Source organism: Caballeronia sp. BR00000012568055 (assembly GCF_029439455.1).
Classification (GTDB): Bacteria; Pseudomonadota; Gammaproteobacteria; order Burkholderiales; family Burkholderiaceae; genus Caballeronia.
The window spans coordinates 1-83,396 of record NZ_JAQFVG010000243.1 but is presented as its reverse complement, the minus strand read 5'-3'; the positions used below and the strand labels follow the sequence as shown (position 1 = coordinate 83,396).

At 59.6% G+C, this 83,396-nt stretch carries 70 protein-coding genes, 1 tRNA gene, 1 pseudogene and 2 CRISPR repeat arrays; of the genes and pseudogenes, 32 read left to right on the top strand and 40 right to left on the bottom strand.

Going from position 1 to position 83,396, the window contains the following annotated elements; translation table 11 throughout:
• From P7F28_RS12070 to P7F28_RS12060, 3 genes are all read left to right on the top strand, one after another.
• The coding region (locus P7F28_RS12070; RefSeq protein WP_277184717.1) for an ATPase domain-containing protein at positions 1-1,241 on the top strand (1,241 nt) is incomplete at its 5' end.
• Entirely contained in the window at positions 1,238-1,594 is a 357-nt protein-coding gene (locus P7F28_RS12065) for a response regulator (RefSeq protein WP_277184716.1), read from the top strand. The genes P7F28_RS12070 and P7F28_RS12065, both read left to right, overlap by 4 nt.
• 75 nt (positions 1,595-1,669) lie before the next feature.
• A complete protein-coding gene (locus P7F28_RS12060; RefSeq protein WP_277184715.1) occupies positions 1,670-1,924 on the top strand; it encodes a CsbD family protein in 255 nt (84 codons plus the stop codon).
• Positions 1,925-1,973: 49 nt separating this feature from the next.
• On the opposite strand, the gene P7F28_RS12055 is transcribed toward P7F28_RS12060, so the two are convergent.
• Both P7F28_RS12055 and frc read right to left on the bottom strand, forming a co-directional pair.
• Positions 1,974-2,753 (bottom strand): fumarylacetoacetate hydrolase family protein, encoded by a 780-nt coding sequence (locus P7F28_RS12055; protein WP_277184714.1) that lies wholly within the window; start codon positions 2,751-2,753, stop codon positions 1,974-1,976.
• Between the two features lie 13 nt (positions 2,754-2,766).
• Complete coding sequence (gene frc / locus P7F28_RS12050) at positions 2,767-4,023, bottom strand: formyl-CoA transferase (RefSeq protein WP_277184713.1); 1,257 nt, start codon at positions 4,021-4,023, stop codon at positions 2,767-2,769.
• A gap of 295 nt (positions 4,024-4,318) precedes the next feature.
• Between frc and sucC the strand changes: the two genes are divergently transcribed.
• From sucC to P7F28_RS12035, 3 genes are all read left to right on the top strand, one after another.
• Positions 4,319-5,524 carry an ADP-forming succinate--CoA ligase subunit beta gene (gene sucC, locus P7F28_RS12045; protein WP_277184712.1) on the top strand — a complete coding sequence of 402 codons (1,206 nt, stop codon included), beginning with the start codon at positions 4,319-4,321 and terminating at the stop codon, positions 5,522-5,524.
• Positions 5,521-6,393 carry a succinate--CoA ligase subunit alpha gene (sucD, locus tag P7F28_RS12040; RefSeq protein WP_277184711.1) on the top strand — a complete coding sequence of 291 codons (873 nt, stop codon included), beginning with the start codon at positions 5,521-5,523 and terminating at the stop codon, positions 6,391-6,393. The genes sucC and sucD overlap by 4 nt, the downstream gene beginning before the upstream one ends.
• 97 nt (positions 6,394-6,490) lie before the next feature.
• Entirely contained in the window at positions 6,491-6,685 is a 195-nt protein-coding gene (locus tag P7F28_RS12035) for a hypothetical protein (protein WP_277184710.1), read from the top strand.
• A 12-nt stretch (positions 6,686-6,697) separates the two neighbouring features.
• On the opposite strand, the gene P7F28_RS12030 is transcribed toward P7F28_RS12035, so the two are convergent.
• The 5 genes from P7F28_RS12030 to oxlT form a co-directional block, all read right to left on the bottom strand.
• On the bottom strand, positions 6,698-7,426 hold the full coding sequence (locus P7F28_RS12030) for a GntR family transcriptional regulator (protein WP_277184709.1): 729 nt from the start codon (positions 7,424-7,426) through the stop codon (positions 6,698-6,700).
• Positions 7,416-7,637: a hypothetical protein gene (locus P7F28_RS12025; protein ID WP_277184708.1), complete on the bottom strand. Its 222-nt coding sequence runs from the start codon at positions 7,635-7,637 to the stop codon at positions 7,416-7,418. The genes P7F28_RS12030 and P7F28_RS12025 overlap by 11 nt, the downstream gene beginning before the upstream one ends.
• A gap of 113 nt (positions 7,638-7,750) precedes the next feature.
• Complete coding sequence (locus P7F28_RS12020) at positions 7,751-8,764, bottom strand: 2-dehydropantoate 2-reductase (RefSeq protein ID WP_277184707.1); 1,014 nt, start codon at positions 8,762-8,764, stop codon at positions 7,751-7,753.
• A 153-nt stretch (positions 8,765-8,917) separates the two neighbouring features.
• Complete coding sequence (locus P7F28_RS12015; RefSeq protein ID WP_277184706.1) at positions 8,918-9,847, bottom strand: LysR family transcriptional regulator; 930 nt, start codon at positions 9,845-9,847, stop codon at positions 8,918-8,920.
• Positions 9,844-11,184 carry an oxalate/formate MFS antiporter gene (gene oxlT, locus P7F28_RS12010; RefSeq protein WP_277184705.1) on the bottom strand — a complete coding sequence of 447 codons (1,341 nt, stop codon included), beginning with the start codon at positions 11,182-11,184 and terminating at the stop codon, positions 9,844-9,846. Before oxlT ends, P7F28_RS12015 begins: the two co-directional genes overlap by 4 nt.
• A 391-nt stretch (positions 11,185-11,575) precedes the next feature.
• Here oxlT and P7F28_RS12005 point away from each other — a divergent pair, with 391 nt between their 5' ends.
• Complete coding sequence (locus P7F28_RS12005) at positions 11,576-12,535, top strand: LysR family transcriptional regulator (protein ID WP_277184766.1); 960 nt, start codon at positions 11,576-11,578, stop codon at positions 12,533-12,535.
• Positions 12,536-12,620: 85 nt separating this feature from the next.
• Positions 12,621-12,959, top strand: coding sequence for a hypothetical protein (locus P7F28_RS12000; protein WP_277184704.1), 339 nt, complete (start codon positions 12,621-12,623; stop codon positions 12,957-12,959).
• A gap of 52 nt (positions 12,960-13,011) precedes the next feature.
• Here the strand turns inward: P7F28_RS12000 and P7F28_RS11995 are convergent, their stop codons facing one another.
• On the bottom strand, positions 13,012-14,463 hold the full coding sequence (locus P7F28_RS11995; protein ID WP_277184703.1) for an aldehyde dehydrogenase family protein: 1,452 nt from the start codon (positions 14,461-14,463) through the stop codon (positions 13,012-13,014).
• A 219-nt stretch (positions 14,464-14,682) separates the two neighbouring features.
• Between P7F28_RS11995 and P7F28_RS11990 the strand changes: the two genes are divergently transcribed.
• On the top strand, positions 14,683-15,627 hold the full coding sequence (locus P7F28_RS11990) for a M23 family metallopeptidase (RefSeq protein WP_277184702.1): 945 nt from the start codon (positions 14,683-14,685) through the stop codon (positions 15,625-15,627).
• Positions 15,628-15,670: 43 nt separating this feature from the next.
• A CRISPR array of direct repeats spans positions 15,671-16,539; the repeat unit is 16 nt; unit sequence TTTCTAAGCTGCCTAC.
• 129 nt (positions 16,540-16,668) lie between these two features.
• Here P7F28_RS11990 and cas6f read toward each other — a convergent pair.
• From cas6f to P7F28_RS11955, 7 genes are all read right to left on the bottom strand, one after another.
• Positions 16,669-17,235 (bottom strand): type I-F CRISPR-associated endoribonuclease Cas6/Csy4, encoded by a 567-nt coding sequence (cas6f, locus tag P7F28_RS11985; RefSeq protein ID WP_277184701.1) that lies wholly within the window; start codon positions 17,233-17,235, stop codon positions 16,669-16,671.
• A gap of 5 nt (positions 17,236-17,240) precedes the next feature.
• A complete protein-coding gene (csy3, locus tag P7F28_RS11980; RefSeq protein ID WP_277184700.1) occupies positions 17,241-18,257 on the bottom strand; it encodes a type I-F CRISPR-associated protein Csy3 in 1,017 nt (338 codons plus the stop codon).
• A 67-nt stretch (positions 18,258-18,324) separates the two neighbouring features.
• A complete protein-coding gene (gene csy2, locus P7F28_RS11975; protein ID WP_277184699.1) occupies positions 18,325-19,374 on the bottom strand; it encodes a type I-F CRISPR-associated protein Csy2 in 1,050 nt (349 codons plus the stop codon).
• Entirely contained in the window at positions 19,371-20,771 is a 1,401-nt protein-coding gene (gene csy1 / locus P7F28_RS11970; RefSeq protein WP_277184698.1) for a type I-F CRISPR-associated protein Csy1, read from the bottom strand. Before csy1 ends, csy2 begins: the two co-directional genes overlap by 4 nt.
• Before the next feature lie 260 nt (positions 20,772-21,031).
• Positions 21,032-24,580, bottom strand: a complete 3,549-nt coding sequence (gene cas3f / locus P7F28_RS11965) for a type I-F CRISPR-associated helicase Cas3f (RefSeq protein ID WP_277184697.1) — start codon at positions 24,578-24,580, stop codon at positions 21,032-21,034.
• Positions 24,577-25,569, bottom strand: a complete 993-nt coding sequence (cas1f, locus tag P7F28_RS11960) for a type I-F CRISPR-associated endonuclease Cas1f (RefSeq protein ID WP_277184696.1) — start codon at positions 25,567-25,569, stop codon at positions 24,577-24,579. The genes cas3f and cas1f overlap by 4 nt, the downstream gene beginning before the upstream one ends.
• Before the next feature lie 157 nt (positions 25,570-25,726).
• Positions 25,727-27,917: direct repeats of the CRISPR family, unit length 28 nt; unit sequence TTTCTAAGCTGCCTACGCGGCAGCGAAC.
• A 555-nt stretch (positions 27,918-28,472) separates the two neighbouring features.
• A complete protein-coding gene (locus tag P7F28_RS11955; RefSeq protein ID WP_277184695.1) occupies positions 28,473-28,760 on the bottom strand; it encodes a DUF333 domain-containing protein in 288 nt (95 codons plus the stop codon).
• Between the two features lie 261 nt (positions 28,761-29,021).
• On the opposite strand from P7F28_RS11955, the gene P7F28_RS11950 reads away from it, so the two are divergent.
• A complete protein-coding gene (locus P7F28_RS11950) occupies positions 29,022-29,504 on the top strand; it encodes an NUDIX domain-containing protein (protein WP_277184694.1) in 483 nt (160 codons plus the stop codon).
• 193 nt (positions 29,505-29,697) lie between these two features.
• Here P7F28_RS11950 and P7F28_RS11945 read toward each other — a convergent pair whose 3' ends face one another.
• The 3 genes from P7F28_RS11945 to P7F28_RS33850 all read right to left on the bottom strand — a co-directional run bounded on the left by P7F28_RS11945 (position 29,698) and on the right by P7F28_RS33850 (position 30,914).
• The gene (locus P7F28_RS11945) at positions 29,698-29,970 is read right to left on the bottom strand and encodes a hypothetical protein (RefSeq protein WP_370467304.1); all 273 of its coding nucleotides are present in this window, start codon (positions 29,968-29,970) and stop codon (positions 29,698-29,700) included.
• Positions 29,971-30,000: 30 nt separating this feature from the next.
• A complete protein-coding gene (locus P7F28_RS11940) occupies positions 30,001-30,486 on the bottom strand; it encodes a hypothetical protein (RefSeq protein WP_277184693.1) in 486 nt (161 codons plus the stop codon).
• Between the two features lie 65 nt (positions 30,487-30,551).
• Complete coding sequence (locus P7F28_RS33850) at positions 30,552-30,914, bottom strand: tetratricopeptide repeat protein (protein ID WP_368860336.1); 363 nt, start codon at positions 30,912-30,914, stop codon at positions 30,552-30,554.
• A 408-nt stretch (positions 30,915-31,322) separates the two neighbouring features.
• Between P7F28_RS33850 and P7F28_RS11935 the strand changes: the two genes are divergently transcribed.
• The gene (locus tag P7F28_RS11935) at positions 31,323-32,108 is read left to right on the top strand and encodes a hypothetical protein (protein ID WP_277184764.1); all 786 of its coding nucleotides are present in this window, start codon (positions 31,323-31,325) and stop codon (positions 32,106-32,108) included.
• 10 nt (positions 32,109-32,118) lie between these two features.
• Entirely contained in the window at positions 32,119-33,057 is a 939-nt protein-coding gene (locus P7F28_RS11930) for a glycosyltransferase family 4 protein (protein ID WP_277184692.1), read from the top strand.
• Between the two features lie 296 nt (positions 33,058-33,353).
• Here P7F28_RS11930 and P7F28_RS11925 read toward each other — a convergent pair.
• The 6 genes and pseudogenes from P7F28_RS11925 to P7F28_RS11900 all read right to left on the bottom strand — a co-directional run.
• Positions 33,354-34,193: pseudogene (locus P7F28_RS11925) on the bottom strand (type I restriction endonuclease); the annotation flags it as partial.
• Positions 34,194-34,649: 456 nt separating this feature from the next.
• Positions 34,650-34,726 (bottom strand) — tRNA-Ile (locus tag P7F28_RS11920).
• A 145-nt stretch (positions 34,727-34,871) separates the two neighbouring features.
• Positions 34,872-36,926, bottom strand: a complete 2,055-nt coding sequence (rpoD, locus tag P7F28_RS11915; protein ID WP_277184691.1) for an RNA polymerase sigma factor RpoD — start codon at positions 36,924-36,926, stop codon at positions 34,872-34,874.
• Between the two features lie 429 nt (positions 36,927-37,355).
• Complete coding sequence (dnaG, locus tag P7F28_RS11910) at positions 37,356-39,236, bottom strand: DNA primase (RefSeq protein WP_277184690.1); 1,881 nt, start codon at positions 39,234-39,236, stop codon at positions 37,356-37,358.
• A 21-nt stretch (positions 39,237-39,257) separates the two neighbouring features.
• Positions 39,258-39,704, bottom strand: coding sequence for a GatB/YqeY domain-containing protein (locus tag P7F28_RS11905; RefSeq protein WP_277184689.1), 447 nt, complete (start codon positions 39,702-39,704; stop codon positions 39,258-39,260).
• Between the two features lie 241 nt (positions 39,705-39,945).
• Positions 39,946-41,157 (bottom strand): NAD(P)/FAD-dependent oxidoreductase, encoded by a 1,212-nt coding sequence (locus P7F28_RS11900; protein WP_277184688.1) that lies wholly within the window; start codon positions 41,155-41,157, stop codon positions 39,946-39,948.
• A 77-nt stretch (positions 41,158-41,234) separates the two neighbouring features.
• Here P7F28_RS11900 and tsaD point away from each other — a divergent pair, with 77 nt between their 5' ends.
• Positions 41,235-42,266 carry a tRNA (adenosine(37)-N6)-threonylcarbamoyltransferase complex transferase subunit TsaD gene (gene tsaD, locus P7F28_RS11895; protein ID WP_277184687.1) on the top strand — a complete coding sequence of 344 codons (1,032 nt, stop codon included), beginning with the start codon at positions 41,235-41,237 and terminating at the stop codon, positions 42,264-42,266.
• Here the strand turns inward: tsaD and P7F28_RS33845 are convergent.
• The 5 genes from P7F28_RS33845 to P7F28_RS11870 all read right to left on the bottom strand — a co-directional run bounded on the left by P7F28_RS33845 (position 42,250) and on the right by P7F28_RS11870 (position 47,102).
• Positions 42,250-42,876, bottom strand: coding sequence for a glutathione S-transferase family protein (locus P7F28_RS33845; protein ID WP_277184686.1), 627 nt, complete (start codon positions 42,874-42,876; stop codon positions 42,250-42,252). The genes tsaD and P7F28_RS33845 overlap by 17 nt on opposite strands.
• 66 nt (positions 42,877-42,942) lie before the next feature.
• Positions 42,943-43,749 carry a GTP cyclohydrolase FolE2 gene (gene folE2, locus P7F28_RS11885; RefSeq protein ID WP_277184685.1) on the bottom strand — a complete coding sequence of 269 codons (807 nt, stop codon included), beginning with the start codon at positions 43,747-43,749 and terminating at the stop codon, positions 42,943-42,945.
• 141 nt (positions 43,750-43,890) lie between these two features.
• Complete coding sequence (gene dxs / locus P7F28_RS11880; protein WP_277184684.1) at positions 43,891-45,807, bottom strand: 1-deoxy-D-xylulose-5-phosphate synthase; 1,917 nt, start codon at positions 45,805-45,807, stop codon at positions 43,891-43,893.
• A 96-nt stretch (positions 45,808-45,903) separates the two neighbouring features.
• The gene (locus tag P7F28_RS11875) at positions 45,904-46,791 is read right to left on the bottom strand and encodes a polyprenyl synthetase family protein (protein WP_277184683.1); all 888 of its coding nucleotides are present in this window, start codon (positions 46,789-46,791) and stop codon (positions 45,904-45,906) included.
• The gene (locus tag P7F28_RS11870) at positions 46,788-47,102 is read right to left on the bottom strand and encodes an exodeoxyribonuclease VII small subunit (RefSeq protein WP_277184682.1); all 315 of its coding nucleotides are present in this window, start codon (positions 47,100-47,102) and stop codon (positions 46,788-46,790) included. Before P7F28_RS11870 ends, P7F28_RS11875 begins: the two co-directional genes overlap by 4 nt.
• A gap of 302 nt (positions 47,103-47,404) precedes the next feature.
• Between P7F28_RS11870 and P7F28_RS11865 the strand changes: the two genes are divergently transcribed.
• Together P7F28_RS11865 and P7F28_RS11860 are read left to right on the top strand one after the other, a co-directional pair.
• Positions 47,405-48,511, top strand: coding sequence for an aromatic ring-hydroxylating dioxygenase subunit alpha (locus P7F28_RS11865; RefSeq protein WP_277184681.1), 1,107 nt, complete (start codon positions 47,405-47,407; stop codon positions 48,509-48,511).
• Between the two features lie 106 nt (positions 48,512-48,617).
• Positions 48,618-49,487 carry a sulfurtransferase gene (locus tag P7F28_RS11860; RefSeq protein ID WP_277184680.1) on the top strand — a complete coding sequence of 290 codons (870 nt, stop codon included), beginning with the start codon at positions 48,618-48,620 and terminating at the stop codon, positions 49,485-49,487.
• Positions 49,488-49,491: 4 nt separating this feature from the next.
• Here P7F28_RS11860 and P7F28_RS11855 read toward each other — a convergent pair whose 3' ends face one another.
• From P7F28_RS11855 to polA, 3 genes are all read right to left on the bottom strand, one after another.
• Positions 49,492-50,367, bottom strand: coding sequence for a dienelactone hydrolase family protein (locus tag P7F28_RS11855; protein WP_277184679.1), 876 nt, complete (start codon positions 50,365-50,367; stop codon positions 49,492-49,494).
• A gap of 173 nt (positions 50,368-50,540) precedes the next feature.
• Positions 50,541-51,896, bottom strand: coding sequence for an NAD(P)/FAD-dependent oxidoreductase (locus P7F28_RS11850; protein WP_277184678.1), 1,356 nt, complete (start codon positions 51,894-51,896; stop codon positions 50,541-50,543).
• Between the two features lie 127 nt (positions 51,897-52,023).
• On the bottom strand, positions 52,024-54,762 hold the full coding sequence (polA, locus tag P7F28_RS11845; protein ID WP_277184763.1) for a DNA polymerase I: 2,739 nt from the start codon (positions 54,760-54,762) through the stop codon (positions 52,024-52,026).
• Position 54,763: 1 nt separating this feature from the next.
• On the opposite strand from polA, the gene P7F28_RS11840 reads away from it, so the two are divergent.
• Complete coding sequence (locus P7F28_RS11840) at positions 54,764-55,513, top strand: TIGR00730 family Rossman fold protein (RefSeq protein WP_277184677.1); 750 nt, start codon at positions 54,764-54,766, stop codon at positions 55,511-55,513.
• A 50-nt stretch (positions 55,514-55,563) separates the two neighbouring features.
• Here the strand turns inward: P7F28_RS11840 and P7F28_RS11835 are convergent, their stop codons facing one another.
• On the bottom strand, positions 55,564-57,090 hold the full coding sequence (locus P7F28_RS11835; protein ID WP_277184676.1) for an AMP nucleosidase: 1,527 nt from the start codon (positions 57,088-57,090) through the stop codon (positions 55,564-55,566).
• 232 nt (positions 57,091-57,322) lie between these two features.
• Between P7F28_RS11835 and P7F28_RS11830 the strand changes: the two genes are divergently transcribed.
• The 5 genes from P7F28_RS11830 (at position 57,323) to P7F28_RS11810 (ending at position 60,736) form a co-directional block, all read left to right on the top strand.
• On the top strand, positions 57,323-57,727 hold the full coding sequence (locus P7F28_RS11830; RefSeq protein WP_277184675.1) for a hypothetical protein: 405 nt from the start codon (positions 57,323-57,325) through the stop codon (positions 57,725-57,727).
• A 107-nt stretch (positions 57,728-57,834) separates the two neighbouring features.
• Positions 57,835-58,806 (top strand): homoserine kinase, encoded by a 972-nt coding sequence (locus tag P7F28_RS11825; protein WP_277184674.1) that lies wholly within the window; start codon positions 57,835-57,837, stop codon positions 58,804-58,806.
• A 12-nt stretch (positions 58,807-58,818) separates the two neighbouring features.
• Complete coding sequence (locus P7F28_RS11820; RefSeq protein ID WP_277184673.1) at positions 58,819-59,631, top strand: BPSS1780 family membrane protein; 813 nt, start codon at positions 58,819-58,821, stop codon at positions 59,629-59,631.
• Between the two features lie 97 nt (positions 59,632-59,728).
• Positions 59,729-60,184: a MarR family winged helix-turn-helix transcriptional regulator gene (locus P7F28_RS11815; RefSeq protein ID WP_277184672.1), complete on the top strand. Its 456-nt coding sequence runs from the start codon at positions 59,729-59,731 to the stop codon at positions 60,182-60,184.
• 132 nt (positions 60,185-60,316) lie between these two features.
• Positions 60,317-60,736 carry an organic hydroperoxide resistance protein gene (locus tag P7F28_RS11810; protein WP_277184671.1) on the top strand — a complete coding sequence of 140 codons (420 nt, stop codon included), beginning with the start codon at positions 60,317-60,319 and terminating at the stop codon, positions 60,734-60,736.
• Between the two features lie 77 nt (positions 60,737-60,813).
• Here the strand turns inward: P7F28_RS11810 and P7F28_RS11805 are convergent, their stop codons facing one another.
• Positions 60,814-60,987 (bottom strand): DUF3563 family protein, encoded by a 174-nt coding sequence (locus P7F28_RS11805; protein WP_277184670.1) that lies wholly within the window; start codon positions 60,985-60,987, stop codon positions 60,814-60,816.
• Between the two features lie 139 nt (positions 60,988-61,126).
• Complete coding sequence (locus P7F28_RS11800) at positions 61,127-62,302, bottom strand: PHB depolymerase family esterase (protein ID WP_277184669.1); 1,176 nt, start codon at positions 62,300-62,302, stop codon at positions 61,127-61,129.
• Positions 62,303-62,640: 338 nt separating this feature from the next.
• On the opposite strand from P7F28_RS11800, the gene P7F28_RS11795 reads away from it, so the two are divergent.
• Positions 62,641-63,330 carry a phosphatase PAP2 family protein gene (locus P7F28_RS11795; RefSeq protein WP_277184668.1) on the top strand — a complete coding sequence of 230 codons (690 nt, stop codon included), beginning with the start codon at positions 62,641-62,643 and terminating at the stop codon, positions 63,328-63,330.
• 10 nt (positions 63,331-63,340) lie between these two features.
• Here the strand turns inward: P7F28_RS11795 and P7F28_RS11790 are convergent, their stop codons facing one another.
• The gene (locus tag P7F28_RS11790; protein ID WP_277184667.1) at positions 63,341-64,150 is read right to left on the bottom strand and encodes a TOBE domain-containing protein; all 810 of its coding nucleotides are present in this window, start codon (positions 64,148-64,150) and stop codon (positions 63,341-63,343) included.
• 248 nt (positions 64,151-64,398) lie between these two features.
• Between P7F28_RS11790 and P7F28_RS11785 the strand changes: the two genes are divergently transcribed.
• Together P7F28_RS11785 and P7F28_RS11780 are read left to right on the top strand one after the other, a co-directional pair.
• Positions 64,399-65,985 carry an inorganic phosphate transporter gene (locus P7F28_RS11785; RefSeq protein ID WP_277184666.1) on the top strand — a complete coding sequence of 529 codons (1,587 nt, stop codon included), beginning with the start codon at positions 64,399-64,401 and terminating at the stop codon, positions 65,983-65,985.
• A 277-nt stretch (positions 65,986-66,262) separates the two neighbouring features.
• Positions 66,263-66,421, top strand: coding sequence for a DUF3309 family protein (locus P7F28_RS11780; RefSeq protein ID WP_277184665.1), 159 nt, complete (start codon positions 66,263-66,265; stop codon positions 66,419-66,421).
• 105 nt (positions 66,422-66,526) lie between these two features.
• Here P7F28_RS11780 and P7F28_RS11775 read toward each other — a convergent pair whose 3' ends face one another.
• Positions 66,527-66,835 carry a hypothetical protein gene (locus P7F28_RS11775; protein WP_277184664.1) on the bottom strand — a complete coding sequence of 103 codons (309 nt, stop codon included), beginning with the start codon at positions 66,833-66,835 and terminating at the stop codon, positions 66,527-66,529.
• A gap of 24 nt (positions 66,836-66,859) precedes the next feature.
• Entirely contained in the window at positions 66,860-67,093 is a 234-nt protein-coding gene (locus tag P7F28_RS11770; protein ID WP_277184663.1) for a hypothetical protein, read from the bottom strand.
• A 216-nt stretch (positions 67,094-67,309) separates the two neighbouring features.
• On the opposite strand from P7F28_RS11770, the gene P7F28_RS11765 reads away from it, so the two are divergent.
• The 3 genes from P7F28_RS11765 to P7F28_RS11755 all read left to right on the top strand — a co-directional run bounded on the left by P7F28_RS11765 (position 67,310) and on the right by P7F28_RS11755 (position 68,810).
• Positions 67,310-67,582: a DUF2866 domain-containing protein gene (locus P7F28_RS11765; protein ID WP_277184662.1), complete on the top strand. Its 273-nt coding sequence runs from the start codon at positions 67,310-67,312 to the stop codon at positions 67,580-67,582.
• Between the two features lie 71 nt (positions 67,583-67,653).
• Positions 67,654-68,088 carry an MbcA/ParS/Xre antitoxin family protein gene (locus tag P7F28_RS11760; RefSeq protein ID WP_277184661.1) on the top strand — a complete coding sequence of 145 codons (435 nt, stop codon included), beginning with the start codon at positions 67,654-67,656 and terminating at the stop codon, positions 68,086-68,088.
• A complete protein-coding gene (locus P7F28_RS11755) occupies positions 68,079-68,810 on the top strand; it encodes an RES family NAD+ phosphorylase (RefSeq protein ID WP_277184660.1) in 732 nt (243 codons plus the stop codon). Before P7F28_RS11760 ends, P7F28_RS11755 begins: the two co-directional genes overlap by 10 nt.
• A 2-nt stretch (positions 68,811-68,812) precedes the next feature.
• Here the strand turns inward: P7F28_RS11755 and P7F28_RS11750 are convergent, their stop codons facing one another.
• Together P7F28_RS11750 and P7F28_RS11745 are read right to left on the bottom strand one after the other, a co-directional pair.
• Positions 68,813-70,108: a DNA topoisomerase IB gene (locus P7F28_RS11750; RefSeq protein WP_370467302.1), complete on the bottom strand. Its 1,296-nt coding sequence runs from the start codon at positions 70,106-70,108 to the stop codon at positions 68,813-68,815.
• Positions 70,109-70,157: 49 nt separating this feature from the next.
• Complete coding sequence (locus P7F28_RS11745) at positions 70,158-70,898, bottom strand: metallophosphoesterase (RefSeq protein ID WP_277184658.1); 741 nt, start codon at positions 70,896-70,898, stop codon at positions 70,158-70,160.
• A 265-nt stretch (positions 70,899-71,163) separates the two neighbouring features.
• Between P7F28_RS11745 and P7F28_RS11740 the strand changes: the two genes are divergently transcribed.
• From P7F28_RS11740 to glgB, 5 genes are all read left to right on the top strand, one after another.
• On the top strand, positions 71,164-71,817 hold the full coding sequence (locus P7F28_RS11740) for a DUF1345 domain-containing protein (RefSeq protein ID WP_277184657.1): 654 nt from the start codon (positions 71,164-71,166) through the stop codon (positions 71,815-71,817).
• Positions 71,818-72,159: 342 nt separating this feature from the next.
• Entirely contained in the window at positions 72,160-73,794 is a 1,635-nt protein-coding gene (gene glgA / locus P7F28_RS11735; protein WP_277184656.1) for a glycogen synthase GlgA, read from the top strand.
• Between the two features lie 265 nt (positions 73,795-74,059).
• On the top strand, positions 74,060-77,452 hold the full coding sequence (locus P7F28_RS11730) for a maltotransferase domain-containing protein (RefSeq protein ID WP_277184655.1): 3,393 nt from the start codon (positions 74,060-74,062) through the stop codon (positions 77,450-77,452).
• A gap of 57 nt (positions 77,453-77,509) precedes the next feature.
• Positions 77,510-80,890, top strand: coding sequence for a maltose alpha-D-glucosyltransferase (gene treS, locus P7F28_RS11725; RefSeq protein ID WP_277184762.1), 3,381 nt, complete (start codon positions 77,510-77,512; stop codon positions 80,888-80,890).
• On the top strand, positions 80,883-83,111 hold the full coding sequence (gene glgB / locus P7F28_RS11720) for a 1,4-alpha-glucan branching protein GlgB (protein ID WP_277184654.1): 2,229 nt from the start codon (positions 80,883-80,885) through the stop codon (positions 83,109-83,111). The genes treS and glgB overlap by 8 nt, the downstream gene beginning before the upstream one ends.
• The last annotated feature ends 285 nt before the right edge of the window (positions 83,112-83,396 follow it).

Sequence of the window (83,396 nt, the reverse complement as noted above, 5' to 3'; positions counted from 1 at the left end):
TGTCGTTCTACAACGCCGACGCCATTTCGGACCGCATGCTGTTCGTGTCCGGCTATCACGAGTTGATGCGCGACGGCCTCGCCGGTTTCCTTTCGCTGATCGCCGCGACCATCAAGGCCAGCCGGCCGCGCTTCATGGTGATCGACGGTTTTCGCAGCGCCCGCGAATTCAGTTCGACGGAGCTGGAGTTATCGCAATTCATCCACGAGTTATCGGCGTTCGTGAGCGCCGCGCGCTGCACGACGCTGATTCTCGCGCCGCTGTCGGGCAATGAGCCGCATCCGGAGCACACGCTGGTCGATGGACTGATCGAACTGAACCGGTTCAACAACGGCATGCGGCGCGCGCGCGAAATCGAAGTGCACAAACTGCGCGCACGCGATCATCTGCTCGGCAAGCATTTCTTCAAGATCACGGGCGATGGTCTCGTGACCTTTCCACGTATCGAGGCTTCGCCCGCCAATTCGACTTCGATGCCCGATTTCCAGAGCCGCCTCGGCTTCAGCTTCCCCGACTTCGATCAGATGCTCGGCGGCGGCGTGGTACGCGGTTCGACTACGACGCTGGTCGGGCCGTCGGGCGTCGGCAAGACGCTGCTGGGGCTGAAGTTCCTGCAAGCGGGCGTCGATCTGGGCGAGAAGTGCGTGTACTTCGGGCTGTACGAATCGCCCGAGCGCCTGATGGCGAAGGCGCAGTCGGTCGGTATCGATCTGTCGGAGGCGCTGAAGGATGGCCGCTTCACGCTCGACTGGCATCCGGCCGTCGAATTGGCGATCGATGAACTCGCGGTCGAACTGCTGAACGTCGTGCGGCGTACCAAGGCGTCGCGGCTGGTGGTGGACGGCATCGACGGATTCCGGCAGTCGGCGAATCGCACGGAACGTTTCGGGCTGTTTCTGAACGCGCTGACGCACCGTCTGCGTGACGAAGGCGTGACCACGCTGCTCACCGAAGAACTGCCGCTCTACGCCGATTCGACGCCGCTCGTCACCCTGCGCGCCTCCGCGATGACCGAAAACATCGTGCTGCTGCGCTATGTCGAAGCGAATTCGGCGCTGTATCGCATGGTGTCGGTGGTGAAGCAGCGCGAAGGCGCGCACGACTGCTCCATCCGCCGCCTGACGATCGACTCGCGCGGGCTTCATATCAGCGATGGCTTTATCGGCCCGACGGGATTGTTGTCCGGACATCCGTCGCTGGCGCCGGCGCTCTCCGTGTCGGACCCCGGCTCGCGGCAATGAAAAAGATCCTCGTCGTCGATGACGAATTCGACATACTCACCACGTGGCGGCTCGTGCTCGAAATGGAGGGCTACGAAGTCTCGACCGCGACGAACGGGCGCAACGCGCTCGACGCCGCGCGCTCGACCACACCGGACCTCGTCATCACTGACTGGATGATGCCGCACATGGACGGCGTCGAATTGATCCGCCAGCTTGCCGCCAGCGAGACGCTCGGCCGCGTGCCGGTGATTCTGATGAGCGCGGCGGCCAACGCGCCGAAACTCGAGCATCCGAATGCGCGGTTTCATCGCAAGCCGCTATCGATCGATCAACTGATCGAGTCGGTCAGGCAGTTAATCGGTTCCGCCTGAATCGCGGGCATGAACCGTGCTCTACCTTAGCGTTCCTGCTTCACCATCGCATGATCAATCAGACGGGAGGACACTATGGCTCAGGATCAACTCGAAGGCGCGGCACAACAGGTCGCGGGCAAGGTGCAGGACGCTGTCGGCGCGCTCACTGGCGACGCCGGGCTTCAGGGCGAAGGCAAACTGCGTCAGGCTGCCGGCAATCTTCAGCAGAGTTATGGTCAGACGGTCGATAACGTGCGTCTGGCAGTGGCGAATCAGCCGATTCAGGGCGTGCTGATCGCTGCGGCGGTTGGATTCGTGCTGGGCGCTTTGTGGAATCGCGACCGGTAATAAGGTGTTCGAAGAGGGCCGAAGTTATTCGCATCGGCCCTCTTCGTTTTTATGCTGCCAGTACATTTCCCAAGGTTCCGATTCCCGGAATCGACACTTCTACCCGCGCGCCGTCCTTGATCGATCCCACGCCGATCGACGTTCCGCACGCGATTACATCGCCCGGTACGAGCGTCATATCCTGCGATAACATGCTTACCTGCTCGGCGGGCGAGAAGATCATGTCGTCGAGCGGATAGTTCTGGCGTTCCACGCCTTCGAGCATCGTCACCACGTTGGCCGCGCGCCAGTCGAAACCACTGACGATAGCCGGTCCCAGACACGTGAAGGTATCGAAGCCTTTCGAGCGGCACCATTGCGCGAAATTGGGATCTTCCTGCAACAACTCGATGGCCGTGACATCGTTCACGCAGGTGTAGCCGAAGATCGCGGCTTCGGCCTCTTCAACCGTCGCATTCGATACCGTCTTGCCAATCACGATACCCAACTCGCCTTCATACGCAATTTTGCCGTGGTAACTCTTCGGCCTCCGAATCGATGCGTCCGGCCCGATCACCGACATCGGCGGCTTGATCAGAAACAGCGGATGTTTCGGCGGCGCTTTATCGAGCTTCTGCGATAGCGCGTAATAGTTGTTCCACAGCGCGATGACCTTGCTCGGCTCGCATGGCGCAAGCAGCGTCAGATCATCGACGACATGAGCGATATCGGTCGGGCGCGGGCGATCGAACAACGCGCCGTCGTGCTGCACGACGCGTCCCGAGTGCTGATCGAGCGTGCCGAAGCCGATATGGCCGTCGGCATCGCGGAAGCGGATCCAGGTGGTCACGTAGCCGCCCTCCTCAGATCGCGCCGAGACTGCGCAAGGTGGCGACCTGATCCGGCGTATAACCGAGTTCGGCCATCACTTCGTCGGTGTGTTCGCCAAGCAGCGGCGAGCGTTCGACTTCGGTCGGGCTATCGGACAATTTGATAGGATTCCCAACCGTCAGATATTTTCCGCGCACCGGATGATCCACTTCCACGATCGTGCCCGTCTTACGCAGCGACGGCTCTTCGGCGATTTCCTTCATCGAAAGAATCGGGCCGCATGGAATATCGTGCTTGTTGAGAATATCCATGGCCTGGAACTTGGTCTTCGTCATGGTCCAGCGCTCGATTTCCTCGAAAATCTGCTTCAGATGCGGCAGGCGCGCGTTCGGTGTTTTGTAGTCCGGATGATCGATCCATTCCTCGCGGCCGATCACCTTGCAGATTTCGCCCCACACCGGCGCTTGCGTGATGAAGTAGATATACGCGTTCGGATCGGTTTCCCAGCCCTTGCACTTGAGAATCCAGCCCGGCTGACCGCCGCCCGATGCATTGCCCGCGCGCGGCACCGCTTCGCTGAACGAACCGTTCGGGTATTGCGGATACTCCTTCATCACACCCGTTCTATCGAGCCGCTGCTGATCGCGCAGCTTCACGCGGCAGAGATTGAGCACGCCGTCCTGCATCGCGGCGAGCACTTTCTGGCCGCGTCCGCTCGTATTGCGCTGATACAGCGCCGTCACGATACCCAATGCCAGATGCAAGCCCGTGCCCGAATCGCCGATCTGCGCGCCGCTGACGACCGGCGGGCCATCGTCGAAACCGGTGGTCGATGCCGCGCCGCCCGCGCACTGCGCGACGTTCTCGTAGACCTTGCAGTCTTCGTACGGTCCCGGCCCGAAGCCCTTCACCGACGCCACGATCATCCGCGGATTCAGTTCCTGAATGCGTTCCCACGTAAAGCCCATCCGGTCCAGCGCGCCGGGCGCGAAGTTCTCGACCAGCACGTCGCATTTCTTGACGAGCGTTTCGAGCACCTTCTTGCCTTCCGGATTCTTCGTGTCGATGGTGATCGAACGTTTGTTGTGGTTGAGCATCGTGAAGTAAAGGCTGTCGGCGTCGGGGATATCGCGCAATTGATCGCGCGTGATATCGCCCGCGCCTGCGCGCTCCACCTTGATGACGTCCGCGCCGAACCACGCGAGCAACTGCGTGCAGGTCGGTCCCGATTGCACGTGCGTGAAATCGAGAATCCGCACGCCGTCGAGTGCCTTGCCGGAATTGTTCATGCTTTTGTCTCCAAACTTTTCGTTCGATGTTTATGTGCACTTCGTCCGCGCCATCGTCTCGGGCGCTTGCAACGTCTGATATACAATATTCCAGACACAATATTAGTCAACTGTCAGGGTATGCAGGATTACCCTGTGATGCGCTGCGTCATCGGCCAAAACGCTTGCTCAACTTGCTTTGCAGCGCACGAGAGATTGCATTGCAACATAAACGCACGTGCGGTCTCGCGATTGATATGTGATATATCTAATATCAGCGAGCCACGGAAGCGCTCGCGCCTCTATAGGAGACGCAATGAATATCCACGAATATCAGGCGAAGGCGCTGCTGCGGAAGTACGGCGTCGCGGTGCCGGAAGGCCGCGTCGCGTTCGACGCGCAGGAAGCCGCCGACGCCGCGCGCACGATCGGCGGGCCGGTCTGGGTCGTGAAATCGCAGATTCATGCGGGCGGACGCGGCGCGGGCCGCTTCGTCAACGACCCGGACGGCAAAGGCGGCGTGCGCGTCGTGAAGTCGATCGATGCCGTGCGCGAGAACGCGCACCAAATGCTCCGCTCAGTGCTCGTGACGAAGCAAACCGGGCCGGCGGGCCGCGAAGTGAAGCGGCTGTATATCGAAGAAGGCTGCGATATCGCGCGTGAGTTGTATCTCGGCATGCTGGTGGATCGCGCGACGTCGCGCATCACGATCATGGCATCGACCGAAGGCGGCATGGAAATCGAGGAAGTGGCGCATCGCACGCCGGAAAAAATCCTCAAGGTCGCGATCGATCCGGCGACCGGGCTTCAGCCATTCCATACGCGTCAGGTTGCGTTCGGGCTTGGCTTGACGGGCGCGCAGGTCAAGGCGGCATCGAAATTCATCACGGCGCTTTATCAGGCGTTTGTGGAACTGGATGCCTCGGTCGTGGAAGTGAATCCGCTGGTCGTGACCGGTTCCGGCGACGTGCTCGCGCTCGACGCCAAGCTCAATTTCGACGATAACGCGCTCTATCGCCATCCGGATATCGAAGCGCTGCGCGATGAAGACGAAGAAGATCCCGCCGAAATCGAAGCGGCGAAGCACGGCCTCAATTACGTGAAGCTCGACGGCAATATCGGCTGCATGGTGAATGGCGCGGGTCTCGCGATGGCCACGATGGACATCATCAAACTGCGCGGCGGCGAGCCGGCCAATTTTCTCGATGTCGGCGGTGGCGCGGCGCAGGAACGCGTCGCCACCGCGTTCAAGCTGATTCTGCGCGATCCGAAAGTGCGCGGCATCCTCGTCAATATTTTCGGCGGCATCATGCGCTGCGATGTGATCGCGCAAGGCGTGGTCGCGGCGGCGCGCGACGTGCATCTGCACGTGCCGCTGGTCGTGCGTCTGGCCGGCACCAATGTCGATGCAGGCCGCGAAATCCTGCGCACGTCCGGTCTCGCCATCATCCCCGCCGATAACCTCGCCGATGCCGCCGTGAAGATCGTCGGCGCGGTGCAAGAAGGAGAATTCGCCAAATGAGCGTGCTGATCGATCAACACACGAAGGTGATTTGCCAGGGCTTTACCGGCGCGCAGGGCACGTTCCATTCGGAGCAGGCGATTGCCTACGGCACGCGCATGGTCGGCGGCGTGACGCCGGGCAAAGGCGGCACGACGCATCTGAATCTGCCCGTGTTCGATACCGTCGCCGATGCCGTCGCGCAGACCGGCGCGGACGCGTCCGTGATCTACGTGCCGCCGCCCTTCGCCGCCGATGCGATTCTCGAAGCCATCGACGCGGAGGTGCCGTTCATCGTCTGCATCACGGAAGGGATTCCGGTGCTGGATATGTTGCGCGTGAAGCGCGCGCTGAGCGGGTCGAACAGCCGCCTCGTCGGGCCGAATTGTCCGGGCGTGATTACGCCGGGCGCGTGCAAGATCGGCATCATGCCGGGGCATATTCACCAGCCGGGGCGCATCGGTATCGTGTCGCGGTCGGGCACGCTGACCTATGAGGCCGTCGCGCAGACAACGGCGGCCGGTTTGGGTCAGACGACGTGCATCGGTATTGGTGGCGATCCGGTGAATGGGACGAACTTCATCGACTGCCTCTCGCTGTTTCTGGAAGACGATGCAACCGAGGGCATCATCATGATCGGGGAGATTGGCGGATCGGCGGAGGAAGAAGCCGCGCAATTCCTGAAAGATGCGCGCACGAAGAAGCCGGTGGTCGGTTTCATCGCCGGAACGACCGCGCCGCCGGGACGTCGCATGGGCCACGCGGGCGCGATTATTTCGGGCGGCTCGGGCACGGCGACCGCGAAGATCGACGCGATGCGCGCAGCCGGCATTCACGTCGCGGATTCGCCCGCCGCGCTCGGTGAAACCATGCTCCACGCCATGCGATAAGCGGCACACGGCGCGGGATGCGCTTCCCGCGCCGGGCACACATTTAATTGTCGATTTAAACGGACATCGATAGACTTGTGTCTTTTCTTGTGCCCGCATGTTTCACTATCTCGACCCGGCGGTATCGCTTGCCGTGCGCATCGGCCAGATCACGGCGCTTTCGTTCGGCACGCCGCACGTCGGCGAACCCGTGCGCGAACCGGCGTTTGTGCATTCAAGCGCCATTGTTCCGACACCAGACGCAAAAAAGGCCGCGCAACCCATGCCGCGCGGCCTCTTGAAAACACGCTGACGCCCGATCGGATCAATCCAAAAAGTCGCAGTTCGCCTCGACAAACGCGGCCAGATCCAGCGAATGCTGCTTCACGAGCCGTTCGACCAGTTCCGTGTCCCGCTTCTCCAGCGCCTCGATGATCCGCATATGATCAACGATCGATCGCGATGCGCGGTCGCTCTGCGAGATGGTCATCTTTCGAATCGCGCGCACGTGCACGAAGATGTTCTTGATCGTATCGAAAATGATTTCCGACTTCGACAGCCGCACGATAGCCGAATGAAACGCGATATTCGCTTCCGAATATTCGTCGATATGCTCGGCCGGCGTCGAGTCGCGGAAATTGTCGAACATGTGCCGCAAGCGGGCGATTTCCTCGTCCGACGCGCGCTGCGTGGCAAGACGCGCGGCCATGCTTTCCAGCGCGGCCCACATGTGGATCATCTCGACGATCTCGCGCTTGGTCTTGCGGAGGATATACACGCCACGACGCGGCACCGTGCGCAGAAAGCCTTCCTGTTCCAGCAAGGTCATGGCCTCGCGGATAGGCGTGCGGGAAACGCCCAGCGCTTCCGTCAATTCTTTTTCGTCGAGACGAATCTCTTCACGCGAACGATAGATGTCCGCCTCGGCAATGGCCTGCCGCAGCTTCGCGTACGCCTGATCGCGCAGCGAAACCGTGGCGTTGATCGGCTCCAGCGATAGCGTCAGACCGCCCGCCCGCTCCACACGATCTACAGATTGAGTATCAGATGGCATTGATGACTTGATTTCCCAAGTGCGGACGGCCTGCGTCGATACGCTTGCCCGAACCGCCGTTCTGATCGTCCGCCGTGAGACCGGCGTAGCGACCGTTGTTTTGTGCGCGTTGCAGCATGTCCTGCGGCACCGCCGACGCAATCATAAACGTAACGCCCACACCCGCTGCAACCAGCGCGAATCCGACAACTGCCAACAAAGCGATGCTCATTTCAGGCTCCGGGTTAACTCCATAAGAGCCTTCAGTATATGTTGCGTCGCAACAGGACGCAACATATTTTGCATCTTGTATATCAGAAACAACGCCGGTTTCGTCGTAGCAGTTTAGGCCGCTTTTTGCGGCTGCGGCGGCGCGGCGGCTCGGGCTGTTCCCTGATTGACGCCCTCTCGCAGCTTGATCAAGGCGAGCACGGCATCGATCATCGGCGTTTCGACGTGCACCATGCGGCCGATTTCCTGCACGACGGTCATCAACGGATCAATTTCCATCGGACGTTTGGCTTCGCAGTCCATCAGCATCGACGTTTTGTGCGCGCCGACCGCGCCCGCGCCATTGATGCGCCGCTCCACGTCCACGCGGAAGTTCACGCCGATCTTGTCGCCGATCGCCTTCGCTTCCAGCATCATTTGTTTCGAGAGCGCGCGCGTGCCGGGATCGCTGGTAAGCACGTCAAGCGTCGCGCCGGTTAGTGCGCTGATCGGGTTGAAGCACAGGTTGCCCCACAGCTTCAGCCAGATTTCATCGCGGATGTTGTCGCGCATCGGCGCTTCCATATCGGCTTTGGCCATCAGATCGTGCAGCGCCTGCAGACGCGGCGTGATTTCGCCGCTCGGCTCGCCGATCGGAAACTTCTTGCCGTAGTGATGCGTGATGACGCCAGGCGCGGAAATCTCAGCCGCCGGCAGCAGCACGCAGCCGATCGCGCGTTCCGGCCCGAACAGGCTCCACTGCTTGCCGCCCGGATCGATACTTTGCAGCGTCGTGCCTTCGAGTTCGCCGCCGTGTTTGTAGAAGTACCAGTAAGGCAGGCCGTTCACGGCGGTGACGATCATCGTGTCGGGTCCGAGCAGCGGCGGAATCAAATCGGCGACGGCGGGAATCGAGTGCGCCTTCAGCGCGATGATGACGACGTCCTGCGGCCCGAGTTCGGCGGGACTGTTCGTGCAGCGCACTTTGACGACGTGCTCCTCACCGTCGATTTGCAGCCGCACGCCATTTGCCTGCATCGCCGCGAGATGCGGCCCGCGCGCCACGAAGCTGACATCCGCACCGGCGCGCGCGAGTTGCGCGCCCATGTAACCGCCGATTGCACCGGCGCCATACACGCAGATCTTCATATTTTCGTCTCCTGAGTTATAGCCTTATAGCCTTCTGATATACAAGATACTACATTCCGTATGAGACAGAGACAAGGCGAATCATTCGTTGATGACCAAGCGAAAACCCGCATACGCGCATGGCGATGCGGGCGTTTAGAACAGTTTGAAAGCTCAGGCTTCGACGGCCTGGAGCGTTGAGAGGTAGCTTTGTGGATGCGCGCTGAGATGCGACCAGACAGTCGCGACGCTTGCGCGCAGCGCGTGACTGCGACGGCGCACGAGCATGACCGTGCGCGACGCGACGGGCGTGATCGGAATAAAGCGAAGCGACGCGTGTTCACACGCGATGCGCGTGTGCATCGGCAAAATGGCGATGCCGAGGCCGGCTTCCGCCATGCGCATTGCCGCAGCGGATTGCGACAAACGCTGCCGCACCGCGCCCGATACCGCGTGAAGCGCGAGCGCCGCTTCGATGGCGGCAAGACTGCCGGTGTCGTCATCGAGCAGGATGAGCGGCTGGCCGCGAAGCTGATGCCACTCGATTCGCCCCACCCCGCTCAGCCGATGCGACTCGCTTACCACCGCCGCGAGGCCATCGTCGAATAAGGGTTCGGCGATCAGTTCGTCGAAACCGTCACGCGCGATCACCACGCCCAGATCCGCCTCGCCCGATCGCACGAGTTGCAGCACCGCGCTTTGCGGCCGGTCGAGCAGCGCGATGGAAATATCCGGCGACTGTTCATGACACGACGCCAGCAGCGACGGCAACACGCTCGCCGTCAACCCGCCACTGCACGCCAGATGAACGATGCCCGGCGCGCGCGCCTCGTCCGGCCGCAACGCCGCTTCGAGTTCCTCCACCAGCGGCGCGATCCGCGCGAGCAGCTTGCGTCCGGTGTCCGTGAGCGCGACCTGACGCGTGGTGCGATCGAACAGCCGCAGCGCGATCTCATCTTCGAGTTCGCGGATGCTGCGGCTCACCGCCGACTGCGTGATGCCGAAGTCATCGCCCGCGCGCGTAAAACTGCGATGCCGCGCGAGCGTGACGAACAGCCTCAACTGATGCAGCGACACGCTCGGCAACGGCCCTTCCACCGTCATTGAACCGAACCGGTCTGCAAGGACGCGTTGATCGATTGCTCGTTCGCGGCCGTCTGCGTCACCGTATTTTCGATCCAGCGTTTGCGCATCGGCGCGAGCACGAACTTCGCGCACAGTCCGGCTGCAATCGACGTAATCGCACACACGATGAACACCGTATTCCACGAGCCGAGCGACGCGAGCACCGAGGCAAGCGGAACCAGCATCGACGCTGTGCCTTTGGCCGTGTACAAGGTGCCCGCGTTGGCGGCGGCGTATTTACTGCCGAAGGTATCGGCGCAAGTCGCGGGGAAGATCGAGAAGATTTCGCCCCAGCACAGGAAGGTCATCGCGGCGAACAGCATGAACATGTACGGGTTATGCCCGAACTGCATCAGGCCGAGCAGCGCCACGCCTTCACCGAGAAAGATGATGAACATCGTATTTTCGCGGCCGATTTTGTCGGAGATAAAGCCGCACAGCGGACGCGTAAAGCCGTTGCACATATTGTCGATGGACAAGGTCATCGCGAGCAGCGGCAGCGTGACGCCGAGCAACGTGACCGGCATCTTCGCAAAGCCGTATTCCTTGGCGATCGGTCCGAACTGCGCGGTCGCGATCACGCCGCCCGCCGCAACGCAGACGAACATCGCGTAGAGCACCCAGAACAGCGGCGAGCGGACCATTTGCGCCGTGGTGTAATCGATCTTGGTCGATACCACGCGCTTGGCCGGCACGATGTTCGCGGGCGGCTTCGGACGCACCAGCATCAAAGCGAGCACGAAGATACACACGCCCTGGAAAATGCCGAAGAACATGAACGCGCTTTCGTAGCCCGAACTCTGGATCATGTTCGAAATCGGAATCACGGTGACCGCAGCGCCTGCGCCAAATCCGGCGGCGGTGAGACCCGCTGCGAGACCTCGCTTGTCCGGGAACCACTTGAGCGCGGTGCCCACGCAGGTGCCATACACGCAACCCGCGCCAACCCCGGCGACCACGGCCGCGATGTAGAGATGAATCAGGCTCGTGGCGTGAGCATCGATCACCCAGCCGATCGCCGCACAAATCGATCCGCCGATCACCACGGGCCGCGGCCCGAATTTATCGACGAGCCAGCCTTCGACCGGCACGAGCCACGTTTCCGTCACGATGAAAATGGTGAAGGCCGTCTGAATCGCCGCTTGCCCCCAATGATGCTTGGCATCCATCGGGACGACGAACAAAGTCCACGCGTATTGCAGATTCGCGACCAGCCCCATACAGATAATGCCGATCGTCAGTTGAATCCATCTGTTGTGATGACGCCGGGGCGATTGATGTGATCGCCCGGACACAACCGTGTCTGCGCTTGCCATTGACTGTCTCCGTTTTCTTCTTTGGCGCTCGTACGGCGCCTGATGAGCTGCGAGAACCGGCGCGGTGCGTCGGCGGCGTGGCGGTCGGTCAGGGGAAATGCCCGTTGCAAACTGCGAGGGTTGCAGCGTTGGGCTGGAGAGCATCCGCGTCAGTCGATCGAAGAATCATGTCGGGCGATTCCCACTAGAGTTCGGATGTTCGATACGGCGAAAATCGTCGCGCCGGGGCGGACGCAACGTGTCTTTCTTGTCTTACTACGGCCTGCAATGCCCCTTACAGACACTTAACCGATGGGGCATGTTGGCATCGTGAGGGAGAAAAACGATTAAGGAAAGTTAGAAAAAATTATTGTATAAATTCACTATCGTTAATGGATGAGGGCTTGTCGTGCTGCGTAATGCAACTCTGCGTCAACTCAAAATTTTCGAAACCGTCGCACGCCGTCTGAGTTTTTCCCGCGCTGCGGAAGAGCTTTATCTCACGCAGCCGGCCGTCTCCACGCAGGTCAAGCAGCTCGAAGAACACGCGGGCCTGCCCTTGTTCGAACAACTCGGCAAGAGGATCTATCTCACGGCGGCCGGCAATGAAATGCTTCATTACAGCCGCGCCATTCTCGAGCAATTTCGTGAAGCCGACGACGCCATGGCGCGCTTGAAAGGCATCGCGGGCGGCACGCTGAATGTCGCGGTCATCAGCGCAGGCGATTACTTTTTCCCGCGCTTGCTGGCCGCGTTTACCCGACAAAATACCGATGTACGCCTCAATCTCGCCGTGCATAACCGCGAGGAATTGCTGCATCAGCTCACGGACAATCTCACCGATCTCGCCGTGATGGTCCGTCCGCCCGCCGACATGGATACGGTCAACGTCTCGTTCGCGCCGCATCCGTATGTGATCGTCGCGCCGCCGGATCATCCACTGGTCGGACAAAAAAACGTGCCGCTGGAAGCGTTGGCCGACGAGCCGTTTATCGTGCGGGAACGTGGTTCTGACACCTGGAATTCGATGGAAGAAGGTTTCGCGGGACGCCTCACGAACCTGAACATCGCGATGGAAATCACCAGCACGGAGACCATCAAACAAGCGGTGATTGCGGGCATGGGTCTGAGCTTTTTGTCGGCGCATACGATCAGTATGGAACTTCAGGTCGGCAAACTCGCCGTGCTCGATATCGCCGCGTTTCCGGTCATGCTCAATTGGTTCGTTGTGCATCGCAATAACAAACGGCTGCCGCCTGTGGCGTTGGCATTCAAACAATTTCTGATCGATGAAGGCGCGGCACAGATCGAAGCGATCACGCAAATAGTCGCGAAAACGGGCAAGCCGGGACGTATAAGTAAAACAAAATAGTTATTCGAAAAAACTTTGACTGTTCTGAATGGATCGATTTTCCTATCCTGCCTGAAAGCCCCCCACGGCCATTCAGGAGACGAACATGATCCACTCGACATACGGCGATGACCGCGAAGTCCACGCGCAAGTCTGCGCATTCAACACCGCGTTCGAAGAACTCGATCTGATGTTTCGATGGGACGTGCCGACGTATCGCGCGCTGGCATCGGCGGATAGCGATTACGGCAAGCTCGCGCAGTACATCGATACGCATCACCCGCATCTGCTCACGGCGTATAGCGCGGAGTTTCTCTGCCAGGCGATCGTCGAGCGCAAGAATTCGACGATCGAAGCTTGCCGGCAGAATACGGTTCAGTACGAAGACAGCACGCAGCGCGCAAAGCTCTGGCGCGCACGCGATCGGGCCGCTGCGACGGTTTGATCGTGCGGTTTATAAAAAGGGCGGTTCATTTTGAACCGCCCTTCTTCTATTTTTAGTTATTCAGCGATACCCACACGGCCTTAGGCTCCGTGAAGTTTTCGATCGCCACGTCGCCGTGTTCGCGGCCAAAGCCCGAATCGCCCGATCCGCCCCACGGCAAGCGCACGTCCGTGTAGCCGTACGTATTGACCCACACCGTTCCTGCCTTCAACTCCGCCGCCATCCGATGCACGCGGCCGATATCCGCGCTCCACACGCCCGCCGCGAGGCTGAACGCGGTGCCATTGGCGATGCGCAAGGCATCGGCTTCGTCGTCGAAGGGAATCACGCTGGCGACTGGCCCGAAAATCTCTTCCTGCGAGATGCGCATCTCGTGCTCGACGTTCGCGAACACCGTCGGCTCGACAAAGAAGCCTCGCTCGCCCACGCGCCGCCCGCCCGTCACCAGCGACGCGCCTTCGCTTCGGCCGATATCGACGTAATCGAGCACGGTCTTCATCTGCTTGGCGGAAATCACCGGGCCCATATTGGTTTCGCGCTTCGATGGATCGCCGAGCTTGATGGTGCGCGCGCGTTGCGCGAGCAACTCGACGACATCGTCATACACGGCGCGCTGCGCGAGAATGCGCGATCCCGCCGAACACACCTGCCCTGCGTTAAAGAAGATGCCCGAAGCGGCGGCGCGCACGGCATTGTCGATGTTGGCATCGGCGAAAATGACGTTGGCGGACTTGCCGCCCAGTTCCAGCGTCACGCGCTTGAAGTTGCCCGCCGCGCCTTGCAGAATTCCGCGCCCGACCGATGGCGAACCCGTGAACGTCACCTTGTCGATGCCCGGATGCGCGACCAGCGCGTCACCCACCACCGATCCCTTGCCGGTCACGATATTGAGCACGCCCGGCGGCAAGCCTGCTTCCAGCGCGAGGCGGCCGATCATCAGCGCGGACAGCGGCGTGATCTCGGCGGGCTTGACGATCAGCGTGCAGCCGCACGCGAGCGCGGGCGCAATCTTCCACATGCCGATCATCAACGGGAAATTCCACGGCACGATCGCCGCGACCACGCCGACGGGTTCGCGGATGGTGTACGTAAGCGCATCGGGACGCGCGGGCACGACCTGGCCGTTGATCTTGTCGCACCAGCCCGCGTAGTAGGCGAGCGTATCGATGGCCGCGGGCACGTCCTGACGCTGCACGGCGGCGATCGGTTTGCCGCCGTCGAGACTTTCGAGCGCGGCGAGTTCGTCCTGATTGTCGCGCAGCAAATCGGCAAGTTTCATCAGGATGCGGCCGCGCTCGGCGGCGCGCATCGCGTTCCACGGTTTGAGCGCGGCGCGCGCGGCGAGCACGGCACGATCGACGTCGGCGCTCGTGCCCTGCGCGACATGCGCGATGGTTTCCTCGGTGGCGGGATCGAGATTATTGGTGTAATCACCGCCGCCCGGCTCGGTCCACTCGCCGTTGATCAGCAGCTCGTAGCGCTTGATTTCCGCTGTGCTTGCCATGTCTCGCTCCGAATGTAGTCGTAATCCAAGTGATGGTGGGACAGATCAGCTATTAGGGATAGCAAAAGGTTTTTATGGTTTTCATAGGGCGAAGTGTATGGTTCAACGCCCTCCGAAATTCTTAATTTCATCTCAAATTTATCTGAATTGTCCGATGGGCCGTGATTTGAAGCATCTCTACCATCTTGAAATTGGCATTGAGTTGCCGCGGAGGTAGAAATGGGTTCAGCCACATCCAGCTCGAAAAACGATCTGTATATCGTCATCCGGCGCGGCGCGTTGCGCAGCATCGTCGGGACCGCCTGCTCGGCGGTCGTGGTCGCGCTGGGCGTTGGTGCTGCAGCGGGACACTTCATCGCGCCGAAGTCACGGCTTCGTTACGAACCTGTGCCGACGCCTTCCGCCGCTCCGGTCGCGCCGGTCGCTCCGGTCGCATCAGGCGATGTCGCACGGTTGCAGGCGGCGAATGCATCGCTGGATGCGCGGGTCGAGCGGCTCGCGGTTCAGCTCGACAAGCTCAGCGGCTTCGATCAGCGCCTGCGCGCGCGATCGTCGCGTGCTATCACGACGACGGTGGCGCGTGCATCGTCCGGTGATGCTGAAGGCGGGCCGGAGTTGCCGCCTCGACCGTGCGACGCGGCGGCGGGTGCGTCGTCGAATCCGCAAGGCGCCCGCGCGGAACTCGACTGCATTTCCTCGACGATCGATGCGCTCGAACACGGTGTATCGCAGCACGAGGATGCGTGGGACGCCTTCCCCGGGCGTCGTCCGATTGCGTACGGGCGGACCAGTTCATCGTTCGGCAATCGGCTCGATCCGTTTTCGGGTCATCCGAGTTTTCATCCGGGCGTCGATCTGGTCGCGCCGACCGGCACGCCGATTCGCGCGGCCGCCAAAGGACGCGTGATCTACGCCGGACCGATGCCGGGCTACGGCAATGCAGTCGATATCGATCATGGGAACGGATACGTCACGCGATATGCGCATGCATCGAAGATCGAGGTGCGCGTCGGACAGACGGTGCAGCCGGGCGAAGAGATCGCGAAGGTGGGATCGACCGGGAGATCGACTGGGCCGCATCTGCATTTTGAAGTGCGAATGGATGGGCGGGCGGTGGATCCGGCGGGGTATTTGGCGTTGTTTGGAGCGGCGGCGGGGGGGTGAGGGTGGGGAGGGATGCGGGCGGTGACATCGTGCGAGGGGCGGGCTTCTGAGCTGCTTAAGCGGCAGCGAACATCGCGGAACGACCGCAAACGTGACATCTGCATTTCTAAACTGCCTACGCGGCAGCGAACAAAAAGCCCGAGCGCGCAGCGGGCATCCTGATTTTCTAAGCTGCCTACACGGCAGCGAACTCACTTCATCGGCACTGGCCGAGCATGGTGATTTTCTAAGCTGCTTACACGGCAGCGAAAATCAAAGACATGGGCGCGACGGTGGGCGTACCTTTCTATGCTGCCTACGCGGCAGCGAACGCGGCGCGAGCTTGCGGCTCTACAAGCGTCGGTTTCTAAGCTGCCTACACGGCAGCGAACGACGTGGGGAGCTGGACGGACGGCTCCACGCATTTCTAAGCTGCCTACGCGGCAGCGAACGGCGGACAGTGTGACGGGGACGTTCGATGACTTTTCTAAGCTGCCTACGCGGCAGCGAACCATGCCGCGCCACCGAGCGAAGCACGCGCCACTTTCTAAGCTGCCTACGCGGCAGCGAACTCGATGGTCATCGTTGCGATCGGGTGACGTGTGTTTCTAAGCTGCCTACGCGGCAGCAAACAAACGATCCGGTGCCCGTCTTTATCGAAAACTTCTCTAAGCTGCCTACGCAGCAGCAAACCCTTGCGGTCACGCGCGGCGGCAGTGATGTGTTTTCTAAGCTGCCTACGCAGCAGCAAACTTACTAGACTGTTCAACTACGTCGCGTCTTTCTTTCTAAGCTGCCTACGCAGCAGCAAACGTCATGCACGGCCGGCGAGGTGATCATGGGCGTTTCTAAGCTGCCTACGCAGCAGCAAACGGAAAAATTCCAACGTCTCGGCGGGCGTACATTTTCTAAGCTGCCTACGCAGCAGCAAACTAGACTCAAACTCCGCCACCCCTTTGATTTAAAAAGAAAAAAGCGCGGACCACCCCAAAACACCCAAATCCCCACCCCACCCCTAACCCCTTGATTCCCCAAGCCCCTCCAAGCCACTCAAAAAAAGGGTTAGAAACAAGGCACCGTCCCTCCCAAACTCAGCCCATAGCAATTGAACCGTCCGGCCACCGCGCGCCCCGACCCGACCCGCTGATCGATAAACAAACAAAACGGCTGTCCCGTGCTCGCGCTCCGCACATGCAGATAAGGCAAATCCGGACGACGTTCGACGCTATCGGGAATCGCCGCCGACGCTTGCTCCATCGTCTCGCCCTTGCGCCGCATGCGGCGCCGACGCAAGCGATCCACATTCGTCTTGAACTGCCGCCGATGCACAACCCCGTGCACCGCCTCCGACGGAACGGCTTCGGCGTCAGTAAGCTTCACATGATCCCGCATACCCTTTAGCCACGACAGCGCCATCAATCGCTGCAAACCCGCTTCATCGCTATGCAAACGCAGCACGTCGCCCAATGAACGCGGAAGCAGACTGTATTGCGGAAAGCTGATCCCGATATCCTCGGACTCAAGTTGCACCAGCGCCCGATGCAGCTTGGCGACCAGCGCACCCAGCAAGTGTGTGCGGCTGAACTCCGGATCGGGACGCAAGGTGATGTCGATAAAGTGCGTCGTCATGGCTGTCAGCTCGCTTCGCCGAAAACGCCACCGCGAATCAACACGGCTATCACGAAGTGTTGTTGCTCAAGCGGCGGCGTCTTGTCTTTCAGCATCCAGTCATCGAGCAACGTGTAGAAGTCCAGCTTCTGCTTTGGCTGCCGATACGCCCTTCCCTGCGTCGTCACCGAACCATAAGGCTCAACCGCAATCGGCCCGGATTCATGCGCCCCTTCGTACCACGAATCAATTGTCCGCAACGCATTGCCGATCTTCTGCGAATGAATCGCCGCGACATCCTGCACTTTATAAAGGTACTTGCTCGGCCTGCCTTTGACCTTTTCCATCACCAATTCCTGCGATGGAAACACCTCCTGTCCACACCCAAGCCGCACATAAGCGATCACCTGAAGCAGAACATGAGCACGTCCCGCGAGACCATCGGCGATCAACGCGCCCAGCGCGCTGACGTTGGCATCGCGTTCATCCATCTCTCGCAGGTTCAGCGATAGCGCATCGAAAGACCAGGCACGCGCAGACTCGCCCTTTCGCAGATGCGTCACGTCCACGCGCACGCTTTCCGCGCCAATCCGATTGCGCCACAGAAAGCGGCCATTCGCCAGATTCGCCGCATAGCGATTGGCCAGCTCCGTGAAATCGCACCGCGCAACGTAATCGCTGACGACGTCGTGCAACCTCGCCCGATACGCCGCACCATTGCACGCCGAAGGCGCACCCACGCCCGACAGCACGCGCAACGTGAACTGAATTCTGAGCGTATCGGCATCGGGCGGTAACGTGGCAATCTCCACCGTCTGCAGATTGGCGTTTTCAATTGCTGCATCCAGCTTCGCCGGGTCCTGATCCTTCGTCTTCAGTCGATTCGAAATCGTGCCACGCACCGCTTTCTCGCGCACCGCAATCGGCAACCACGCCGATGCATCGTCGCGTTCATCCCAACGTCCTGAATGGAAAATCGCATCGGACGGGTCCAGCTTGCGCTCGAAAGCGAGTACAGACGCGGTGGTCAACTTATCAGACATTTCTTTCGTCATCAAAAGTAATATTATTCAATTGCAACACTCAACCCGAAGCGGGTCGGCAAGCCACTTACTCAAATTCCGGCAAATCTTCTTCGGCCGATTCAGCCACAGACTCGCCATGCTCGTAACCACTGCGGCAGCGATATAAACCGGCCTCAAGATCAGACTCAGCTCTCCACCACAACTCGTAGGGATGTTTCAATCGATGCGGGCTGATCCACTGCCCGAATGAATACACCGACTCGACGAACACAAACGGCGTAGTCGTATCACGCGCATTGGCGACGCTTCCCGCAGGCAAGGGCTTGCTCAGCGCGGCATAACCGACGGGAATCGGCACCGTCCATCCGCCGCCCTTCGGTCGATTCGGGTCCGCCCAGTGAAACTTCTTGTTCGATCCTTCGGATTCCTTCTTTTCATGCACTGGTCGATAGTTGAATCGGGCCGCATGAAGCCATGCATCGAGCAAAGTGCTATCCGGATGCTGTTCGCACAAAGCACGATGGCGATCCTTAAGCAGATCATCGCGACCGACCAATGCGTAACCCGGCAACCATTGACGACGCCAAAGCGCGAACGCCTGCCTGAGCTTCTCGTGTGTGTCCGGAAGCACCGCCATCCACGGACGGGTACGTCGGCCGGGCATGGAAGGCGTCGGCAGCACAGTGCCGCCGGCAATCCGCATGCGCGAAACGATCTCGCCTATTTGCGTGGCCCAGTCGGCAAATTGCGCTTCTTCGTTGAGCGTGGTTTGCTGTGCGGCCACTTGCGTCACCTCGAACAACAAGGTGATATCCAAATGCATCCGCCCTTCTTCGACGATGGACGCCGATGCGCCACTGCTGTTCACCGGATTGCGCGTCAGATTAAACGTCTTCACATAGCCGCTAGTGACCTGCTCTTCGTGGTGATGGCAAATCACGCCTACTTTGTGCAACTTTAAAGGAATGGCGGCTGCGGCGAGCTTGCGTTGCAACGCCCACATCATTCCCATGAACGCGGTGATGCCGGGAAAGCCGTGCGTCAGCGGACTGGAAATGGCGTTGGCATTCTGCACGCGAAGGTGAGGCAACACGAGCATCGCGGTGTCGTCCGCCGATATCGTCATGCGAGTCATACGTGTCCTCGTCGCGCGATCAGTTCATCGTGCGTCTTGCGAAATGGAATGTAGTTCGGGGCATCGAACTGATCGCGCAAACGACGCAGTTGTTGCGTCCATGTGCTGTCTTCGCTCAGCAATTCGTTTACCCATACCCGAGACTCGTTGCTTCCGACGGTCGGGAGTGCGCGAATGATCTGATCGTTAAGCCAATTGCCGAAGCGCCGGGCCACCTGAGCAGGCCAATCCACGTGTTGCCATCGACTCGCAAACTCAGCCTCATCAGGCAACTCCGCGCGACGAGGATCGAGCCATAGCTGCTCTTCCTCAGCCAAGTCTTTGAACGATGGTTCGCGAGTCCACCCGGCAGGCTGAAATGACAGTTCGCCTGCGTAAATCACCAGTTCATCGAAAATGATGTTCCTCAAGTCTTTGGCGCGTTCGCGGGTATCTTTATTGTTTGGGCGCGAACTCGTCATGAGATTCAGAAGGCTGCGGATTGCAACGCGCACATCGGGGCGCGCTTCGAAGGATCGATCGAAAATTGACTCCGCGTTGACTGGAAGATAATTGCGCTGACTCCGCCAGACTGCCGGTGGCGATGAGGACAACAAATAGTTGACGCCACGACGCTCGCTCGTCAATTGCGATACGTTCTGCGGTTGAGTGCCGCCCAGCTTTTGCACTGCAAGATCACGATACTCGCGACACTCGCCGTCATGCGCCAAACCATCACGACGCGCTTGACGCGCGGCTTTGTTCGGCTCGCCAAAACGTGTCTCCTGGATATCGTCGTAGACCGGTTGGACGAGCGAAGTTGGATATAGCGGCGCGAACAGGTGATATTGCGTATCGTCGTTGGCGTCGTCGCCGGTTAGCCAGTACATCTGTTTGGCGTGGGCGTGTGAGCTTGCAACGCCAGCGCGCGGTGCGGTGAGGGATATCAGCGCATCGCTCAAAGATTGCGCTTCGGTTGGATCATCGGAGAGCGCTTGTAACGCGTTTGCATCGCTTGCGATCAATGCTTCCAGCAGATTGCGTCCGCCTGCTTTGAGCTTCAGCAGTTTGTAGACGTCCAAGGCGGCGGCATTGCCTACTACATCGACAGCGAATCGGCTGCCGAGCGCGTGACTGCCGAGCACATTTAGTGCTGGTAACGTGGATGGCTCGACGTAGAAGTTGGTGCCGCGTGCGTCGGAATGGATGGCTTTGAGCGAGTGCGTGACTGCCTGGATTTGTTTGACGCGGCGAGCGGCGCTTTTAAGCCATATGTCGCGTTGGTGTTCGGCTATTAATTCCTGGCGTTTGGGGTCGTCGGGTGAGAGTTTGTCGAGCTTGCTCTGCAAACGGTCTTTAAGGAATTGATCGATTGCTGCTCGAAAGCTGATATTTTCTTCGGAACCATCTATTTTCATACGGTATCCTTCTTTTCAAGAATTGGTCTATCTCTATCTTTTCACTTCGAGAGATCAACCATTTAACTCTGAAGTTTTTACGGCAGTTACGCGACTCCACTATACGCATCGAGGTTGCTTTAAGGCATCGCCAATTTTCTTAAAAAGCTTACTCGCCATCATGATATTCTTAGGATGACTTTCTACCTTATCGGTAGCTCATAAAAGTTAGCTCTGAAGGCTTAACATTTTCCCTCTCTCGCCGCGAAGGCAGCTAAATATCATCGCTTGCTGAAACCGAGCAATGAATGGAACCACCAACCATCTCGTGATTCAGGCAAGCTAACGGAAGCGATTTTCTTAGCGATGGCAAACATGCTTTGATCCTGCGCATCAGCCGTTTGCCGCAACAGATCCAACAACTCAGCATGACACCACGGACCGACACCCGCGCCTGTCATTTCGTGGTCTGGAATGCGCGAGAGCAGGTCTTTAATATTCGTATAGGTTTTCGGCTGACGCCCCTGTCCATCGATCACGCGATGCAGAACTAACTCATCTTCATCCTCGGACGGCAGAAGAACAACATCCTCCCGACGCTGCGAATCCAATCGAAAGCGCTGCAATTGCGGCAATACACCAGTGAGCCAAATCCGCGCATATCGCGCGTCGCGGATATGCCAATGTCGAGTGGCATCGCGGTCCACGGGCGTATAAAGCTTGCCGGTAGGCTCGCGTGGAAGCATCGCGTCGCGCATTCGGCCGTGTTCAAGGTCGATCAGACTTTGGCTCGGTTGCAGCTTGTCGGCGTGTTGAATGCGCGGCTGAGCATCGATCGGCCACGCTGGGTTGTCTTCAGGAAGATCGAGCAGATCACTCAACCGGTGGGACCTCAAATGAAAATGGATTCCCGAATCCTGTTGCTTTGACACAGTCACATCGTGCGTCTTCGGATCGACGAAAGACATTTCGAAACCCGGCTTGCAGAACACCGCAGCAGCGCTGCTTTTATGCTCGAAGTGGCGCAGGTTCGTATCGAATACAAGGATGTTGGGGCGCACTACCGCTCCGGACCGATGACGTCTTACTCGTCCTGCAAGCTGAATCAGCGAACGAATCGACGAGGGTTCTGCGATTGCCCAATCCGCATCCCAATCCCTTCCTACCTCACAGACGGGTGACGCCAACACGACGAACATATGATGGAGCTCCGGACTCGCGTCCAGCAACTTGCGCACGGAAGCATGGCGTAACGCGGGATCATCACCCTGCTTATCCGGACGACGATTCAACACGCCATCGAGCTGCCTTTCGATCTCTGAGCGCGCAAGCAGCGGAAACTGCGAGTGATATACGCACAGATGCACGCGCACATCCGGCACAGGCGCACCAAGCCGATACATCGCTCGCGCAACATCAAACAACGGCTTTATGTTAGCCATCCGAATCAATCCAAAACTCACGCGCTTGCCGCTTGGCGCATCGACGATGTGATTCTGTTCGTCCTGATGCAAGGTCCACGCACGTTGCAGCGCCAGCACGGCGAACGCTTCGTGTCGTTCGCGCTTTTCCATTGCCGACCACGTGCTGCCGGGCAGCGGCACAAGTTCCGCTCGCCGCCGCACTTCCGCTTTGCTCAGTTGAACACAACGCTTTTGCACGAATGCATCATGCGCCAGCCTGAAACTCGCGCCATCGGCACAATCGGCGTGGGTTTGCGCGAGCTCATCGACCCACAGACACGCGACGCGCGGCATTTCCCCCGGCCGCTCGCCACGATTGCGCTGATAGTGCGTCCGACCATCCAGATACGCGAGAAACAAGCCCTGCACGAGCGCAGGCGGCAACGTCGCTGACGATAACAACACCCGAGCGCCAAGCAGCCCGGACCAGTGGACCAGTCGCGTCAACGCCGGAAGATCGGTCATATCGAAATCGTCTGGTTCGTCTAAAACGAGATCACTGGTAAGGAGTCTTAACATCAGTGCAATCTGTCGCCCGCCTCGAAGACTTTCTGTTGCGGGCGTCAGATGATCGACCGTGCAGACCAACAGCGGCGCGGCAACCAGCGAGCGAACTTTCGAATCATCTGTCATGCGTTGCAGAAGCGGATGCTGGTCATTGCCTTCGAAAATCAATTGACCGCCCTCATCGAGCAAACCTTGCGTCGATGCGGAACCACTTGCTTCGGCCTGATCTTCCCTGCAATCGATCAACGCGCGACTGTCCGCGCCTCCGACCCTGATAGCCAACTGGCTTTCGTCCAATCCGAGATCGCGTTGAAAGCTATGTCCGGTTTGCAGCGTCAGCGTGCGCAGGCCGATGGCAAACGCGCATCGCATGCCGCGGACCGGATCGGCGAGTGCCTTCATGATTCGCGCGTTGCCTAAAGTCTTGCCGCATCCCGTCGATGCCATGTTGACGATAAATGCGCCGTGCTCAGCCGCGCGCGTTCGTATGCCGGCGGCGAGGTCGGACGCTTTGTCTTGCCAATGAAAACGGGCATCGGTATTTCGTTTCTTGAGTCCGCGATGGTTCTGCAATGCAGGAAGACTGCGCACCAGCGTCGGCAACGAACGAGCAATCAGCGATGCGTGCGCCTGCACGCCGAGCAGATGTTCATCGAGCGTTTGATTGAATGCAGGCTCGTGCGCCGCGTTCGTGGTTGGCTCAATGCCTCGCAAGCGGCGCGTGTTGGCATACAACGGATAGTCCGCGTTTCGATGCGGCATGCGACGCGCATCGTCCTCGATGCTCGAATAGTGATGATCGGCCAGCATCACGCAAAGCCGGGAAATATGCATGATGAATGGATCATCCATTGCGGCAGTCATCGTCTGCGAATGCGGAAGCGTCTGCAGCTTGCGCGCATAGCGCGCCGCCTGTTTGCGCCACGCTGACGTGCTGACAGGCAATCCGTGCGGGAATCGCCAATGCTTCACCACCACGGCAAAGTCCGCTTTCTCGCGTGGCTCGTTCCAGTCTGCATTGATCCGCGCCATCAGGTCGAGCAAGGCACTTCGATTGATGGCGTTCACATTCGCACCGAAGCGACGCCATGTTGCACCCGCATGATCGATATCCGCCGCTTCGCTTCCATCGGCTTGTCTGACGGGCAAGCATGGCATCCGATGATGCGTCAGGATCAACCACGCGACCGCCTGCGCCAGCGGCGGCAACGTGGCGAAGGGAAAGTTGGTGCTGGCTTGCGGCTCATCGAGACCATCGCGAAGCAGACGGCCCGAATGATGATCCAGCCACTGCGCTTCGAATGCTTTAGCGTCGATCTGCGAATCGGCACAGGTTGCGAGCCGATTCAACCAATCGTTATCATCGTTCGTTATGCAAACAAATGCCTGAAAAAGCCGCACCGATACCCATTCGTGCCGGTAGTGATTCCGCTCCCCCATACGCGGTTTTCGCAAGCGATCCTGAAATGCCTGCGTGGCCTTGCCCAGATCGTGCACCAACGCCGCCAGCGCACTCAGCGCCGACATTGCCGGCAGATGATGCCAGGTGCTCTCGTCGTCGGCGCGGAGTATATCGTTCGTTGTGCTGTTGGTCGGCACTGCACCTTCGGTGTTGAACTGACGCGCATCACCTATGATCCACATCAGTTCGCTATGATCTCTGCCGCGTATCCAATGGCACGCTACGGCGGTGTTTTTTCGAGCGCTTTGGCGCAGCAGTTTGCGAACGGTATCGAGTCCGGCTTGCGTGATGGACGTTTGCCACGTGCGCTCGCCGCGTCGCTCGGCAAACTGATCCAGTATGCGGCGTGTTTCGGTCAGCGCGCGTTTATTGCATTGGGAAACGAAGAGTACGTTCATGCTTGCGCATCCGGCGAGTGATTAAGATTCCCGGTTTCTGTTGCGATGGACTTGAGCGTATCGATGATGAAGTCCAGCGATTCATCGCGTGTGAGTGCTTCAATGCACTGGCGACGAAACTGCTGCTCGTCGTCACCGCGCATCGCCGAAAGGAACGCTTGCGGAAGAATGGTTGCGTCTTTGACGAGATCGGCGGCATCGAACACCAGTCCGCCGCGCCTCGTTTTGCCGTGTAGTACCGCGAGGCCGTGTGGCAAGCCGAGTACCCAGGTGGCGGTTGCGCCGAGTCCGTAAGCCAGGTAATTGCCGTGGTCCAAGAAGCGGTTGGCGGCATCTGTGCCGCTTCCGCGTTTGGCTCGCGTGAAGTCGCCGTAGTCAACGGTGTCCACTGCGAGCTTGAACAAGGCCTTCGTGAGTCGCGCTTCGATGATAAGCAGTGCGGCCGAATCGGGCGCTGCGGCGATCTGTTTTTCAAACTGCTTAACGAGCGCGTGAAGGCGGTCGGCATCGACGGTGAATCCTGACTCGCGTAACGCGCGTGCGGTCCAGGCGTGCTGTAGTCGTGACAAGCGAGTTGTTTGCAGATGTCTGGCGGCTTGAGAGCGTAAGTCATCGTTGAACCAGAAGCGCACCCAGGCCTGAAGATACTCCGTTGGCCGATATTCGCTTTGTGGTGATAGCCAGGCTATCTCGACATCGATTTCGTTTGCGCTGTAGAGCGGCGTGCCACCGCCGCCGCAAAAGCCCACCAGCACGCCGGCCTTTGCAAGCTCACGCATCGCCGCTTGCGTGATGGATGTGCCGGTGCCGAGCAAAATGCTCGTCGTATTGGCGATGGGGATGTTCCAGTAGAGGCTTTTCTTACCCGCATCGGTTACGTATTCGACGCGACCGCCATTGACGAGTACGCGGCAGTGTTCGAGATAGTAAAGGTTTGCACGTTTGGAGTGCAGAATGGTTTTTAGATCGGATGCGCGAATGGGGTCCAATTTGGTCTCCTTGCATTTGCTTAGGAGGTGGACCGTAGCAGAGTGGGATGCGGGGAGGTTTGCTGTATCCTGAAAATCGGGGAATGGGGAATGGGACGAGGTGTTTGGAGCTTGCGACAGGGTTTAGGGCGGAATTTTGCTGGTGTCTGTAGGGGGCTTTGGACTGCCTTTACGCGGAAGCGAACGGATGTTTGTGCGAGACGCAGGAGCAGCGCCGTTTCTAAGCTGCCTACGCGGCAGCGAACGGCGGTGAAGGCGGGTTTATTCGGGCGCGTGTTTTCTAAGCTGCCTACGCGGCAGCGAACCCAACCTGCCGCCCGTAAGCGCGCATATATTCTTTCTAAGCTGCCTACGCGGCAGCGAACTACGCAGCGCGCCGAAGATGACATTCGATACTTTTCTAAGCTGCCTACGCGGCAGCGAACCACGATGCATCCCCACTCTGTGCTTTGATGGCTTTCTAAGCTGCCTACGCGGCAGCGAACGCCTTGTTCGACGACGGATGGCAAATTCCTGATTTCTAAGCTGCCTACGCGGCAGCGAACCGCGTCGTCGGTCGTCGCCTTCTTTTTCGTGATTTCTAAGCTGCCTACGCGGCAGCGAACGTAGATGGGCCGCGTCGTGCTGTCCGGGTTCGTTTCTAAGCTGCCTACGCGGCAGCGAACGTCATAAAACTTCCCGTACTCGACGTGTTCAGTTTCTAAGCTGCCTACGCGGCAGCGAACGAAGCCGGATGCTTCAAGCTGCGCGCCGCCTTTTTCTAAGCTGCCTACGCGGCAGCGAACCGTCGTTCTCGACTGTCGATCTGATTCTGATCTTTCTAAGCTGCCTACGCGGCAGCGAACAGCACTTCGCGACGATCCGCGCTGCGATGTCGTTTCTAAGCTGCCTACGCGGCAGCGAACGATGCTGCGCATTGCGTCGCGGATCACCGCGCTTTCTAAGCTGCCTACGCGGCAGCGAACGAACGCACAGACCGTTCCGCATGAAACCACCGTTTCTAAGCTGCCTACGCGGCAGCGAACATTGACGTCGGCGATCGACATCCATTCGAGGTTTTCTAAGCTGCCTACGCGGCAGCGAACCTGATCGTGATCGTCTGCCCGCTCTTCTGCATTTTCTAAGCTGCCTACGCGGCAGCGAACTCGCCGTCGTCTTCGTGTACCGCCCACGTTCGTTTCTAAGCTGCCTACGCGGCAGCGAACGGATTCGCCGTGACGACGAAGGCTCGCCCGGTTTTCTAAGCTGCCTACGCGGCAGCGAACGTCCGGGTTCAGGCGAATCACGTCTTTGTTAAGTTTCTAAGCTGCCTACGCGGCAGCGAACCACCATTTTTGGAGGGAGCAAGGGATGACGAATTTCTAAGCTGCCTACGCGGCAGCGAACTCGTCGCCGAGGTCCACAGGCACAAGCGCACCAGTTTCTAAGCTGCCTACGCGGCAGCGAACACTCAATGCGCTGATTGGGATGCTCGCCGCTTTTTCTAAGCTGCCTACGCGGCAGCGAACGTTGCTTGTTCATGTGTTCATGCCCTCGGTAGTTTCTAAGCTGCCTACGCGGCAGCGAACCCGGCATCATCAAAGACATGGGCGCAACAGTGTTTCTAAGCTGCCTACGCGGCAGCGAACATCGTGAGGATCGCGACGCCGCCGGGCATGTATTTCTAAGCTGCCGACGCGGCAGCGAACGCGCATGCCTGCGTCGCGTTGCATCATCGTGTTTTCTAAGCTGCCTACGCGGCAGCGAACGACTTTCCCGCTGTGGCTGCGGATATTGTGAATTTCTAAGCTGCCTACGCGGCAGCGAACTTTGTTACTCCTGTCGTTTATCGTGTGTCGTTTTTCTAAGCTGCCTACGCGGCAGCGAACACCGTACGGGCCGAAAGGTGACGATTCAGGGATTTCTAAGCTGCCTACGCGGCAGCGAACTTACGGCTGACGATTCTGAACTCGACGGTGCCTTTCTAAGCTGCCTACGCGGCAGCGAACATCGCGTCCATGCCTTGTTTCGGAAGATTCAGTTTCTAAGCTGCCTACGCGGCAGCGAACGTCGTGTACGCGTTGATGTCTTGGCCGCGCAATTTCTAAGCTGCCTACGCGGCAGCGAACAACAACATCGGCAACGATGCGGCGGCGAGCATTTTCTAAGCTGCCTACGCGGCAGCGAACACAGCTAGGGTGTCCGCGATAACGTTCATCCCTTTCTAAGCTGCCTACGCGGCAGCGAACAAAACAATTCGACGGTTTCGCTTAAGCGGTGCTTTCTAAGCTGCCTACGCGGCAGCGAACCGGGGCAGTCGTCAATCGTCATGTGAGTTTTATTTCTAAGCTGCCTACGCGGCAGCGAACTAGAGTCAAAAAACGATATCCTATTGATTAAAAAGAGAAACAGCCTCCAATCGCCTAAGATACCCAAATTTCCTTGTCCCACGTAAGTCATTGATTTTTATATCGGCCACAGGACACGTCAAAAAAAGGGTTACGCCGCTTCAACTCGCATTGCGACGCCACGAGCGAATGAATGGTACTGGCGTTCTCTGCATACGGAAACGCATCGACGTTAGACCGGGCATCACTTCATAACCAATGCGGCTGGTTCACATCGACACGCATCGCCGAAATGACAAACCGCGCCCCACAATCACTAGCAACTGTCTGCCCCGCCATCGCCCACTGAAAAGCAGCCAACTCCTGCCGACACTCGACGTCCCAACGAAGCGATACACATCAATGCACCACGCGTCGAACCACAAAAAATCATTGATCTGCGCATTAATAACTGGTCGGGACACGTGATCCATATGCTGCACACGTTATGCTCGGCCGCAACGATGTCGGGGTAAATCGTCACCGCCAACGTTTATGCTTCGTCGCGCGCATCGAATGCATTCGGCGGTTTAACGCTCACTTTGAATCAGCTTTGCATTCACCGCGCAGAAGCGCCCATTCTTCGCATTGTTTACCATTCTCAAAATGGCAGACGCCTACTTGCCCGGCAGCGGTATCGACGATCTGCAACTGCCCTCCCTGCTTGACACAGTTGACAGATGCGGGATTGGCGAGACCGATTGGTTGTGTCGAATTCGCTTGCTGAACGTAAGATGTGCAGGACGCCAAATAGATTGCCGTAAGCAAAACGATCAGCGCCGAAGAAAGCGTTTTGGCTCCAGCAGATAGACGCGAGTGTTGCATGTGTTAAGTGATCTGTAGATGAAAGTTTGGAAAAAGCGTGCATCGCGATTGCCGAATCGCCTGACTTTATAACATGGCTGTCTTTGCGCAAAGGAGAGCCACGTCCAGTCGTCCTAATACTTGCATGACCTTTCATCATTTTTCAAATGCCGGCGATAACTCAACGTATCGAATCATAGGCAGGACACGACGACGTTATGTGTCATAGCCGATGCACCCGCCTCCTCAAACATTACAGAATGAATAGAAGACACAACGCCTATGCCAAAACACGAACGCTCTCGAACGAATCCGGTAATCGATGCAATCTGGCGCCTGGTGCTACGCCTCGGCTTTCCGCTCGCTCGCGCCTGGTGGCACATTCGACGGCCTCATCATGAAGGCGCGCTGGTTGCCATCTACGTCGGACAAGCGCTATTGCTTGTGAAGTCGTCGTATCGGGCAGAGTGGAGCTTTGCTGGCGGCAGTCTTCAACCCGGCGAGACGCCCATTGCAGCGGCACGTCGGGAAATGGAAGAGGAGATTGGACTCACGCCGCATTCACTGCGCGCGGCCGGCAGTGTCAGTGGCATCTGGGACGGCCGGCAAGATCGAGTGCACTTCTTCGAACTGCATCTTGATTGCTTGCCGGAGCTACGCCTTGATAACAGGGAGATCACGGCGACGCGTGTTGTATTGCCGGAAGAGTTGGGCAGTATCCCTTTGACCGGGCCTGTCGCGTCGTATCTCAGCAGGAAGGGCTAGAGATGGGCGCTAGCCGCCTGTCGCTGCTTTATGACCAGGCTTGTGGACCGGGTGGAATTCGAACCCATCTCACGGGGATCGTCGGGCATACAGGGGCCACTAACTCTTTGATAGTTCCAGAGGCTGCGCGCCCTGCGTGCCCCCGACGTTTTGCGAGTGTCCCCGGAGCGGCATACGGGCGGCGGACGCCGGCTCAACCGGCTCGCGCTACGCTGCCGTTCACCGGCGTCTCACGGAACCGCAAGGGCAGGCACTGCACGATCAGGTGCAAGACCAGCGGCACCAAGACACCATCGTCTACCAGCCCCATCAGCGGAATCGCAACATTGAACGGCTCGAGCGCATACAACGCGAGCAGCACCGTCACGGGCATCAGCCACCGCGGTCGGTCAGGTTGGCGCAGCGCGCGCCATAGCACGAGTCCATCGTTTCTGACGACCTTCCACAAACCGAACAATCGCTTCACGATCACATCTCCTCCACGCGTTTCAATCCCTTAAACTTCGACATCGTACTTCTTGCGCGTTGCGCGCGTCTTCGTCAGATCAAGAACCGCGCAGTCCGGGCACCACGTTCCACCGTTGACCGAACCCGGTACCGCGTCCCAGACATGCCCCTGACGCACTCCCAGGTCAGCTTGAACGTGGCGTTTTGATACTCGGTGCTCGGGCACCGCCCGCCGCGTGAGCGGCCCAATTTCTTGCATTTCTTCCAGCGTCGAGCGGTACGGATCGAACGCGCATCGCCTGCACCAGGAGCAGCCGAATACGATGCCGCCTTCCGTTTCCCATTCATGGCCTTGCGCGCATCGAAAGCGATACTGCGCAAGCCTCCCTGTGTAATTGGTCGCCAGGCGCGTCCCACCACGCGCCTCGGTGATTGCTTGCAGTTGCTCCAGCCCATCGGCGGTGCGGAGCGACGCGCTCCGCTGACCAGCGGTTGTGCTTATAAAGCACAAGTCGGAGATTGTTGCTTGCCACAAGAAACTCCGATCGATCCGTCAACGCCTGCCTGAAGGCGGTTTCGGCATCCTTCAGATTCTGTTGTTCATATTGCGCCAGCCCCAAGATTGCAGCGTGCTTCGGGCCAGTTCGGATGACACGCGAGTGCGCGGCGGAATGCGGCCTCGGCATCTGCTGGCCGGTCGAGTTGGAGAAGAACAGCGCCAAGGTTGTTGTGCGCATGAGCCAAGTTAGGAGCGATCTCTATCGCCCGATTGAATGCGGCCTCGGCTTCAGGCAGACGTCCGATGTCCACCAACAAGAGGCCAAGCGCATAGCTCGCGTCAGCTAACCCAGGGTCAATGTCCAATGCGCGACGTAATGCCGCCTCCGACTCGCGAGTTCGCCCCAGATCGCGCAGCGAAAGACCGAGATTCGCGTGAATCGCCGCGTCGGCCGGAACTTGCACTGCAATCAGAATTAATCATTGCGAGCGATACGGAAGGCTTGGTAAAGATCCAATAAGTTGCAACTTTAGCTTACGTCTGAATATCGGCGGTAGCGACGTCGGAATTTCACACTTTCTTTAGATAGGAATACTTTAAATATGCCGCGGTTATTTATTACCGATACGCATTGAAACCGGAATATCGCAACGTAATTCCTGATCGAAAATGGCGTTTGAACAAACCACACGTGCTCATTCGCTCGCTCCTGAACGCTATCCCCGATGATGTGTCGCGAATAGGACCGCTCTTATAGGAATTCGCTAACCCCGCTCAGACAATCGCCGTATGAGCTAGACGAGTCAGCTCATCACTAGCATCCTGGGACGCACCAAGAGATGCTCGCCCATCACTTTCCGAAGACCATCATCATGTTGGACCGTTCTGCATTGACCTCTATGAAACCGCTTTTCGCAACGCCATGTTACGGAGGCAATGTGGCTGCGAATTTTGCTAAAAGCATGCTCGCACTTAATAACGGCTTATGGCAGTCCGGCATGAACGGCGTGATCCAGATCAATTCGGGGGAAAGCCTGATTACGCGCGCGCGAAATGAAGCCGTCGCAACGTTCCTGCTTGATCCCAGTCTCACGCATCTGTTCTGGATCGACGCAGACGTCGGTTTCTCCGTTGATCAAGTTTTCCGCTTGTTGCTTGCTGATCGCGATGTCATCGCTGGTGCGTATCCACTCAAACGTTTTGACTGGCCAAGTGAATTGCCCGCTGGATTGACGGAAACGACATTCAATGCGCGCTATTTGCGCTATCCGGTGAACGTACACGATGGCGCCTCATCAGATATCGACGAAGACGGTTTTGTCGAAGTAAGCGAAGCGCCCACCGGTTTCATGTGTATTCGCCGCAGCGTCATCGAAAGGATGGTTGCCCGCCTTCCTGAGTTGCAATATGTTCCAGACGGTCCCCTCGATTCGCCGATTCGCAATCTCTGCTACCGCTTTTTCGATGTGATGGTCGAACCATCGACCAACCGTTACCTCTCCGAAGATTATGCGTTCTGCCGGCGTTGGCGCGATATCGGCGGACGTGTTTTCGTCGATACACAATCGAAGCTGTCGCACCAAGGTCTATACACGTATCACGGAGATTTCGGCGCGGCGTTGGCGGCCAGTCCCACTACTGCCGTCGGCGGTGAATAGAATTGTCTGTATGCAACCTGTTGAAACCAACGAACTAAGCAAACGGGCGCGAGGCGGCACCGAACTCATGCTCGACATGCTGCACGCGCGGCTCGATCCACAACTCGCGAGCCATTTTCAGATCATTCCGGAACGCGTGCGTTCGCTTGATCCTACTCGCCGTCCCATCTTGTGGCTTCACAACACACCGAGCCGTGAGGAGTCCGGTTTTCTCGAGCGGCCGGAAAATCGCAAGGCGTTCGCTGGCATTGTCTGTGTATCGCACTATCAGGCGCAACTCTTTCAACTGATTCCCGGCGTGCCGTTCAGCGAGATGACGGTGCTTCAGAACGCGATCGAGCCGTTCGGTGCGTATCGGCCGCGTGTGAGCAAAAGCATTCGCTTGATTTATCACACGACGCCTCATCGAGGTCTGAATATTCTTGTGCCGGTGTTCGAGCATCTCGTACAGCTTCATCCGGAAATCGAACTGGACGTTTTTTCGAGCTTTGATATATATGGTTGGTCCGACCGCGATAAGCCATACGAAGCGTTATTCGAACGTTGCCGCGCACATCCACGCATTCGCTATCACGGCGCACAACCCAACCAGGTCGTCCGCGATGTGCTCACCGAGTGCGATATCTTCGCGTATCCGAGCATTCATGCGGAGACAAGCTGCATTGCGGCCATCGAAGCGATGTCGGCGGGTTGCCTGGTTGTTTGCCCTTCGTTTGGCGCGCTGCCTGAAACCTGCGCGAATTTCGGACGAATCTACAGCTACACCGAGGACGTGAACGTGCACGCCAATCGGTTCGTGAGTGCACTCGATGAAGCAATCCGCACTGTGCGGCTGCGAAGGGTGGAAGACGAATGCCTGCGCGCAGAACAAGTCGACTATTTCAACCGCTTCTTCTCGTGGGATAGGCGGATTCGAGAATGGGATACCTATCTTCGCGGGTTGATTTAGTAACGGACAAGGCTGCGCTTCGAAGTGGTACTTCGAACTTTGCGCCGCGCAGTTTGGGTAATCAGCCGTCAAGTTCTTGACAACGTTGTTTGCTTACTGTGCGAGGGCCAGTTCTGGATCAGCCGATTCGCCCTTGACTTGTATCCATCAACATCTCGCGGAATCGCGCGGGCAGGCGCTACACGATCAAGCGCAGTGCCTGCGGTACCAAGGCACCATCGTCCAACAGCGCCATCAGCGGAACGGCGACGTTGAGCGGCTCGATTGCATACAACGTAAGCAGCACCGCGACAGGCATCGACCAGCGCCTGCGTGAGAAATGGGATGATTGGCATGTACGGGCGCATGATCATAAGCTTTTGCTCACCCGCAAGCAGCACCATATAGCGGCTGATGGTGCGGCCAAGGTCGCACTTTCTCAGGAAGTGTTCAGCGAACTCGTCGAGTTGGGTGATCTTGCGGTTGTCCTCGCCTGCAAACTCATAGATGGGCAGAAACCGCTCATCGGCATTGAAAGCGAAGTGGCGGACGTTGTTGTTGGCGAAGTAGTAGGTGCGGTCGCGGTTGCTGACGATGAACAGCTGCATGAAGCAGAGCAGCGTCTTTGTGTAGCCGTTGCCCGGGTCATGCTTGTATTCGACGATCTGCTCCATTGCCCTGCGTGGATTCACGCCCAGGGTTTTCAGCTCGATCTGCACGCAGGGCACGCCGTTGATGAGAATGAGAACGTCGTAGCGGTGGTGGCTGTTGTCGGTGTTGATGCGGAGCTGGCGAACGACCTCGAAGTGGTTTTTGCACCAGTCCTTGATGTTCACCAGCGTGTAGTTCAACGGCGTGCCATCGTCGCGGGTGAAGGAATTGATGCCGCGAAGGGTCTTGGCAGCGGTGTAGACATCCGCGGTAACTATTTCATCCAGGAGCCTGGCGAACTCGGCATCAGTCAGCCTGACGCGGTTGAGGGCCTCGAACTTCTCCCGGAAGTTCCTCTCCAATGCGGCGCGATCGCGAATGTCGTCGCGGTATTCGTACTTCAAGTTCTGAAGCTTGCCAAGGAAGCCGTACTCGATGTGCTCTTCTTTGAAGACGCGGCTCGATGCTCCGGACGGCAGATCGTAGGTGAACTTGGATGGAGGCATGGGGAAGAACGTGCGTTGGCTATGAATCGGAAGGCGATGCGGGTGACTGCCGTTCCTTAGAAGCCGCCTCGAAAGGGGCTGTGAACTTCCGCCTTGGACAAATCTTACAGACCACTTCTGGTCGGAAACGAGCTCCGCTGACGTGCAGCTTGGTGCATAACCTTTGTCGGCTTACCATTGCAACACAAATAAACGACGCGCAATGGCCGCCCGGTTGTACCCACAAATACATACCGCGGACTTCTTCTATGCCTTAGGGAGTAGCGTGCCTACCCACAAGGATGACAAACGAACACGCGAGGATTACGCAAGGGCCTCACTCAGCAACAGTTTCAACGTAGCTGCTATTGAGGCCCTAGTGAGTAACATATCCCCACATGGTCCCGACAGGTGTGCCTGAAAGCCGATTATCAGAAGCGGCAATATACTAAGTATTTGTTTTTTAAACAAATAACTTGGTGGGCCGGGTGGGATTCGAACCCACTATCGGTCGATTATGAGTCGACAGCTTATACCATTTAAGCTTCCGGCCCCGCACAGGACAGCAAGCGCGCAAAGATCAGAAAACCACAAAAAGAAAGCGCCGAATCGGCGCTTTCTCATCACATCCTGACCAAGCGTGAGGCGACTTGCGAAGGGTAGCGAGTGTGCCTCACAACACGTCTCAATACAAGCCCGTCAATTCCCCTCGAGGAACGACTTGAGCTTATCCGACCGGCTCGGATGTCGCAGTTTGCGCAGCGCCTTCGCCTCGATCTGGCGAATCCGCTCGCGCGTGACATCGAACTGTTTGCCGACTTCTTCGAGCGTGTGATCCGTACTCATCTCGATACCAAACCGCATGCGCAGCACCTTCGCCTCACGCGGCGTCAGCGAGTCGAGCACATCCTTTACGACATCCCGCATCGAAGCATGCAAGGCGGCATCCGAAGGCGCCACCGTGTTCGTGTCTTCGATGAAATCGCCCAGATGCGAGTCGTCGTCGTCACCGATCGGCGTTTCCATGGAGATCGGCTCCTTCGCGATCTTCATGATCTTGCGGATCTTGTCCTCCGGCATTTCCATCTTCTCGGCCAGCGTCGCCGGGTCCGGCTCGAGACCGGTTTCCTGCAGAATCTGCCGCGAAATACGGTTCATCTTGTTGATCGTCTCGATCATATGAACCGGAATCCGGATGGTGCGCGCCTGATCCGCAATCGATCGCGTAATAGCCTGGCGAATCCACCACGTCGCGTACGTCGAAAACTTATAGCCGCGACGATATTCGAACTTGTCCACCGCCTTCATCAAGCCGATATTGCCTTCCTGAATAAGATCGAGGAACTGCAAGCCGCGGTTCGTGTATTTCTTCGCGATCGAAATCACCAGACGCAGATTGGCCTCGGTCATTTCGCGCTTGGCCTGCCGCGCCTTCAGTTCGCCCGCCGCCATCTGGCGATTGGTTTCCTTCAGGTCCTTCAGCGGCAACACCACACGCGCCTGCAAGTCCAGCAGACGTTGTTGCTGTTCACGAATCGCGGGAATATTGCGCTCCAGCACCGCGCTGTACTCGTGCGCTTCGGCTACGACCTTATCGGACCATTCGAGATCGGTTTCGCTGCCCGGGAAACGCGCGATGAATTCAGCGCGCGGCATCCCGCATTTATCGACGACGGTATGCAGAATCTGCCGCTCGACCTGACGCACTTCATCCACCTGCGCGCGCAGCGTATCGCACAGACGCTCGACCGTGCGCGCCGTGAAGCGAATGTTCATCAGCTCGGTTTGAATGGCCTCTTGCGCCTTCAGATACGCCTTCGACTTATAGCCTTCCTTCTCATAAGCGCGACGCATCTTGTCGAACCATTCGCTGATGAGCGCGAATTTCTCGAGCGACTGGAGTTTGAGCGCTTCGAGTTGCGCGGCGTTGGCGCTGGCTTGCGCCGCGCCATCGTCGTCTTCCTCTTCCTCGTCGCTCTCTTCGTCCGATTCCTCGTCTTCCGATTCGATCGCCTCGGCTTCCTGCTCGGAGAAACCGTCAGTATCTTCGGCATTCGGATCGATCAGGCCATCGACGAGTTCATCGACACGAATCTCTTCGTTCTGCACACGTTCGGCCATCGCGAGAATATCGGCGATGGTCGTCGGGCAGGCGGAGATCGCCATGACCATGTGCTTGAGGCCGTCTTCGATGCGCTTGGCAATCTCGATTTCGCCCTCACGCGTCAGCAGTTCGACCGTGCCCATCTCGCGCATGTACATGCGCACCGGGTCGGTCGTGCGGCCAAATTCGGAATCGACGGTGGACAGCGCGACTTCGGCTTCTTCCTCGACTTCATCGTCGGAAGAGGCGTTCGGAGCGTTGTCGTTGAGAAGCAGCGTTTCGGCATCGGGCGCTTGCTCGTACACCGCCACGCCCATGTCGTTGAACGTGCTGATGATCCCTTCGATCGCCTCGGTTTCCGTGAAGTTGTCCGGAAGGTGATCGTTGATTTCACCGTACGTGAGGAAGCCTCGCTCCTTTCCGAGCTTGATGAGCGCGCGCAGTTTGCCGCGCCGCTCTTCGAGTTCCTCGACCGTGCCGGGCGCGCTCGACGAGAACGCGTCCTTCAGCAGCGCCTTTTCTTTCGCGCGGCGATCGCGAGCCCTGGCCTTTTCGACCTTTGCCGCCGGTGCGGCGGTCGGCTCTGCGGGTTGCATTGCGTCGTCTTCGACGGGTACATCGTTCAGCTTTTTCGTCATGGAGTTCGCCATACAGGCTTTAGTCTCGACTCGCGGCTGCTGGACAACAGCCGATGGAACCGTGAATAACCAAATGCGCACGCTGCTTCGTCCTGCGTGCCCTGCCCGGAGCGCCACCGAGGTCCGGCCCTGATCCGATTACGATCAAATTCGCCCCTTACCCTCAATAGCAGCCGCTTCCCTTGTGCCCGTCTGTTCGCCGGCATGCGTTTCCGTCTGACTTCTGTCCGTTCGAAAACACTGAAAACGCTTTACAACCCGGACCGAACAGGCGATACAGCCAGCGTCCTGCGTACCTCTCCATCTACCCGGCAACACCGGGGTTTTACCGACTTGTCAATCAATCGCGCTTTTGGGCCAAGCCTTTCTCAAAAAAGAGACGTTCCAACCCGCGAAAAGTTGACAAAAAGCAATCAGCCTTGAACTAGAAATTATAGCATTTCACTTCGATGCGTCCGGGCTCGCCGCCCGTCCAGCCTTGATCTGCGCCACCTTCGCCGACAGATCGGAAAACTCCGCCACTTCCTCCGCCGACAAGCTCGGCTGGCGCGCCAACTGATCCAACCGCGCGCGATAACTGTCGTGCCGCAACTTCACGACCGTCGCCTGCAACTCCTCGGCGAGCAACCGCTTTTGTTCCTCGACGCGATCCGCCGCGCCCTCATCGGACGGATCACGCATCAATAAATCGCGCACGTTTTCATCATAGGCGAGAATTTCCTGGAAGATATCCTCGTATGTGGGCGCATTCGCTGCATTTCTCAATATCTCGGAAATAAGCTGGAATTCCGCCGCCGGGCCCAATTCGCGCGCGTGTCCGATCAGTTCGCTGAACAATTCGCCATGCTCGGTCATGGTGACCAGCGTGCGCTCGCTATCCTGATCGAGCGATGCAGCAATGCCCGGATACATCACCAGATTGCGCAACGCGCGTTGCTCCTGTCCCGTTACGCGACGCCGCTCGCTTTTCGGCACATTCGCGCGCGCAACGGCCGCCGCGCGCGAGTCGATGTCGCACAGTGCGGCGATTTCCGTGAACGGCGTATCCAGCCGATCCGCCAGCATGTGCAGAATCTGCACGCGCAGCGCGTTCGCGGGCAGCGCTTGCAGAAGTGGTTTCGCATCGAAGAGCGCCTTCGCGCGGCCTTCGGGCTGATCCAGCTCCTTGTCGCTCAACACCTCGTTCAGCAGAAACTGCGACAGCGGCATCGCTCGATCGACCTGCTCGCCGAAACCATCCGCGCCGAATTCGCGGATATAGCTGTCCGGATCGTGCTCTTTCGGCAGAAACAGAAACTTGATGGTCCGATTGTCCGCCGCGTGCGGCAACGCGGCTTCCAGTGCGCGGCGCGCGGCGCGACGACCGGCTGAATCGCCATCGAAACTGAATACGACGGTTTCTGTCTGACGAAATAGTTTCTGAACGTGGACCGGCGTGCAGGCCGTTCCGAGCGTCGCCACGGCGTTCGCAAACCCGAGTTGCGCGAGCGCGACGACATCCATGTAGCCTTCGACGACGAGCGCGTAGCCCAGTTCACGAATCGCAAGACGCGCCTCGAAAAGGCCGTAAAGCTCGCTGCCTTTGCTAAATAAGGGCGTTTCCGGAGAATTCAGGTACTTCGGTTCACCGCCGTCGAGCACGCGTCCGCCGAAGCCGATCACATTGCCCTTCACATTGCGGATCGGGAACATCACACGTTCGCGGAACCGGTCATAGCGACGCGCCTGCCCTTGCGCGTCCGTCTTCTCACTGACAATCACCAGTCCCGATTCGACCAGATTGTCATTGCGATAGTCCGGAAAAGCGTCTTCGAGGTTCTGCCAGCCGTCCGGCGCATAACCCAGCCCAAATCGCGCCGCGACTTCGCCGGTCAACCCACGCTTTTTCAGATACGCGATGGCATCAGGCGCACTACGCAGTTGCTTGCGATAGAAATCGCACGCGGTTTGCATGACTTCCGTCAGCGCGACGCTCACCGCTTTGCTCGGCGCGCTCTCCATTCCGCCCGCGCCGCCACCACGGAACGACGGCTCCTGCGGCACCGTCAATCCCGCGCCCTGCGCGAGATCCTTCACGGCTTCAGGAAACGTCAGCCCGGTGTGCTCCATCAGAAAGCCGATCGCCGTGCCATGCGCGCCGCAGCCGAAGCAGTGATAGAACTGCTTGGTCGGACTGACGGTAAAGGACGGCGATTTCTCGTTATGGAACGGGCACAGACCCATGAAGTTCGCGCCGCCCTTTTTCAACTGGACGTAGCGGCCCACCACATCGACGATATCGACGCGGTTGAGCAGATCCTGCAGGAAAGCGTTCGGAATCAAAGCGAGCTGGCGATCTGGCGATTACTTCGAAAGCGCCGCTTTGACCTGCGCCGACACCGCGGTCATATCCGCCTTGCCCGCGAGTTTCGGCTTGAGCACGCCCATTACCTTGCCCATGTCCTGCGGGCCAGCGGCGCCCGTCGCGGCGATCGCGGCTTGCACTTCGGCTGCGACGGCATCGGCGGAAAGCTGTTCGGGCATGTAGCCGGCGAGCACTTCGAGTTCGGCTTGTTCCTTGGCGACCAGATCGTCGCGGCCGGCGGCCTGGAACTGGCTGATCGAATCCTTGCGCTGCTTGATCATCTTATCGACGACGCCGGTGATGGCTGCGTCGTCGAGCGTGATGCGATCATCGACTTCGCGCTGCTTGATCGCCGCGAGCAGCAGGCGAATCGTGCCGAGACGCTCGGTCTCTTTCGCGCGCATGGCGGATTTCATATCGTCGCTGATCTGGTCCTTGAGGCTCATCTTTCACCCGGTGCAATTACAAGAGTTGAGGTCCGGCCAGCGTGTCCGCGCTGCGTCGTGAAAGCAAAAGCCCGCTTGGGAACGCATCCTCAAGCGGGACTATCGACGGGCTTCGAAACGGGCGGCGAAAAGCGCCACCGTGACGCCGGCCAGAGCGGAGAGGAATCCTCCGATTGACCGCTTGAGTATAGCAAACGGGTTCGTTTTTCGAGGGCGTCGCCAGGCGAGTGCAAACGCGTTTTCAGCCAGCCGTAAATTCCGCCGATGCCTTGCCCGCCGCCACGCCCGACGCCCACGCCCACTGGAAGTTGTAGCCGCCGAGCCAACCCGTCACATCGACCACTTCGCCGATGAAATAGAGTCCGGGCACGCGCTCGCTCATCATCGTGGCGGAGGACAGTTCGCGCGTATCGACGCCGCCGCGCGTAACTTCCGCCTTGCGATAGCCTTCGGTGCCGCTGGGCGTCAGCGTCCAGTTCGACAAGGACGCGCCGAGCGCCTTCAAGACGCGATCGGGCAGATCGGCGAGACGCGCATCGGCGGCGACGTGCTGCGCTTCGAGCCACGCATGCGCCAGCCGCGCGGGGACCAATTCCGCCAGAAAATTGCCGATCTGCTTTTTCGATCCCGCTTTGGCTTCGAGCAGGCTTTCGGTGGCATCGGCGTCGGGGAGGAGATCGAGCTGGATCGGCTCCGACGTGTTCCAGTAGCTGGAAATTTGCAGCACGCCCGGACCCGAGACGCCGCGATGCGTCAGCAGCAAGTCTTCATCGAACTCGCCACGCGTTTTGCCTTTGCCCGCGCTGATGCGCACCGGCAGCGACAATCCCGACAAGGCAGCAAATGGCGTCCAGTCAGCCGATGTGAACGTGAGCGGCACCAGCGCAGGCCGCGTATCGATCAGCTTGTGCCCGAATTGCTTCGCGACGCGATAGCCAAAATCCGTCGCGCCGATCTTCGGTATCGACAAACCGCCCGTTGCGATCACGAGCGCGTTCGATGCAATCGCGCCCGCGTTCGTATCGAGCGAAAAGCGCGCGCCGTCGTGGCGAATCTCATGCACCGCGACCGGACGACGCCACGTCACGCGCCCTGCATCGCACTCGCTTTTCAGCACGTCGATGATGGTCTCGCTGGAGTCGTCGCAGAAAAGCTGACCTTTGTGCTTCTCATGCCACTTCACGCGATATTGCTTGAGCAGCGCGAGAAAATCGCGCGGCGTATAACGGGCCAGCGCCGAGCGGCAAAAATGCGGATTCGCCGACAAGAAATTGGCCGGCTGCGCGTTGATATTGGTGAAGTTGCAGCGCCCGCCGCCCGAGATGCGGATTTTTTCGGCGAGCTTTTCCGCGTGGTCGATGAGCACCACGCGGCGCCCGTTCTGAGCGGCGACAGCGGCGCACATCATGCCCGCCGCGCCCGCGCCGATAACGGCGATATCGAAGGATTCCATGCCGCGCATTTTACCTGCGGACGCGCGCATTCAAGCCCGCTGCTATACTTTTCTGTTACCGCCAACATCTTGAATCCATGCTAGTTCTCGGCATCGAAAGCTCCTGCGACGAAACCGGCCTCGCGCTCTACGACACCGAACGCGGCCTGCTTGCGCACGCGCTGCATTCGCAGATTGCGATGCATCGCGAGTACGGCGGCGTGGTGCCGGAACTGGCGTCGCGCGATCACATCCGCCGCGCGCTGCCCTTGCTCGAACAGGTGATGAGCGAGGCCAAAACCGAACGCGGCGATATCGATGCCATCGCGTTCACGCAAGGTCCGGGACTGGCGGGCGCGCTGCTGGTGGGCGCGAGCATCGCGAATGCGCTGGCAATGGCGTGGGACAAGCCGACGGTCGGCATCCATCATCTCGAAGGGCATTTGCTGTCGCCCTTGCTCGTCGATGAACCGCCGCCGTTTCCGTTCGTCGCTTTGCTCGTGTCCGGTGGTCACACGCAGTTGATGCGCGTCACCGATGTCGGCGTCTACGAGACGCTCGGCGAAACGCTCGACGATGCCGCCGGCGAAGCCTTCGATAAAACCGCCAAGCTGCTCGGTCTCGGTTATCCGGGCGGTCCGGAAGTATCGCGGATGGCGGAATTCGGCACGCCGGGCGCGGTATCGCTGCCGCGTCCGATGCTGCATTCCGGCGATCTCGATTTCAGCTTCAGCGGTTTGAAGACAGCGGTGCTGACGCAAAGCCGGAAGCTTGGCGCGAATGTCTGCGAGCAAGCCAAGGCCGACCTCGCGCGCGGTTTCGTCGATGCAGCGGTAGACGTACTAGTGGCGAAATCGCTGGCGGCGCTGAAGAAGACGGGGCTGAAACGGCTGGTCGTGGCGGGCGGTGTCGGCGCGAATCGGCAACTGCGCGAAGCGTTGTCAGCGGCGGCGAAAAAGCGGCGTTTCGATGTCCACTATCCCGACTTGTCGCTCTGCACCGACAATGGCGCGATGATCGCGCTGGCCGGCGCGTTGCGGCTCGCGCGCTGGCCCGATCAGGCTGCGCGCGATTATGGGTTTTCGGTCAAACCACGCTGGGATTTGGCATCGCTTAATTCGGCGGGTTGAACGGCTGCACAATCTGCTGGAAGACCGGCAGCGCTTCGCATCGGTCGGCGTGTCCGATCAACGTTGGCCAGCGCGTCGAAGTAAAGATGGACGGATGCGCCTCACGCGCAAATCGCAACGCGCAAGCCACCGCGATATCCGCGTGACCAATCGCATCGCTGAACCAATACGGCGTGGCGCGCGCGGCGCGATTGGCTTCGAGCACATCGAGCACGCGCTCGACTTGTCCTGTGCAACGCGTCACCCACGTCTGCGATTTCTGCTCGTGCAGCACGCGCTCATACACAAGCGCGACGGCTTTATCGGCTAAGCCCGTCGCGAGCGCGCACACCTTCAGCGCCTCACGCCGCTCCTTTCCCTGCGATGCAATCATCACGCGCGCCTCGCCCGCTTGCTCATCGAGATAATCGAGGATCATCGCGCTTTCGATCAGCACATCGCCCGAATCGAGTACGAGCGTAGGCACGCGGATCAGCGGATTGAACGGCGCGATCTGCTCGGCATCGCCGAACACGGACCACGGGCGATGCTCGTACGCCATGCCATAAAGACTCAGCGCGATGGCGACGCGCCGCACGAACGGGGAATCGTATTGGCCGATGAGGATCACGATAGGCTCCGCTTAGAAGTGGACGGACAGTTTAATGTCGCGCGGAGCCGTACAACAAAACACCATTCAAGACTGAACGCGCTTGTCCCGCTCGATCACCGCATACGCGCTGTGATTGTGAATCGACTCGAAGTTTTCCGCTTCCAGCACATACGCGACGATGCGCGCATCCGCATTCAAACGCGTCGCGACATCACGCACGAGGTCTTCGACGAACTTCGGATTTTCATATGCGCGCTCGGTGACGAACTTCTCGTCGGGCCGCTTGAGCAAACCCCACAGTTCGCACGATGCTTCTTCTTCCGCAATCCGAATCAATTCTTCCACCGCGACTTCACCCGCCAATTCAGCGGAAATCGTCACATGTGAGCGCTGATTGTGCGCGCCATATTGCGAGATTTTCTTCGAGCACGGGCACAGGCTCGTGACCGGCACCAGCACTTTCATCGACAGACGCGTTTCGCCGTCGCGCTTTTCGGCCACGAACGTCGCTTCGTAATCGAGCAGACTTTGCACGCCGGACACAGGCGCGGTCTTCATCACGAAGTACGGCAAGCTCACTTCGATACGCCCGGAATGCGCCTCAAGCTTCGTCAACATCGAAGCCAGCAAACCACGCAACGCAGCCTGATCCAGCGGCTCGCGATTCTCTTCCAGCAGCGCGACGAAGCGCGACATATGCGTGCCCTTTTGATCGGCAGGCAGATGCACATCGAGATTCCACACGCCAACGCTCGGCTGCACGCCGCTCGCCGTCTTCACCGTCAACGGATGCCGCACGCCCTTCACGCCGACGCGCTGAATCGCGATCTGGCGCGTGTCGGGGGTACTTTGAACGTCGGGCATCACGAAGGCGGGATTCATCTGATTCATGGTTTTGTCCTTATGCGCCGCGCGCCGGACAGACGCGGGCGATTCGTATCGTCAAAGCGCACACGGCGCGGGACCATGCCCGCGCCGTGCGTTCAAACGTTGATGCACGACGCACCCCGTGCGCCGTTCGCAGCAAAAGAATCAGGCAACCCGCTTTGTCAGCTTGCCCGCGTTGGCGCTTTCGATGGCATCGAGAAAACGCTCGCGGATGGAACGCGCGATGCCCGTTGCATCCAGACCGACGCTGGCGAGCAGCTTGGCCGGATCGCCATGATCGATAAAGGTGTCCGGCAAGCCCAATTGCAGCACGGGTTTGACGATGGAACTGGCCAGCAGCGCTTCCACGCACGCCGAACCCGCGCCGCCCATGATCGCGCCTTCTTCGATAGTCACAATGGCATCGTGTGTGGCGGCGAGTTCGCGCAGCAAATCGGCATCGACCGGCTTCACGAAGCGCATATTGGCGACGGTCAGATCGAGCTGTTCGGCTGCCGCGATCGACGGCGCGACCATCGTGCCGAACGCGCAAATCGCGATGCGTTTGCCCGAGCCGAGCTTTTGCGTCGATTCGCGGCGAATTTCGCCCTTGCCGACCGGAATCGCGGTCATTTGCTTGACGGTCGCCACGCCCGTGCCCGCACCGCGCGGATAACGCACGGCCGTCGGATTCGACTGCTGAAGCGCGGTGTACAGCATCTGACGACATTCGTTTTCGTCCGATGCCGCCATCACCGTCATGTTCGGAATGCAGCGCAGGAACGCGAGGTCGTAATTGCCCGCGTGCGTTGCGCCGTCCGCGCCGACCAGACCCGCGCGATCGATCGCGAACACGACCGGCAGGTTTTGCAGCGCGACGTCGTGGATCAGTTGATCGTAGCCGCGTTGCAGGAAGGTCGAATAGATCGCGACGACCGGCTTCATGCCGTCAGCCGCCAGGCCGCCTGCAAACGTCACCGCGTGCTGTTCGGCGATACCGACATCGAAATAACGCTCCGGGAAGCGCTTCTCGAACTCGACCATGCCCGAGCCTTCGCGCATTGCCGGCGTGATGCCGACCACGCGCGAGTCGAGCGCGGCGGCGTCGCACAGCCATTCGCCGAACACCTGCGTGTAGGTTTTCTTCGACGGCGTGGTCGCGGGCTTGATGCCTTCGGCCGGATTGAACTTGCCCGGACCGTGATACAGCACCGGATCGGCTTCGGCGAGCTTGTAGCCCTGGCCTTTCTTCGTGACGACGTGTAGGAATTGCGGACCGCGCAGTTCCTTGATGTTTTGCAGCGTCGGAATCAGCGAATCGAGATCATGACCGTCGATCGGACCGATGTAGTTGAAGCCGAATTCTTCGAACAGCGTCGCCGGGACGATCATGCCCTTGGCGTGCTCTTCGAGCTTGCGAGCGAGATCCAACATGGGAGGCGCGGCGCGCAGCACGCGTTCGACGCCCGCACGCGCGGCAGCGTAGAAACGGCCCGACATCAGACGCGCGAGATGGCGATTCAACGCGCCGACCGGCGGCGAAATCGACATATCGTTGTCGTTGAGGATGACGAGCAACGGAAGGTCGTCGGCAACGCCCGCGTTGTTCATCGCCTCGAAGGCCATGCCGGCGGTCATCGCGCCGTCGCCGATCACGGCGATTGAATAGCGGTTGTCGCCCTGGAGCTTGTTCGCGACCGCCATGCCGAGTGCCGCCGAAATCGACGTGCTCGAATGCGCGGTGCCGAAGGTGTCGTATTCCGACTCGGCGCGGCGCGGGAAGCCGGAGATGCCGTTCAACTGGCGCAGGCCCGGCATCTGATCGCGGCGTCCGGTCAGGATCTTGTGCGGATACGTCTGATGGCCGACATCCCATACGATGCGGTCAGCAGGTGTATCGAACACATAGTGCAACGCGATCGTCAGCTCGACCGTGCCCAGATTGGACGACAGATGGCCGCCCGTCTGCGACACGCTGTCGAGCACGTAGGCCCGCAGTTCGTCGGCCAGCGGTTGCAATTGGCGGCGATCGAGGGCGCGCAGATCGGCCGGATCGTCGATGGTTTTCAGCAAGTCGTACATCGTCGTCCCATTTTAGGAAAACTGGCGTGATTCGTTCAGCGCGTTCGTTTCAATCGATGAAACCGCGCGCCGTGGGGTCTGTCACGCGTTCAACAATCAATTCACCCGGTTCACGACCAGGTCGGCAAGCTCGGCCAGACGCTGGCCTCGTGTGCCGAAGGGCTGCAGTGCTGCGTGCGCGTCTCGTCCGAGTTGCGCCGCGAGTTCGCGCGATGCATCGAGGCCGATGATCGACACGTACGTCGGTTTGTCGTGCTGCGCATCCTTGCCGGCGGTTTTGCCGAGCGTGGCGGAGTCAGCGGTGACATCGAGAATATCGTCCACGACCTGAAAAGCAAGGCCGACTGCAGCAGCGTACCGATCCAGCGCGGCCAGATCGGCAGCGCTCGGCGTGCTGCCGGCCAGCGCGCCCATGCGCACCGCCGCGCGCAGCAACGCGCCCGTCTTCTTGCGATGCATGGTTTCGAGTTCCGGACGCGTCAGCTTGCGGCCCACGCTTTCCAGATCGATCGCCTGCCCGCCCGCCATGCCGATCGAACCGCTCGCCAACGCGAGTTCGCGCGTGAGCGCGGCTTGCTGCGAATCGTTCAGACCATTGCCTTCGGCGGTCAATGCAACGAAGGCCTGCGATTGAAGCGCGTCGCCGACCAGCAGTGCCGTCGCATCGTCATATTGGACATGTACGGTGGGCTTGCCACGACGCAATGCGTCGTCGTCCATGCAGGGCATATCGTCATGCACCAGCGAATAGACGTGAATCATTTCCAGCGCGCAGCTTGCAGCTTCGACTGCCGACGCACTCGCGCCGGTCAATTCGCCGGCCGCATGGCACAGCAGCGGACGCACACGCTTCCCGCCGCCCAGCACGGCATAACGCATGGCTTCATGCAGACGCGCCGGCGCGATATCGGTACCCGGCAGATAGTGCTCGAGCGCCGTTTCCACGCGATCCAGCGTGCCGCGCATCCATTGTTCGAAGGTCATAGATCGTCTTCCCCGTTGTCGTTGATTGCTCCGGCACCCTGGGTAGCGCGCTGTACCTCGGCGGGCAGCGGCTTGAGCGTCTCGCCATCGAGTACGCGAACCTGCTGCTCGACTTTTTCGAGCTGTTGTTGGCAAAAGCCCACAAGCGTGGCACCGCGACGATAGGCCGTCAGCGACTCTTCGAGACTCAGCGCGCCTTCTTCCATGCGCGCCACGAGAGACTCGAGTTCGGCCAGTGCGGCTTCGTAGTTCTGCGGAAGCTGCGCTGTATCGGCTTCTTCGCTTGATTGTCGGACCGCGGTCTTCGCCATGAATCGTGGATGTGCAAATGAAATTCGGAACCAAGTCGCACATTCTACGGCAAAAGACAAATTTTCGACCCGCATCCCGTCCGTGTCAAAGCGTGTAGACAGTTTTCCCTGCCGCCCGTCACCTCATATGGTTGCACGATTGCGGCACTCGTTTGCGCGGAACTCTCGCGACAATTTATACCCAAATCAAGACCTTATGCGCCCCTTCGTGGCGATTTTCGGTATAATCGCGGGCTCCCCTAAATCGATCGATCTTCGATGGTTGGGTTGTTCACTGCTTTCACGTTTTTACGGGAGTAGGAATGTCCAATCTGAGCAATGCGTTGCAGCTCAAGGCTTTTCACAGCCAATTGCCGGTCACGGCATATTTCGACGAAGCGCTTCTCGCGCGAGAAATCGAAACACTTTTCAAGCAAGGTCCTCGCTATATCGGGCACGAACTCATGGTTCCCGACGCGGGCAACTATTTCGCGCTTCCGGGCGAGAACGAAGGGCGCGTGCTCGTCCGTAATCAGCAGAACAATATCGAACTGCTGTCGAACGTGTGCCGCCATCGTCAGGCCATCATGTTGAATGGGCGCGGCAGCGCCAGCAACATTGTGTGCCCGCTACACCGCTGGACTTATGATCTGGACGGTCAATTGCTCGGCGCGCCGCACTTCGCGGACAAACCTTGCCTCAACCTCGGCAAGACTTCGCTACAAAACTGGCAAGGTCTGCTGTTCGAAGCGGAGGGCCGCAACGTTGCGGCGGACCTCGCCCGACTTGGCACCGCGCGTCACTTTGACTTCTCGGGCTTTATGTTCGATCACGTCGAAGTGCACGAGTGCAACTACAACTGGAAGTCCTTCGTCGAGGTCTATCTCGAGGATTATCACGTCGCGCCGTTCCATCCGGGACTCGGCAGCTTCGTATCGTGCGACAACCTCGAATGGGAATTCGGCGACTGGTATAGCGTGCAGACGGTCGGCGTCCACAAGAATCTGGAGAAGCCGGGCAGCCCGACGTATCGCAAGTGGCACGACGAAGTGCTGCGCTTCCGTAACGGCACGCCGCCCGAATTCGGCGCGATCTGGATGGTCTACTACCCCGGTCTGATGATCGAGTGGTATCCGCACGTGCTGGTGGTGTCGTGGCTGATTCCGCAAGGCGTGCAGAAGACGACCAATATCGTCGAGTTCTATTACCCCGAGGAAATCGCGCTGTTCGAGCGTGAGTTCATCGAAGCGGAACGCGCCGCTTATATGGAAACCGCGCGTGAAGACGATGAAATCGCCGAGCGCATGGATGCGGGCCGCCGCGCGCTGATGTCGCGTGGCGAGAATCAGGTCGGGCCGTATCAAAGCCCGATGGAATCCGGCATGCAGCATTTCCACGAGTTTCTGCGGCATCAACTCGGCGCGATTTGATATAGGCCGTTTGGCCAGTATTACTAAAAGGCGGGCTTTCGGGCTCGCCTTTTTGTTTAGACTAACGGTTCAAGCCCTCGCTCATCAGCGCTGCTCAGGAGCCGTCATGCCGCACACTCACTACACCACGCTCATCTCGGCGACCAATCTTGCCGTACCGCTCGCCGCCGCGCCCGGCAGCGTCCTCGTTTTCGATTGCCGCTTCGATCTCGCCGCGCCCGAATCCGGCGAAGCGGCTTATGCCAAAGGGCATATTCCGGGCGCGCAGTACCTTCATCTCGATCGCGATTTGTCCGGCGAGAAAACCGGCAAGAACGGACGCCATCCGTTGCCGGAGCGCGCGGCTTTGGTGGCGAAACTGGCGAGTTTCGGTCTGAACGACAAGCAGCAAGTCGTCGCGTATGACGCGCAAGGCGGCATGTACGCGGCGCGCTTGTGGTGGCTGTTGCGCTGGCTCGGACATGACTCCGTCGCCGTGCTCGATGGCGGTCTGCAAGCGTGGGAAGCTGCGGGCCAAGCGCTCGACGCCAACGTTCCGGCAAAAACGTCAGGCACGTTCAAAGCCGCCGCGCCGCTGCAAGTGACCATCGATGCCGCCGCGATCGAACGCAGCATCGGCACGCGCGATCATCTGCTGATCGATGCGCGCGCCGCCGATCGATATCGCGGTGAGAACGAGACGCTCGATGCCGTCGGCGGGCATATTCCCGGCGCGCTGAATCACTTCTTCAAGAACAATCTGAGCGAGGAAGGCCGCTTCAAGACCGCACACGAATTACGCGATGCATTCGGCTCGCTGATTGGCACGACATCGGCGGATCGGGTGGTGTTGCAGTGCGGCTCCGGCGTGACCGCGTGCCATAACGCGCTGGCGATGGAAATCGCCGGCCTGCACGGCGCGGCGCTCTACCCGGGATCGTGGAGCGAATGGAGCGCCGATCCGGGCCGCCCCGTCGCGACCGGCGCTACGCCCTGAAGCGTTATTTGACGCCGTGCTCGCCGAACCACGCGAGCACGCGTTTCCACGCATCCTCCGCATCGCCCTTGCGATAGCTCGGACGATAATCCGCGAAGAACGCATGCCCCGCATCGTCATAAACGACGAACTGCGAGTTCTTCGCGGGTGCTGGATCATTGGCGAGCGCCTGCTTCATCTGCTCGAGCGTGTCTTGCGGGATGCTCTGATCCTGTCGCCCGTATAGCCCGAGCACGGGCACTTTCAGACTGGACGCCTGATCGAGCGGATTGCTCGGCGTGTTCTCGGTCTTGTTGCCAACCACGCGTCCATAAAACGCAACCGCTGCCTTCAGATTCGAATTGTGCTCGGCATAGAGCCACGAAATGCGCCCGCCCCAGCAGAATCCGACGATACCCACGCGCTTCAGATCACCGCCGTGCTCGCCCGCCCATTTCACGGTCTGATCGATATCCGAAATCACTTGCGAATCCGGCACTTTCGAGACCAATTGCTCGTTGAGCTGCTGCATCGACTTGTATGCCGATGCGTCGCCTTGTCGATTGAACAAATCCGGCGCGATAGCCATATAGCCGAGCTTGGCGAAGCGTCGGCAAATATCGGCGATATGTTCGTGCACGCCGAAAATCTCATGAATCACGATGATCACCGGCAGATGCGTCTTGCCCTTCGGTTGCGCCCGATACGCCGGTACGAGCACGCCGTCCGCGCCGCGTACACCGACTGCGCCGGCTTCGAGACCGGTGTCATCGGTATGGATGGTTTGGGCGGAGACGGGCAGCACGGCAGCGGCGAAACCGGTGCCGAAAGTGGCCTTGATGAAGGTACGGCGGTTGAACGGAACGTGCGGAATGAGGCTATCGACTTCAGGGTCTAGCATACGAAGCTCCCGCGGCAATGGATTCCCGAAACCGCGCGGAAGCCCCAAGGCTGGACGATACGCGGCGCTGCACGACGATGAACGCGCGTTGATCCCAGACTTGAGAAAAGCGCGCCGCCCATTCTAAACAGCTTGAACGAACGGCGCAGATCGACTATTCCGCTTACGCAAGATCAATGCAGCTTGACGCGCGGCGCCGTCGAGCGACGCAGCCAGTGCGCGAACGTATCCAGAACCATGCGCGCGTAGCCGTGCAGCGCCGCCACATGCAGCCGATACAGCGACATATACATGAAGCGCGCAAACAGCCCTTCGATCAGCATATTGCCGCCGATCAGTCCGCCCATCAGACTGCCGACCGCGCTGTAATGCCCGAGCGACACCAGCGAGCCGAAATCGTGATACGTATATTCGGGCAACGGCTTGCCCTGCATGCGCCGCTCGAACGCCTTGAACAGAAAGCTCGCCTGCTGATGCGCAGCCTGCGCGCGCGGCGGCACACCACGTTCGTGACCGGGCCACGGACACGCGGCGCAATCGCCGAGGGCGAAGATGTTTTCGTCGTTTTCGGTTTGCAGCGTGCGGCGCACGATCAACTGACCGAGGCGATTAGTGGTCAGGCCGTCGAGATTCGAGAGAATCGAAGGTGCTTTGATGCCCGCGGCCCACACGGTTAGATCGGCGCGAATGACCTTGCCGCTCGCGGTGCGGATCGAATCGCGCGCGACGTGGGCGACGGTTTCGCCCGTCAGCAATTTCACGCCGAGCTTGGTCAGCAATTCCGCTGTCGCCGTCGATACCCGTTCTTGCAGCGCCGGCAAAATGCGCGGTCCCGCTTCGATCAGCACAATGCCGATGTCATGCTTCGGATCGAGCTTGTGCAAGCCGTACGCCGACAACACCTGCGCCGTATTGCGCAACTCCGCCGACAATTCGACGCCCGTCGCGCCCGCGCCGACGATCGCCACCTGAATACGCGGCACCGGATCGATACCCGGCTCGTCTTCGACACCTGCCGCGACCGGCTCAGGCGTGAAGTGCTCGGCACGCATGCAGGCAGCGATCAGACGTTTGCGGAACAATTCGGCCTGACTGACCGTATCGAGCGCGATGGAATTTTCCTGCGCACCATCGACGCCAAAATAATGCGTCGTACTGCCGATCGCGATCACCAGCGTGTCGTATTCCAGTTCACGCTCGGGCAAGATCTCGCCCGCTTCATCGTCCCGCAGCGCGCCGATCGTAATGCGCTTCTGCGCGCGATTCACGCCGACCAATTCGCCCTGCTGAAACTCGAAGCCATGCCACATCGCCTGCGCCGCGTATTCGAGTTCCTGCGTGAACGGATCCATGCTGCCCGCCGCGACTTCATGCAGCAGCGGCTTCCAGATATGCGTGGGATTGCGATCGACGAGCGTGACCTGCGCCTTGGGCGGCGTCTTGCTGTCAGTCGAGCCGAAGCGGTCACCCAAACGCGTTGCGAGTTCGAGACCGCCGGCCCCTCCGCCGACGATGATGAAGCGATGCATGGACTTCTCCCTGTGCTTTTATTCGATCGGCCACTCATTGTGCGTGAGCGGACGTGACAGTCACAAGCGCGTCACCAACATGTCGGGCATATGCGACAACCGCCGCATATGCCTTGCGCAAAGCTTTTTAATGCGCCTCTTCCCAGTTATTGCCGACACCGACTTCGGCAATCAGCGGCACCTTCAGTTGCGCGACGCCGCACATCAGTTCAGGTAAGCGCTTCGTGACTTCGGGCAATTCATCCTCGGGCACTTCGAGCACGAGTTCATCGTGGACCTGCATGATCATCTTGGTCTTGATGCCCGATGATTCGATCCAGTCCTGCACCGCGATCATCGACAACTTGATGAGATCGGCGGCCGTGCCTTGCATCGGCGCATTAATTGCCGCGCGCTCCGCTGCCTGACGACGCGGCCCGCTGCCGCCATTGATCTCCGGCAGCCACAGCCGACGCCCGAACACGGTCTCGACGTAACCGTTCATCTTGGCCGTCGTACGCGTGTTCTCCATATACGCGGCCACGCCCGGATAACGCGCGAAGTATCGGTCGATATACAACTTCGCCGCGTCACGCGTGATGCCGAGATTCGACGCCAGCCCGAACGAACTCATGCCGTAAATCAGGCCGAAGTTGATCACCTTGGCGATACGGCGCTGATCGTTATCGACTTCGATCGGCGTCACGCTAAACACTTCAGACGCCGTCGCGCGATGCACGTCTTCGCCATTGGTGAACGCGCGCATCAGCGATTCATCGCCGGAAATATGGGCCATGATACGCAGTTCGATCTGCGAATAATCGGCGGAAACGATCTTGCTTCCCGGCGGCGCGATAAACGCTTCGCGAATGCGCCGCCCTTCGCCGGTACGCACCGGAATGTTCTGCAAATTCGGCTCGTTCGATGACAAACGTCCCGTCACCGCAACCGCCTGCGCGTAGTTCGTATGCACGCGCCCCGTCGATGCGTTCACCATGCGCGGCAACTTGTCCGTATAAGTGGACTTCAGTTTCGACAAGCCGCGATGTTCGAGCAGCACCTTCGGCAGCGGATAATCTTCCGCGAGCTTTTGCAGCACTTCTTCGTCGGTGGAAGGCGCGCCACTCGGCGTCTTCTTCACGATCGGCAATTGCAGCTTCTCGAAGAAAATCTGCCCGATCTGCTTGGGCGATCCGAGATTGAATTCGCCGCCTGCGAGTTCATACGCCTGCGCTTGCAGATCGATAAGACGTTTGGCGATTTCGGTGCTCTGCGTCTCAAGCCGTTCGCGATCGATCAGGACTCCGTTGCGTTCCATCTTGCGCAGCACGCGCGAAGTCGGCATCTCGATATCGCGATACACACGCAACAAGCCTTCTTCCTGCTTGACTTGTGGATATAGCGCCTGATGCAAACGCAACGTGATATCCGCATCTTCAGCCGCATAAGCGGACGCCTTCTCGAGCTCCACTTCATCGAAGCCGATCTGCGATGCACCCTTGCCCGCGACATCTTCGTACTTGATGGTCTTCACGCCGAGATGGCGCAACGCGAGGTTGTCCATATCATGCGGTCGATGCGACTCCAGCACGTACGACTGAAGAAGCGTGTCATGCTCCACACCGCGAATCTCGATGCCGTAATTCGCCAGCACTTGCTCATCGTATTTCAGATGCTGACCAACCTTCTTCTTCGATGCATCTTCGAGCCAGGGCTTCAACTTCGCGAGCACTTCATCGCGCGGCAATTGCTCTGGCGCATCCGGCCCGCGATGCGCAACCGGAATATAGGCCGCATGCCCCGGCTCACACGAGATCGACACACCCACGATCTGCGCCGTCATCGGATCGAGCGATGTAGTCTCGCTATCGAACGAGGTGATCTCCGCTTCATTGATGCGCTTCATCCACGCATCAAACTGTTCCCACGTCTGCACGGTTTCATAGTGATGCACGATCTCCGTGACTTCGGCGGGCGGCGTATCGCTCGGGCCTTCCACGGCATCAGCGATTTCCACTTCGCGCAGCCATGTTTTGAAGCCGTGGCGCAGGAACACGTCACGCATTTCCTCGCGCGATTCAGGGCGCGATTGCAGCGTGGTATCGATCGATTCGATTTGCGATACGAGGTCGCATTCGGTGTGTACGGTAACGAGCTTTCGCGCCATCGGCAGGAAGTCTAAAGCCTTGCGCAGATTGTCTCCTACCGCACCTTTGATCTCGTTTGCATGTTCTACGATGCCATCAAGGGAATCGTATTGCGTGAGCCACTTGAGCGCGGTTTTAGGACCGCACTTCTCGACGCCCGGCACGTTGTCCACCGTATCGCCGATCAGCGAAAGATAATCGACGATACGCTCCGGCGGCACGCCGAACTTCGCGAGCACGCCCGCGCGATCGAGCGTTTCGTTGGTCATCGTATTGATGAGGGTGACATGATCCGTCACGAGTTGCGCCAGATCCTTGTCGCCCGTCGACACGATCACTTTCATGCCGCGTTTTTCGGCCTGAACCGCGAGCGTGCCGATCACATCGTCGGCTTCGACACCTTCGATCATCACGAGCGGCCAGCCGAGCGCACGCACGGCCACATGAATGGGCTCGATCTGCTTCGAGAGGTCCTCGGGCATGGAAGGACGATTGGCCTTGTAGTCAGCGTACCAGTCGTCGCGGAAAGTTTTGCCCTTGGCGTCAAAAACGCACGCGCTATACTCTGCATTGATTTCGCGCCGCAAGCGCCGCAGCATGTTGATCATCCCGTACAGCGCGCCTGTAGGGCCGCCGTCGGGACCACGCAGGTCGGGCATGGCATGGTAGGCCCGGTACAAGTAGCTAGAACCGTCGACCAATAGCAGGGTCTTACCTTCAAGACTTCGTTCTTCAGGCATTATGAACAAGAGAAAAGTGATTCCGAGTCTGCGATCACTCGCAGATCAAGAGCGCGCGACGGCCAAAAAGGCTCGCGCATCGTGGCAGATGTTCACGATTATGGCAGAGTTTATCGAGGCGACCGAGTACCTCTCGGAGATCCGTCCTGCCATCAGCATATATGGTTCCGCGCGTCTCAAACCCGAGTCGCCGTACTACAAGCTGACCATCGAAATCGCGCAGAAATTCTCCGATGCGGGCTTCGCGGTGATCTCGGGCGGCGGTCCGGGCATCATGGAAGCGGCCAACAAAGGCGCGCATGCGGGCAAGTCGCCGTCGGTGGGTTTGAACATCGAATTGCCGCACGAGCAGTCGGGCAATCAATGGCAGGATATCTCGCTGCGATTCCGCCACTTCTTCACGCGCAAGGTCACGTTCGTGAAGAACTCGGATGCGGTCGTGGTGATGCCAGGCGGTTTCGGCACGCTGGATGAACTGGCCGAAGTGCTGACCCTGATTCAGACCAAGAAGTCGCGCCATGTGCCTATCGTTTTGGTGGGCGCGGAGTTTTGGGCCGGCTTGCTCGATTGGTTCAAGAACACACTGTTGACCAATGGCGTGATCAGCGAGAAGGATCTGGATCTGATGAAGGTGATCGACGATCCGGATCAGGTGCTGGATGCGGTGTTGGCGTTTTATGAAGATCGTGAGGATGTGGCTGAGCAGCCGGCGGAAGGTAAGTCGGATGATGATCGGCCGTTCTATTTGTAATGCGCGACAAAAAAGCGGGATCGCTTGATCCCGCTTTTTTGCTTCCTTGCTTACTGAAACGCCACTTCCGCAAAGCTCCGCAACTTCCGCGAATGCAGCTTCGACAAGCCGTTCATCCGCAACAACTCCATCGCCTTCACGCCGATCTGCAAGTGCTGATCCACTTGCGCGCGATAGAACTGATCCGCCATTCCCGGCAGCTTCAACTCACCATGTAACGGCTTATCCGATACACACAGCAGCGTCCCATAAGGCACACGGAATCTGAACCCGTTCGCCGCGATCGTCGCGCTTTCCATATCGAGCGCCACCGCGCGACTTTGCGACAACCGACGCACCGGCTCGCGATGATCGCGCAACTCCCAGTTGCGGTTATCGACGCTCGCGACCGTACCCGTGCGCATCACACGCTTTAACTCGACGCCATCCAATTGCGTGACCTGCGCAACGGCACGTTCCAACGCAACCTGCACTTCGGCAAGCGCAGGCACCGGCACCCACAACGGCAGATCATCATCGAGTACGTGGTCTTCGCGCACATAACCGTGCGCCAGCACGTAATCGCCCAGACGCTGCGTATTGCGCAAACCCGCGCAGTGACCGAGCATGATCCACGCATGCGGCCGCAACACTGCAATATGATCCGTGATGGTCTTCGCATTCGACGGCCCCACGCCGATATTCACCATCGTGATGCCACTGCCGTCCGCACGCTTCAGGTGATACGCGGGCATCTGCGGCAAGCGCGGGGGTGCCGCGCCCTCTTCCGGTTGCTCACCGAGATTCGCGTTATACGTGATCACATCGCCTGGTTCGACGAACGACGAATATTCACTGCGATACGCGCGCGTCTCTTCATCGTCGGCGCGCGACATCATCGTGCGGCCGAGCTTCACGAACTCATCGATATAAAACTGGTAGTTCGTATAAAGCACGTAGTTCTGAAAATGCGTCGGCGAAGTCGCCGTGTAGTGCCTCAGCCGATGCAACGAGAAATCCACCCGCGCCGCCGTGAACAAAGCCAGCGGATGCGGCTCGCCCGGTCCCGGCTCATACGTGCCATTGACAATGCGATCGTCCAGCAACGCGAGGTCGGGTGTATCGAAGATATTGCGCATGGCGAGCAAGCGGTCGCGATCGAGATCGCCCTCGAGGTGAATGCCTTCCGCGAACGCAAAGTGAATCGGAATGGGTTGCGCCGATACGCCCACTTCGATTCCCACGTGATGGTTCTTCGTCAGCAAGCGCAATTGCTCACGGTAGTAATCGCCAAACAGATCGGGCCGTGTCAGCGTGGTTTCGAAGATGCCCGGTCCGGCAACGAAGCCGTACGAACGCCGCGAGTCGATTTGCGTATTCAGCTCGGTCCGCACGCGCACGAACGGATAGCACGCGCGCACGCGATGCGTGAACTGCTCGTTGCGCCGATACCGCGCGAAGGCGTCGCGCAGAAAGCCCGTGTTGGCTTCGTAGATCGCGGAAAGGCGCGTGACGGCAGCGACGGGATCGTCGAAAGATTCGGTGGGAAAGTCGTTGGCGGGTGTGCCTTGCGTGGTTTGTGTCCGGTCGTTTGTCATGATCTTGTAGATATTCCGAATGCCATCGTATCGAAAGACATTAACACGGAAGATTGTGCGGACCATGAAGCCCATGCTGCCATGAGTGCGCCCGGCGACACGGTACAACGGCATTTATTCGAAACGCGCGAAAGCGGCGCAAAATAAGGCGTTGCGCCGGAGTCGGGCATTGAATCCGGCATTGAATGTGCTGCCAATTTGCTAGAATCCGACGATTGTCCGGAGAACCATCATGAAGCCGCTTCTTTCCGCCGCCGCCGCGGCCGTTTTTGCCGCCGCAAGCTTTGGCGCGTTCGCGCAGCCGAACGTTCAGCCAGCGGACCAGCCGGTCGCGCAAAAGCAGATGTCGCCGGAAGAAGCCGCGGGCCTTCCCGATCTGAAAGCCATCAACCGGCCGCCCGCGAATGTCAGTTCGAAAGTCGAAATCTCGCCGCCGCGTCTGCCGAGCTATCACGAGCTGAGCACCAACGGCACGGAAATCACCGAGTATCGTGACAAGGGCAAGCCGGTGGAAATCGACGTGCGTTCGAACTTCGGCACGCGCTATCAGATGAGTTCGCCCGCCGACACCTCGCCGCAAGTGCGCGACAACGGCAAGGCAAGCACGCGTCTGCCGTCGATCAACCTGCATTACTGAAGTCTCAAGCCTGTCCCCGGCCCGCTCTTCCTGAGCGGGCGTATCTTCAAGGCCGCTGGCCCGTGACGCAGCGGCCCGCGCCGCCCAACCTGACTGACGTATCCCGCATGGCCGTATTCACTCCCGTCTCTGACGCCGAACTGGGCGACTGGCTGCAACATTACGATCTCGGCGATGTCGTCGAATTGCGCGGCATCCAGTCGGGCATCGAGAACAGCAATTTCTTTCTCACGACCACGCGCGGCGAATTCGTGCTGACGATCTTCGAAAAGTTGACGGCGCAGCAGTTGCCGTTCTATCTCGATCTGATGCGCCATCTGGCGTCGCATCGCGTGCCCGTGCCGGACCCGATGCCGCGTCGCGATGGCGCGTTGTTCGCGCTGCTCAACGGCAAGCCCGCGACCATCGTAACCAAGCTCGAAGGCAAGCCGGAACTCGCGCCGACGCCCGCGCACTGCATCGAAGTGGGTCAGATGCTGGCGCGTCTGCATCTCGCCGGGCGCGATTTCCCGGCGCATCAGCCGAATCTGCGCAGTCTCGCGTGGTGGCAGGAAAACGTGCCGTCGATCATCGACTATTTGAGCGAAGCGCAGCGCACGCTGATCGAAAGCGAACTCGCGCATCAGGCGGCGTTTTTCGGCTCGGGCGATTACGCATCGCTGCCGGGCGGCCCGTGCCATTGCGATTTGTTCCGCGACAATGTTTTGTTCGCGGATGGCATCGAGCACGCGCGGCTGGGTGGATTTTTCGATTTCTACTTTGCGGGCGTCGATAAATGGTTGTTCGATGTTGCCGTCACCGTGAACGATTGGTGTATCGATCTGAATATGGGCGTGCTCGATCACGCACGTGTCGATGCCATGCTGCGCGCGTATCAGACCGTGCGTCCGTTCACGCCGGCAGAAGAGCGCCACTGGAACGACATGCTGCGCGCCGGCGCGATGCGCTTTTGGGTGTCGCGCCTGTACGACTTCCATCGGCCGCGCGAAGCGCAGATGCTCAAAGCGCACGATCCCGGCCATTTCGAACGCATTCTGCGCGAACGCGTCAAAGCGGCGTCGACTCACGCCCAACGGTAACTTTTCACACTCATGCGACTCATCGAAGTCCCCGCCAAGACCGGCTATGTCTGGTTCCGCCAAGGCCTGTGGCTGTTCCGCCGCAATCCGTTTGCGTTTCTCACGGTGTTTTTCGCGTATCTGTTCGCGATGACGCTGATTTCGCGCGTGCCGCTGATCGGGCCGTTTTTGCCGCTGCTGTTTATTCCGGGCGTCGCGGTCGGCTTCATGGCGGCGTGTCGCAATACCATCGCTGGCAAGCCGGTCTGGCCGACCATTCTCGTCGATGGCTTTCGCTCCTACGGCGGCACGGTCGCCCGTCGGCTGCTGCTGCTCGGCGCGCTGTATATCGTGGCGATGGCGGTGATTTTCGCGTTATCGGCGTTGGTCGATGGCGGCACGTTGCTTAGCATGATGATGGGCGACGGCCCGACCGGCGACCCTGAAACCGTCGCCGCGAGCTTCAGCCCGCTCGCCGTGCTCGTGGCGATGGCGTGCTACGTTCCGGTCGCGATGCTGTTCTGGTTCGCGCCGATTCTGGTGGCATGGCACGAGGTTCCGACCGCGAAGGCGTTGTTCTTCAGCCTGGTTTCGTGCTGGCGCAATCGCGGCGCGTTCGTGCTGTATGGGATCGTGTGGATCGCGGTGGCGCTGGCGGTGTCGTTCGGTCTGACGGCGCTGATGCAGGCGATCGGCCTGAGCCAGGAAATGGCCTTTGCCGTGCTGATGCCCGCATCGATTCTGGTGACCACGGCGCTTTATTGTTCGTTCTACGCCACCTATCGCGGCTGCTTCGGCGTGCAATCGCCGGAAACGCCCGATATCCCCGACGCAACGGGCGCTTAAGCAGCGCCGCGCAGCGTTCCTTCGCGCGCGAAGCGTTTTACGTACACTAGCGACATCGGCCATACGGCCTTTTCGTCGCGCTTCGCCGCGCCTCGCCATGACCTCGCCCGCCGAATTCCCGCTCGAACTCGATCAGCAACTCTGCTTTGCGCTCTACTCGACATCGCTTGCGATGACGAAGACCTACAAGCCGCTGCTCGAAAAACTCGGCCTGACCTATCCGCAATATCTCGCGATGCTCGTGCTCTGGCAGAACGACGGCATCACGGTCAAGGAAATCGCCACGCGGCTTTCGCTCGACTCGGCGACGATGACGCCGCTGCTTAAGCGGCTCGAAGCGCAGGGTTACGTCGAACGTACGCGCGGGATTGCTGACGAGCGGCAAGTGCATATTCGCCTGACGCAAAACGGACGCGATCTGCGCGAGTCCGCGAAGGGCATTCCTACGGAAATTTTCTGCGCGGCGGGATCGGATATCGACGAATTGCTGCGTTTGCGCAGCGATCTGGTTCGTCTGCGCGCATCGCTTAACGAGTACATCGGACAGTCATAGCCGAGCCGATAGAGAACGGCTAAGCAAATCATCGCGAAAATTTAATTTGTACACTAATGATTATCGCGATATATTCCTCTCCGTGGTCGATGCAGTGCTGACCAGTCAACCAACCGAACCAAGGAGAGAGCCATGACCATTCTGTACAAAGCTACGGCAACCAGCACCGGCGGACGTGACGGACGTGCGGTGTCGTCGGATGAGCAGTTGAATGTGAAGTTGAGCGCACCGAAGGAATTGGGCGGCGCGGGCGCGGCGGGCACGAATCCGGAGCAGTTGTTCGCAGCCGGTTACTCGGCGTGCTTTCTGTCGGCAATGAAGTTCGTCGCCGGTCAACAAAAGAAAACTGTTCCCGCCGATACAACGGTCACCGCCGACGTAGGCGTCGGCCCGAACGATGCAGGCGGTTTCGCGCTCGATATCGAACTGTGCGTGACGCTGCCGGGTCTGGATCGCGCCGAAGCACAGGCGCTCGTCGATACAGCGCACAAGGTTTGCCCGTACTCGAACGCGACGCGCGGTAACGTCGATGTGCGCGTGAAGCTCGTCTGAGGCTTAAGCGCCTGAGATACAAAAATGCCGGCTGCAAAGCCGGCATTTCTATTTGCCTCAAAGCTTAAGCTAAAAGCTTAGCTGGACATCCACGACGGGTAACGCGTCGCCTTACGCTTGTCCAAAGCCTTCATACGATATTCGAGATCGTAAATGTCGGTGGCTTCGGCGAGATATTCGTCGTCGCGTTGTTGATCGCGTTGGTCGGCGGACTTCGTCAGGAACAGGAAAATGCGGCTGAGCAGGAACATGGTGGGCCTCGCTGGGATACTAGGGTTACTACCTATGAAAGTGATTATAGGGTAATCCCTGACACAACACCAGCACTTTTGTGACAAATCTCTGATAGTAAAGACTAATTTGCAACACTCGAAACGCTGGATGCCCCGTCTACGCGACCGCTGCGTCGCGTGCAGCCTCGCTCGGGCGTCGCTGATATTTGAAAAAATCCCACATCACCGCGCCGGAGTCCGGACCTTTGGACGAGTGGAACGCGACGGTATCGTCGCCGCCGGCCCATGAATGGCCGAGTCCGCGCACGATCGACGTCTTCACCACGCGCCGGCCATTCTTGATGTAGTCCGTCACCACGCCATCCGGATGCGCTTCTTCGCGCGCTTCGCCTGCGCGACGGTTGCCGGCTGCATCGACGAAACCGTTCAGGCGCAGAAACTGTTTCGCCAATTGCTCCGCGTTCGACGCGCTCACCACCGAATCCAGTTCGCCGTGAACGATGATCGCGGGCATGCCGGGGTAATCGCGCACGTCGAGCGCGGCGTCGATCAGCGAAATGGGATCGGTGCGGCTGCCACGTCGCATGACGTCCATCGCGCCGATAGCCGAATGCGCTTCACCAAAAACCGGCCCGGAATGCAGGCCGACTGCCGCGAATAATCGCGGATAGCGAATCGCGAGCAAGGCCGCGAGTCCCGCGCCCGCGGACATGCCCGCGAGATACACGCGTTCTGCATCGAGGTCATGCTCGTCGATCACCGCCTTCACGAGCGATACGATCGATGCCGCCTCGCCGCCGCCTCCGCCGGCTGAATCGTCGTACCAGTGCCAACAGCGATGCGCGTGTTCGTGCTTCGATTGCTCAGGAAACAGCACGGCGAAACCGTATTTATCGGCGAGCAGATTGATGCGCGTACCCTGCGCGAATTCATCCGCGTTCTGCTTGCAACCGTGCAGCATGACGACGAGCGGCATCGGCTCAAGCGCGGTTTTCGGCGGCAAATACAACGCGTACGAAAGATGGTTGACGAAGCGCCCGGCCGTTGGCGGCGCGGAGTGATACGACCGCTCCCACTTTCCGCGCGCCCACGCCGATGCCCGCGGCCGCACCCGCGATTCGCGCACGGCAGGGCGCGCACTCGCGCCCGCACGCGATGGCGTCGCGGCTTTCTTGGCTGCGCCCGATTTGAGCGTCGATTTGACGGTCTTCGCGGCTTTAGCGCGCGTGGGCTTGGCAACCGGTCGCGGCTTGGCGGCGCGAATGGCTTCCGCCTGGCCGGCAACGAGGCGTCTCAGGCCACGCAACCAGAGCTTGGTAAGGCTTTTAGACATTCGGCGGTTCCTCTACATATGGTGCATTCGTACGACGCGCGAGCAGAAAAGCGCGCCGAGTTGTGCATTGCACAATAACATCAAATGACGATGGCGGCGCGTATCCGAAATCTTATAAATGCAGGAGAATTGCACTCGTTTCAGCGATTTAAGTAAAAAATAACCGATGTTACACGACGTAACATGACATATTTCAGAGCCTGCGCGAGATAATTCAGGATCGTCCCACACGGTATACTCCTGAACATTCCTACACTGTGAATTCCGCGCGCAACAGCCGATATCCAAATATCGGCATGTACTGACGCACCGCAGCAACAGCCATTCCCATTATTTCGATGAACCTGGATTTGCCCGTTTCCGTCTGGATGTCAATTACCGCGCTCGGCAGCGTGGGCGTCATGGCGCCTGTCGCGATGGCTGTCGCGGCGTGGCTCGTGGTCGGTTATCGATGGAAATATGCGCTTGCGTGGCTCGGACTGCTAGGCATGGCCAGCGGCCTGGTCGCGCTGACGAAGATCGCGTTTATCGGCTGGGGAATCGGTGTGCGCAATCTCGACTTCACCGGCATCAGCGGACATGCGCTGATGTCCACATCCGTGCTTCCGGTGGCGCTGTTCGTCGCGCTATTGCCGGCGCGCAACTGGATTCGCGCGAGCGGCGTCGTGGCCGGATTGCTGTTTGGCGTAATGGTCGGCGTGTCGCGCGTGGTGTTGGACGCACATTCGATTTCCGAAGTGGTCGCCGGATGCGCGCTCGGCGCGTTGGTCGCGCTGTCGTTTGTGTGGATCGCGTGGCGCGCGGAGCCGGGCAAGTTGTCACCGATGCCCGTCGCGGCAAGTCTGGCCGCTGTCGTGGTCGCGTTGCACGGCGTGCCGGTGCCAACGCAACATTGGATCACCGAGATCGCGCTCGGTTTGTCGGGCCACGAACGGCCCTACGTGCGCGCTCGCTGGAAAGTGAAGCACTATCACATTCCCGACCGCCGCACGGAAGCTCGGCCGCCGTTCGCTGCGGCAGCGGCCTGAGCATTCACACTCAGTCGTTCACGCCGATGATCACGCTCGACGCCTTGATCACCGCGACCGCCTTTTGACCTTGCGCCAGCCCGAGCGTATCGACGCTCTGGTTCGTGATGACCGCCGTGATGGTCGTCGAATCGTCGAGTGATAAGGTCACTTCCGAGTTCACCGCGCCCTTCGTCACACTGGCAACCGTACCGCGCAATTGATTGCGCGCCGACAGCTTCACGCCAGTGTCTTCCATCAGCATGACCCACGACGCCTTGATCAGCGCCACGGCGTCACCGCCTTCCTTCAGATTCAGCGCTTCCGTGCTTTCGTGCGTGACGACCGCGACGATGGTCTGTCCGCCCGGCAAGCCGAGCTCGATTTCATCGTTGACGGCTCCGCGCGTGACTTTGGTCACCTTGCCCGTCAGTTGATTGCGTGCGCTTGTTTTCATTCCCAGTCTCCCGATGAGTTGCCAGTCGCGTGCAAAACCTTCGATGGCCGCGCCCGCGCGTTCAAGAAATTTGCGATGCTCGCGCTCCACCGCGCCGTAGGTCTCGATCAGCCTGAGCGCAGCCGGCGTGAGTTTGGTGCCGCCTCCGCCGCGCCCGCCGCTCGCAGTCACGACGAGTGCCTCGCCCGCGAGGTTGTTCATCGTATCGACGGCGTCCCACGCGGCCTTGTAGCTCATGCCGACGGCCTTCGCCGCCGACGTGATCGAACCGGTATCGCGGATCGCCGCCAATAACGCGATGCGCGCCGCGCCGCCGAGCGTCTGATCGCCCGTTTTGAGCCATACGGAGCCGCCGATTTCCAGCGAATCGCGTTCTTTATTCACTGCGTCCTCTTACACGATTTGGATGCGAGCCTTGCGCGGAAATTATATCGATCCGCATGACGCCGCTGATCATCATCACGGACGTTCGATCATATAGCTCTCAACATACCAAATGATCATTTCATAGTTCATGAAATCGACACACGCACCGGGAAACATGGCCGTCTGTAATCCATTTCTATGTTTCCAATCCGCCCCAATCCACCCAATTCGCCCTTGCGCAAGCCCAAAAGACTCCAGGAATCGACATGAATCAGATTGCCTTTACCCAAACCCGAGAGAGTAAAACGCTCGGGCAACGGCTTGCCACCTTGCTGTTCATCATCGCTATCGTGGCGGGCGCGGCGTATTGCGTGCTGCATCTGCTCGAGGATTTGTCGCCGGTGCGCGAGTCGTCGGCGTTTCCGTACATTCTGCTCGGCATTGCATTGCTGATCGCGCTCGGCTTCGAGTTCGTCAACGGCTTTCACGATACCGCGAACGCCGTCGCCACGGTCATCTACACGCACTCGCTGACGCCGAATCTGGCGGTCGTGTGGTCGGGTGCGTGGAACTTCATCGGCGTGCTGATTTCGAGCGGCGCGGTGGCGTTCGGGATTCTGCAATTGCTGCCGGTCGAGCTGATTCTCGGCGTCGGCAGCGGCCAGGGCTTCGCGATGGTCTTCGCGCTGCTGATCGCCGCTATCATCTGGAATCTGGGCACGTGGGCGCTCGGTCTGCCTTCGTCCAGTTCGCACACGCTGATCGGTTCGGTGATCGGCGTCGGCCTGATGAATCAGATGCTGCACGGCACGGACGGCACCTCGGGCGTGGACTGGAATCGGGCGCTGGGCGTCGGCAAGTCGCTGCTGTTCTCGCCGATCATCGGTTTTATCGCAGCGGCTTTTTTGCTGTATGTGCTCAAGCTCGTGGTGCGCGTGCCCGCGCTCTACAAGGAGCCGGAAAAGAACACGCCGCCGCCGTTCTGGATTCGCTGCCTGTTGATCCTGACGTGCACGGGCGTCTCCTTCGCGCACGGTTCGAACGATGGCCAAAAGGGCATGGGCCTGATCATGCTGATTCTGATCGGCACGGTGCCGACCGCTTACGCGCTCAACAAGGCCGTGACGCCTGCCGAAACGCAGACGTTCCTGTCGGTCAGCCATAGCGCGGCCGAAGTGCTGACGAAGTACGCCGGCAGCGCAGCGCCCTCAGCGGATTCGAAGAGCGCCGTCGAAAAGTATGTTCAGACCAAGCATGTCGCGCCGGATACGATCGCCTCGCTTAAGAGCCTGGTTCAATCGATCGATTCGCAAGTCCGTCCGAACGATTCGGTGTCCAACGTGCCGCAAGGTCAGGTGCGCAACGTCCGCAACGAGATGTATATCGCCTCGGAAGCGCTGCGGATCATGGACAAGCAGAAGGACCCGGCGTTCTCAGCGGATGACGGCGCGGTGCTCAACAACTACAAGAAGCAACTCGATCACTCGACCAAGTTCATCCCGACGTGGGTGAAGGTGGCGGTCGCGGTCGCGCTCGGTCTGGGCACGATGGTCGGCTGGAAGCGCATCGTTGTGACGGTAGGCGAGCGTATCGGCAAGACGCACTTGACGTATGGCCAGGGCGCATCGGCTGAATTGGTCGCGATGCTGACCATCGGTGCAGCGGACGCGTACGGTCTGCCAGTGAGTACGACACACGTGTTGTCGTCGGGTGTCGCGGGCACGATGGCCGCGAATGGCTCGGGTCTGCAATGGCGCACGGTGCGCAGCCTCGCGCTGGCGTGGATTCTCACGCTGCCGGTGTCGATCGTTCTGGCTGGCGCGCTGTTCTGGGCGTTCCGCGGACTGTTCTGAAGCACGAATGAAAGCGTGTTTGAAAGTTTTGCCCTAAGCTCGCTTTCAACCCTTTAGTTTCGACAATCGATGTACCCGGCCCGCGTGTCCGAAAGGACGCGCGGTCCTTTTGCTATCAGGCTTTCATGGTCATTGGCACAGCCATTGCTCAATCCTCCTCGTCGATCGCACGACACCGGCCAGCGGACACGTTCCGCCGACCACTCGACGTGCCGCTGGCTGGGAGACCACGTCAGGCGCCGGTCAAGTCACGCGGTCTTTGATAAGGAGAAGTCAAATGACGATCGGAACCATCCTGCTGATCATCCTGATCTTGTTGTTGGTCGGCGCCATTCCGTCGTGGCCGCATAGCCGCAGTTGGGGTTATGGCCCGAGCGGGATTCTCGGCGTCGTATTGGTCGTGGTGATCGTGTTGTTGTTGATGGGACGGATATGAAGTCTCGCGGCCGATCGTCATTCGAACGGCCTTGCTGCAAACTCATCTGAAAAGGAAAAGGGGCGCCCGCTGGACGCCCCTTTTTCTGTCTCGACGATGCCGCGTTCAGACGCGCATCACCTGCCCATTCGGCTCGATCTTGCGCGGAATGACCGGCTCGCTCGGTTTCGGCGATGCCTTCGCGCGCGGCGCGGTCATCTGCGGATCGGACGCTGTCTTGTCGGCGACCTGTTTCACCGTAGTCGAAGCCTTGCGCTTCTTTTTCGATGCCGTTTGCGTCGCGGCATGCGGCTTGGTTTTTCCAGCCTTTGCGCCTTGCGATTCGGGTGGATTCCAGACTTCGGTGTATCGCTCGGACGCCGAAGCGGCCGATATGCCGAGGAAGAACAAAATGGAGAGGAAAACGAGCTTCAAGAGATTCGCTCCGTGGTTCCGAGGTTAGTGACCCGCATGACCTGCACTGCCGGCGAGGATGGCATCGAGCGTGCGCTCGGATGTTTCCAGCTCCTGCAAAGCGGCATCGAGGCGCTCTTGCGAGCGCGCGATGGACTGTCCGCCGTCGATGAAATCGGGTTCGCCACGCGTGGCGTCAAACGCCGCGTGGACGGCGCGCGTCGCCATGATGAAGCGTTCGAGCGCAACGGCTTCGGGCGATTCCCGGCGAGGGTTCATCGGCATACTCCTTATGCGGACAAGCTGTACGAATATACAGTAACCCGGCGCGTCGGAAAACCGCCCGAATGCGACGTGGTGAAAATGCCGAAGCAGGCCTTGACCGCGACGTTTCGACGCGAATCGCCATCGTACGTCGCGCGATCAAGTCGCGATTAAGTCGCGCTTAATTCTCCGACGACACACTCGCTACGACCATTCACCGAGGAGCGTGTCATGCCAGCCCGCAGCGTCCGCCGTCCGGACTTCACCAATCTCAAATCGACGATGCGCAGCCAGTACGCGTTGCGCCTCCACGAATGTCGCTTGTCGCAGCCGATCGAACCGCCATGGGGCCGCGCGTATCGCATGGCCGAATGGTCGATGAAGGACGACACGCGTGTGCAACGCTGCGTGGTTCCCGCCGATTGCACGCCATCGCGCCTCGCCGATGAAATCCGCGCCCACATTCCCGGCCGACGATACGGTCCGCAAGACGACGAGGAATAAGCACATCGAAGCTTGCTAATATCCACATATAGACTAATATACGAGTCAAGTTCCTTTGGAGACTCGATATTATGCCGAACGCCGCACGCCTCGCGCCCGCGGCAGGTGGCCGTCCGCCGCCGCCCGCGCCCGATCTGAGCGAGCTATCCGCGGCCGGCCTGCGCGCGTTCTTCAACATCGCGCGCGACTGGTCGCTTTCAGCCGAAGAGCAAATCATTTTGCTCGGCGCGCCGGGCCGTTCCACCTTCTTCAAATGGAAGGCTGCGCCGCAATCCGCGCGGCTGGCGCGCGACACGCTCGAACGCTTGTCACTCATTCTCGGCATCTACAAGGCGTTGCAGATTCTCCTGCCCGAACCCAACGCCGCCGATTCCTGGATCAAACGCCCCAACGCCGCGCCGCCGTTCGGCGGACGTCCGGCGCTGGATCGCATGCTGGCGGGCAATATCAGCGATCTCGTCGCGGTCCGCCAATATCTCGACGCCATGCGAGGCGGATGGGCGTGACAGGTACTAACGTGATTACCGGCTGGCGCGAACGCTGGCCGCATAGTGCGCTGGATTGGTCGCCTGCGTATCGCGTGATTCCTACGCGTTTTCCTGCCGTCAACTTGTTCGATCGCGTGGCATCGCCGAAAGATTTCGAAGCGTTGTACGCGCTCGAAGCGATGACCAACGACCGCCTGCGCACCGAACTCGGCGAACTCGATCTCGTGCCGCCCGACGAACGCTGCTTCGGACCCGGCTGCGGTCCGATCATGGCCGCGTTCACGCATCTGAACCCGAGCGGCAGCCGCTTTTCCGATGGCAGCTACGGCGTGTTCTACTGCGCGCGCGACAAGCAGACGGCGATCGCGGAGACGCGCTATCACGCCAGCTTGTTTCTCGCGGCGACAAACGAAGCGCCGCTGCGTCAGCAGATGCGGCTCTACACCGTGCAGGCGCAGGGCGAAGTGGTGGATTTGCGCGGCGGGCGTATCGCGGAAGCGGGATTGGATCGGCGCATTCTCGATCCCGACGATTACGGCCCCGGCGAGGCCATCGGTCGATTGATCCGCACGGCGGGCGCGCCGGGGATTGCGTATCCATCGGTGCGGGATACGGCGGGCGAATGCCTCGCCGCGTTACGCACGACGATGCTGCGCGATTGTCGCCACGCCGCGTACCTCGAATACAACTGGAACGGTCGCGCAATCGATTGCGTGTTCGAATTGAACCAGGTTGGCTAGCTTTAGCTAAGCGCGACAGCCGCAGCCGACCGCGTGCGCGCCAGCTTCTTGGTCGCGGGCCGCGCCGCTTTCGGCGATGCCTTGCGCGCCACGCTCTCCAGCGCTTGCGTCGCCACGCCCTTCTTGCTCGATTTCAACGCGCCCGTCCGCGCCTTTCGGCTCGAATCGGTGAGCAGCTTCGCCAAACGCGCATCGCTGGTCGATACACCTTTGCGCTTCTCGCGCGCCCTCCGCTTTGCATCCTTTTCGAGGAAGATGGCGAGCGCGGCTTCATCCGTCTTCAAACCGCGCCGGCGCGATGCGGGCATCGCATCGGCCAATTCGCCGGCTTCGAAGGCCTCGATCACAGCCGGATGCACATAGCACTTCCGACACACCGCAGGCGTATTGCGCAGCAATTGCGCGACATCCTTGATGGTCCCGACGATATGCTTGCGCGCCTCCGTCACCGTCTCCCATTCCAGCCGGCGCAGCGCCGCCAGCGCGAACACGCTGCCCGCCCACGTGCGGTAATCCTTGGCAGTGAATTCCGCGCCCGTGACTTCATGCAAATAATCGTTGATATCGGATGAAGTCACGGCATGGCGCTCGCCGTCCGCATCGAGATATTGGAAAAGATCCTGGCCCGGCAAGTCCATGCAGCGTTTGACGATCCGCGCCACGCGCGCATCGCTGACGGCGACATCGTGCTCGATTCCGCTCTTGCCGCGAAACTTGAACCGCAGCGTATTCGCCGATACCTTCAGGTGCCGCTTGCGCAGCGTCGTCAGTCCATACGAGCGATTTTCCCGCGCATATTCCTCGCTGCCGACGCGAATCAGCGTTGTATCGAGCAGCCTGACGACGGTGGCAAGCACCTTGTCACGCGGCATTCCATCGAGCGATAAATCACGCGCTACGCGAGCGCGCAGCTTCGGCAGCACCGCGCTGAACGCGAGCATGCGCTCGTACTTGGTGGCATCGCGGGTTTCGCGCCATTGCGGGTGATAGCGATACTGCTTGCGCCCGCGCGCATCGCGTCCGGTGGCTTGCAGGTGCCCGCGCGAATCGGGGCAAATCCATACATCGATATAAGCGGGCGGAATCGCGAGCGCGTTGATGCGCCGAATCTCGCCTTCATCGTCGATACGCTTGCCTTGCGTGTTGAAGTACTTGAACGCGCCATCGGTCCATTCGCGCGTGTAGCCGCGCCGCGAATCGTCCACGTAGCGCAGGCCGGGCGGCAGGTCTTCGGGGCAGCCGTCGGGTGCATCGTCGAGTTGGGTCGTCGTTGTTCTGTCCACTGCGCGCCTCGCCATGTCTTCGATTACATGGCGACATATCGAGCAACGTGCGTGCCGAGCAACCTTATTCAGGCAAAGCCAGTTCCCGCGCACCTTCCGATGCCGCCCAGCGCTCCTTCACCGACCAGCGCTCATCGGTGCCCGGCTGCACGATCGTCAGCCGCCCTTCCGAAGCGAACGCGCCCGTATCGATATAAATCTGCGAGCCAATCTGCTTAACCGCGCGCGTCGGCGTGTGGCCGCAGTACGTGGTCGAAAGGCCGTGCTGACGCGCGGGATCGGCGTTGCCGAGTGCGAGACCACGTCCCCACAGCAACTGATTGCGCGCTTCATCGGAGTAATGAGCGGAATCGAGATCGGCGTCGCTGCCGAAGAATTCCGCATGCAGCACATTGAATCGATGCGCGCCCTGCCCGACCACGCGCACCAGCGGCAGCTTCGCGAGCCGCACCGCCAGTTCGCCCAATTGATCGTCGTGAAGCGTTTCCGCCCAAGCGCCGCCGATCGCGTACCACGCCTGACGGCGCATCGCGCCGGTCGCGACCGCGATCAGCGAATCCTCGTGATTGCCGAGCACCGGAAAGAACCACGGCTTGTCGATCAGATCGATGGCCGCGAGCGAATCCGTGCCGCGATCGATCAGATCGCCGACGGAGAACAACCGGTCGCGCGCGCCATCGAAAGCGATTTCGCGCAGCAGATAACGCAGTGCATCGACGCAGCCGTGGATATCGCCGACTACGAAGTCGCGTCCGGTTTCGTTGGCCGGATGCCTGCAAATGAGAGGATAAGTAGGATCATTCATGCGACCGATATTAGCGTCTGTCTCCGGGCGCGTGTGCGTGCTTGGTCGCTTATGTGAAACGATTCGAGCGCAAGTTTCGCGCGCACTCACCTTCGCCCTTTATCTCGCGATGATAATGCGGCAAAAGCTGCGGCACATCGGGCAAAGCCTTATCGAAGACGGGAATTGTTGCGTTTGAAAAAACCGCGAAACCCTCAGCCTCCTGAAAGGCGCATCGGCAATAATCGCAGGCGTCGCGCGAACCCATAACGGACCCTGACATCCGATGATAAAAATGCTTCCGCCCGTTTTGCGCAATCGACCGCGCGCCTTGATTGGTCTTGCAGTCGGCGTATGCGTCGGTCTGCTTTTGCCTTTCCCTCTGCGCGGAACGGTGCGCGCGCTGATCGGCTGGGACACGGCCGTGTGGCTGTATCTGCTGCTGATCTGGATTCGCATGGGCACCGCCGATCAGACCAACGTGCAGGAGCTGGCCGAACGCGAAGACGAGAACGCCGCGACCGTGCTGATGATCGTCAGCATCGCGGCGATGGCGAGTCTGGTGGCGATCGTCGTGGAACTGGCCAACGCCAAGAATCACGCCGACCCGTGGCTCAACTACGCGCTCACGGGCGCGACCATGCTCGGCGCATGGTTTCTGATCCCGACGATGTTCACGCTGCACTACGCGCGCCATTACTATCGATCGGACGCGCAGCAGACCGCACTCAAATTCCCCGATAAACATCTGAGTCCGGACTATTGGGACTTCCTGTATTTCTCGTTCACCATCGCGGTGGCCTCGCAGACCTCTGATGTCGCGTTGTGCTCCAGAGCAGTGCGCCGCACCGCACTCGCGCAATCGGTGTTGTCGTTCTTCTTCAATCTTGCCGTGCTTGGCCTGAGCGTGAATATCGCCGCGAGCATGGTCGGCGGATAAGCGCTTCCCCATCGCATCCCATCGCCGCCGTCATTCGAAACGCGGCTGTCACATGCACTCCACACGCACTCCATAAGCTCGAAGGCACGCCGTGTAAAAAAGCGGTCCGCGCGGCGAACCTTTTTACACGCGGCACGTTCGTGCCTTTTTAGGCAGCCGCTTAAGGCTTATTCAGACGATGGGCGGATTTGCGCGTGGTGCAACGCACACGCGCTTTTTTGCGTGGCACATCGATTGCTGCACTGCGCCAGCTATTCCAGATAAACCCTGATCAGCGATTCCAACGCGTGCCGATCGATTGCCCGACTGCCGCGCGCGTGCCATCCGCATGTGGAGCCCACTTTGCCCCTGAACGTCCTGCTGGTCGCCTCCGAAGCCGTTCCCCTCGCCAAGACCGGCGGCCTCGGCGATATGGTCAGCGCCTACGCCGCCGCCCTGCGCGAAGCGGGCGGCGATGCCACCATCCTGTTGCCCGCCTATCCGAACGCCATCGCCGCCGCTGAAAACGTCAGCACAGTCGGCACGCTGACCGGCTTGCCCGGCGGCGATGCCACGCTGTTGCGCGCGCGCATGCCGGATACGGGCGTGCCGGTGCTGTTGCTGCGCTGCGATGCGCTCTATGCACGCACCGGTCTCTATCAGGACGCACAGGGCCGCGACTATCCGGACAACGCCGTGCGATTCGCGACGCTGTCGGCGGCAGCGGTTCGCATCGCTCAGGGCGTGCGTGGGGTGAAGAAGCCCGACATCGTTCATGCGCACGACTGGCATACCGGCCTTACGCCGTTGCTGATGAAACACGCCGGCGTACAAGCCAAAAGCGTCTACACGATCCACAATCTCGCGTTTCAGGGCAACTACGCGCTGTCGCTCGGCGCATCGCTGGGCGTGCCGGAAAAATGGCTCGTGCACGCGCACAGCGATCCCAAGAGCATCGAATTCTACGGCGCGTTGAGTCTGATGAAAGCGGGCATCGTGCACAGCGATCGCGTGACGACGGTCAGCGAAACGTACGCGCGCGAAATTCTCACGCCGCGTTTTGGTCACCTGATGGAAGGCGTGCTGCAAAGCTGCAAGGACAAGCTTTCGGGCGTGGTGAACGGTATCGACAAGGAAACGTGGAATCCGGCCACGGATGCCACCATCGAACGCAATTATTCTTTTGACGATATGCGCGGCAAGCACGCCTGCAAGCGCACGCTGCAACGTATGTTCGGCCTGCCGGTCGGTCCGTTCGCGCCGTTGATGGCGATCGGCAGCCGCATGACGGGCCAGAAAATGGCCGATGTCGTGCTCGACGCGCTGCCGCGTTTGCTGGAGAAACATCCGCGCCTGCAACTCGCGGTGATCGGCAAGGGCGAGGCGTATATCGAAAAGGGATTCCGCAAGCTCGCGCAGCAGTGGCCGGATCGCGTGGGCGTGCATATTGGTTATGACGAGCGGCGCGCGCATGCGCTGCACGCGGGCGCGGACATTCTGCTGCATGGCAGCCGATTCGAGCCGTGCGGCCTGACGCAAATGTACGCGATGCGCTACGGCACGCTGCCGGTGGCATCGCGTGTGGGCGGCCTTGCAGACACGATTGTCGATGCAACGCAAAACGCCGTGCGCAACGTGCTGCGCCCGGCCGCTTATCTGCGCGATGGCACCACGGGTTTGCCAATCGCCGCCGCGCCGACACCCCGCCACGCCGAGCCGACCGGCTTCCTCTTCGACGGTGACCGCCCCGACGACATCATCGCCGCGACCACGCGCGCGCTCGACGCCTATATGCGTCCGCAACGCTGGCGCGCGCTGCAACGCAACGCGATGTCCTGCGATTTTGGCTGGAACGAAGCGGTCGGCAAGATGGTCGCACTGTATGTCGATGTCAGCGGCATGCGTCCGTCGCGCACCGCCTTGCGCGTGCGCCGTGTTGCGGAACCCACACCGCAGATTCATGTCGATGCGAAGGCGCTGGTTGCAAAGCGCGCCTGACCAGTTTCACCTCGTTTCATCGGGCGTCGCGGCACGCTACGTGCTCCGACAACGCTTGCGACCGTGGCGCCTTCCCGATGAAACACGCGGCGCATCGCGAGACGCGACCGAGGCCAGCGTCGATTAGCGGCGTTATAGTGAGTGAGGTCCGCGTTACATCGCATTGAGGCGGACAAGCTGTCAGCCAGTTTGGCCCGTGAGCGTGATCGCGATTCGCAGTGCCCGCATCCCCGCCACCGCAGGACGACTCTGGAAAAGACGAACGATGGAAAACCATCAAGCTCATCATGCGTATGCGCCCCGTATTTACTTCATCGATCCCCTGCTCGTCGGCCCGCTCGCGAACTGGCCTGCCCAGTTCGAGCACGCGGCCACGCTCGGCTTCGATCATGTCCTGATCAGCGCGCCCTTCGCGCCCGGCAGCAACGGGCATCGCGAAGCGGTGGCGGATCATCACAGCCTGCATCCTGTCTTCGAAGCACGAGGCGACGCCACCGCCGGTCTGCGTCAACTCGCCGATGCCGCGAAGAAGCACAAGCTCACCTTACTGGTCGATATCGTCATTAATCGTGTGAGCACGGAAGGCGGGCTTTATCAACAGAACACGCACTGGTTTCAGCCCTTCGAAAGCGCCGATGCGCGCCTCGATCCGCGTCGCGCGCCGCGTCAGCGTGACGTCGCGTATGCGAATTTTGCCGATGGCGAAGCCGCGCATGCGTTGACCGAATGGTGGTCGAAAGAACTGATTGCACTTGCCGATGCAGGCATCGGCGGTTATCGCTTCGACTGTCCGCATACGGTGCCCGCGCACGTGTGGCGCAGGCTTGGCGCGGCCGTGCGCGAGAAACATGCGGATACGCGCTGGCTCGCGTGGACCGTGGGCCTCACGCGTCACGATCTCTACGGTCTGACCGATGCCGGTTTCGACGCCGTGTTCGCCTCCACGCGCTGGTGGGATTTTAAAAGCGCCTGGCTGATCGATGAACACGCGGCCTTGTCGCGCATCGCGTCGCCGATTGCGTTTCCTGAAGATCCGTACGGCAATCGCCTGATCAACGATCTGACCGATACGAGCGATACCGCACTGGTCGAACGCGCGTACACCCGTTCGCTCGATATCGCTGCATCGCTCGGAACGGGTTTGCTCGTGCCGATGGGCTTCGAATACGGCGTCGGCCTGCCGATGTCGCCGCAATACGGCGTCGCAGCCGAATTCGAGCGCGCGCGCATGGAAGCGCGTATCGATCTGTCGGCGCAAATCAGGCGTGCAAACAAGCTCCAGCGTGAAATCGAAACGCTGGCGAGCGTCGGAGAATTGCGTTCGCTGACCGGCGCGGGCACGCCTTACGCCACGCTGATCCGCGCCGATGGCAGCGATCTGCGCACGAGCGAATCCGCCGTTGTGGTGATCGTCAACCCGGATAACGTCGCGCCGGTGCATGTTGACACGCTGCATCTGCTCGAATCCGTGCCGGGCAATTACACGCGCTTCGCCCCGCTCGACGATGCCAAAGCCAAGGCCGAGCGTCTTGCGCCTTTCATGCTCAAAGCCGGCGAAGTGCGTCTGTTCCGCGCCGAAGCTGAGCCGTTCATCCTGCTCGCGCAGCCGCAAGTGAAACGCGGCGCAAAGGCAGCTGATAAGAAGTCCGTAGCAAGTGCAATCGAAGCGCCGCGCGTATCGATCGAAAGCGTCACGCCTTCAGTCGATAACGGTCGATTCCCGGCCAAGCGGATCGTCGGTGAAGCGGTTGAGATTCAGGCCGCGATTTTCGCTGAAGGTCACGACAAGATCGCCGCCGCCGTGCAATGGCGCGCCGCCGATGAAACCGAATGGCATGAAGCACCCATGACGGCCGTGCAACCCGCCGGTCTCGACTTGTGGACCACACGCATTCCTTTGGAACGCGTGGGCCGTCACGAATTCGTCGTGATGGCATGGCGCGATGACTACGCGTCGCTCGTCGATCACATGCAGAAAAAGCTCAAGGCCGGGCAGACCGTCGAACTCGAAGTCGAAGAAGCGAAGCATCTGTTCGCGCTGATTCTTGCCGAAGTGAAGACGGTCGAAGATGCGGACAGCGCGCCGCTCGAAAAGATCGTCAAGGAATTCACGAAGGCCGAAGACGCGCGCAAGCTCGAACTCGTGCTCGCGCCGACGACCGCGAAGGCGATTGCAGCGGCGCGGCATCGTCCGTTCCTGTCGCGTGATCCGGTGGTGTATCGCATCGACTCAGAGCGCGCCGCCGCGCGATTCGCAAGCTGGTACGAAATCTTCCCGCGTTCGATGAGCGACGATGTGAACCGTCACGGCACGTTTATCGATGTGATCGGCAAGATGCCGCGTATCCGCGAAATGGGCTTCGACGTGCTGTATTTCCCGCCGATTCATCCGATCGGCGTGGCGAATCGAAAAGGTAAGAACAACTCACTGACCGCGCAACCGGGCGATGTCGGCAGTCCTTACGCCATCGGCGGAAAAGACGGTGGCCACGATGCGCTGCATCTCGAGCTCGGCAATCTCGATGACTTCAAGCGCATGCTCGACGCCGCGCATGAACACGGCATGGAGATCGCGCTGGATTTCGCGGTGCAATGCTCGCCGGATCATCCGTGGCTCAAAGAGCATCCGACGTGGTTCGCGTGGCGTCCCGACGGCACGCTGCGTTATGCGGAAAATCCGCCGAAGAAGTATCAGGACATCGTGAATCCTGACTTCTATGCGAAGGACGCGAAGCCGGAATTGTGGACCTCGTTGCGCGATGTCTTTCTGCATTGGATCGCGGCTGGCGTGCGCATTTTCCGCGTTGATAACCCGCATACGAAGCCGTTCCCGTTCTGGGAATGGGTGATCGGCGATGTGCGCGCGCGTCATCCCGATGTGATCTTTCTGGCCGAAGCGTTCACGCGTCCGCGCGTGATGAATCGCCTGGCCAAGCTCGGCTTCTCGCAGTCCTACACGTACTTCACCTGGCGCGAGTCGAAGCGCGATTTTCTGGAGTACATGCACGATCTCACGCAGACCGATGCCAAGGATTATTTCCGTCCGAACTTCTTCGTCAATACACCGGACATAAATCCGCGCTTTCTGCAAAGCTCCGGCCGTCCGGGATTCGTGATTCGCGCGGCCTTGGCTGCGACCTTATCGGGCTTGTGGGGCGTGTACAGCGGCTTCGAACTGTGCGAGTCCGCCGCACTGCCAAATTCCGAAGAGTATCTGGATTCCGAGAAGTATCAGTTGCGTGCCTGGGACTGGAATCGTCCGGGCAATATCGTCACCGAGATTACGGCGCTCAATCGCATCCGCCGCGCGAATCCTGCGTTGCAGACGCATCTCGGCGTGAATTTCCTGACCGCGCATAACGACAACATTCTGTTCTTCGAGAAGGCCAACGCTTCACGCGACAACGTGGTGCTGGTCGCCATCAACCTCGATCCGTTCAACGAGCAAGGCGCGGATATCGAACTGCCGTGGCAGACGCTGGAACGCTGGGGCGTGCATGAATGGGATGCGGTCGCGGTCGAAGATCAGGTGACCGGCGAACAGTTCGAATGGCGCGGACGCCGCCAGCATGTACGGCTCAATCCGCATTCGCTGCCATTCGCGATCTGGCGCATTTCGCCGACATGGGGCTTGCCGAAGCCGCACACGAACGAGTAAGCGAGGCAGCAGTACCAACGCATACAAAGAACATTGGAGCAAACCGTGGATACAAGGGTGAAGCGCAACAAGAAGGCGTCGATTCTCAACGACGATCCGCTCTGGTACAAGGACGCGATCATCTATCAGGTTCACATCAAGTCGTTCTTCGATTCGAACAACGACGGCATCGGCGATTTTCCGGGCCTGCTTGCCAAGCTCGACTACATCGCGGAACTCGGCGTCGATGCGATCTGGCTGCTGCCGTTCTATCCATCGCCCAGACGCGATGATGGTTACGATATCGCCGACTATCGCAATGTGCATCCGGACTACGGCACCATCGCCGATGTGAAGCGCTTCATTCAGGAAGCGCATGCGCGCGGCATTCGTGTCATTACCGAGCTTGTCATCAATCACACGTCTGATCAGCATCCGTGGTTTCAGCGCGCGCGGCGTGCGAAGCCGGGATCGAATCATCGGAACTACTACGTATGGTCCGATACGGACAAGAAGTACGAAGAGACCCGCATTATTTTTATCGATACGGAGCCTTCGAACTGGACGCATGATCCCGTTGCGGGACAGTACTACTGGCACCGCTTCTATGCGCACCAACCCGACCTGAACTTCGATAATCCCGCTGTTATCAAGGAAGTGCTGAGCGTGATGCGCTTCTGGCTGGATATGGGTATCGACGGGCTGCGGCTGGATGCGGTGCCGTATCTCGTGGAACGCGAAGGCACGAACAACGAGAATCTGCCGGAGACGCACTCCATCCTCAAGCAGATTCGCGCGACCATCGACGCGGAGTATCCGAACCGCATGTTGCTCGCCGAAGCAAACCAGTGGCCGGAAGACGTCAAGGAATATTTCGGCGATGAAGACGAATGCCATATGGCCTTCCACTTCCCGCTGATGCCGCGCATCTACATGTCGATTGCGAGCGAAGACCGCTTCCCGATCACCGACATCATGCGTCAAACGCCGGATCTCGCCGAGACGAATCAATGGGCGATTTTCCTGCGTAATCACGATGAACTCACGCTCGAAATGGTTACCGATTCCGAGCGCGATTACTTGTGGAACACGTATGCAAGCGATCGCCGCGCGCGTCTGAATCTTGGTATTCGACGCCGTCTTGCGCCGCTGATGGAGCGTGATCGCCGCCGTATCGAACTGATCAATTCGCTGCTCTTGTCGATGCCCGGCACGCCCGTGATCTATTACGGCGATGAACTCGGCATGGGCGACAACATCCATTTGGGCGATCGCGATGGCGTTCGGACTCCGATGCAATGGTCGTCGGATCGCAACGGCGGCTTCTCTCGCGCCGATCCCGAACAACTCGTACTGCCGCCGGTGATGGGATCGCTGTATGGCTACGATGCGGTCAACGTCGAATCGCAGAGCCGCGATCCGCATTCGCTGCTGAACTGGACGCGCAAGATGCTTTCCGTGCGTCGCGCAAAGCAGGCATTCGGACGCGGCACGGTTCGATTCCTGCGCCCGAATAACCGCAAGATTCTCGCGTATCTGCGCGAGACCGAAGGCGAACCGCCGATCCTTTGCGTGGCGAATCTTTCACGCGCGCCGCAAGCGGTTGAACTCGATCTGTCGGAATTCGCAGGCTCGGTGCCGCTGGAAATGACGGCCGATTCGCCGTTCCCGCCCATCGGCCAGTTGACGTATTTGCTGACGTTCCCGCCGTACGGCTTCCTGTGGTTCCAGCTTTGCCCCGGCAACATGCGGCCAGCGTGGGCGCAAGCGCCTTCGGAGCAATTGCCCGAATTCGTCACGATGGTGATTCGCGCGGGTCAAACGGGACCGACGCCGGAGAACGTGCGTCTGCTCGAATCGGAAGTGCTGCCGAATTATTTGAGCAAGCGCCGCTGGTTTGCATCGAAGGATCAGAAGCTGCATGCGGTGCGCCTCGCTGCATTGACGACGATCGAAGGCGCGGGCTTCGCGTTCACCGAAATCGAAGCGGATGTAGGCGATCATTGCGAGCGCTATGTATTGCCATTGTCGATTGCTTGGGGCTCCGAAACAACTTCGCCCTTGTATATGCAGTTGGCGCTGGCGCGCGTGCGTCGCAATCGCAATATCGGTCACTTGACGGATGCGTTCTCGGTGCCGTCGTTCACGTACGGCGTGCTGCGCAAGCTCGCGGAACGCGCTGTAGTCGAAACGGTGCAGAAGAGTCAGATTCGCTTCCTGCCGACCGAACGTCTGATGGAACTCGACTTCAATCCGTCCGAGCCGCCGGAAATTCGCTGGCTCGCGGCCGAGCAAAGCAATAGCTCGCTGGTGATTGGCGACAAGGTCGTGCTCAAGCTGGTGCGCCGGATTGTCGGCGGCATTCATCCGGAAGCGGAGATGAGCCGCTATCTGACCAAGCTCGGGTATGCGAACACGGGGCCGCTGTACGGCGAAGTCGTGCGCGTCGATCCGGAAAACGTGCCGCATACGCTCGTCATTCTGCAAGGCTTTATCGACAATCAGGGCGATGCCTGGAATTACGCGCTCGATTATCTGCGCCGTACCGTGGATGAACTCGCGGTGTCGGTGGATGCCGAGCAGAACATGCCCGAGCATGATAAGGAAATCGAAGGATTCGAAGGCTATGGAAATATCGCGGGCATCATCGGCAAGCGTTTGGGCGAGTTGCACGTCGCGCTCGCCACGCCTACCGACGACGAAGCCTTCTCGCCGCAGCGCGCATCGAAGGAAGACGTCAAGGGCTGGCTCGATGGCACGCTGAAGCTGCTGAATTCCGCGCTCGATATCATCACGCAGAAGATTGGCGACTTCAGCGAGCACGATCGTTTCCTCGCGCAAAGTCTGCTCGATCGCCGCGACATGCTGGTCGATGCAGTGAAGAACCTCGTCAGCGATCACGCCGATGCACTGTGTATCCGTATCCACGGCGACTTCCATCTGGGCCAGGTTTTGATGGCCCAAGGCGATGCGTATCTGATCGACTTCGAAGGCGAACCGGCGCGCACGCTCGACGAACGCCGTCGTAAAACCAGCCCGCTGCGCGATGTCGCCGGTCTGCTGCGCTCGCTGTCGTATGCCAGCGCCGCTGCCCAGCCGACCACGGAAAACGCGCCTGCGCAAACCGCAGACAGAAAGCGCGCGCTTTTCGAACGACTGCGCGCTTTTGCCGAGGAAAGCTTCTTGCGTGAGTACATGGAAGCGATCGCGTCGTCGCCGGAAAGCATTGCGGGCGACGATGTGTTCCAGCCTTTGCTCGATCTCTTCCTGATCGAGAAGGCCGCTTACGAAATTCGCTACGAAGCAGCGAACCGGCCGACCTGGATCGGCCTTCCGTTGCGGGGTCTCGCGTCGCTCGCGAGCCGCTTGCTTGGCGATACGGGCGAGCCGCCCGCGCCCGGCACGCGTCCCGTGTTCGAAGCAAACAAGGACAACCCGGATGGAACTCACCATGAATAATCGTAGTGATCCAGGAGCGGATACGAGAAATCCGGCGCACGGTCTCAATCCGCTCGATATCGATGCACTGGTCGATGCACGGCATCCCGACCCGTTCTCGATGCTCGGCCTGCATGACACCGATCAGGGTCATGTGGTGCGTGTGTTCGTGCCGAATGCGTCAGGCGTTTCTGTGGTCGATGCATCGAATGGCGAAAGCATCGGCACGCTCGTGCGTATCCACGATGCAGGGCTTTTCGCGGGCTTCGTGACGCATCCGTGTGCGTATCGCTTGTTGATCGACTGGCATGGCACACCGCAGGAAACGCACGATACCTATGCGTTCGGCCCGGTTCTGTCGGATGAATGGCTCGCGCGTTTATCGCAGGCTGATCCGTATGCCGTGCTCGAATGCTTAGGATCACGACCGATTACGCACGGCGGTGTCGCGGGCGTGCGTTTCGCGGTATGGGCGCCGAATGCGCGGCGCGTGTCGGTGGTCGGTGACTTCAATACGTGGGACGGACGCCGGCATCCAATGCGTATGCGTCATAACGCGGGCGTGTGGGAACTGTTCGTGCCGGGCATCGGCGCGGGCACGCGTTATAAGTATGAGGTCGTCTCTCGCGAAGGCTGGACGCTGCCGCTCAAGGCCGATCCTTGCGCGATGCAAAGCGAGAAGCCGCCATCGACCGCATCGGTGGTGGCGGATGGCGATGCCATCGACCATTACGCATGGACGGACGCGGAATGGATGAGCACGCGAGGCGGCAAGCAAACCGCGCAATCGCCGATCACGATTTACGAAGCGCACGCGGAGTCGTGGCTGCGCGTGCCGGAGGAAGCCAATCGCGGCATGAACTGGCACGAGCTTGCGGAGCGCCTGATTCCGTATGCGAAGGGCATGGGCTTCACGCACCTCGAATTTATGCCGATTGCGGAGCATCCGTTCGGTGGATCGTGGGGATATCAGCCGCTTGGTCAGTTCGCGCCGTCCGCGCGATTCGGCACGCCCGAGCAATTCGCCGAGTTCGTGAATCGTGCGCACGAGGCGGGATTGGGCGTGATCATCGACTGGGTGCCCGCGCACTTTCCGAACGATGCGCACGGTCTGATTCAGTTCGATGGCACGCCTTTGTATGAGCACGCGGATCCGCGCGAAGGCTATCACCAGGACTGGAACACGATGATCTACAACCTCGGCCGCAACGAGGTGAGCGCGTTCCTGATCGCATCGGGTCTTGCATGGCTCAAGCGTTATCACGTCGATGGTCTGCGTGTCGATGCGGTCGCTTCCATGTTGTATCGCGACTATTCGCGCAAGGCCGATGAGTGGGTGCCGAATATTTATGGCGGCCGTGAGAATCTCGAATCGATTGCGTTTCTAAAGCGATTGAATCATGAAGTACGGCAGATTTCTGGGGCGATTACGGTTGCCGAGGAATCGACTGCATGGCCGGGTGTGACGGCGAGCGTCGAGTCGGGTGGACTGGGCTTCGACTTCAAGTGGAACATGGGCTGGATGCACGACACGCTGCACTACATGGAAGAAGACCCCGTGTATCGGCAGTATCACCATCATCTTTATACGTTCGGGATGGTGTATGCGTACTCGGAGCGTTTTGTTTTGCCGTTATCGCATGATGAAGTCGTGCATGGCAAAGGCTCGTTGATCGGCAAGATGCCGGGGGATCGCTGGCAGAAATTCGCTAATTTGCGGGCTTATTTCGGGTTTATGTGGACGCATCCGGGGAAGAAGCTGTTGTTTATGGGTGGTGAGTTCGGGCAGGTTGCCGAGTTCAATCACGATGAATCGCCGCATTGGCATTTGCTCGATGATGCCCTTCACGGCGGCTTGCAAAAGCTCGTGCGTGATCTGAATATGCTTTATGTGAATGAGCCTGCTTTGCATAAGCTTGATAGCGATCCTAGAGGCTTTGAGTGGATTGTTGGGGATGACAACGGGAATAGCGTTTATGCGTATCGACGTACTGATGCTGAAGGGCGTGATCTTGTTGTTGTCTGCAATATGACGCCGGTGCCTCGGCAGGGGTATCGGATTGGCTTGCCGCGTGGCGGGCGGTGGAGCGAGGTTTTGAATTCCGATGCTTCTGTTTATGGTGGGTCGAATATGGGCAATGGGGGCGTGATTCACGCCGAAGATGTTTTTAGTCATGGACGGGGGCAGTCGGCTGTGCTTACTTTGCCGCCGTTGGCTACTATTGTTTTGCGGGCTGACTAAGGTCGTTTTTGTTAGGTGCTGCTTCTCTTTGTTGTGCGGCTTATGCACTAGCCGCCTCCCCGGCGGGGGGATCACTTTCTTTGCTGCTGCAAAGAAAGTAATCAAAGAAAGCAGCTTTTTCAACCAGACACTGCACGTTGAAAGGGCAAGTGGATTAATGTTTTCGCTTGGTGACAATAGCCCGCCGCCACGGAGGCCTGCCCGGCCTGCAAGCGGATGGGTCAGCTTGCGTTTTAGCAGTTCGAGCGCTTAAGCAAAGTGGTTCGCGCTCATCCGCGCGGCGTG

Coding starts and splice junctions, on each gene's coding strand:
- P7F28_RS11755 (WP_277184660.1), top strand. CDS start 68,079: ATGGGCGTGACAGGTACTAACGTGATTACCGGCTGGCGCGAACGCTGG.
- P7F28_RS11855 (WP_277184679.1), bottom strand. CDS start 50,367: ATGCTAGACCCTGAAGTCGATAGCCTCATTCCGCACGTTCCGTTCAAC.
- polA (WP_277184763.1), bottom strand. CDS start 54,762: ATGCCTGAAGAACGAAGTCTTGAAGGTAAGACCCTGCTATTGGTCGAC.
- P7F28_RS11950 (WP_277184694.1), top strand. CDS start 29,022: ATGCCAAAACACGAACGCTCTCGAACGAATCCGGTAATCGATGCAATC.
- P7F28_RS11840 (WP_277184677.1), top strand. CDS start 54,764: ATGAACAAGAGAAAAGTGATTCCGAGTCTGCGATCACTCGCAGATCAA.
- P7F28_RS11730 (WP_277184655.1), top strand. CDS start 74,060: ATGGAAAACCATCAAGCTCATCATGCGTATGCGCCCCGTATTTACTTC.
- rpoD (WP_277184691.1), bottom strand. CDS start 36,926: ATGGCGAACTCCATGACGAAAAAGCTGAACGATGTACCCGTCGAAGAC.
- P7F28_RS11785 (WP_277184666.1), top strand. CDS start 64,399: ATGAATCAGATTGCCTTTACCCAAACCCGAGAGAGTAAAACGCTCGGG.
- csy3 (WP_277184700.1), bottom strand. CDS start 18,257: ATGTCTGATAAGTTGACCACCGCGTCTGTACTCGCTTTCGAGCGCAAG.
- P7F28_RS11865 (WP_277184681.1), top strand. CDS start 47,405: ATGTCCAATCTGAGCAATGCGTTGCAGCTCAAGGCTTTTCACAGCCAA.
- P7F28_RS11850 (WP_277184678.1), bottom strand. CDS start 51,896: ATGCATCGCTTCATCATCGTCGGCGGAGGGGCCGGCGGTCTCGAACTC.
- P7F28_RS12000 (WP_277184704.1), top strand. CDS start 12,621: ATGATCCACTCGACATACGGCGATGACCGCGAAGTCCACGCGCAAGTC.
- P7F28_RS11750 (WP_370467302.1), bottom strand. CDS start 70,108: ATGGCGAGGCGCGCAGTGGACAGAACAACGACGACCCAACTCGACGAT.
- P7F28_RS11935 (WP_277184764.1), top strand. CDS start 31,323: ATGTTGGACCGTTCTGCATTGACCTCTATGAAACCGCTTTTCGCAACG.
- P7F28_RS11770 (WP_277184663.1), bottom strand. CDS start 67,093: ATGAACCCTCGCCGGGAATCGCCCGAAGCCGTTGCGCTCGAACGCTTC.
- P7F28_RS11955 (WP_277184695.1), bottom strand. CDS start 28,760: ATGCAACACTCGCGTCTATCTGCTGGAGCCAAAACGCTTTCTTCGGCG.
- P7F28_RS11820 (WP_277184673.1), top strand. CDS start 58,819: ATGCGACTCATCGAAGTCCCCGCCAAGACCGGCTATGTCTGGTTCCGC.
- P7F28_RS11990 (WP_277184702.1), top strand. CDS start 14,683: ATGGGTTCAGCCACATCCAGCTCGAAAAACGATCTGTATATCGTCATC.
- P7F28_RS12035 (WP_277184710.1), top strand. CDS start 6,491: ATGTTTCACTATCTCGACCCGGCGGTATCGCTTGCCGTGCGCATCGGC.
- P7F28_RS11825 (WP_277184674.1), top strand. CDS start 57,835: ATGGCCGTATTCACTCCCGTCTCTGACGCCGAACTGGGCGACTGGCTG.
- dxs (WP_277184684.1), bottom strand. CDS start 45,807: ATGTACGACTTGCTGAAAACCATCGACGATCCGGCCGATCTGCGCGCC.
- P7F28_RS12025 (WP_277184708.1), bottom strand. CDS start 7,637: ATGAGCATCGCTTTGTTGGCAGTTGTCGGATTCGCGCTGGTTGCAGCG.
- P7F28_RS11905 (WP_277184689.1), bottom strand. CDS start 39,704: ATGAGCCTCAAGGACCAGATCAGCGACGATATGAAATCCGCCATGCGC.
- tsaD (WP_277184687.1), top strand. CDS start 41,235: ATGCTAGTTCTCGGCATCGAAAGCTCCTGCGACGAAACCGGCCTCGCG.
- P7F28_RS11830 (WP_277184675.1), top strand. CDS start 57,323: ATGAAGCCGCTTCTTTCCGCCGCCGCCGCGGCCGTTTTTGCCGCCGCA.
- csy2 (WP_277184699.1), bottom strand. CDS start 19,374: ATGACTCGCATGACGATATCGGCGGACGACACCGCGATGCTCGTGTTG.
- P7F28_RS11815 (WP_277184672.1), top strand. CDS start 59,729: ATGACCTCGCCCGCCGAATTCCCGCTCGAACTCGATCAGCAACTCTGC.
- P7F28_RS12030 (WP_277184709.1), bottom strand. CDS start 7,426: ATGCCATCTGATACTCAATCTGTAGATCGTGTGGAGCGGGCGGGCGGT.
- P7F28_RS11780 (WP_277184665.1), top strand. CDS start 66,263: ATGACGATCGGAACCATCCTGCTGATCATCCTGATCTTGTTGTTGGTC.
- P7F28_RS11760 (WP_277184661.1), top strand. CDS start 67,654: ATGCCGAACGCCGCACGCCTCGCGCCCGCGGCAGGTGGCCGTCCGCCG.
- P7F28_RS11870 (WP_277184682.1), bottom strand. CDS start 47,102: ATGGCGAAGACCGCGGTCCGACAATCAAGCGAAGAAGCCGATACAGCG.
- cas6f (WP_277184701.1), bottom strand. CDS start 17,235: ATGACGACGCACTTTATCGACATCACCTTGCGTCCCGATCCGGAGTTC.
- P7F28_RS12065 (WP_277184716.1), top strand. CDS start 1,238: ATGAAAAAGATCCTCGTCGTCGATGACGAATTCGACATACTCACCACG.
- folE2 (WP_277184685.1), bottom strand. CDS start 43,749: ATGAATCAGATGAATCCCGCCTTCGTGATGCCCGACGTTCAAAGTACC.
- P7F28_RS11805 (WP_277184670.1), bottom strand. CDS start 60,987: ATGTTCCTGCTCAGCCGCATTTTCCTGTTCCTGACGAAGTCCGCCGAC.
- P7F28_RS11765 (WP_277184662.1), top strand. CDS start 67,310: ATGCCAGCCCGCAGCGTCCGCCGTCCGGACTTCACCAATCTCAAATCG.
- P7F28_RS12060 (WP_277184715.1), top strand. CDS start 1,670: ATGGCTCAGGATCAACTCGAAGGCGCGGCACAACAGGTCGCGGGCAAG.
- P7F28_RS11800 (WP_277184669.1), bottom strand. CDS start 62,302: ATGTCTAAAAGCCTTACCAAGCTCTGGTTGCGTGGCCTGAGACGCCTC.
- P7F28_RS11795 (WP_277184668.1), top strand. CDS start 62,641: ATGAACCTGGATTTGCCCGTTTCCGTCTGGATGTCAATTACCGCGCTC.
- P7F28_RS12015 (WP_277184706.1), bottom strand. CDS start 9,847: ATGACGGTGGAAGGGCCGTTGCCGAGCGTGTCGCTGCATCAGTTGAGG.
- P7F28_RS11835 (WP_277184676.1), bottom strand. CDS start 57,090: ATGACAAACGACCGGACACAAACCACGCAAGGCACACCCGCCAACGAC.
- cas3f (WP_277184697.1), bottom strand. CDS start 24,580: ATGAACGTACTCTTCGTTTCCCAATGCAATAAACGCGCGCTGACCGAA.
- P7F28_RS11875 (WP_277184683.1), bottom strand. CDS start 46,791: ATGACCTTCGAACAATGGATGCGCGGCACGCTGGATCGCGTGGAAACG.
- P7F28_RS12020 (WP_277184707.1), bottom strand. CDS start 8,764: ATGAAGATCTGCGTGTATGGCGCCGGTGCAATCGGCGGTTACATGGGC.
- P7F28_RS11900 (WP_277184688.1), bottom strand. CDS start 41,157: ATGGAATCCTTCGATATCGCCGTTATCGGCGCGGGCGCGGCGGGCATG.
- sucC (WP_277184712.1), top strand. CDS start 4,319: ATGAATATCCACGAATATCAGGCGAAGGCGCTGCTGCGGAAGTACGGC.
- P7F28_RS11745 (WP_277184658.1), bottom strand. CDS start 70,898: ATGAATGATCCTACTTATCCTCTCATTTGCAGGCATCCGGCCAACGAA.
- P7F28_RS11810 (WP_277184671.1), top strand. CDS start 60,317: ATGACCATTCTGTACAAAGCTACGGCAACCAGCACCGGCGGACGTGAC.
- oxlT (WP_277184705.1), bottom strand. CDS start 11,184: ATGGCAAGCGCAGACACGGTTGTGTCCGGGCGATCACATCAATCGCCC.
- glgB (WP_277184654.1), top strand. CDS start 80,883: ATGAATAATCGTAGTGATCCAGGAGCGGATACGAGAAATCCGGCGCAC.
- sucD (WP_277184711.1), top strand. CDS start 5,521: ATGAGCGTGCTGATCGATCAACACACGAAGGTGATTTGCCAGGGCTTT.
- P7F28_RS11860 (WP_277184680.1), top strand. CDS start 48,618: ATGCCGCACACTCACTACACCACGCTCATCTCGGCGACCAATCTTGCC.
- P7F28_RS11995 (WP_277184703.1), bottom strand. CDS start 14,463: ATGGCAAGCACAGCGGAAATCAAGCGCTACGAGCTGCTGATCAACGGC.
- csy1 (WP_277184698.1), bottom strand. CDS start 20,771: ATGAAAATAGATGGTTCCGAAGAAAATATCAGCTTTCGAGCAGCAATC.
- P7F28_RS11740 (WP_277184657.1), top strand. CDS start 71,164: ATGATAAAAATGCTTCCGCCCGTTTTGCGCAATCGACCGCGCGCCTTG.
- frc (WP_277184713.1), bottom strand. CDS start 4,023: ATGAACAATTCCGGCAAGGCACTCGACGGCGTGCGGATTCTCGATTTC.
- P7F28_RS11930 (WP_277184692.1), top strand. CDS start 32,119: ATGCAACCTGTTGAAACCAACGAACTAAGCAAACGGGCGCGAGGCGGC.